Origin of the sequence: Streptomyces sp. NPDC014991 (assembly GCF_043080665.1) — a bacterium.
Lineage (GTDB): Bacteria > Actinomycetota > Actinomycetes > Streptomycetales > Streptomycetaceae > Streptomyces.
Genome location: NZ_JBIBVY010000020.1, coordinates 55391 through 154534, shown reverse-complemented (window position 1 = coordinate 154534; position 99144 = coordinate 55391). Strand labels below are relative to the sequence as shown.

Genomic DNA, 99144 nt, shown 5'->3' with positions numbered 1-99144 from the left:
GGGCGCCATGGCGGAGCCATGGCAACCGACGACAACGCGGCGAGGCGCGGCACCAGGACCCGCGAGCCCGGCATGATCCGAACGAGAGGGCCTAGACGTCCAGCTGGTCGGCGACCGCGCGGAGCAGGCCGGCGATCTTCGCCCCGGAGACCTTGTCCGGGTAACGGCCCTTCTCCAGCTGCGGCGTGATGTTCTCCAGCAGAGTCGTCAGGTCCTGCACGATCGAGGCCAGCTCGTCCGGCTTCCTGCGCTGGGCGGCGGCGACCGACGGCGTCGGGTCGAGCACGATGACCGACAGCGCCTGGTCGCCGCGCTGGCCGGCGACCACCCCGAACTCCACGCGCTGACCCGGCTTGAGCACATCGACTCCGGCGGGGAGAACCGAGGAGTGGACGAAGACGTCACCGCCGTCGTCGCGGGAGAGGAAGCCGAAGCCCTTCTCGCTGTTGAACCACTTGACCTTGCCGGTAGGCACGTCTGTCCTCGTCCTCGTACTCGTCGGGGGAATGCTTCGGGAACGGCTCTTGATAGCACAGAGCGGGTCGACCGTGACCCGCCGCTACCAAGGCTAATGGTCTTCGGGCGGGTGACAAGACGGCCCCCGGCTGTTCTCTCGCGCCAGGAACTACCCTGGTCCGGTGCGTGACAAAACCCAACCGAATTCCACCGCGCCCGGTGACCGGCTGATCCGCGCCGGTGCCGTCGTCTTCTTCCTCGGGGCCCTGGCCACCCTGGTCACGGTGGCTCCGCTGCTGCTCGGCGCGACGCCTTTCCCGACGTACATGTTCGGCCTGAGCATGCTCATGGCCGTGGGATTCCTCGTCGCCGGCGCCGGTGTCCTGCGGTCGGTCGCCGCGGGACGGCGTCAGGCGAGGGACGCCTCCCGGTAGCCGGCGAGCCACGCCGGGAACGCCGACAGGTCGTCCAGGACGACGTCCGCCCCGGCCGCGCGCAGTTCCTCCGCCGGGCACGGGCCGGTCGCCACGGCCACCGAGAACGCCCCCGCCGTACGGGCCCCGCGCACGTCGCCGACGTGGTCGCCGACGTACACGCCCGCGCCGTGCTCACGCAGCGCCAGAGCCTTCTGCTCGGCCCACAGGTCACCGACGACCACGTCCGGCTCGATGCCGAGGTGGGCCAGGTGCAGCTTGGCGTTCGGCTCGTACTTCGCCGTCACCACCATCGTCCGGCCGCCGGCCGCCCGCACCGCGTCGATCGCCTCCCGGGCACCGTCCATGGCGTGCGTCGCGGTGATGGCCGTCGCCGGATACATCTCCCGGTACAGATCGGCCATCACCGGCACCTGATCGGCCGGGAACCAGTGGACCAGCTCCTCGGCGAGCGGCGGTCCCAGCCGGGTCACCGCGAGATCGGCGTCGATGTACGTCCCCGTCCGCTCCGCCAGCGCCAGGTAACAGGCACGGATGCCCGGCCGCGAGTCGATGAGGGTCATGTCCAGGTCGAACCCGACGGTCAGTGAGGAAGCCATAGGCCACATTGTGCCGGTCACCCCCACCCCCCGACACCCGCCCTCCTCCGGCGCCACCGACGCCGACGACACCCCTGGGGCGGGCGCGGGGAACGGCGCGAGCAACCACGCCCCACCCGCACCCGGCGCACACGGCGGAGCCCTCCGCTCACCTGCTCCGCTGGGAGCGCCAGACCAGGTACAGCGCCGTGGCCACCGCCGCTCCCCTGACGACCCACGGCCACGTCTCCCCGACGGCGTCGTTCAGGTGGCCCCGGGCGATCGGCTCCCCCCACCGCCCGTCGTTGCGCCCCCACAGCCACACCAGCCCGGCCGCGACCGCCGTACCCGGCAGCACAAGCACCGCCCACTTCGTCTCCGCGGGTGTCAGCCGCCGGGAACCGTAGGCGATCAGCCAGCCCAGCAGCAGCGGGAGCCAGTTGCCGAGCACGGCGCCGGCGGCCAGCGCGGCGGCGCCCAGCAGCAGGAGCGGGTTGGACCAGCCACCGGCGGGGCCGGGAAGGCGGCGGCGCCGGACGGTCCCGGCCGCGGCGTCGGATCCGGCCCCGGCCCCGGCCCCGTCGGGCTCCGCCATCACCTCGGCCTTGCGGGCGCCGGCGCCGTCCGCCTTCCGGACATCGGGCCCTCCGCCCTCCGGCGGCCGTCTGAGCAGCTCCGGGATCTCCACCCCGCCGACGAACCCCGGCACCGGATCGAGGTCCGCCGGCGGACCACCGGTGCTCGTCCGCCACCAGTCCGGCGGCGCCACCCCGTCCCCCAGCTCGTGCGCGGGCGCGAGATGCGGCGGGGACGGCGCGGCGGGCGGGGCCGGCTCGGCGGCGCGCGGACGCGGCACGGCCCGCCCCCACCGCCCGCGGGCCGCCCGCTCCGTCGGCCCGGGCGCCCGCTCCCGGTCCGCGGGCTGCGCCGGCACGGCGGTGCTGGGCGGCTGCGGCCCCCCGGCGGTGCCGTCCGCCGCCGAGACGACCTCGTCGGGGGTGCCCAGACGCTCCAGGATGCGGCGGACGGCGGCGGGCGAGTCCACCGTCGTCCTCGCCCGCGACCGGTCGATCTCGTTGCGCAGCTCCGACACGAGCCGCATGCGGGTGGCCGACGGCAGCTGCCGTTGCTGCGCGACGTCTCCGACGCGGCTCAGATACTCGTAGACGACCTGGTCGCTCTCGATCCCCACGAAACCCCTCCGGGGTGACGCCGACTGAAACCCCGTGAGGACGGTACCGCCTCTTCCCCGACGCCCCCGGCAGGGGGAAGTCCGCTACCGTTGGCCGGATGAGCCCCGAGGCCCACTCAGTCCCTCGGTCCCTCGCGGAAGCGCTCCGCGCCAGGGACGACGCCTCCCTGGCCGCGCTGCTGCGCAGCCGCCCGGACCTCATCACCCCCGTCCCCACCGACCTGACCCAGCTCGCCACCCGCGCCGGCACGCGGGCCTCGGTGCTGCGCGCCCTGGAGCGGCTGGACCGGTTCGCGTTGCAGACGGCGGAGGCGCTGGCGGTGGCCCCGGACCCGGCGTCGTACGACACGCTGCTGGGGCTGATGGCGGGGGACGCCATGGACGAGGCGGTGGCCGCCGCGCTGCCGCGGGCCCTCGGCACCCTGCGCGAGCAGGCGCTGGTGTGGGGCGACGACGTCCGGCTGCGGCTGGTGCGGACCGCCCGCGAACTGCTCGCGCCGTCCCCGCAGCATCCGTCCCCGACCGGGCTGGGCCCCACCGTGCAGGAGGCCACCTCGGGCATGTCGCCGGGCCGGATCCAGGAGATCGTGACGGCGGCCGGGCTGCCGTCGACCCATGACACGGTGTCCGCGGTGACCGCGCTGACCGGGCTGTTCGCCCACCGCAAGAAGATGGCGAAGCTGCTCGCCGGGGCGCCGGAGGCCGCCCGTGAGGTGCTGTCCCGGCTGGTGTGGGGGCCACCGTACGGGCAGGTCACCGCGGATCCGGCCGCGCATCTGCGCTGGCTGCTCGACCGCGGCCTGCTGCTGCCGACGGCCCCCGGCACGGTCGTCCTGCCCCGCGAGGTGGCCCTGTACCTGCGGGAGGGCCGCGCCCACCGCACTCCCGAACCGCTGCCACCCGCGGTGGCGCCGGCCGCGACGCACAGCCCGCAGGTGGTGGACGCGACGGCCGCCGGGCAGGCGTACACCGCCCTGGCCACCGTCGAGGAGCTGCTGAAGGACTGGGACGAGGGCGGGCCGGCGGTGCTGCGGGCGGGCGGGCTGAGCGTCCGTGACCTGAAGCGGACCGCCGTCGCCCTGGACGTGTCGGAGCCGGTCGCCGCCTTCTGGGTCGAGCTGGCCTACGCGGCCGGTCTGATCGCCTCCGACGGCGAGGCCGACGAGCGGTACGCGGCCACGCCCGCCTACGACGAGTGGCTGGAACTGCCCCCCGCCGAACGCTGGGGCCGGCTCGCCCAGGCCTGGCTGACAGCCACCCGCACCCCGGGGCTGATCGGCGGCCGGGACGCCAAGGACCGCACGCTGTCGGCGCTCGGCCCGGGCCTGGACCGGTCCGCCGCGCCCGAGGTACGGCACCGGGTGCTGGGCCTGCTGGCGGCGCTGCCGCAGGGCGCGGCCCCGGACGCCGAGTCGGTGCTGGCCCGGCTGCGCTGGGAGCACCCGCTGCGCGGCCCCGTGGGTGTCGCCCCGCGCGAGCGCGGCGGGGCGTGGGGGAAGGACGGCGGCGAGGAGGATCTGCGTTCCCGGCTCGCCCGCTGGACCCTGTCGGAGGCCGAACTGCTGGGCGTGACCGGTCGGGGCGCCCTGTCTGCGCACGGACGCGCGCTGCTCGGCGCACCCCCCTCCGCCTCCGGTTCCGGTGCCCGCCCCGGTGCCGCGAGGCCCGCCACGCCCGCGGCCGGGCCGTCGGCGACCGGCTCCCCCGCACCCGGTGGCGCGTCCGCTCCCGGCGCATCCCCCGCCGGCGCCCCGGACCCGGCCGGCCCCGGTGACAAGCTCCCCGTGCACCACCACCGGCCCACCGTCCGGCTCGCTCCCCTCTCCGACGCCGACCAGGCCGTCGCGACCGCCGCCGCGACCCGACTGCTCGCCCCGCTGCTGCCGGAGCCCCTGGACCACGTGCTGCTCCAGGCCGACCTGACCGCGGTCGCCCCCGGCCCGCTGCGCCGCCCGCTCGCGGACACGCTCGGTGTGCTCGCCGACGTGGAGTCCAAGGGCGGCGCGACCGTGTACCGGTTCACACCGGCCTCCGTACGCCGCGCACTGGACGCCGGCCGGGCCGCCGCCGACCTGCACGCCTTCCTCGCCGAGCACTCCCGCACCCCGGTCCCGCAGCCGCTCGCCTACCTCATCGACGACGTGGCCCGCAGGCACGGCCACCTGCGGGTCGGCGCGGCCTCCGCGTACGTCCGCTGCGACGACGACGCCCTGCTGAACGAGATCCTCGCCGACCGGCGCGCCGCCGGCCTGCGCCTGCGCCGCCTCGCCCCGACCGTGCTGGCCTCGCCGAACGACCCGGTGACGCTGCTGGAGGGGCTGCGCGCGATGGGCTACGCGCCCGCCGCCGAGTCCGCCGAGGGCGACGTCCTGATCGCCCGCGCCCACGCACACCGCACCCCGCCGCGCACCGCGCCCGAGCCGGTGCCGGAGGGGCCGCCGCCGCCCGACGCCGCGCTCCTCGCGGCGGCGGTCCGCGCGATCCGGGCCGGCGACCTGGCCGCCACGACCCCGCGCAAGCCCGTCGACGGGTCCCCGGCGGGCGGCGAACTGCCCCGCACGTCCTCCGCCGACACCCTGGCCACCATGCAGGCCGCCGTCCTGACCGGCGACTCCGTGTGGATCGGCTACGTCAACGCCGAGGGTGCCGCCAGCCAGCGGGTCATCGCCCCGATCCGCGTCGAGGGCGGTTTCGTGACGGCGTACGACCACACGGCGGACGAGGTGCGGACGTATCCGCTGCACCGGATCACGGGGGTCGCCGAGCTGGCGGAGGAGTGAGACCGCCCGGTGACGCCGCCGGACCCGGGAACCTGGGGGCAACCCCGGTGGATGAGGCACACTGGACGTTTGGCTATTGCGGAAAGGGTGTGCCGCGCGTGAACGGTCCACTGATCGTCCAGTCAGACAAGACCCTGCTCCTGGAGGTCGACCACGAGCGGGCCGGCGACTGCCGGCGTGCCATCGCGCCCTTCGCCGAGCTGGAGCGGGCACCCGAGCACATCCACACCTATCGGGTGACCCCGCTCGGCCTGTGGAACGCGCGCGCCGCCGGGCACGACGCCGAGCAGGTCGTGGACGCCCTCGTGGAGTACAGCCGGTACCCCGTGCCGCACGCGCTGCTCGTCGACATCGCCGAGACGATGGACCGCTACGGCCGCCTCACCCTGAGCAAGCACCCCGCGCACGGGCTCGTCCTCACCACCACCGACCGCCCGGTGCTGGAGGAGGTGCTGAAGTCCAAGCGGATCGCCCCGCTGGTCGGCGCCCGCATCGACGCGGACACCGTGGCCGTGCACCCCTCGGAGCGGGGGCAGATCAAGCAGACGCTGCTGAAGCTGGGCTGGCCGGCCGAGGACCTCGCCGGGTACGTCGACGGTGAGGCGCACGCCATCGACCTGCTGGAGGACGGCTGGGCGCTGCGGCCGTACCAGAAGCAGGCCGTGGAGAACTTCTGGCACGGCGGCAGCGGCGTCGTGGTGCTGCCCTGCGGCGCCGGGAAGACGCTGGTCGGCGCCGGGGCGATGGCCCAGGCCCGGTCCACCACCCTGATCCTCGTCACCAACACCGTCTCGGCCCGGCAGTGGAAGCACGAGCTGGTGAAGCGGACGTCGCTGACCGAGGAGGAGATCGGCGAGTACAGCGGGACGCGCAAGGAGATCCGTCCCGTCACCATCGCCACCTACCAGGTCCTCACGACCCGGCGGAAGGGCGTCTACCCGCACCTGGAGCTGTTCGACTCCCGGGACTGGGGCCTGATCGTCTACGACGAGGTGCACCTGCTGCCCGCGCCCGTCTTCAAGTTCACCGCCGACCTCCAGGCGCGGCGGCGCCTGGGTCTGACGGCGACCCTGGTCCGCGAGGACGGCCGCGAGTCGGACGTGTTCTCGCTGATCGGGCCGAAGCGGTTCGACGCGCCCTGGAAGGAGATCGAGGCGCAGGGCTACATCGCGCCCGCCGACTGCGTCGAGGTCCGCGTCAACCTCACCGACTCCGAGCGGCTGGCGTACGCCACCGCCGAGGCGGAGGAGAAGTACCGCTTCTGCGCGACCACCGCCACCAAGCGGAAGGTCACGGAGGCGATCGTCCGCCGGTTCGCGGGGCAGCAGATCCTGGTCATCGGCCAGTACATCGACCAGCTGGACGAGCTGGGCGAGCACCTGAACGCGCCCGTCATCAAGGGCGAGACCTCCAACGCGCAGCGGGAGAAGCTCTTCGACTCGTTCCGCCAGGGCGAGATCAGCGTGCTGGTGGTGTCGAAGGTCGCCAACTTCTCCATCGACCTGCCGGAGGCCACGGTCGCCGTCCAGGTGTCGGGGACCTTCGGCTCCCGGCAGGAGGAGGCCCAGCGGCTCGGCCGCGTGCTGCGCCCCAAGGCCGACGGCCACCAGGCGCACTTCTACTCGGTCGTCGCCCGCGACACCCTCGACCAGGACTTCGCCGCCCACCGCCAGCGGTTCCTGGCGGAGCAGGGGTACGCGTACCGGATCATGGACGCGGACGAGATCCTGGCGGAGGGCTAGGGTCTTTCGTTCGGATCAGGCCGGATCAGGGAGCGGGTCCTCGTGCCGTGCATCGCAAGGCGGAGGAGGGCGCCATGGCGGAGCCATGGCAACCGACGACAACGCGGCGAGGCGCGGTGTCAGGACCCGCGAGCCCGGCATGATCCGAACGAGAGGGCCCAGGGTCGGCCCGGGCGGCTGGGCGGTCTAGAAGAACGCGTGGCTGTCCATCCAGCCCTTGGTCTTGCCGGACTTGCCGTAGTACCAGGTGACGCCCTTCTTGTAGGCGGTGCAGTACACGCGCACGTTGCTGCCCGCGAACACGGACTTCTTCACCTTGTACGTGTAGCCGGGGCCGGTGCGCATGTCGGCGTGGTCCCACTGGACGACCGGGTAGGTCGCGTCCTTGATGTTCTTGGTGCACCCGGAGGAGTCCACGGCCCAGGCGCCGGGCGCGGCCAGGACGGTGGCGCCCACGGCGAGGGCGGTGGCGGCGGTCAGACCGCCCACCGCCTTACGGATCGGAAGGGTCGGGAACAGCATGCGGTTTCCCCGTTCGCTCGGTCGGAAGGATCGGACAACGGTTGATCATGCTGTCACACGAGCTGATCGGTCCGAGCGGCAGGAGGAACGCCACGAGGGCGTACGCGGCCGCCAACGGCTGCTGCCACCACGACAGTTCCAGATCGAGGACGCCCTCGTGGGGGACCAGCCACATCGTGCGGGCGGTGAAGACGAGGGCCACCAGCACGGCCGTGCGGGTGCGGCCTTCCGCCAGCAGCACCGCGAGCAGCGGCACGCACCACACCCAGTGGTGGGTCCAGCTCACCGGGCAGACCAGCAGGGCCGTGAACGCGGTCAGCAGGACGCCGTGGCTCTCCCGGCGGGCACGGCCCGCCAGCGCGAGGCCCGCCACCGCGACCGCCGCCGCCGGCAGCGCCCAGGCCAGGCCCGGCGCGGGGTCGTGCAGGGCCCGCGCGAGAAGCCCCCGCAGGGACTGGTTGTCCACGATCCACGCCTTGCCCACCCGGCCGGTCTCGTACAGCCGCCGGGTCCAGAAGTCGGCGCTCGCCGCGGGGAGCAGCAGGAAGCCGAGCAGGACGGTGGCGGCGAGACCGGCCGCCGCCGTGGCCGCCTGTCGCCGGCGTCCGCGCAGCAGCAGGTAGACCACGAAGAGGACCGGGGTGAGTTTCACGCCGGCCGCCAGGCCGAGGGCCAGACCCCGGGCCCGGGCGCCGGGCGGCCGGGTCAGGTCCCACAGGGTCAGGCAGACGACGGCCAGGTTGACCTGGCCGAACAGGAGCGTCTGGAAAACCGGTTCCAGCCAGAGCGCGGCGGCGGTGGCCGTGCACAACCGGGCCGGGGACAGCGGGCGGGACGCCAGGCGGGAGGAGAGGGCGACCAGGCTGGCGAGCAGCAGCGCGTTGCCCGCCAGGGAGACCGCCTTCAGGACCGGGACGGGCAGCCAGGCGGCGGGGACGAAGAGGAGTGCCGCGAAGGGCGGGTAGGTCGCCGGGAGCCGCCACTCGGTGACCGTGAAGCCGTACAGGTCACCGCCGTGGGCCGCGGCGGCGCCCTCGGCCCGGTACACCAGCAGGTCGGCCATCGGGGCCCGCTGCACCACGGACAGGGCGGCGAAACCGCCGAGCGAGAGCACCAGGAGGAGCACAGGAAGGACCGGCAGGACACGGGCGCGCGCAGGGGCAGGGGGGAGGGCCGGGAGGAGAGGCGCCACCGTCCGTTTCCGCACGGATGTGACCTTATGCCGCTTCCGGCGCCACGCGCGCCCTGAATGCCTGCGGCACCGATATTCGGTGGCCCCCGCCCGCCGGCCCCTCTAAAATCTCCGCTCTTGCCCGCCTCCCCCACGGAGTGCCGCCGCCCGGCCGGAAACCGGACGGCATCGTCACAGCCCACGCAGCAGGCCCACCGGAGGCACCCCCTTGTCCACGCCCACCGACGACCCCCTCGCCCGCGAACGCTCCCACCTCGCCGCCTCCCGTGCCGCCCTGCGCGCCATGCGAGAGGACGCGGAGGCCCTGGACATCCGCGACGTCACCGCCAACTGGGTCAACGCCGCAGTGCTCTCCCGGCAGATCGAGGACCGTGTCAAGGCGCTGGCCGACCTCAGCGACACCCCGCTGTTCTTCGGCCGCCTCGACTACCAGGAGCAGCGGTGGGAGACGGGCGGTCGCTTCTACATCGGGCGGCGGCACGTGCACGACGCCCACGGCGACCCCATGGTCATCGACTGGCGCGCGCCCGTGTCGCAGCCGTTCTACCGGGCGTCCCGCAAGGACCCCATGGACGTCGGGCTGCGCCGCCGCTTCGGCTACACGGGCGGGGACCTCACGGCGTACGAGGACGAGCACCTCGGCGACCCGGCCGACCCGGCCGACTCCTCGGGGGGCGGCACCACCAGCAAGCTGCTCCAGCAGGAGATCGAACGACCGCGCGTCGGCCCGATGCGGGACATCGTCGCCACCATCCAGCCCGAGCAGGACGAGATCGTCCGCAGCGGACTCGGCGGCACGGTCTGCGTGCAGGGCGGTCCGGGGACCGGCAAGACGGCCGTCGGCCTGCATCGGGTGGCCTACCTGCTCTACGCCCACCGCGAGCGGCTGGCCCGCACCGGCACCCTCGTCATCGGGCCGAACCGGTCCTTCCTGCACTACATCGAGCAGGTCCTGCCCGCCCTGGGCGAGCTGGCCGTGCAGCAGGCCACCGTGGACGACCTCGTCGCCCACGTGGAGGTACGCGGCACGGACGACGCGCCCGCCGCCGTGGTCAAGGGCGACGCCCGGATGGCCGAGGTGCTGCGCCGGGCCCTGTACTCCCACGTGACCATGCCGGCCGAGCCGGTCGTGGTGGTGCGCGGCTCACGGCGGTGGCGGGTCCCGGCGTACGAGCTGGAGGACATCGTCCGGGAGCTGCTGGCGCGGGACATCCGCTACGGCGCCGCCCGCGAGGCCCTGCCGCAGCGCATCGCGCACGCGGTGCTCGTGCAGATGGAGCGGGCCGGGGAGGCCCCGGACGACCGGGTGCAGGACGCGGTCGCCCGCAACGCCGCGGTGAAGGCGGCCGTGAAGACCCTCTGGCCGGCCGTCGACCCGGCGAAGCTGGTGCTGCGGCTGCTGACCGACGCCGAGTTCCTCGCCGAGCACGCCGCCGGGCTCCTCGACGAGGACGAGCAGCGGACGATCCTGTGGGCCAGGCCCGTGCGAGGCGTGAAGGCGGCCCGATGGTCGGCGGCGGACGCGGTGCTGATCGACGAGGCGACCGACCTGATCCAGCGCACGTCCTCGCTCGGCCATGTCGTCCTGGACGAGGCACAGGACCTGTCCCCGATGCAGTACCGGGCCGTCGGCCGCCGCTGCACCACCGGCAGCGCGACCGTCCTGGGCGACCTCGCGCAGGGCACGACCCCGTGGGCGACCCGGAGCTGGGCGGAGGCGCTGGGCCATCTGGGCAAGCCGGACGGGGCCGTCGAGGAGCTGACGGCCGGTTTCCGCGTGCCGACGGACGTGATCACGTACGCCTCCCGGCTGCTGCCCCACATCGCGCCCGGCCTCACTCCCGTCGCCTCCGTCCGGGAGAACCCCGGTTTCTTCGAGATCCGTACGGTCGCGGAGCCGGCCGGTGTCGTCGCCGCGTGCGCCGAGTTGCTGCGCAACGAGGGCTCGACCGGCCTGATCGCCGCCGACGCCCGGATCCCGGAGCTGGCCGAGGCGCTGACCGCGGCCGGCATCGGGTACCTCGAACCGGGCCAGGAGACGACCCAGGAGACCCGGCTGACCCTCGTCGCGGCCTCCCTCGCCAAGGGCCTGGAGTACGACTACGTGGTCCTGGACGAGCCGCGGGCAGTGGTGGACGGCGAGCCGGACGAACGCACGGGCCTGCGCCGGCTGTACGTGGCACTGACCCGCGCCGTGTCAGGCCTGATCGTCACCCACGCGGACCCCCTGCCCGCCCAGCTCGCCGGATAGCACGCGGCACCGCCCGCGCGGGCCCCACGTCGAGCACGCCCGGCCCGTACCCGCCCGCTCCCGCGCCGGGTACGAGGCGCGGGCCAACGCGTCCCGCTCCCGGGCGCGTGCGAGGCGCGGGCCAACGCGTGCGCCGCCGCTGCGGACGAGCCATCCGGCGGCCCACCCGCGAGCCCCGCACCCCCACGTCCGCCCCCGGGGCCGGCCGCGCGGCCCGCCGCCCTGCCCCGCCCTGGCAGCCCGGCCCCGGGCCCGGGCCCGCCACCCGCAGACCCCGCACCAACGCACTCGCCGGCTGCCGGGCCCGGGTGCGGGTGCGGGTACGACGCGCGGCCCACCGCCCGTTCCACACCCGCGCCAGGGCGAGGGGCAGGGAAACACCGCCCGCATCCGCCGTCCGGCCCGGAACGAGGCGCGCTGCCCACCGCCCGCGCCACACCGGCGGCCCCGCCCCCGACAGCACCCGGCACGCCCGCATCCGCCGTCCGGCCCAGGGCGAGCCGCGACCCGCCGCCCATGCCACACCTGCCGCCAGGACGAGGTGCGCGGCCCACCGCCCGCGCCACACCGGGACCCGGGGCGCGGTACGGGGAACACCATCGGCGCCACACCCGGCACCCCGCCGCACCCGGCAGCACCCGCTCGCTCGCCACCCCTGCCACGCCCTCGCGGCCGGCCCTCGGGCCCCGCCCGCTCCCGGGTGCGCGGTGCGGCCGGTCCCCGGGGACACCCGCCTCCTGGGCCGGCCCAGGCTGCGAGGCGCGCCGGCGCCCATGCCGACCTGCGGCCGAGCCACGCGGGACGCCGCCCCCTGCCGCGCCCTCACACCCGGCCTCCGGGCCCGCGCATACCCGCGGCCCAGGGCGAGGCGCGGGAACACCACCCGCGCCACACCGGCGGCTCCGCCGCACCCCGCGCACCCGCATCCGCGCCGCTCGCAGGCCCGCGGCGAGCCACGCGGGACGCCGCCCCTGCCGCGCCCGCGGTCCAGGGGCCCGTCGGCACGGGTGCCGGAGAACCGCGCTGCCCGCCCCGGCGAGGGGCTACGCGGCGTCGGCGTCCGCGTCCAGGGTGGTGCGCCACCGGGTGACCGCCTCTACCGAGACCGGGCCCTGCCAGCCGTCGGGGCGGGCCGCGCCACCGATGTGGAACGCCGTGAGGCCGCCGGCCCGGAGCCGGGGCACGTGGTCCAGCCGGAGGCCGCCACCCACCAGGATCTGCTGCGCGTACCCGGGCTCGCCCCCGCGGGCCGCCTCGGCGAGCAGGGTGGGCAGGCCGTCGTCCACGCCCGTGGCGGAGCCGGCGGTGAGGTAGGTGTCCAGGCCGGGCAGGTCGGCGAGGTGTTTGCGCAGGGCGTCGCGGTCGGCGGCCCGGTCGATGGCCCGGTGGAACGTCCACCGGCAGCCGTCGAGCGCGGCCACGACCCGCTCCACCGCGTCCAGGTCGACGCCGCCGGCCGCGTCCAGGAACCCGAGCACGAACTGGTCGGCGCCGGCCGCCCGCAGCTCGCCGGCGAGCCCGGCCAGCCGCGTCACGTCACCGGCCGCGAACCCGTCCGCGAGGCGGAGCATCACGCGCAGGTCGATGTCTACGGCGGCGCGGATCGCGGCGACGGTGGCGGGCGAGGGGGTGAGCCCGTCGGCCGCCATCTCGGTGACCAGTTCCAGCCGGTCCGCGCCTCCGGCCCGGGCGGCGACCGCGTCCTCGGTGTCGAGGGCGATCACCTCCAGGACTGCACGCTTGCTCATGGCACCCCATTTCCTCCGCGACTACAGGTCTAGTCCAATCAAAGCCTACGCCCGAACAGGGACGCCCCTCACCCGAAACGGAACCGCGGCGCCGGCGGGCTGGCGGCGCGGCAGAATGCCGTCCATGGCCGACCTCGACGCCCTGCGCCTCCGTTTCACCCACGCCCTGGAAGCCGCCCGCGCCCCCGGCGGCGGCCCCGACCCGACGCCGTACGCCGACAACCTGCTCACCCGATGGCAGGAGCCGCAGCGCCGCTACCACACGGTGGCCCACCTCACCGAGGTGCTCGACCACGTGGACGTCCTGGCGCCCTGCGCCTCCGACCCGGACGTGGTCCGCCTGGCCGCCTGGTTCCACGACGCCGTCTACCTGCCCGAACGGTCCGAGAACGAGGAGCGGTCCGCGCGGCTTGCCGAGCGCGCCCTGCTGGAGGCCGGCCTGTCCGGAGCGAAGACCGCCGAGGTGGCCCGGCTGGTCCGGCTCACCGTCACGCACGACCCGGCCGCCTCCGACCGCGACGGGCAGGTGCTGTGCGACGCCGACCTGGCCGTCCTGGCCTCGCCCCCGTCGGCGTACGCCGCCTACACCGCCCGGATCCGCGAGGAGTACCACTTCGTCCCCCAGGCCGCCTTCCGCACGGGCCGTTCGGCCCTCCTGCGCCGACTCCTGGAACTGCCGAGCCTGTTCCGCACGCCGTACGGCCAGGAACACTGGGAGGCGACCGCCCGCCACAACCTCGCCGGTGAGCTGGAAATGCTGTCGCCCTGAGAACGGCCCCCGCCGTACTGTGCGCGCATGCGGACGATGAGCGGGGACCAGGTGGACGCGGCCGTCGCGAGCTGCACGGCGACACTGCGCGCGGGAGTGGACCGGGACTGGGAGGCGGCCCACGCCGCCGGCATGGAGTGGACCTGCCGTACGACGGCCTTCCACATCGCCCAGGCCTTCACCCACTACGCGAGCCGTCTCGCCAGCCGTGCCCAGGACCGCTTCCCGCTGGCCATCACCCTCCCCGAGGGCACCGACAACGCCGGACTGATCCAGGTCGTCGAGGCGACCGGCGCCCTGGTGGCCGCCGCCGTCCGCACCGCGCCGCCCGGGGTCCGCGCCTTCCACCCGCAGCCCTTCGGCACCGCCGACCGTGAGGGCTTCGCGGCGATGGCCGTCACCGAGGCGCTCCTGCACACCCACGACATCGCGCGGGGTCTCGGCCTCGCCCACGAGCCCGACCCGGACCTCGCCGCGGCCGTCCTCGCCTGGCTCTTCCCCCACGTCCAGCCCGGCCCCGAGCCCTGGCCGACCCTGCTGTGGGCGACCGGCCGCGGCGACCTGCCCGGCCGCGCCCGGGTCACCGACTGGACCCTGTACAACAATCTGGTCCTCCCCACCGGGCGCCTCCTGCTCACCGGCATCCGCCCCGCCGTCGCCGACGATGTGCGCCTGGGCGGCACGGGCGGCCTCGACTGGCTCGGGGACGGCCCGCACGAGGGCACCCGTCAGGCCTGTTCGTATCTGATGAAGGCCTACGAAGCGGGCGTCCACCGCCCGGAGTTCGGTGTCTTCGCCCTCGTCCGGCAAGAGGACGGCCGGGCGATCGGCGGCGTCTGCTTCCACGGCGCCCCGGATGACGAGCGCCGGGTGGAGATCGGCTACGACGTGATCGAGGGCGCCCGCGGCGACGGCTACGCGACCGAGGCGGTGCGCACCCTGACCGAGTGGGCGCTGGCCCGGGACGACGTCGACACGGTCGTCGCGACGATCGCACCGGACAACCTGTCCTCGCAACGGGTGGTGACCCGGGCCGGGTTCGCCCGGGCGACCGTGGAGGAGGAACGGATCGCCCACGAGGAGTACGACATGGACGGCGGCCTCCGGCTCTACGTGCGCCGCGCCTGACGCACCTTCGGCCGGCGCAGCCCGGACGCCCGCAGCAGGCGCACCACCTCGCGGCTGCGGACCTCCACCGCCCCGGCAGCCACCGCGTCCGCGTACCGGTGCGACGGCAGGTCGTAGTGGTCGCGCTCGAAGGCCCGCCGGGGAACGCCCAGGGCCTCGGCGAACCGGTGCAGTTCGTCGTAGGACACATCGCTCACCAGGTGCGACCACATGCGCCCGTGTCCGGGCCAGGCCGGCGGGTCGATGTAGACGGTCATCGGCGCCTCACGAGGGCGCCGTCCCGCCCGTGGCCGAGCCGAGCGAACCCACCGGGGCGACCTTCACACCCGCCTTGTGGCACACCCAGTGCGGGTCCGGGCCCAGTTCCGGCTCCACCTCCAGGGCGTGCGGGTCGCCGTCCCCGCACACCGGGCACAGCGGCCAGCGGCCGTACCGGTCCAGCAGCGCGTCCTGTACGTCCTGCGCGACCAGCCCGGCGACGAAGCCGGCACCCTCCGGCCACTGTTCGACCCACCAGCGCCGCTGCACGACGGAGTCCTCCACCAGCGAGACCACGTCCGGCTCCGCGGTCCGGCCCGCGACCAGGTCCGCGAGCACCAGGGCACGGGCCGCGTGCAACGCCTGTTCCAGGGGGCTGATGGGATCCATGCCCCCATTGTGCGCACTCTTGACCCCGGCACGGAACCGAAAATATCTTTCAGAGGTGACCCAGGACCTGAAGGAAAGTTTCGGCAGTCCGGGCGGCTCCCTCGCCGCCAAGGTGCGCACCCTCGCCCCCTCCATGACCCGCTCCATGCAGCGCGTCGCCGAGGCCGTCGCGAGCGACCCGGCCGGCTGCGCCGCTCTCACGGTCACCGGCCTCGCCGGGCTCACCGGCACCAGCGAGGCCACCGTCGTGCGCACCGCCCGGCTGCTCGGCTATCCCGGCTACCGCGACCTGCGCCTCGCCCTGGCCGGGCTCGCCGCCCAGCAGCAGTCCGGCCGCGCGCCCGCCATCACCACCGACATCGCGGTGGACGATTCCCTGGCCGACGTCGTCGCCAAGCTGGCCTACGAGGAACAGCAGACCCTCGCCGACACCGCCGCCGGACTCGACACCGGCCAGCTGGGCGCGGCCGTCACCGCCCTGACCGGCGCCCGGCGCACCGACGTGTACGGCATAGGAGCCTCCGGGCTCGTCGCCCAGGACCTCACCCAGAAGCTGCTGCGGATAGGGCTCATAGCCCACGCGCACAGCGATCCGCACCTCGCGGTGACCAACGCGGTGCAGCTCCGCTCGGGTGACGTGGCGATTGCCATCACGCACTCCGGGTCGACCGGGGACGTCATCGAGCCGCTCCGGGCCGCCTTCGAGCACGGGGCGACGACCGTCGCCATCACCGGCAGACCCGACTCGCCCGTCACCCAGTACGCCGACCTGGTACTGACCACGTCGACATCGCGGGAGTCGGAGCTGCGGCCCGCCGCGATGTCCTCCCGGACCAGTCAGCTGCTGGTGGTGGACTGCCTGTTCGTGGGGGTCGCCCAGCGGACGTACGAGACGGCGGCACCCGCGCTGGCCGCGTCGTACGAGGCGCTGGCCCACCGGCACCGGAGTGCCTCGCGCTAGAACGTAGGACGGACCGTTCGCGGGGATCCGCGGGCCGGCTGGGCTTGTCGCGCAGCTCCCCGCGCCCCGGTCCGGTTCACTGGCCCCCTGTCGAATGAGTCCTGGAGAGAGCCACCCCCCATGACCTCTCATGACCTGCGCACCGAACTGGCCTCCCTGACCACCGAGGCCTTCCGGCCCGAGCTGGCCGACATCGACCGACTGCCCACCCTGGAGATCGCCCGGCTGATGAACGGCGAGGACGCGGGCGTACCCGGCGCCGTCGCCACCCAGTTGCCGAGGATCGCCGCCGCCGTCGACGCCGTCGCCGCGCGCATGGCCCGCGGCGGACGGCTCGTCTACGCCGGAGCCGGGACCGCCGGCCGGCTGGGCGTGCTGGACGCCTCCGAGTGCCCGCCCACGTTCAACACCGACCCCGCCCAGGTCGTCGGCCTCATCGCGGGCGGCCCCGACGCCCTGGTGACCTCCGTGGAGGGCGCCGAGGACTCCGGGGAACTGGCCCGCAGGGACCTGGACGCGCTGAAGCTGAACGCCGAGGACAGCGTGGTCGGCGTCTCCGCCTCCGGCCGCACCCCCTACGCGGTCGGCGCCGTCGAGCACGCCCGCGCACTGGGCGCGCTGACCGTGGGCGTGGCCTGCAACGAACACAGCGCGCTGGCCGCCGCCGCCGAGCACGGCATCGAGGTCGTCGTGGGCCCGGAGCTGGTCACCGGCTCCACGCGGCTGAAGGCGGGCACGGCTCAGAAGCTCGTGCTCAACATGCTGTCGACCATCACGATGATCCGGCTGGGCAAGACGTACGGGAACCTGATGGTCGACGTGCGCGCCTCGAACGAGAAACTGCGGGCCCGCTCCCGCCGGATCGTCGCGCTCGCCACCGGAGCGGGCGACGAGGAGATCGAGAAGGCCCTCGCCCAGACCGGCGGCGAGGTCAAGCACGCGATCCTGGCGCTGCTCGCCGGAGTCGACGGCCCGACGGCCGCCCGCCTTCTGGAGGAGTGTGACGGCCATCTGCGTGCCGCGCTGGCGCACGCCCCCCGCTGACCCGCACGCTCGGGGCGTGCGCAACGACTCCGCCTCCACCGCGACCGCCGTCCTCGCCCGGGTGGGCGGCCCGGCCAACGTCGTCTCCGTGACCCACTGCATGACCCGCCTCCGGCTGACCCTCGCCGACCCGGCGGCCGGGGACGAGGAGGCCCTGCGGGCCCTGCCCGGCGTGCTCGGGGTGGTGGGCGGCGGGGACGTGTGGCAGATCGTGCTCGGGCCCGGGGTGGTCGACGAGGTCACGGCCGAGGTGCGGGCGCTGCTGGCCGGACGGACCGCCGACGCCGCCCCCGGGGCGGCGGGCGGCCAGGGCGCCCCGGCCACGGAGTCCGCCCGGCGCCGCGACGCCACCCCCGTCAGGACCGCCCTGCGCCGCGTCGCGCACGTCTTCGTGCCGCTGATCCCCGCCCTCATCGGCTGCGGCATCCTGGCCGGGTTCAACGGCCTGCTGCTGAACGCCGGCCTGCTGCCCGCGCTCACCCCCGCGCTGTCCGCGATCGCCTCCGCGTTCATGGCCCTGATCCCGGTGTTCGTCGGCTACAACACCGCGAAGGAGTTCGGCGGCACACCCGTGCTGGGCGGGGCGGTCGCGGCGGTCGTGGTGTATCCGGGCGTGGCCAAGGTGACGGCGTTCGGTGTGCACCTGGCACCCGGACAGGGCGGGGTGCTGGGCGCGCTCGCGGCGGCGTTCCTGGCCACGCGGGTGGAGAAGTGGTGCCGGGGCCGGGTCCCGGGCGCGCTGGACGTCCTGCTGACCCCGGCCGTGACGGTCCTCCTCGCCGGCCTGGTGACGCTGTACGGCCTGATGTACGCGGCCGGCACGGTGGCGACGGCGATCGGCACGGCCGCGACCTGGCTGCTCGCGACCACCGGAGCCCTGGCCGGGCTGCTCCTGGGCGGCCTGTTCCTGCCCCTGGTCATGCTGGGCCTGCACCAGGCGCTCATCCCGCTGCACGCCACCCTGATCGAACAGCAGGGCTACACGGCCCTGCTGCCGCTGCTGGCGATGGCGGGCGCCGGCCAGGTGGGCGCGGCCCTCGCGGTCTACGTCCGCCTCCGGCACGACGTCCCGCTGCGGACGACCATCAGGTCGGCGCTCCCGGCGGGCCTGCTGGGGGTCGGCGAACCCCTGATCTACGGCGTCTCCCTGCCGCTCGGCCGGCCGTTCCTGACCGCCTGCGCGGGCGGGGCGGCGGGCGGGGCGTTCATCGGCTTCTTCGCCATGCTGGGCACCCGGGTGGGCGCCACGGCGATCGGCCCGTCGGGCTGGGCCCTGTTCCCGCTGCTGGCCGGGAACCGCGGCCCGGCCCTGCTGGCCTCGGTCTACGCGGGCGGCCTCCTCACCGGCTACCTGGTGGGCTTCCTGGCGACCTACGTCACCTTCCGGCCCGCCGCCCCCGCCACCCCCGGCGACACCGCCACCGACACCACCACGACCGCCACCACCCCGGCCCCCGGCACCTGACGGGCCCCGGGGACGCCCAGCCCTCCCGCGGCTCGTACGGCGGGCACGAGACGCCGGGGACGGCGAGGCCGGTCCGGTGCGCGCCGGATCGGAGGCGGCGGGCGGCCGGCGGTGGCGAGCGGTGCCGGGGCGGTGGCGGGCGCGCGGTCCGGCATCCGGTGGGGCAGGGCACCATGGTGGGGAGGAGGCGACCGATCGACATGAACCATGCCCAGCTCACCGCCCTCGGACGGGCTCTGCGGCTGCTCGGGGAGCACGGAGAGGCCCTGACCGCCGACACGCCGGACACCCGGCTGCACGAGATCAGGAGCGATCTGCGGCGCGCCCTCGACCTGCTGGACGACAGCGTCACGGCCGGCGCGCCCGCCACCCGGTGCCCCGAGCATCCGCAGGGGCCTGTCGACGACAGCGCCCCCGACCTGTGTCTGCTGTGCGAGACCCGGCGCCGGGCCGCCCGCCGCTCGGAGTTCCAGGGCAGGCCCCGGTCCGGCGAGCCGGCGCCGTCCGCTCCCTCCCGCTACGGCGTCCGCGGCGACCGGCCCCAGCCCCAGCAGCGGTGGCTGCCGGAGCTGTGGAACGGCCAGGAGTGGCAGCTGTGCGGCACACCCCGGCGGGACCTCCGCGAGGCCGAGGCGTACCTCGCGGCCCAGCGGCGCGGCTCCCGGCCGGCCATGGCGTACCGGCTCGTGCACGAGTTCACCGACTACGAGGTGCTGCGGGTGTGGGGAACACCGCTCCGGGTCGACATCGAGCCCATGGGCAATCTGTGACCGGGCCGGCGACCGGGGTCAGCTCAGGGTCTTGATCGCCGACGCGTCGTACGGCGCCAGCTCCTCGAAGCGGTCGGCGAGCACCTTGGCGGCCCACTCCGGGTCCTGGAGCAGCGCGCGGCCGACGGCGACCATGTCGAACTCGCCGTCCTCCAGGCGGTCCAGGAGGTTGTCGAGGCCCTGGACCGGGGAGCCCTCGCCCCGGAAGGCGTGCACGAAGTCGCCGTCGAGGCCGACCGAGCCGACGCTGATGACCGGCTTGCCGGTGAGCTTCTTGGTCCAGCCGGCCAGGTTCAGGTCCGAGCCGTCGAACTCGGGGAGCCAGTAGCGGCGGGTGGAGGCGTGGAAGGCGTCGACACCGGCCTCCGCGAGCGGGGTGAGGATGGCCTCCAGCTCCTCGGGGGTCTCGGCGAGCCGGGCGTCGTAGGCCTCCTGCTTCCACTGCGAGTAGCGGAAGATGACGGGGAACTCCGGGGAGACGGCGTCGCGGACGGCGGCGACGATCTCCGCCGCGAACCGCGCCCGGGCCACCGGGTCGCCGCCGTAGCCGTCGGTGCGGCGGTTGGTGTGCGCCCACAGGAACTGGTCGATGAGGTAGCCGTGGGCGCCGTGGATCTCCACGCCGTCGAAACCGATGCGCTCGGCGTCCGCCGCGGCCTGGGCGAACGCGCCGATGACGGCGTCGATGTCGGCCTGGGTCATGGGCGTGGCGTCCGCGGTGCCGTCGATGCGCAGGCCGGAGGGGCCGTGGGAGGGGGCGTCCGGGAACGGCGCGTCACCCTGGTTGCGGACGGTGCCGATGTGCCACAGCTGCGGGACGATCGTGCCGCCGGCCGCGTGTACGTCCTCGGCGACCTTCGCCCAGCCCGCCAGCTGCTCCTCGCCGTGGAAGCGCGGGACGCGGTCGCTCTGGCCGGCCGACGGGTGGCCCACGTAGGTGCCCTCGGTGACGATGAGGCCGACGCCGGCGGCGGCGCGGCGGGCGTAGTACGAGCGCACGTCCTCGCCGGGGATGCCACCCGGGGAGAACATCCGGGTCATCGGCGCCATCACGATCCGGTTGGGGACGGTGAGGCCGTTCAGGGCGATCGGCCGGGACAGGATCCGGGCCGTGCGGGAGGCGGAGGCGGGGGTCGTGACGGTCACGTGGGGGCTCCTCGGGGTCTCGCTCGGTATACCGTTCGGTATGTGCGCGCGCATTGTTGCACCTGATGAATAAACCCCGTGCACGCCTCCGCGCATTCCGTCCGCACCCTCCTCTCCCCGTGACCCCGGTCACACCGGCACCCGCCGGAAACGCCCGAGGGCGGCACCCCCTGCCTCAGCAGGGGGTGCCGCCCTCGGGCGGAAGGACAGGCGATCAGCCGGAGGCCGATCAGAAGTCCATGTCACCGCCCGGCATGCCGCCGCCGGCCGGCGCGGCGGCCTTCTCCGGCTTGTCGGCGATGACGGCCTCGGTGGTGAGGAACAGCGCGGCGATGGACGCGGCGTTCTGGAGCGCGGAACGCGTCACCTTCGCCGGGTCGATGATGCCCTCGGCGATCAGGTCGACGTAGTCACCGGTCGCGGCGTTCAGGCCGTGGCCCGGGGTGAGGTTGCGCACCTTCTCCACCACGACGCCGCCCTCGAGGCCGGCGTTGACGGCGATCTGCTTCAGCGGGGCCTCGAGCGCGATGCGCACGGCGTTGGCGCCGGTCGCCTCGTCACCCTCGAGCTCCAGCTTCTCGAAGACCTGGGAGGCCTGGAGCAGGGCCACGCCACCACCGGCGACGATGCCCTCCTCGACGGCCGCCTTCGCGTTGCGGACGGCGTCCTCGATGCGGTGCTTGCGCTCCTTGAGCTCCACCTCGGTGGCGGCACCGGCCTTGATGACCGCGACACCGCCGGCGAGCTTCGCCAGGCGCTCCTGCAGCTTCTCGCGGTCGTAGTCGGAGTCGCTGTTCTCGATCTCGGCGCGGATCTGGTTGACGCGGCCGTTGACCTGCTCGGAGGAGCCCGAACCGTCGACGATGGTGGTCTCGTCCTTGGTGATGACGACCTTGCGGGCGCGGCCCAGGAGGTCCAGGGTCGCGTTCTCCAGCTTGAGGCCGACCTCCTCGGAGATGACCTCGCCGCCCGTGAGGATGGCGATGTCGCCGAGCATGGCCTTGCGGCGGTCGCCGAAGCCCGGGGCCTTGACGGCGACGGACTTGAAGGTGCCGCGGATCTTGTTGACGACCAGGGTCGACAGGGCCTCGCCCTCGACGTCCTCGGCGATGATCAGCAGCGGCTTGCCCGACTGCATGACCTTCTCCAGGAGCGGGAGCAGGTCCTTGACCGAGGAGATCTTGGAGTTGGCGATGAGGATGTAGGGGTCCTCGAGCACCGACTCCATGCGCTCCATGTCGGTCGCGAAGTAGGCGGAGATGTAACCCTTGTCGAAGCGCATGCCCTCGGTGAGCTCGAGCTCCAGACCGAAGGTGTTGCTCTCCTCGACGGTGATGACGCCTTCCTTGCCGACCTTGTCCATGGCCTCGGCGATCAGCTCGCCGATCTGGGTGTCGGCGGCGGAGATGGACGCGGTGGAGGCGATCTGCTCCTTCGTCTCGACGTCCTTCGCCTGCTCCAGCAGGGCGGCGGAGACGGCCTCGACGGCCTTCTCGATGCCGCGCTTCAGGGCCATGGGGTTGGCGCCGGCGGCGACGTTGCGCAGGCCTTCCTTGACCAGGGCCTGGGCGAGAACGGTCGCGGTGGTCGTACCGTCACCGGCGACGTCGTCCGTCTTCTTGGCGACTTCCTTGACCAGCTCGGCGCCGATCTTCTCGTACGGGTCCTCGAGCTCGATCTCCTTGGCGATGGACACACCATCGTTGGTGATCGTGGGGGCGCCCCACTTCTTCTCGAGGACGACGTTGCGGCCCTTGGGGCCGAGCGTCACCTTCACGGCGTCCGCGAGCTGGTTCATGCCGCGCTCGAGGCCGCGCCGCGCCTCCTCGTCGAACGCGATGATCTTGGCCATGTGAAGTGGTCCCTCCAGGACTGGGGGTGATTCCTTCGGACCGCGCCCGCGCCCGCGACGGACGGCTCGCCGGCCGCGTGGTTCCTTGCCCCACTTGGCCTGCGGGCCTCACCGACCCGGTCCTCGTTGTCACTCTCACCTTCAGAGTGCTAACGCCAATGATTAGCACTCGGCATGGTCGAGTGCAAGCGCCTCGGGGGGTACGAACCCTCGGTCAGCCCCGCGCGAACACCGGCCGGGACCCACACCCGGGCACGGCCGCGGACCCGGACCCCGCTCCGGACCGGCACGGACCCGGGCACGGCGAAGGGCCCGCACCCTGTGCCGGTGCGGGCCCTTCGCCAACAGAAAACGTTCAGGCGCCGAGGCGAACCATGTCGGCCTGCGGGCCCTTCTGGCCCTGCGAGATCTCGAACTCCACCCGCTGGCCCTCTTCCAGGGTGCGGTAGCCGTCCATCTGAATGGCGCTGTAATGGACGAAGACGTCCGCACCACCGTCGACCGCGATGAAGCCGTACCCCTTCTCCGCGTTGAACCACTTGACGGTGCCCTGAGCCATGCCTAACTCCCCTATTACTGGCCCTTGCACAGATCCGCACTTCGCGAACCCGGGTCAGACCTCACCCCCCACTGGCCGGGGGCGTGCGCCGGAACGCGTCGACCGCGGCTGAATGTATCTGTCCAACTGCCGTCTGCAACAGGTCAATCGGACGAGAAATCTGGACGCGCGCGGTCCGGAATGTGGCGAGAATTCATCCGACTTCGGGGCAAGTCGGGCCTCACAAAGGGCACGAATGCCGCGGAACACCCCAGCACTTTGGCTGTTTCTTGTCGGGCGCGCGGCATGAAATGAAGGGCCGCCGACCCGCGGTCCGCGACCGTGTTCCCCAACTCTACCGCGCTCAATCACACAGAATTGCCCCCTCCGCTTCTCTTACGGAGGGGGCAATCACATGAACGATATGTAACCGGCGTTACCGAAGGTAATGATGCGGCGGATCAGCCGCCGGCGACCGCCGGAATGATCGAGACGCCCGCACCGTCCGGCGTGGCGGTCTCCAGGCCCTGCTCGAAGCGGACGTCGTCGTCGTTCACGTACACGTTGACGAACCGGCGCAGCCGGCCCTGGTCGTCCAGCACCCGGGCGGCGATCCCGGTGTGGTTCTTCTCCAGGTCGGCGATGACCTCGGCGAGGGTCGCGCCCTGCGCGGCGACCTCCGCCGAGCCGCCGGTGTAGGTACGCAGGATGGTGGGGATGCGAACGGTCACGCTCATGCGAGGCCAGCCTCTCGGAAGGAGTCCAGGGTCGGGCGGATGGTGGCGGTGAGACCGGTCCCGGCCACCGCGTCCAGGGTCTTCAGGCCGTCACCGGTGTTCAGGACGACCGTGGTCCTCGCCGGGTCCAGCACGCCGTTCTCGATCAGCTTGCGGGTGACGCCCACGGTGACACCGCCGGCGGTCTCCGCGAAGATGCCCTCGGTCCGCGCGAGCAGCCGGATGGCGTCCACCACCTGCTGGTCGGTGACGTCCTCCACGGCGCCGCCGGTGCGGCGGGCGATGTCCAGCACGTACGGACCGTCGGCCGGGTTGCCGATGGCGAGCGACTTGGCGATCGTGTTCGGCTTCTGCGGCCGCACGACGTCGTGCCCGGCTTTGAAGGCGGTGGACACCGGCGAGCAGCCCTCGGCCTGGGCGCCGAAGATCCGGTACGGACGGTCCTCGACGAGGCCGAGTTCGATCAGCTCCCTCAGACCCTTGTCGATCTTGGTGAGCTGGGAGCCGGAGGCGATCGGCACCACGATCTGGTCGGGCAGCCGCCAGCCGAGCTGTTCGCAGATCTCGTACGCGAGGGTCTTGGAGCCCTCCGCGTAGTACGGCCGCAGGTTGACGTTGACGAAGCCCCAGCCCTCGCCGGCCGAGTCGCCGATCAGCTCCGAGCAGAAGCGGTTCACGTCGTCGTAGTTGCCCTCGATGCCGACCAGCTCACCGCCGTAGACGGCGGCCATGACCACCTTGGCCTGCTCCAGGTCGTGCGGGATGAACACGCAGGAGCGCAGGCCGGCCCGGGCGGCGGCGGCGCCGACGGCACCGGCCAGGTTGCCCGTGGAGGAGCAGGACAGGGTGGTGAAGCCGAAGGCGCGGGCGGCCTCCAGGGCCTGGGCGACGACCCGGTCCTTGAAGGAGTGCGTCGGGTTGCCGGAGTCGTCCTTCACGTACAGCCCGCCGGTCACGCCCAGCTCGCGCGCCAGGTTGTCGGCCCTGACCAGCTCGGTCCAGCCCGGGTTCAGGTTCGGCTTGCCGGCGACGTCCGCGGGGACGGGCAGCAGCGGGGCGTAGCGCCAGATGTTCGCGGGGCCCGCCTCGATGCGGCGGCGCAGCTCTTCGGTGCCGTAGGCGGAGAAGTCGTAGGCGATCTCCAGCGGACCGAAACACTCCTCGCAGGCGAAGACCGGGCCGAGGGGCACCCGGTGACCGCACTCGCGACAGCTCAGGGCCGTGGCGGGACCGAGGTCGACGGTGGAACTGCCGGTGCTTGCAACTGTCTGCACAGCCATGGAGGCGAGGCCCTTTCTCCTCATCTTCCTCACGACGCACTTCGCCGTGAGACGGATTTGGCACCTTCCCTAGCCGGGAGCCTCGCGGAGACGATCAGAACTGATCTACGAGAACCGACTGGAGGGTTGCCGGGGCTTCATCGGGCCGTGTCCCTCTGCCCCTCTGGATGAGCAATATGTGGTTGTGGGGCGCGGGCGACCCCCGACATGCGATGGTCACCGGCGTTGTTCAAGACTGTAACCGAAGGCCAGGACAGTTGAGATAGTCGTCCGTACCGCGAGATGGATCACACGGTGTGTGTGGTCGTGACAGTGAGGAGCCGCAGACCGTGCTGGAAGAAGTCGAGCGCTGGCTGGCCGACCGCTCCTGGTCCGTGACCGACCGCCCGCTCCACCGCATCCTGGCCGCCAAGCAACGCACCGGCCAGACGATCAGCGTCGTGCTGCCCGCGCTCAACGAGGAGGAGACGGTCGGCGACATCGTCGCGGTCATCCGCCACGACCTCGTCGAGCAGATACCGCTGGTCGACGAGATCGTCGTCGTCGACTCCGGCTCCACCGACCGCACCGCGCAGGTCGCCGCGCGCGCCGGCGCCCGGGTCGTCCACCGCGACGCCGTCCTGCCCCGCATCCCCGCCGTCCCCGGCAAGGGCGAGGTGCTGTGGCGCTCGCTGCTGGTGACCGGCGGGGACATCGTCTGTTTCATCGACGCGGACCTGCGCGAGTTCTCCTCCGACTTCGTCTCCGGGATCGTCGGCCCGCTGCTCACCGACCCCGGTGTCGACCTGGTCAAGGCGATGTACGACCGCCCGCTCGGCGGCGCGGCCGGACAGGGCGGCCGGGTCACCGAACTCATGGCCCGGCCGCTGCTGAACATGCACTGGCCGCAGCTGGCCGGCTTCGTGCAGCCGCTGGGCGGCGAGTACGCGGCCCGCCGCTCCCTGCTGGAGCAGCTGCCGTTCCCCGTCGGCTACGGCGTGGAGCTGGGGATGCTGGTGGACGCGCTGCACCTGGCCGGCCTGGACGCGCTGGCCCAGGTCGACGTGGGCGTGCGCCTGCACCGCCATCAGGACGGGCAGGCCCTGGGCCGGATGGCCGCCGCGATCTACCGCACCGCCCAGCTCCGGCTGGCCCGCGGCCATCTGATCCGGCCCGCGCTGACCCAGTTCGAGCGCGGCGAGGACGGGTTCGAGCCGCGCACCTACTCGGTGGACACCGAGGAACGGCCGCCCATGGTGGAGATCGCCGAGTACGCCGAGCGGAAGGTGGCGTGAACAGTCCGTATACGGTCCCCTTCCCGGGTGGACCGTACGTTTGAGCGTTTGTGGGCCGGGCTAGGTTGAGGCGTATGGCTTCCACGCACGGCGCTGCTGAACAGGCTCAGGTGCTGGTCGCGTCCAATCGCGGCCCGGTTTCGTATCAGATCGACGAGGAGGGCTCGCTGCACGCCAGGCGGGGCGGCGGCGGGCTGGTCTCCGGGCTGTCGGCGATCGGGTCGGACGCGGACTCCGTGTGGGTGTGCGCCGCGCTCGGCGCCGGCGACCGCGAGGCCGTGCGGCGCGCGGACGGCGCACTGCTGCCGGCCGCGGACACCGGCGGGCAGCGGGTGCGGATGCTCGACATCGACGCGACCGTGCACGCCGAGGCCTACAACGACATCGCCAACTCGGTGCTCTGGTTCGTCCACCACATGCTGTACCAGACCCCGATGGAGCCGGTCTTCGACGCGCGGTTCCGGCGGCAGTGGGCGTCCTACCGGGCCTACAACCAGGCGTTCGCCGAGGCGCTGGCCGAGGAGGCCGCCGAGGGCGCGGCGGTGCTGATCCAGGACTACCACCTCGCCCTGGCCCCGCGCATGCTCCGCGAACTCCGCCCCGACCTGCGCATCGGCCACTTCTCGCACACCCCCTGGGCGCCGCCGGACTATTTCCGCCTGCTGCCCGACGACATCGCCGCCGAGCTGCTCGGCGGCATCCTGGGCGCGGACCGCGCGGCGTTCCTCACCCAGCGGTGGGCGGACGCCTTCACCGCCTGCTGTCAGGTGGTGCTCGGGCCCGACGCCGCCGCCGGCACCCGGATCGGGGTGCACGGTCTGGGCGCGGACGCGGACTTCCTGCGCGGACGGGCCCACCAGGACGACGTGGCCGAGCGGATGACGGCACTGCGCGAGGAGATCGGCCCGGGTCCTGACGGGTCGGCGCGCAGGGCGATCGTCCGGGTGGACCGCACCGAGCTGTCCAAGAACATCGTGCGCGGGCTGCTGGCCTACCGGCAGCTGCTCGACGACCACCCCGAATGGCGGGAGAAGGTCGTCCACGTGGCCTTCGCGTACCCGTCCCGGCAGGACCTCGCCGTGTACCGCGAGTACACCGCCGAGGTGCGGCGGGTCGCGGACGACATCAACGGGCGGTACGGCACGGCGGGCTGGACCCCGGTCGTCCTGCACGTGAAGGACGACTTCGCCCGCTCCCTGGCCGCCTACCGGCTGGCCGACGTGGCCCTGGTGAACCCCATCCGCGACGGCATGAACCTGGTCGCCAAGGAGGTCCCGGTGGTCTCCGACGCGGGCTGCGCGCTGGTGCTGTCCCGGGAGGCCGGGGCGTACGAGGAGCTGGGCGGGGACGCGATCGTGGTGAACCCGTACGACATCGGGGGGACGGCGGACGCGCTGCACGCGGCCCTGAGCCTGCCCGTGGCCGAGCGGGCGGAGCGCTCGAAGCGGCTGGCCGCGGCGGCGACCGCGCTGCCGCCGACGCGCTGGTTCCTGGACCAGCTCGACGCGCTGCGGGGCTGACCGGCCGGGCCCGGCGCCCCGGGCCCGGCCGGCCGGGCCCGTCACCCGAGCTGGGCCGCCAGCCCCCGCAGCAGCTCCACGACGCCTTCCGGGCCGGCCACCACCAGGTCGGCGCGGTCCGCCAGTTCGGTGACCTCCGTGCTGCCGCTGCACACCAGCAGGCCGGGGGTGCCGGCGGCGCGGAGTTCGTCGACCGCGGCGAAGGCGGGCAGGTCGCCCAGGTCGTCGCCGGCGTAGACGACGCAGCCGGCCCGGGTGGCACGGGCGTGGTCCAGGAGGGCCACGCCCTTGTCCATGCCCGGCGGGCGGAGCTCCAGGACCAGGCGGCCGGGTTCGACGATCAGGCCGTGCCGGGTGGCGAGGCCGGCGAGGGGGCCGCGCAGGGCCTCGAACGCGGCCTGCGGGTCGGCGGCGCGGCGGGTGTGGACCGCGAGCGCCCGGCCCTTCTCCTCGATCCAGGTGCCCTGCCCGGCGCCGGCACGCTCCAGCAGGCCGGGCAGTTCGGCGCGGGCGGCGGCCACACCCGGGTGCGGGGGTGGCGCGGTGACCGTGCCGGTGGCCGCGTCCCAGCGTTCGGCGCCGTAGTGGCCGAGGACGGTGAGGTGCTCCAGGCCGGGGACGTCCGCGAAGCCGCCGTACCGGACCGCCACCTCGGGCGGGCGGCCGGTGATCACGGCGACGGAGGCCACCTCGGGGGCGAGCGCGGCCAGCGCGGGCACGGCCCCGGGGTGGGCGCGGGCCTGTTCGGGGTCGGCGACGATCGGGGCCAGTGTGCCGTCGAAGTCCAGTCCGATCACGGCGTCACGGGGCCGGGCGAGCAGCGCGGCGAGCCCGTCCCGGCCGGCCTGGGTGGCCGGGAGCGGCAGCGGGTGCGGGGAGTCCGTCGTGTGGGTGCCCATACGGCGACCCTATCCACGGAAGGCCCGTCCACTCCTCAGCGTTCGGCGCGCCGCGTCTGCCGGATCCGGCGCAGCCGGTTGACGGTGACCGGGTCGTGCGCCAGGGCCCGGGCGTCGTCCAGGAGGGCGTTGAGGAGCTGGTAGTAGCGGACGGGGGACAGATCCAGCTCCTCGCGGATCGCCCGTTCCTTCGCGCCGGGGCCGGGGAACGCCCGGCGCTCCAGCGCGAGGATGGCCTTCTCGCGGCTGCCCAGTTCCATGGGAGCCACCGTAGCGCCGGGCACGGACAGCCGGGCCCGGTGCGGCGGGAGTGCGTGCCCGGCGTCGTGGGGCAGCCGGGAGTCGGACGACACGGCCCGGCAACCTAGCCGGCGGTGCCGCTGTCGGCCGCCGTGGCCGTGGACTGGAGCCGGGTCAGGACGCCGGAGGGGCTGCCGCCGGGGGCGACGGCCTGCCCGATGTTCTGCTTCACGGCCGCGCTGACCGACGCCCAGGAGGTCTTGCCGACGGGGTACAGCTGGGACGTGGGCAGCTGGTCCAGGAAGGGGCGCAGGACCTTGTCGGAGGCCTTGCCGGACGTGCTCATGGCGGTGGAGGCGGAGCCGGTGACGGGGAGCAGCCCGTACGCGCGGGAGAAGGTGAGGACGTTCTTCTCGCTGTAGACGAAGTCGAGGAAGTCGCCGATCTGGTCGGCGTGCCCGTTCTGCCGGAAGCCCATCATCCAGTCGGCGACGCCCATGGAGGCCCGGGCCTTGCCGGTGCGGCCCGGCATCGGCACCATGCCGAACTTCACGCCCTTGCGGCCGGCCTGCTGGATCAGCGTGGGGTGCCCGTTGAGCATGCCGACCTGGCCGTCGGCGAACGCGGCGAAGGCGTCGGCGCGGTTGAGCTTGCCGGGGGCGACGGGGCCGGTCAGGCCCTTGTCGACCAGCTCGTCCTTGAGCCAGGTGAACGTCTCCATGTTCTGCGCGGAGTCGATGGTGTAGGTGCCGACGTCGTCGGTGTAGCCGCTGCCGCCGCCGAGCAGCCACTGCATGGTCTCGGCCTGGGCCTCCTCGGGGCCGAGCGGCAGGGCGTAGGGGTACTTCACGCCCTTGTCCTTCAGGGCGCGGGCGTCGGCGGCCAACTGGTCCCAGGTGGTGGGCGGGGTGAGGCCGGCACCGGCGAACAGGGTCTTGTTGTAGAAGAGCACCCGGGTGGAGGCGGCGAAGGGGATGCCGTACTGGGTGTGCTTCCACTCGCCGGCGTCGGAGAGCTGGGAGAGGAGGTCGGCCTGGGTGCGGATGGAGAGCAGGTCGGAGACCTGGTAGAGCTTGCCGGCCGCGGCGTAGTCGGCGTAGGCGCCGATCTGGGCCAGGTCGGGGGCGTGGCCGGCGTCGACCATTTCCTTGACCTTGCGGTCGACGTCGTTCCAGGAGTAGACGCTGACCTCGACCTTCACGCCGGGGTGGTGCGACTCGTACTCCTCGGCGAGGTCGTCCCAGTACTTCTTGGAGCTGTTGGCGGCGGAGTCGCCGTAGTCGGCGGCGACGAGTCTGAGGGTCACGTCCGAGGAGCCCGTACCCCCGCAGCCGCCGAGAACCGCCGTCATGCCCAGTGCGGACACCACCGCGATCGTTCCTGCCGTACCCCGACGCACCCTCAAAACCCCAACCCTGCTGTCTGACCGTTCGATATATGGACACCTAAGGTCTACACCACGTGAGTGGACTAGACCTTTCCCGGGTAGGAGGGTCACACTAGAGCCCGTGGTGAGACATGTCATCGCCCTCGACGTGGGCGGTACCGGGATGAAGGCCGCCCTCGTCGGCGACGACGGCGCCCTGCTGCACCGCGCCCGCCGCGCCACCGGCCGCGAGCGCGGCTCCGAGGCGGTGATCGAGGGCATCCTCGACTTCGCCGCCGAGCTGCGCGCCTACGGCGTCGAGCACTGCGGCGGACCGGCCGACGCGGCCGGCATCGCCGTCCCCGGCATCGTCGACGAGGCACAGGGCACCGCCGTCTACTCCGCCAACCTCGGCTGGAAGGACGTACCCCTGCGGGCCCTGCTCACCGACCGGCTCGGAATGCCCGTCGCCCTCGGCCACGACGTGCGCACCGGCGGACTCGCCGAGGGCCGGATCGGCGCGGGCCGGGGCGCGGACCGGTTCCTGTTCGTGCCGCTCGGCACCGGGATCGCCGGCGCCATCGGCATCGACGGCCGGGTGGAGGCCGGCGCGGACGGCTTCGCGGGCGAGATCGGTCACATCCGCGTACGCCCCCGGGGCGCCGCCTGCCCCTGCGGGCAGTACGGCTGCCTGGAGCGGTACGCCTCCGCGTCTGCCGTCAGCGCGGCATGGGCCGCCGCCTGCGGGAACCCGGACGCGGACGCCGCGGACTGCGCCCGCGCCGTCGCGTCCGGTGAGCCGAACGCCGTCCGGGTCTGGCAGGAGGCGGTGGACGCGCTCGCCGACGGCCTGGTCACCGCACTGACCCTGCTGAACCCCCGCACCATGATCATCGGTGGCGGGCTCGCCGAAGCCGGGGAAGTGTTGTTCCAGCCGCTGCGGGACGCCGTCCGGCAACGGGTCACCTTCCAGAAACTGCCCACCATCGTCCCCGCCGCCCTCGGCGACAGCGCCGGCTGCCTGGGCGCCGGCCTGCTCGCCCGGGACCTGCTGACGACCACCACTCCCACGACTCCGGAGGTAAGCACCTGATGGCAACCGAGCGGGAAACTCCGGCCCCGGACAGCGCCCCGCGAGGGACGCGGGACGGTGCTGCGGCTCCGCGGCCCGGCCGCGGGACGCGGATCGCCACGGCGGACCCGCAGGTGCTCACCGGCGCACACGTGGTGCTCCCCACCAAGACCGTGCGCAACGGCCGGCTGGCCGTGGACGGCACCCGCATCACCGCCACCGCCCCGGCCGGCGCCCAGGTCATCGACGTCACCGGCCACTGGCTGGTGCCCGGCTTCGTCGACATCCACAACCACGGCGGCGGCGGCGCCGCCTTCTCCGGCAGCGCCGAGGAGATCCTCACCGCCGTCCACGCCCACCGGCGGCACGGCACCACCACCCTCGTCGCCTCCATGGTCACCGACGAGATGGACCTGCTCGCCCGCCAGGCCGGCCTGCTGAGCGAGCTGGCCGAACAGGGCGAGATCGCGGGCATCCACTTCGAGGGGCCGTTCATCTCGCCCTGCCGCAAGGGCGCGCACGCCGAGGAACTGCTGCTCGACCCGGACCCGGCGGACGTCCGCAAACTGATCGACGCGGCGCGCGGCCAGGCCAGAATGGTCACGCTCGCCACCGAGCTGCCGGGCGGCGTCGACTCCGTACGGCTGCTCGCCGAACACGGGGTGATCGCGGCGATCGGCCACACGGACGCCAGCTACGAGCAGACGGTCGAGGCGATCGACGCGGGGGCCACGGTCGCCACCCACCTCTTCAACGCCATGCCCGGCCTGAACCACCGCTCCCCCGGCCCCATCGCCGCCCTGCTGGAGGACGAGCGGGTCACGGTGGAGCTGATCAACGACGGCACCCACCTCCACCCCGCCGCGCTGCAGCTGGCCTTCCGGCACGCCGGCGCCGACCGGGTCGCGTTCATCACCGACGCCATGGACGCGGCCGGCATCGGCGACGGCCGCTACATGCTCGGCCCCATGGAGGTCGAGGTCAGCGACGGTGTGGCCCGGCTGGTGCACGGCGGCTCGATCGCCGGCTCCACCCTCACCCTGGACCGCGCGTTCCGGCGGGCGGTGACCGTCGACCGGCTGCCGGTGGAGGACGCCGTCGCCGCCCTGTCCGCCAACCCGGCCCGGCTGCTCGGCCTCTCCGACCGCATCGGCTCCCTGGAGCCCGGCAAGGACGCCGACCTGGTCCTGCTGGACGCCGACTTCCGGGTGAAGGGCGTCATGCGCCGGGGCGAATGGGTGGTAACTCCCCAACTGCCCTGATCCGCACCGCCTTCGGGAACACGGCCACCCTCCGCGCACTGGGCCGGCCGCCGTCTCTTTGGCATGATCGTGGTCCCGTAACCGACGGCATGCGCAGGGACTTCGAGGGAGGGCGGCCCGGGTGATCCTCACGGTCACACTGAACACCGCCCTCGACCTGACCTATCGCGTGCCGTCGCTGCGCCCGCACACCTCGCACCGGGTGTCGGAGGTCGTCGAGCGGGCCGGCGGCAAGGGCGTGAACGTGGCCCGGGTCCTGGCCGCGCTCGGGCACGAGGTGACGGTCACCGGGTTCGCGGGCGGTGCCACCGGACAGGTGCTGCGGGAGCGGCTCGCGGGCACGCCCGGGCCGGTGGACGCGCTGGTGCCGGTCGCCGGGGCGACCCGGCGCACCATCGCGGTCGTGGACGAGCGGTCCGGCGACACCACCCAGCTCAACGAGCCGGGCCCGCAGATCGCCCCGGCCGAGTGGGGCACCTTCCTGGACCGCTACGAGGAGCTGCTGGCCGGCGCCTCCGCGGTGGCGCTGTGCGGCAGCCTGCCGCCGGGGGTGCCGGTCGGGGCGTACGCGACGCTCGTACGGACCGCACGCTCCCTCGGCGTGCCCGTCCTGCTGGACACCAGCGGGGAGCCGCTGCGCCGCGGAGTCGCCGCGCGCCCCGACGTCATCAAGCCCAACGCCGACGAACTGGCCGAACTCACCGGATCCCACGAGCCGTCACGCGCCACCCAGGACGCCCGCGGGCGGGGCGCCCGCGCGGTCGTGGCCTCCCTCGGCGCGGACGGCCTGCTCGCCGTCACCCCCGACGGCCGCTGGCGCGCCGCGCCGCCCACCCGCGTGCACGGCAACCCGACCGGCGCGGGCGACGCGGCGGTGGCCGGCCTGCTCTCGGGCCTCGTGGAGAACCTTCCCTGGCCGGCGCGCCTGACCCGGGCGGTCGCCCTGGCGACGGCGACCGTCCACGCCCCGGCAGCGGGCGACTTCGACCCCGCGCTCTACACGGAACTGCTGCACCGGGTGGCGGTGACGGGGGAGTCCGGCGCGGCCCGGGCGGAGCGGCGCCCCGCCCGGCGGGACCGGCTCAGCTCTTGACGCGGCCCTTCTTGATCCACATCTGGTCGATCAGGACGTTGCACTTGTCACCGGGCTGGCAGGAGACGGCGATGGTGTTGGACCCCTTCTGGAGGGTCGGCCACACGTAGGACTTCGTCCAGCCCTTGTCGAAGGCACCGTCGGCGGCGCTCCGCCAGTTCTTCAGGCCCAGCTTGCTGCCGAACGGCTTTCCGTTGACGGTGACCGACATGGACTGGTCCTCGCCGGTGGCGCTGTAGTTCACGAAGAGGGTGTACGGGCCGTCCTCGGGGATGTCCTCGACCGTCCAGGTCACCGAGGCGCCGACCTGGTTGAGCCCGCCCACGTAGCTGCCGTCCGCGGACCGTGCGCCGGAGACGTCCGAGGCCCCGGCGGCGCCGCCGGCCAGCTGGAGGCTCTTGTCGGCGCCGTCGGCCTTCGGCAGGTCCCCGGGAGACGGCGTGCCGCTGCCCGTCGGGGTCGGGGAGTGGGGCTGGGACTGGGTCGGGGCATTTCCCGCCTGGTCGCCGGACTTGTCGTCGTCCGTTTTGCCGTTGATCATCGCGATGCCGATGCCGATGACGACCGCGGCGACCACCGCGACCGCGCCGATCAGCAGGCCCTTGGTGTTCGGGCCGCGCCGGCCGGACGTGGGCGGCGCGGGCTGCCGGCCGGCCGGCGCGCCGCCGGGCAGCGTCTCGGGGGCCTGGTAGTGGGCGCTCGGCTGACCGTGGGAGCCCTGCTGCGGTGCGCCCTGACCGTAGGCGGCCTGCGGCGGCTGGCCGTACGGCGCCTGCTGGCCGTAGGTGCGCTCGCCGACCGCGCGGACCCTGCTGACCGAGTTCGGATAGCCGTAACCGCCGCCGGAGGGCGGCTGGGCTCCCCGGGCCTGGCCGTCTGCGTACAGGTAGCCGAACGGGTCGTCGTCCTCGGGCGGGCTCGCGCCGTTGTCGCCGGGCGTCATCCCTTGGGTACTCCTCAACAGGTGCGGGCGTATGCGGTACGGGTGTGGAATGGCGAGCCTACCCGCTCTCACTCGCCCGAACGGGTGACCCGAACCGCATCAACTCGCTGACCTGCGGGTCATCCCGCGCGGCGATGCTGTTTGGGACGAGATCGTTTCTCTACGTACATCCGCTCGTCAGCGGACTTCAGCACCTCGTCCGCCGTCATGCCGCAATGCGCCCAGCCGATGCCGAAGCTCGCGCCCACCCGGACCGCCCGGCCCTCGGCGCGGATCGGCTGGATGATCTCGTTGCGCAGCCGTACGGCGAGGTCCTGGGCGTCGGCCCGGCCGAGGCCGTCGGCGAGGATCACGAACTCGTCGCCGCCGAGCCGGGCGACCGTGTCGCCGTCCCGGACACCGTTGCTCAGCCGCCGGGCCACCTCGATGAGGACCGCGTCACCCGCGTTGTGCCCGAAGCGGTCGTTGATCGACTTGAAGCCGTCGAGGTCGCAGAAGAGGACCGCGAGGCCCTTGGTGCCGTCGTCGCGGCCCTCCTCGGGGGCGGCGGTGTGCACATGGTGGTCGTAGGCGTCGTACGCCTCCGCGTCCGGCGCGAAGTCGAAGCCGTGACCGGCCGGGGCGTCGAAGGCGGGGTGGCCGTAGGCCGCGTCCAGGGACTCCAGCGCGTCGGCCTGCGCGGGCCGACGGCAGAGCCGGGCCGCCAGGCGCGAGCGCAGCTCGGCGGAGTTCGGCAGGCCGGTCAGCGAGTCGTGGGAGGCGCGGTGGGCGAGCTGGAGCTCGCGGCGCTTGCGTTCCTCTATGTCCTCGACGTGGCTGAGCAGGAAGCGCGGGCCGTCGGCGGCGTCCGCGACGACGCTGTTGCGCAGGGACACCCACACGTACGTGCCGTCCCGCCGGCCGAGCCGCAGCTCCGCCCGCCCGCCCTCGGCGGAGGTGCGCAGCAGGGTGCCGATGTCCTCGGGGTGGACGAGGTCGGCGAAGGAGTAGCGGCGCATCGCGGAGGCGGGCCGGCCCAGCAGCCGGCACAGGGCGTCGTTGGTGCGCAGGATGCGGCCGTGCTGGTCGCCGCCCATCTCGGCGATGGCCATGCCCGAGGGGGCGTACTCGAAGGCCTGCCGGAAGGACTCCTCGCTGGCGCGCAGGGCCTGCTGCTCGCGCTCCAGGCGGACCAGGGCGCGCTGCATGTTGGCCCGCAGACGCGCGTTGCTGATCGCGATGGCGGCCTGGAAGGCGTACATCTGCAACGCCTCGCGGCCCCAGGCGCCGGGACGGCGGCCGTTGCGCGGGCGGTCGACGGATATGACCCCGAGCAGCTCGCCGCAGGAGCCGCCCTGCACGCCCGGGGTGTACATGGGCGCGAAGAGCCGGTCGGAGGGGTGCCACTCGTCCTCGAAGCGCGGCGCGGGCCCGTCGGTGTACCACTGGGGGACGTCGTCGTCGTCCAGGACCCAGCCCTCGGTGTGCGGTATGAACACGAGGTCGCCCCAGCGCTCACCCATGCCCAGCCGCCGGTCCCAGGAGTCCCGGGAGCCGGCCCGGCCGGTGATCAGTGCCTCGGCGGCGGAGTTCCCGGAGAAGGCGGCGACGACGAGGTCCCCTTCGGGACGTACCAGGTTGACGGCCGCCATCTCGTATCCCAGGGCGCCCACGACACCGTCCGCGACGGTCTGCAACGTGTCCGCCAGGCTGCGTGCCGTGTTCATGTCGGCCATGACCTGGTGCAGCTGTCGCAGGGACGCAAGGCGGACGTACGGCTCCGACTCGGTCTCCATGCTCGCCCTCCCCCCGAGACCTCGCAGCGAATCAAGGGTTTGTCTTCGGCGTTTCCTTACGCTGTTCTCGCGTTGGCTCCGACGTTTACTCGTAACGACTCTCCGCCACTGAATCACAGCGCGCTGCCCACTCGGTACACAGTGTCAACAATTACTGCCTCCTGTGACTCAAGTCACAGGAGAACGTGAACAATTGAGTGGAGTTTCTGCGTTTCTCCCGTGCGCATTCCGAACACGGAGTGTGCGGCGTGCCCCCATGATGCACGACCCGTGCACAGCCCGTGCACGCCCGCTGCACGGTGGGTGCACGCCCGCGTGCGCCGCTGGTCCTAGGACCCGGCTCGGGCGGAGGGCCGATGCGCCCGGCGCGGTGCGGACACTAGCGTTTCCTGCGTGCTGAAGACTCCCTCACCCATCACCCCCCTGCCTCCCGGGCATGCTGAGGGGGTGAGCAACGACGAGTTCCGGGCCGCGATGTCCCGGCTGGCCGCGGGCGTGGTGCTGGTCACCGCGCAGGAACCGCCGCTCGACCCGGACGACCCGGACGCGCCGGGCGTCGAGGACGTCGGGATGACCGCCACCGCGTTCATGTCGGTCTCCCTCGACCCGCCGCTGGTCCTGGTCAGCCTGCGCGAGGACTCCCGCATGGACGACCTGCTCGCCGAGCAGCCGCTGTGGGCGGTGTCGGTCCTCGCCGAGAGCCAGCGGCACATCGCGGGCCGCTTCGCCATGAAGGGCCGCATCAGCGACCGGCTGCTCTTCGAGGACATCCCCTACGTCCGCGGCGAGGCCACCGGCGCCCCGCTGGCCGGGGGCGCCCTCGCCACCCTGGAGTGCCGTACCGAACAGCGGGTGGCCGCCGGGGACCACACGCTGGTCGTCGGCCGGGTCCTCACCGCGCGCGTGCCCAGCGCTGAGGGCGGCCCGCTGCTGTACTTCCGCGGCAGATACCGGCAACTGGACTGAGTCCGGGTATTCCGCCGCTCCCGTAATTCCGTGGCCCGGGGAAAAGGGAATGCCTAGGGTGCCGGGATGACACTCCGTCTCGAAGAAGTGACACCGGACAACTTCGACACCGCCGTGGGTATCCGCGTCCGCCCCGGGCAGGAACACGCCGTCAGCCCCGTCGTCACGTCCCTCGCCGAGGCGTACGTCCATCCCGCCGGTGTCGCCTGGCCCCGACTGATCGTCGACGGCGACCGGGCGGTCGGCTTCCTCATGGCCTTCTTCGGCATCGACTGGCACCGCGACGGCAGCGTGCACCGCTCCGGGCTGTGGCGGCTGAACATCGCGGCGGACGCCCAGGGCCGCGGGTACGGACGCTTCGCCGTGGACTCGGTGGCGGCGGAGATCCGTCGCCGCGGCGGCAGGGAACTCCACGTCACCTGGCACCCCGGCCCGGCGGGTCCCGAGGACTTCTACCTCCGCCTGGGCTTCAGGAAGACCGGTGAGACGAGCGGGGACCAGACGGTCGGCGTGCTGGAACTGTGACGGCCGTGGTGGGGGGCCGGCCAGGGACCGGACGACGAGAGGTCCTCACCCCAGTCTCTAACCCCAGTCCCGGCCCGTGCGTCCGCGCTTGGTCTGGGCGCGCTGCTTCTTCTCCCGCAGCCGGCGTTCGTTGATGCCGCGCGGGATGCGCGTCGGCCTGCGGGGCTTCGGCGGCGGCGCGGTGGCCTCCGCGAGGAGAGCGGTCAGGCGTACGGCGGCGGCCTCGCGGTTGCGCCACTGGGAGCGATGCTCGGAGGCCCGTACGGACAGCACCCCGTCGACGAGCCGGCCGGCGAGCCGCTGGAGCGCCCGCTCCTTCCACACCGGCGGGAGCGCCTCGGTGCCGGCGAGGTCGAAGCGCAGCTCGACCTGCGAGTCGCTGGTGTTGACGTGCTGTCCGCCGGGCCCGGAGGACCTGGAGAAACGCCACGCCAGCTCGGCCTCGGGAAGCGAGACCGAGCCGCGGATGAAGTAGGGCCCGGACATGTATGCCATGTTCCCGGTCCCGCGGGGTGCACGTCACCTGGATTTCCGGTTCGGTAAAAAAGGTAAAGGCATCCGGAACCGGCGGGACCCCCCTCGACGTTGTTCCGGGTGACGGTAGCTTCGTCGGCACAGATGTGCACGTATGCACGGGTATCTAGGGAAGGGACTCCCAACATGGCTGTAAGCCTGTCCAAGGGTGGCAACGTCTCGCTCACCAAGGAGGCTCCGGGCCTGACCGCCGTCACCGTGGGCCTCGGCTGGGACGTCCGCACCACCACCGGCACGGACTTCGACCTGGACGCCTCCGCCATCGCGGTCAACACGCAGGGCAAGGTCTATTCGGACGGCCACTTCGTCTTCTTCAACAACAAGCAGACCCCGGACAACTCCATCGTCCACACGGGCGACAACCGCACGGGCGAGGGCTCCGGTGACGACGAGGCGATCAACGTCAACCTGGCCGCGCTCCAGGCCGACATCGACAAGATCGTCTTCCCGGTCTCCATCTACGACGCCGAGAACCGCGGCCAGAACTTCGGCCAGGTCCGAAACGCCTACATCCGGATCGTCAACCAGGCCGGCGGCGCCGAGATCGCGCGCTACGACCTGTCGGAGGACGCGGCCACCGAGACGGCCATGGTCTTCGGCGAGCTGTACCGCAACGGCGCGGAGTGGAAGTTCCGCGCGGTGGGCCAGGGTTACGCCTCGGGTCTGGTGGGCATCGCCCAGGACTTCGGCGTCAACGTCTGACGAACTCCCCGCCTGCGCGGGGCCGGGCACGTGAGGCCGGCGGCGCCGCCCTTCCCGGGCGCACGCCGCCGGTCCCCCGCCGTCACGGGTGGCGCGGCTTGCCGTCGCCGTACAGCCAGTCCTTCCAGATCGCGCCGAAGTCCTTGTCCGGAGCCTTCTTCTCCACGTACGCGGTGAACTCGGTGGTGCTCGCGGTGCCGTGGCGGTGTGCGGCGGCCCAGCCCTGGATGATGTCGTAGAAGGTGTCGTCGCCGGTCGTGCGGCGGATCTTCTCCAGGACCATCGCGCCGCGCTGGTAGACGGGGCTGTCGGAGATGTGCGCGGCGCTGGACGGCTTCGCCGGCGGGAAGGCCCAGATCTCCTCGTGGTCCCCGTCGTAGAGGCGGGTGAAGGTCTCCCGGGTGCTGGGACCGCCGTGGTCCTCGTCGTACAGCCACTCCGCGTAGGTGGCGAAGCCCTCGTTGAGCCACATGTCCCGCCAGGACGCGGGAGTGACCGAGTCGCCGTACCACTGGTGGGCGAGTTCGTGCACGAGGGTGGGGGTGTCGGGGGCGCCGGGGAAGACGGGGCGCGTCTGGGTCTCCAGGGCGTACCCGGCGTCGTCCGGGCGGTCGACGATCGCGCCGGTGGAGGAGAAGGGGTACGGCCCGAAGTTGGTCTCCTCCCAGTCGATGATCTCCGGTATCTTCGCGAGCACCTTGGCGCTCGCCCGTGCCTGGGTGGGGTCGACCGCGGTGACGACGGGCAGGCCGTGCGGGCCGGTGGTGCGGGCGATGTCGTAGTGGCCGACGGCGACGGTGGCGAGGTAGCTCGCCATGGGCTGGGCGGTGTGCCAGTGGTAGGCCGTACGGCCGCCCTTCGTGCTCCGGTCCGTCAGGTCGCCGTTGGACACGGCCTGGAGACCCTTCGGCACGGTGACGGTGATGTCGTAGGACGCCTTGTCGGCAGGGTGGTGGTTGCCGGGGAACCAGGCCATGGAGCCGACCGGTTCGCCGAGGCCGAGGGCGCCGTCGTCGGTGGGCAGCCAGCCCTCCTTGGAGCCGTCGGGGTCGGTGAGGGTGCGCGGGGTGCCCGAGTAGCGCACGGTCGTGCGGAAGGTCTCGCCGTCGCTGAGGCCGTCGTGCGGGCGGACGGTGAGTTCCTGGCCGCTACGGCTCCAGCGGGCGTGCCTGCCCTCGACGATGACCGAGTCGACGCGCAGCCCGGCCAGGTCGAGGTCGAACGCGGACAGGTCCTGGGTGGCCCGGGCGGTGATGACCGCCGTGCCGGTGAGGTGGCGGGTGTCGGGGGTGTAGTCCAGCGTGAGGTCGTAGTGGCCGACGTCGTAGCCGCCGTTGCCGGCCTCGGGGAAGTACGGGTCGTGCACACCGGACCCGCCCGCGGCGTCCTGTGCGCCGCCGTCGCACGCGGTGCCGGTGACGGTGAGGAGAAGGAGGGCGGCGACGGCCGGGACAAGGCGCACGGATCTGGACATGTCAGTGATCCTAGAGGGACGGGACGCACCGCGGGCGGGGCCGGGCGGACCGCCGTGACACCATCTCTTCCGTGCTCGACATCGGCTACGCCCTCTCCAACCGGTTCCCGGACCCGCCGCAGACGGACTACCGTCGCGCGGACGTCCACGCGCTGCGGCACGACCTGTTCTGCGGGGACGTGTACCTCGCGGACACCGAGACGGACCGGGAGCTGTCCACAGCCTGGGGATGGGTGCCGGTGCTGGACTTCGCGTGGGCGCTGTGCGACATCGTGGAGCGGCTGGACCAGGACCCGATGGGCTCCCGCGCCGCCCGCCCGCAGCGGGCCGAACTGGACTTCACCGAGTCCAGCGACGCGCTGCTCTTCGAGCGCCGCTTCGGCTGGGTCGAGATCACCTCGGACTGGCAGCCGGCCGAGGAGGCTCCGCTGAGCTTCGCCCACACCGAACTCCGGCGCGAGGCCCGCGACTTCCTGCACGACCTGATCGCCGACCTCACCGACCTCCACGAGGAACTCGCGGAGAACCCGGCGCTCTGGACCCTCCAGGCCCGCTTCCCGCGGGTGCCGTGACTCAGCCCTCCACCCGGATTCCCAGCCCCGCCGCCAGCGCCGGAGCCAGGTCCAGGAGCTGACCGGTGCTGATGACCGCCCCGGAGAGGCGGTCCAGGCCGCGGGTCACGTCCAGGGGGGCGGCGCCGCGCAGGTCCACGTCCGTCAGGGTCGCGCCACCGAAGTCGGCGCCCTTCAGCGCGCAGTCGGTGAACTCCACCCGCTCCAGCCGCGCACCGGCGAAGTCCGGCTCGACCAGGACACAGGACTCGAAGACGACGTCCTTGAGGCGGGCCTCGCGGAGGTTCAGGTATTCGATCTTGCCGCCGCGGATCACCACCCGCTCCAGGACCGCGCCGTGCATCTGGGTGCCGCCCAGGCGCGCGCCGGCCACTTCCACGTCGCGGAACGTGGCCTCGGCGAACTGCGTGCCGACACCCCGCAGCCCGGTCAGCACCGAGTCCAGCACGCGGGCCCGGCCCAGCGCCGTGCCGTCCACCACGCAGCCCGTCAGCGCGCAGTCCATGAACCGGGCGCCCATGCCGTCCTGCCCGGCCAGGTCCAGCTCCCGGAACTCCAGCCCGTCGTAGTCCCCGTCCGGCTCCAACTCCGGCCCGGCCCAGGGCTCCAGGTCCGGCAGCCGCACCTCCGGCCGCCGCGCGCCCCGCACCGCTGCCCCAACTCCTGCCCGCTTCGCCGGCCCGCCACCCGCCGCTCGTCCCACCATGCCCCCATGCTGCACCCCGCCACCGACAGCCACCCCGGACCGGGGAGCCACCGGCCGGCGAGCGGCAGCGGGGGCGATGCGCCGATGTCACGTTCCCGCGGGCCGGACCGTCGTACGGACGGAGCAGGTGAACCGACCCGGGGAGACACCCATGCACCGCATCACCGTCATCGGCGGCGGCTTCGCCGGACTCACCGCCGCGATCACCGCGGCCGAGGCAGGCGCCAAGGTCACCGTGTACGAGGCCCACGACACGCTGGGCGGCCGGGCCCGCACCGCGGCGGGACCGTACCGGACGGGCGAGGGACCGCACGCCTTCTACGCCGGCGGCCCGCACTGGGCCTGGCTGCGCCAGCGGGAGCTGACCGGCCCCCTCGCCGTGCTGCCGCCCCTGGAGGCCACCCGGCTGCGGCTGCGCCACCACGGCGTCCTGCGCCGCACCCCGCCCTTCGCGCTCCTGAAGCTGCTGCGGCCCCGGCTCGGCCCGGCCCCCGTCGACACCGACTTCCTCGGCTGGGCGACCGGGATCGCCGGCGAGGAGGGGGCCCGGGCCGCCGCCCACTACGCGGCGGTGGCCCTGTTCCACCACGACCCGGGCAGCCTGTCCGCCGCGTTCGTGCAGGAGCGCCTGCGCCGGGCCACCAGGCTGCCGCCGGAGGCGCACTACCCGCGCGGCGGCTGGGGCGCGGTCGTCGACCGGATGGCGGCGAGGGCCTGGAACATGGGTGTGCGGATCGAGACCGGGGCCCGGCTGGACGACCTGCCGGACGGCTCCCCCGTCGTCGTCGCCACCTCCCTGCCCGCCGCCCGGCGCCTGCTGCGCGACCCCACGCTGACGTGGCCCAGCGGCCGTACCGTCCTGCTCGACCTCGCCCTGCGCACCCGGCGCGGGGACCCCTTCGCCGTGTGCGACCTGGACGCGCCCGGCTGGCTGGAGCGGTTCACGGCGCAGGACCCGGCCCTCGCACCGGCCGGGGAACAGCTGCTCCAGGGCCAGTTCCCGGTCGGACCCGACGGGACCCGGGCCGACGGGCTCGCCCGTGCCGGACACCTGCTGGACCTGGCGTTCCGAGGCTGGCGGGAACGGGTGACCTGGCGCCGCGAGGCCGTGGCGGACGGCCGTACGGGAGCCGTGGACCCGCCGGGCAGCACCTGGCGGGACCGGCCCGCCGTGGACCGCGGCGACGGGATCTACCTCGCGGGTGACCAGGTGGCCGCCCCTGGCGTGCTGTCGGAGGTGTCCTTCAACAGCGCGGTGACCGCGGTGTCCCTGATCCTCGGCCGGTCCGCCCGCGACCTCGAGGAGGCCTGAGCAGGCCCGGGCGGGCCGTCACGGACGGGAGACGCCCGCGCCCCCACCCGGATGCGGCACACCCCGATCCGTGGTGTTCTGGCGAGATGAGTGTCGGCCGAACGGGTGAGCCCCCGGCGGCGCCGGTCCCCCCGGCGGACGGAGCCGATCCGCACCGCTGGTGGGGACTCGTCGTCATCGCCCTCGCGCAGCTCATGGTCGTTCTCGACGCGACGATCGTGAACATCGCGCTGCCCTCCGCCCAGCACGCCCTGCACATGTCCGACGGCAACCGGCAGTGGGTGATCACCGCCTACACCCTCGCCTTCGGCGGACTGCTCCTGCTCGGCGGCCGGATCGCCGACCTCGTCGGCCGCAAACGCGCCTTCGTCGTCGGACTCGCCGGTTTCGCCGCCGCCTCCGCGCTCGGCGGCGCGGCCACCAGCTCCGGCACGCTGTTCGGTGCCCGCGCGCTCCAGGGCGCCTTCGCCGCCCTCCTGGCCCCCTCCGCGCTGTCCCTGCTGACCACGACGTTCACCGACCCGCGCGAGCGCGGCAAGGCCTTCGGCATCTACGGTGCCCTCGCCGGCAGCGGCTCGGCGATCGGGTTCATCGTCGGCGGCCTGCTCACCGAGTACCTGAACTGGCGCTGGTGCCTCTACGTCAACGTGCCCATCGCGATCGCCGCCGTCCTGGGCGCCCTCGCCCTGCTCCACGACCGCCCCGGCCACGCCGGCGTCCGCCTCGACGTACCCGGCGCCCTCCTCGGCTGCGGCGGACTGGTGGCGGTGGTCTACGGCTTCAGCGAGGCCGAACCGCGCGGCTGGACCGACCCGCTGGTCCTCGCCCTGTTCGCGGCTGGCATCCTCCTGCTCGCCGCGTTCGTCCGGTGGCAGGCCCGGGCGCCCAGCCCGCTCCTGCCGCTGCACATCGTCCGGGACCGCGACCGCGCGGGCTGCTTCCTCACCATGATGCTCGCGGTGATCGGCATGTTCGGGCTGTTCCTGTTCATGACCTACTACCTGCAGGACATCCTCGGCTACTCGCCCGTCCGGGCGGGGCTGGCCTTCCTGCCGCTGACCGCCGCCGTCATCACCGGATCCACCCAGATCTCCGCGCGCCTGCTGCACCGCGTGGCACCACGCCTGCTCATGGTGCCGGGCATGCTGCTCGCCGCCGCCGGCCTGCTGCTCCTGACCCGGATGACCGTCCACTCCACCTACACCGGCGAGATCCTCCCCGCCCTGCTGCTGCTGGGCCTCGGCATGGGCCTGACCTTCATGCCGGTCTTCGCCACCGCCACCGCCGGTGTCGCACCCCGCGACGCCGGAGTGACCTCCGCGACCGTCAACACCTCACAGCAGGTCGGCGGCTCCATCGGTACGGCGCTGCTCAACACGGTGGCGACCACCAGCAGCGCCGGTTACCTCGCCGCGCATCTGCGCCGCCCGGCCGACAGGGCCGCCGTCGTCCCGGCGGGCGTGGTGCACGGCTACACCGTCGCCATCGGGTGGGCGGCCGGCGTGATGCTCCTGGCGGGCCTGGTGGCGGGCCTCATGGTGACGGCCAGGGCGCCCGGGCAGGGGGCACCGGCCGACACGCCGGTCCCGGAGCCGGTGCCCTGACCGACCTGGCCGGCAGCGAGGTTCAGCGGTCCGACCCGGCGAGTCCCGCGAGCGCCCCGTCCGTGAGCCGGTACACCGTCCACTCGTCCTGCGGGCGGGCGCCGATCGCCTCGTAGAAGCCGATCGCGGGCCGGTTCCAGTTCAGCACCGCCCACTCCAGCCGCTCGTAACCGCGCTCCACGCAGATGCGGGCCAGTTCGGCCAGCAGCGCCCTGCCGTGCCCGCCGCCGCGCGCGGAGGGACGGACGTACAGGTCCTCCAGGTAGATGCCGTGCGCCCCGCGCCACGTGGAGAAGTTCAGGAACCACAGCGCGAAGCCGACCGGCTCGCCGCTCGCGTCGTCCACGGCCAGGTGCGCGAAGGCGGCCGGCCGCTGTCCGAACAGCGCCTCGCGCAGCTGCTCCGCACCGGCCCGCACCTCCTCCAGCGACTTCTCGTACTCGGCGAGTTCACGGACGAGGGCATGGATGACGGGGACGTCGGCGGGGGTCGCGGTGCGAATCATGGGGGGAGGTTAACCGGCCGGTCCCCCGGGTTTCAGTGCCGTCCCGCCACCCGGTCCGCCACCTTGGCCAGGCGGGAGGACTCCGTGCCGGGGTGGAGGCGTTCGCGCTGGTCGGCGGCGCGGTAGGTGGCGTACATGCCCTGGACGCCGAGCCAGCGGAAGGGTTCCGGCTCCCACCTGCGGACCTTGTGGTTCACCCAGGGCAGGTCCGTCAGTTCGGTGCGGCCGCCCTGGCCGGAGTCCTGCTGGACCAGGTCGCGCAGGGTGCGGGCGGCCAGGTTGGCGGTGGCGACACCGGAGCCGACGTAGCCGCCCGCCCAGCCGAGGCCGGTGGAGCGGTCCAGGGTGACCGTGGCGCACCAGTCGCGCGGCACGCCCAGCACCCCCGACCAGGCGTGGGCCACCCGCGTGCCCGCCAGGGACGGGAAGAAGCGGGTGAGGATCTCCCGCAGGGCCTCGACGGTGGCCTCCTGGGTGCGGCCGTCGTTGTCGGTGCGCGAGCCGAAGCGGTACGGCACCCCGCGCCCGCCGAGCGCGATGCGACCGTCGGCGGTGCGCTGGGCGTACATGTAGGCGTGGGCCATGTCGCCGAGGGTCTCCCGGCCGTCCCAGCCGATCGCCGCCCACTGCTCCTCCGTCAGCGGCTCGGTGGCGATCATGGACGAGTTCATCGGCAGCCAGGTCCGCCGCTGGCCCTTGAGGGAGGCCGTGAAGCCCTCGGTGCAGCGCAGGACGTAGGGGGCGCGGACGGTGCCGTACGGGGTCACGGCGTGCTTGGGACGGATCTCCGTCACCGGCGTCGACTCGTGGATGGTCACGCCGAGCGCCTCCACGACCGTGGCGAGCCCCTTGGCCAGCTTGACCGGGTGCAGCCGGGCCCCGTGCGGGGTCCAGGCCGAGCCGACCGCGTCCGCGACCCGGATCCGCCGGGCCGTCTCCCGGGCGCCGTACAGCTCCCGGTCCGTCTCGCCGTACGCCAGCTCGTGCTCGTGGAAGGCCCGCAGCCGCGCCAGCTGGGCGGGTGTGGTCGCCACTTCCAGCACGCCGCCCCGGTGCACGTCGGCCTCGATGCCCTCCGCGCCGGCCACCGCGATCACCTCGGCCACGGTGTGGTTCATCGCCTTCTGCAAGCGGACGGCGGCCTCACGGCCGTGCAGCTTCGCGTACCGGTCCCGGCCCGCGACGCCGTTGTAGAGCCAGCCGCCGTTGCGGCCGGAGGCGCCGTAGCCGCAGAACTTCTGCTCCAGGACGGTGATCCGCAGGAAGGGGGCCGCCTTCTTCAGGTAGTACGCCGTCCACAGGCCCGTGTATCCGCCGCCGACGATGACGACGTCCGCGGTGGCGTCCTGGGACAGCGGCTCCCGTACCGCCGGAAGACCGTCGTCCGCGTACCAGAAGGAGATCCCGCCGTTCACGACACTGCTCGCCGAGCTGCTCATGGCCGGGACGTTAACCCCTGAGCACGGCCGGTGTCTCCTTCGGATTCCATGGTTTTCCACGGCCCCTGACCAGCGGATAGCAGGCCAGCCCGATCAGTGCCGCCACGAAGTGGCCGAAGTCCGTGAACGTCGGGCCGGCCGCCAGCGGCAGCCCGAACACGGCCAGCACCGCCAGCAGGTACCCGTACCGCCAGGGCACCGCGATCCGGTACGCGAGCACCGCGATCACCCCCGCCAGCGCGTAGCTGACCCCGATGTCCAGGGTGTCGAACGCCGAGCGGGGAGCCACGCCCTCCCTGATCGCCCGCAGCAGCACCCCCTCACTGACCAGCGAGGCCAGGACGTGCGCGAGCAGGCAGACCGCCAGCCAGCGGACCGTCCCCAGCCACCGCTCGGCCGGCGCGTGGAACACCGTGTACAGGAAGGCGTACGGGATCCAGTGGCCGCCCTCGATCCACAGCGCGCTCACCACCAGTACCCGCACCGGGCTGCGCGACAGCTCGTGCAGGTTCGTCGACCGGTGCCGCAGGAAGCGCTGCTCGAACTCCGGCGGCATGTGGTGCAGGACGACCGTCGTGACGAACAGGATCCCCAGCCACACGTAGGTGCCGGGAGCACCGCGGACATACGCCCGCACCTTGCGCACACCCCGCCGAAATCGCATGCACCGATTCAGCCACGCCGACACCGCCCGGCATGTGATCGACATCCCCGGCGATCCCCGCCACGCCGTCCGGACACGGCGGCGAAGACCTGCGCCGGACCCCCGGGCCGGCCCGCCCCCGAATCACCGCGGGGCCGCCCGTGAGCCCCACTCGTGTCAGGACGCCCGGGCGTCCGCGGCGGGCTCGAGCGCCTCCCTGCACCAGGTACGGAAGTCCGTCGGTGTCGGCTCGGCGGTCGCCCAGTCCGCGTCGTGGATGCCGTGGTCCTGTGCGGCGAACGCCTCGGTCAGGTCCTTGAGCGTCCGGTCGCCGGCCCCTCGGGAGCGGAGCAGCGACGCGTGGTCGCCGAGGTCGTGCGGCGGTAGGTGACCGGATGCCCGAGTTCCTGGCTGATGACCTCGGCCATACCGTCAGGGAGCGCGAAGCGGAACCACGCTCCTGCTCGAGGGCATCCGCGTCCGCTGAACGACGGAAGGCCGGCCAGGAGGATTCCTGGCCGGCCTTTCCGTGGTGGAGCCCCCTGTCGGATTCGAACCGACGACCTACGCATTACAAGTGCGTTGCTCTGGCCGGACTGAGCTAAGGAGGCCTGCACGCGCGCGTGGCACCGCCGTGCCTGTGCAGTGTACCCAGGTCCCGGCGCGGCTCCGCGGGGAATTTCCCCGAAGTTCACAGGGGCCGGGGTACTGACAGAGCGAGTGAACGCCAGGTACCGTCTCGATCCAGTTCACTCACGTGGACTACACCAACCACCTTCCTACAACGGATCGTCCGGCACGTTCCTGCCGGTAGAAGGGGTCCATTCACCATGGCCACTGTCACGTTCGACAAGGCGACCCGGATCTACCCGGGTTCCACCAAGCCCGCCGTCGACTCGCTGGAGATCGCGATCGAGGACGGCGAGTTCCTCGTCCTGGTCGGCCCGTCGGGTTGCGGGAAGTCCACCTCCCTGCGGATGCTCGCGGGCCTGGAGGACGTCAACGGCGGCGCCATCCGCATCGGTGACCGCGACGTCACGCACCTGCCGCCCAAGGACCGGGACATCGCCATGGTGTTCCAGAACTACGCCCTGTACCCGCACATGACGGTCGCCGACAACATGGGCTTCGCGCTCAAGATCGCCGGCGTCAACAAGGCGGAGATCCGGCAGAAGGTCGAGGAGGCCGCGAAGATCCTCGACCTCAGCGAGTACCTGGACCGCAAGCCGAAGGCGCTCTCCGGTGGTCAGCGCCAGCGTGTCGCCATGGGCCGTGCGATCGTGCGTGAGCCGCAGGTCTTCCTCATGGACGAGCCGCTGTCCAACCTGGACGCCAAGCTCCGCGTCTCCACCCGTACGCAGATCGCGTCCCTCCAGCGCCGCCTCGGCATCACCACCGTGTACGTGACCCACGACCAGGTCGAGGCCATGACGATGGGTGACCGCGTGGCGGTCCTCAAGGACGGTCTGCTCCAGCAGGTCGACTCGCCGCGGAACATGTACGACAAGCCCGCGAACCTCTTCGTCGCCGGTTTCATCGGCTCCCCCGCCATGAACCTGGTCGAGGTGCCGATCACCGACGGCGGCGTGAAGTTCGGCAACAGCGTCGTCCCCGTCAACCGGGACGCGCTGAAGGCCGCCTCCGACAAGGGTGACCGCACGGTGACCGTCGGCGTCCGTCCCGAGCACTTCGACGTGGTCGAGCTGGGCGGCGGCGCAGCCACGGCCCTGACGAAGGACAGCGCGGACGCGCCGGCCGGTCTGGCCGTCTCCGTGAACGTCGTCGAGGAGCTGGGCGCCGACGGCTACGTCTACGGCACCGCCGAGGTCAGCGGCGAGGTCAAGGACCTGGTCGTCCGCGTCAACGGCCGCCAGGTGCCGGAGAAGGGCGCCACGCTGCACGTCGTGCCGCGGCCGGGCGAGATCCACGTGTTCTCCACGTCCACCGGTGAGCGGCTGACCGACTGACGGCACACCTCGTACGGCAGGGGCCCCGCGCGCACGGCGTGCGGGGCCCCTGCCGCGTGGGGGGGGCGATACCCCGGCGCGGTAATCATTCCGGGCGGTCGCGTCAACCCGTTACCCCGAAAGCGGCGTCATTCCATCCCCCATAGGAGTGACTGAATGTCGCCATGTCACTACCGGGCGCTAACCTCACACGCGTGAAGCACTCCACCACCCCACAGACGCGACGCGGCCACCGGGGCGGCCCTGCCCGCCGGATCGGCCGCACACTCGCCCTCGTCCTGCCCGTCTTCCTGGTGCTCTCCGGAACCCTCGCGGTCACCCGGGTCAACTGGACGGGGAGTCCCTCCAGTTCGGTGCTGGCCGCCTCCGACGTCTCGTCGGCCGCGGTCCCCGTCAGGAAGGCCGCCGCCCGGGCGCCGCAGGACGTGCTCCGCGACCACCTGATGACCGAACTCCAGGAGAAGAACCCCGGGGTCGTCCTCACCCACCTCCAGCAGGCCGTCAACGGACATCCGGCGCTGGCCCGGCACTGCTCCTCCATCGCCCGCGCCCTCGGCAGGGCCGCGGTGGGCATCTACGGCGCCTCGCGTGCCCAGTCGTACGCGCGCCCGGTGTGTGACACGGCCTTCGCCTCGGGCGTCCTGGCCGCGCACAGCTGAGTACCGGCGGGCACCGGCAGCCGCTCCGGGAGCGTGTTGCCGCCCGCACCCAGTGGTGGGGCGCCACGTACAGTGCCGTCATGACCCATCCGAGCGCCGCGTCGCGCCCCACTCAAGCCGTGGTCCTGGCCGGTGGCCAGGGCTCCCGGCTGCGCCCGTACACCGACGACCGGCCGAAGCCGATGGTCGAGATCCCCGGTACGGGGACGCCGATCATCGGCCATCAGCTCACCTGGCTCGCCGAGGAAGGCGTCACGGACGTGGTGGTCTCGTGCGGCCACCTCGCCGACGTCCTGGAGAAGTGGCTCGACTCGGCCGACCTCCCCGTCTCCGTCACCACCGTCGTGGAGAGCGAGCCCCTCGGCCGCGGCGGCGGCCTGAGGTACGCGGCCGCGCGCCTTCCCCACCCCGAACAGCCCTGGTACGCCACGAACGGGGACATCTGGACGCGGTTCTCCCTGCGCGACATGGCCGACTTCCACGCGGAGCGGGACGCGGTGGCCACGCTGGCGCTGGCCCGTCCGCGGATCCCCTGGGGCGCGGTGAAGACCGACGGGTTCGGGCACATCACCGACTTCATCGAGGCCCCGCCGTCGACGTTCGAGATCAACGCCGGCGTCTACGTCTTCTCCCCCGGATTCTCCGCGATGCTTCCCGAGCGCGGGGACCACGAGCGGACCACGTTCCCCCGGCTGGCCCGGGAGAAGCGGCTCGCGGGTTTCCCGATTCCGCACGGGGCCTACTGGCGGGCCATCGACACGGCCAAGGACCTCACGGAGGCCGCCAAGGAGCTGGCGGCGCTGGGGCGGTAGCCAGGGGGCCGAGTGCCGGGATGCGCCCACCTCGAACGTGCGCCGCCCCACCTCACGACCGCCTGACCGCACGACCGCACGGAGAAGGGCCCCGTACCGACCTCGGTACGGGGCCCTCCTCGTCCCGCGGTGTGTCAGCCCAGCAGGCCGCCCACCAGGCCCGGCCGGCCCGAGGTCGAGCTGCCGCCCGAACCGGTCGTGCCGCCGGTCGACGTGGTGCCGCCCGTCGAGGTGGTGCCGCCCGTGCCGCCCGTGCTGGTCGGGCCCGCCGTCGTGCTGGGGGCGCCGCCGCCCGTGGGCGGGACCCGGCGGGGCAGGACCTGGCCGGTGGTGCCCTGCGTCTGGCTGGGCGTCGTGGTGGTGGCGCCGGTGTCACGGCCGCTGGTGCCGGGGGTCGTGGCCGCGCCGGAGGGGACCGCGCCGGCCGTGGCGCCGCCCGTGGGGGTGCTGGTGGCCGCCGGGGCCTTCCTGTGCCGCTTGCCGGGCTCCTGCGGGAGCGGGGAGCCGGGGAGCTGGTTACGGGGGGCCTCGCCGGGGCCGGGGACGACCACGCGGCTGGAGTCGCGGACCGCGCCGCCCAGCAGGGAGCCGACGAGGAGGGTGAGGCCGACGCTGACGGCCGTCAGCACGGCGCCGCGGCGCAGGACGTAGCGGCGCAGATCCCAGATGTCGGCGCGGGGGCCGAGCCGGCGCCAGGCGCTGCCGGCGAGGCGGCCGTCGACGGAGTAGACGGGCGCGCCGGCGATGATCAGCGGGGACCAGGCGGCGAGGTAGATGATGTCGGGCGCGTCGTAGGCGGGGACCGTCTTCCAGCTGACCGTGACGAGCAGGGCGGCGGAGAGCAGGGCGCCGACGCCGGCGGCCACGCGCTGCCAGCAGCCGAGGACGGTCAGGACGCCGACGACGACCTGGAGGAAGGCGATGACCAGGCCGGAGCCGACGGGGTGGTGCAGGGCCAGCTGACGCAGCGGTTCGGCGACGTCCCAGGGGTGCAGGGTGTTGAGCCAGGTGACCATGGAGCCGCGCTTGCCGCCGTCGAAGTAGACCGGGTCGCACAGCTTGCCCATGCCGGCGTAGAGCGAGATGAAGCCGAGGAAGACACGCAGCGGGAGCAGGACGACGCCGAGGTTGAACCGGCGGCCGGGGTAGTAGGCGTGCCGGGCCGGGTCGTCGCCGTGGCGCTTGGCCGACCGTGCGCCGCCGCCGTCCGTGCCGGCGTCCGTGTCGGCCGGGTGGGCGTCGTACGGGTCGTAGCCGGTGTCGGGGTAGGTCTGCTCGTCGTAGGCGCCGGCGACCGTGCGCATATGAGGCAGGAGGCGGGTGCCGTCGGCCTCGGCGGCGGTGCGCTGGTGGCCGACGACGGGGGTCTGGACGGTCTGGTCCAGGGCGTCGTACGTGTCGGCGTACCCGGACCTGACGCGCGGGACGACCCGGGTGCCGCGGGCCACGGGCTCGTCGGTGTTGCGGACACTGCTGCCCCGCACGGCCTGGAGGAGCCGGTGGGCGCCGGTGTCGTCGGGGGCGGACCTGCCGCTCCACACGACGGGACGGCGGCGGCCGGTGGCGCCCGCGTGGCCCGCCGTGCCCACGACGGGCATCCGGGACGTGTCCTGGCCGGCGCTCAGGTGCCGGGCGATCCGCGGGGACTGGCTGCGTTTCGCCGACGCGCCGAGCTGCACGCGGAAGCTGGCGTGATTGACGATGACCTGCGCCGGATCGCTCGGCACCTTCACCATGCTCAGCGCGGGAGCGTCGTCGAAACCCGACGAGCGGTCCCCCGTGGGTGTGCGGGGTGTTCTGGTGTCCACACTCATCTAACCGAGTGATGTGGCGTTAGGACACTGTCCCGACGGGCCGGAAGTGTCCGGACCCCGTCAAGAACCGCCCGCCACGCCCCATGGGTGCCGGAATTACCCCACGGGGGCGAGGCGCCGGACGGGTGTTCGTTCTCCGCTCCCGTCCGGGCGGTTCTCAGCTCCGCCTGCGGGCCGCCTCGTAGAGCACGATGCCCGCGGCCACACCTGCGTTGAGCGACTCGGCGCCGCCCGGCATCGGGATGCGCACGCGGTAGTCGCACGTCTCGCCGACCAGGCGGGACAGGCCCTTGCCCTCGCTGCCGACGACGATGACGACCGGGCCGCCCAGGGCCGCCAGGTCGCCGACCTCCACCTCGCCGTCCGCCGCAAGACCGACCACCGCCACGCCGGCCTTCTTGTACGCCTCGAGCATGCGGGTCAGGTTGGTGGCGCGCGCGACCGGCGTGCGGGCGGCCGTACCGGCGGAGGACTTCCAGGCACCGGCGGTCATGCCGGCCGAGCGGCGCTCCGGGACGATCACGCCGTGGCCGCCGAAGGCGGAGGCGGAGCGGACGACCGCGCCGAGGTTGCGCGGGTCGGTGACACCGTCGAGGGCGACGACGAGCGGGTCCTCGCCGTTGCCGGCGGCGGCGTCGAGCAGGTCGTCCGGGTGCGCGTACTCGTACGGCGGGACCTGGAGGACCAGGCCCTGGTGGTTGAGGCCGTTGGTCATGCGGTCCAGCTCGGGGCGCGGGGCCTCCATCAGGTTGATGTTGCCGCGCTCGGCGGCGAGCTGGAGGGCCTCGCGGACGCGCTCGTCGTTGTCGATGAACTGCTGGACGTAGAGCGTGTTGGCGGGCACGCCCTCGCGGAGCGCCTCGAAGACCGGGTTGCGGCCGACGACCAGCTCGGAGGTGGACCTTCCGCCGCGGCCCCGGACCACGGGGCGGCGCACGGCCTGCTTCGCCTTGGCGTTGGCGACGCGGTTCTTCTTGTGGCCCTTGCGCATCTCGGCGGGCGGGGTCGGCCCCCGGCCCTCCAGGCCCTTGCGCCGCTGGCCGCCACTGCCGACCTGCGCGCCCTTCTTGCCGGACAGACGACGGTTGTTCGCGGCCATGATCTACCTGTTCTCTACGGAAGTGTGTGTACGTCTGTGCAGTGTGCCGCCCGGACGGCCGGGCGGCACAATCGATCAAGGGCCGGGCCGGCGGTCAGCGCGGAGGCAGGCTCCAGCGGGGGCCCCGGGGGCCGTCCTCGATGACGAGGCCCGACTGGTTGAGCTGGTCGCGGATCGCGTCGGCGGTGGCCCAGTCCTTGCGGGTGCGGGCGGACTCGCGCTGGTCGAGGACCAGCCGTACCAGGCTGTCGACCACGCCGTGCAGGTCCTCGCCCCGGTCGCCGCCCTCGCCCGCCCAGTGCGGGTCGAGCGGGTCCAGGCCGAGGACGCCGAGCATGGCCCGCACCTCGGCGAGCCGGGCGACGGCGGCTTCCTTGTCGTCGGCGGCCAGCGCGCTGTTGCCCTGCCGGACGGTGGTGTGCACGACGGCGAGGGCCTGCGGCACGCCCAGGTCGTCGTCCATGGCCTCGGCGAAGGCGGGCGGCACCTCGGCGGCGGGCTCGACGGCTCCCCCGGCCTTCTCCACCACGCGCTGCACGAAGCCCTCGATCCGCGCGAACGCCGACTCGGCCTCGCGCAGCGACTCCTCGCTGTACTCGATCATCGAGCGGTAGTGGGGGGTGCCCAGGTAGTACCGCAGCACGATGGGGCGCCACTGCTTGACCATCTCGCTGACCAGGACGCTGTTGCCGAGCGACTTGGACATCTTGTCGCCGGCCATGGTGACCCAGGCGTTGTGCACCCAGTACCGGGCGAACTCGTCGCCGTACGCCTTGGCCTGGGCGATCTCGTTCTCGTGGTGCGGGAAGATCAGGTCCAGGCCGCCGCCGTGGATGTCGAACGCGCTGCCCAGGTACTTGTGGGCCATCGCCGAGCACTCCAGGTGCCAGCCGGGGCGGCCGGGTCCCCACGGGGTCGGCCAGGTCGGCTCGCCCGGCTTGGCGGACTTCCACATCGCGAAGTCGCGCGGGTCCCGCTTGCCGGTCTCGCCCTCGCCGGACGGCTGGAGCAGGTTGTCCAGTTCCTGCCGGGACAGCTCCAGGTACGACGGGAGGGACCGTACGTCGAAGTAGACGTTGCCGTCGGCCTCGTAGGCGTGCCCGCGCTCGATGAGGCCCTGCATCATCTCGATCATCTCCGGCACGTGGCCGGTGGCGCGCGGTTCGTACGCCGGCGGCAGGCAGCCGAGGGCGGTGTACCCGTCGTTGAAGGCGCGCTCGTTCTCGTACCCGATCGACCACCACGGGCGGTTCTGCTCGCGGCTCTTGGCGATGATCTTGTCGTCGATGTCGGTGACGTTGCGGACGAACGTCACCTCGTAGCCGCGGTACTCGAACCAGCGGCGCATGATGTCGAAGTTCAGGCCCGATCGGATGTGGCCGATGTGGGGGGCCGCCTGCACGGTGGCGCCACAGAGGTAGATCGAGACGCAACCCGGCTTGAGCGGGGCGAAGTCACGGATCTGCCGGGCGCTGGTGTCGTACAGGCGAATAGTCACCACTCCAGGGTAGTGGGCGCCGGACAGTGCCATGCGCCCACCGCCGGGAACGCCACGCTCACGACATTCCGACGACCTTCCGCGGCCGGATCCGGACGACGACCCGCTCGGCGTCCTGGGCCGAGGCCGGGTTGAAGTCGGCGTAGTCCTTGCCGGTGTACTTGCGGCTCAGCTCGTCGATGAGCTGTTGGCCGCCCTCGGTCGTCATCTCGGCGATGCCGCGGATCTCGGCGTACTCGTAGGGCTGCTCGGGGTTCATGACGACGACGGTCACCCGGGGGTCGCGCTCCAGGTTGTGGTACTTGCGGCGGTCGGTCGTCGTGGAGAAGAGGACGTCGTCACCGTCGCGCTTCACCCATACCGGCGACATCTGCGGGCTGCCGTCGGGCTGGAGGGTGCCGACGACGATGAACACGGTGCCGTCGAGCAGGGACTTCACACGGTCGGACAGGGCAGCGGACACGGATACCTCCACACGAAGCCGTCAGCGGTGACTCTCCGGGTACCCTCGCACGCTCTCAGCTCACCCGCACCACGAGTGCCGTGGCCACCGCCATCAGTCCCTCCCCGCGGCCCGGGAAGCCGAGCCCGTCGGTGGTGGCGCCGGAGACCGAGACGGGGGCGCCGGCCGCCTCGGAGAGGATCTTCTCGGCCTCGGCCCGCCGCTTGCCGATCTTCGGGCGGGGGCCGACCACCTGGACGGCGACGTTGCCGACGGCGAAGCCCGCCTCGCGCACGATCCGGGCGGCCTCGGTGAGCAGGGTGACCCCGGACGCGCCGGACCACTCGGGCCGGCCGGTGCCGAAGTGCTGTCCCAGGTCACCGAGCCCGGCGGCGGAGAAGAGCGCGTTGCACGCGGCGTGCGCGACGACGTCCGCGTCGGAGTGCCCGGCCAGACCGGGCCCCTCGCCCTCCCACAGCAGGCCCGCGCACCATAGCTCGCGGCCCTCCTCGAAGGCGTGGATGTCGGTGCCGACGCCGACCCGGGGCAGCACCGGCAGCGGGTGGGGACCGGATGCCTCAGAAGCCATCGTTGAGCCTCCTGCGGGCCAGGACCGCCTCGGCGAGGACGAGGTCGAGGGGGCGGGTGACCTTGAAGGCCTCCTCGTGACCGGGGACGGCCACGACCGTCAGGCCCAGCTGTTCCACCATGCTCGCGTCGTCGGTGACGTTGTCGGTGACGTCCTCGTGGGCGCGGACCAGGGTGGCGCGGTCGAAGCCCTGGGGGGTCTGGACGGCGCGCAGCCGGTCCCGCCGGGGGGTGGCCACGACCGGTTCCGGGTCGCCGGCGACGGCCGCGGGCTCGACCTCCTTGACGGTGTCGGACAGCGGGAGCGCGGGGACGACGGCGGGGGCGCCGTCGCGTACGGCCTCGATGACCCCGTCGACCGTGTCGACCGGGACGAGCGGGCGGGCCGCGTCGTGGACGAGGACGACGCCGTACTCGGGCGGCAGGGCGTCCAGGCCGAGCCGGACCGACTCCTGCCGGGACTCCCCGCCGGGGACGACGAGGAAGTCGGTCCGCTCGGGCAGGGCGTGCGCGTCCAGGAGGGACTTGACCTCGGCGGTGCCGTCCGGCGGGGCCACGACGATGACGAGGGAGACATGGCGGGACGCGGCGAGGGCGCGGACCGCGTGGATGAGCATGGGCGTGCCGTTCAGCGCGCGGAGTGCCTTGGGGGCGCCCGGGCCGAGGCGGACGCCCCGGCCGGCGGCGGGAATCACGGCGGCGACAGGGCTCTGCGCGGGCGTGGGACGCGATTCGTCAGACATCGGTTCCTGTCAGGTTTGTGTGCTCGACCTACGTGGGTATGGCCTGGAGGAGTGCCGGGCGCGACGCCTTGACCGGACCCTTTCCGTGACCCTGGTCGAGCCACCAGCCCGGGCCCGGCACGACGAGTACGGGGGGCTTTTCCCGAGGTGCCCGGCAGGCGTTCCGGCGTCCCGTCCGGTTGTCGGGGATCTTCCGGGGTTCTGCCGCGGTTTCTTCCGGGATTCACCAGGGTTCTTCCGGGGACGAACATGCCGCAGCGCCCGGCGACAGGTTGAGTGTCATCGGGCACCGCGGCATTTACTGTGCTCAGCGTGCCGGAAGCGAGGGTTCGCTGCCGCTGCGCGTCAGGAGGCGAGCACCTCGTCGAGCAGGGCCTCGGCCTTGTCCTCGTTCGTGTTCTCCGCGAGGGCCAGCTCGCTCACCAGGATCTGGCGGGCCTTGGCGAGCATGCGCTTCTCACCGGCGGAGAGTCCGCGCTCGCGCTCACGACGCCACAGGTCACGCACGACTTCCGCGACCTTGATGACATCGCCGGAGGCGAGCTTCTCCAGGTTTGCCTTGTAACGACGCGACCAGTTCGTGGGCTCCTCGGCATACGGCGCGCGCAGCACCTCGAAGACCCGGTCCAGCCCGTCCTGACCGACCACATCACGCACGCCGACGAACTCCGCATTGTCCGCTGGCACACGTACCGTCAGGTCACCCTGGGCGACCTTCAGCACCAAGTAGGTCTTGTCCACGCCTTTGATCTGACGAGTTTCGATAGCCTCGATCAGCGCGGCCCCGTGATGGGGATAGACCACGGTGTCGCCAACCTTGAACGTCATGTGACAGGTACCCCTTCCGTGGCTATCCAGGGTAACACGGATACGGCGTCTTCTGAATGGCGTTTTCGCAGGTCAGGGCATATCTCGGGGCTTGACAACAGCAACCGGAACGTGCTGCGGAGCGCCTGCGGAAGCGGGTATTCGCAGGTCGGAGGGGCTCTGCGGGCGGGGCGAAACGTGTACGTCACACACCCGGGCAGGTCACCCCGATTGGCTGAACGTCCTGATATGTCCGGTTCCAAGCGTACGACTTCCGCTACTCCGTTCGGTGATCACGGTCGGATGTGAGCCGAATCCGGAATTGATCAACGACCGCCGCAGCGGTGCTCCGTGATCAATTTCCGGGGCGGTGCGGAATCCTTCACGGAAATCTCGCAAGCGGCGCCGCACGGGTGTCGCGTGTCTTGCCGCGGCCCTCTCGCCGTTTCTCGCGAGCCGCCCGCCGCCGCGTTATGTGAATGACAGACGAGCGCCCCCGCAATGCGGCGAGGGCGTCGCTCGCGGGTCCGCGGGGTACCTCCACCCGGACGGAAGGCGGCTGCCCGGGGGAGGGTCGGGTGCGGTCCTCCGGGAACGGCTCGGTAACCTGAGGCCGCTGACAGACCCTTAGGGCGGCTTTATCAGGGGAGCCGCCCGCGCGTTCAAGGAGTTGCCGCCGCCGTGAGCAGCAGCCTTCGACGCGGCGCCCTCGCCGCCTCCGCCATCGTCTTCTCGATCGCCTCGCTCGCCGCCTGCGGCGCCGGGAACAACGCCCAGACGCTGGAGATCCAGCCGGACAACGCGGCCCTCCACGTGGGTGACATCAAGATCCAGAACGCCGTGGTCATCACCCAGCCCGACCTGAAGGCGACGGGCCCCGCGGTGATCTCCGCGAACGTGTTCAACACCGGCAGGACCGACCAGACCCTCCAGTCGGTCACCGTGGAGGGCAACGGCACGTCCGCCCAGCTGAAGGCTGCCAAGGGGCAGAGCCTGACCGTCCCGGCCGGCGGCTCGCTGATCCTCGGCGGCAAGGACAACGCCTCCGCGGTGCTGCCCAGCGGCCGTGAGGCCGTACAGGACGGCAGCGCCCAGAAGATCACCTTCACCTTCAGCAAGACCGGCAAGGTGACCCTGCGCGCCTTCGTCGTCCCGGCCACCAGCTACTTCGGCCAGTGGGGCCCGTCCCAGACGCCGTCCGCCGCCGCGTCCGCCGGTGGCGCCCCCGGCGCCACGGCGTCCGGCAGCGCGACCGCCACCCCCGGTGGCAAGCCGGAGAAGGGCGACGAGGCCTCCGCGTCCGCCAGCGCCTCCGGCGCGCCCGTCACCCCCAGCGACTCGGCCTCGCAGTCGTCCGCCGGTCACTGAGCCGGCCGTACGGCGAAGGGCGGCACCCCGCGCGGGGTGCCGCCCTTCGCCGTTCCCATGTGCCGCGCCCTACGGCTCGGCGGCCTACGGCTCGAACTTGTAGCCCAACCCCCGCACCGTCACCAGGTAGCGCGGCGCGCCCGGGTCCGGCTCGATCTTGGCGCGCAGCCGCTTGACGTGGACGTCGAGGGTCTTGGTGTCGCCCACGTAGTCGGCGCCCCAGACCCGGTCGATGAGCTGCATGCGGGTCAGGACCCGGCCCGCGTTGCGCAGGAGCATCTCCAGCAGGTCGAACTCCTTCAGCGGGAGGTCGACCTTGGATCCGCTGACGGTCACCACGTGCCGGTCCACGTCCATGCGGACCGGACCCGCCTCCAGCGCGGCCGGGGTGACCTCCTCCGGCTCGCCGCGGCGGCGCAGCACCGCGCGGATACGGGCCACCAGCTCACGCGAGGAGAAGGGCTTGGTGACGTAGTCGTCGGCCCCTATCTCCAGACCGACGACCTTGTCGATCTCGCTGTCCTTCGCGGTCACCATGATCACGGGGACGTTGGAACGGCCGCGCAGCTGGCGGCAGACCTCGGTGCCGGGCAGCCCCGGCAGCATCAGGTCGAGGAGGACCAGGTCGGCGCCGTTGCGCTCGAACTCGTCCAGTCCGTCGGGACCGGTCGCCGCCACGGCGACCTCGAAGCCCTCCTTGCGCAGCATGTAGGACAGAGCGTCGGAGAAGGACTCCTCGTCCTCGACGACGAGCACTCGGGTCACGGAAGGACCTCCGGGGCGGGAAGCGGTGCGTACGGGGATGGGTCGGGGCCGGCCTCGTCGTCGAGGTCGGGGTGCTGCTGTGCGCGGTCGCGGGCCGCGCCCGCCTCCGGCAGCCTGATGGTGAAGGTGGAGCCCTGGCCTTCGGCGCTCCAGACCGTGACCTCCCCGTCGTGCGAGGCGACCACGTGCTTGACGATGGCGAGACCCAGACCGGTGCCGCCGGTGGCCCGCGAGCGGGCCGGGTCGACGCGGTAGAAGCGCTCGAAGATACGCTCCCTGTCCTTGTCGGAGATGCCGATGCCCTGGTCGGTGACGGCGATCTCGATCATGTCACCGCCGGGCGCGGTGATCTGCCGGGCGGCGATGCCGACGCGGGTGCGGGCCGGGGAGTAGTTGACGGCGTTCTCCACCAGGTTGCCCAGGGCGGCGGCCAGCTGGCCGCGGTTGCCCCAGACGCGCAGGTCGTCGGCGCCTCCGGCGGCCATGGTGATCTGCTTCGTACCGGCCTGGTGCCGGCAGCGGTCGATGGCCTCGGCGACCAGCTCGTCCACCCGGACCGGCTCGGCGTCCTCGAGAGGGTCGTCGTTCTGCACCCTCGACAGGTCGATCAGCTCCTGCACCAGGTTGGTCAGCCGGGTCGCCTCGATCTGCATCCGGCCGGCGAAGCGCTGTACGGCCTCGGGGTCGTCGGAGGCGTCCATCACGGCCTCGGAGAGCAGGGACAGCGCTCCGACGGGCGTCTTCAGCTCATGGCTCACGTTCGCCACGAAGTCACGTCGTACCGCCTCGATCCTGCGGGCCTCCGTCAGGTCCTCGACCAGCAGCAGGACCAGGCGCGAGCCGAGCGGCGCCACCCGCGCGGAGACCGCGAGGGCCTCGCCGCGTCCGGTGCCGCGCCGGGGCAGGTCCAGCTCGACCTGCCGTATCTCGCCGTCCCGCCGGGTGTCCCGCGCCATCTGGAGCATCGGCTCCACGGCGAGCTTGCCGCCGCGCACCAGCCCGAGGGCGTACGCGGCGGAGCTGGCCTTGACCACGGCGTCCCCCTCGTCGAGGACGACGGCGGAGGAGCGCAGCACCGACAGCACGGTGTCCACGCCGGGCGGCAGTACGGCATCGGTGTGCAGAGAGGTCCTGGTCGGCCGCTTCTGGTCGCGCTCGCTCCAGCGGAACGCCAGCATGGCGATGACACCGGTGAGCACTCCGGCGATCGCTGCCGCTGCGGCGACCGCCGCGTTCACGTCCATGCCTTTAGGTTAGGCACGCCGTCCGGCATGACCACAGCCACCGAGGTGCGACCTCGAACACTCGTCGCCCAGAGTTCACCTGGGGGCCGGTAGTGGTTCATTCGGGGTGGCGGAAACGGACGCGTACGGGACGGAACGTGGGAGCGTGGGGTTCGCACCGCCGGTTTCGCCACGGGCGCGTGGTGTCACATCCCCCGTAGACCCCCCAAGCACACGTACGAGAGGGAACCCTGATGCGGGACGCGTACCACGAGGAACTGGACTCGATCGGCGACGGACTGGTGGAGATGGCCCGGCTGGTCGGGTCGGCGATCGGGCGCGCCACGACCGCCATCCTCGATGCCGACCTCAAGCTGGCCGAGAGCGTGATCGAGGGCGACCAGAAGATCGACGAACTCCAGCACGATCTGGAGGCCCGGGCCATAGCCCTGCTGGCCCGGCAGCAGCCGGTCGCCACGGACCTGCGCATCGTCGTCACGTCGCTGCGCATGTCCGCCGACCTGGAGCGCTCCGGCGACCTCGCCCAGCACGTGGCGAAGCTGGCCCGGCTGCGCTTCCCGCAGCGGGCCGTCCCGCAGGACCTGCATGCCACGATCCTGGAGATGGGCCAGCTCGCGCAGCGGCTGATGGCCAAGGCCGCCGAGGTGATCATCACGAAGGACGTCGACCTCGCGCTCCAGCTGGAGCAGGACGACGACGAGATGGACCTGCTGCACCGCACGCTGTTCCAGCACCTGATCGACGAGCGCTGGAAGCACGGCATCGAGACGGCCGTGGACGTCACCCTGCTGGGCCGCTACTACGAGCGCTACGCCGACCACGCCGTCGCCGTGGCCAAGCGGGTCGTCTACCTCGTCACCGGCGAACACGCGGACAACCTCCAGGCGGACATCCAGCCGGTCACGGGGGTGGACGGGGCGTAACCCTGCCCGGGGGGGAGCGGGGGGGTTCAGCTCGGGGGGGTATGGCGGGCTGGTCGGGGCCGGCCGGGGCTGGTCGTTCCGCGTCGCGGGTTGCTGGGGGGCCTGGCGGTAGCCGGGGGCCCGGCGGCTGCCGGTGGGCGGCGGCCTGGTGTCTGCCGGTGGTCCCGGCAGTCGGGCAAGGGGCTTGTCGGTTGTCCGGGCGGGCGCGGGGGCGCCTCCGTGCGCCGTTGATGCGCCCGGCGGAACGGGCATGAAATGGGCGAGGGCATCTCTGCCCCAGCGTCTAGGAGGGACCCATGGCCGAATCCCCCGGCACCACCCCCGACCCCACGCAGGAGCGCGAGACCGACCAGCCCGCCGAGATCAAGAGCCTTCCGTTGTTCGGCGCGTGCGGCTGCGGCTCGGGATGCGGCTGCGGATGCCAGTCGGGCAACCCCTGCCAGTGCGGCTGAACGACCCCGGGCCGGTGTGAACTCCCTTCACACCGGCCTTCGTCGTACCCGACCCGTGCCGAACCGCACCGGAACCATCCCGACCCCACCACCCCTCCGGAGCACCGGGCCACTCCGAACGGCCCCGAACCGTGCGAGCTCCGTAGGACTCGTCGTACTTGGTCACCCCACAGTCCGGACCGACCGGCACGTGGGTGGAGGTAGGGCCGGGTGTTCGGGTGATCACGGCGACAGTCAGCGCCGACAGAGATTCGGCGACGCGCGCTTCTCGGTCGTGGTGCCTGAGGCGCGGACGGCTCAGGCGGCAGCTCGCAGCCTCTTGCCGGGTCGTCGGCAGTCACGGCAGCGCCCGGGTTCCGGTGCGCGGAACGCCCGCTCACAGCCGTCGCAGGTGTGGAAGGGCAGTACGGCCGGGCGCTCGGCGATCGGCGGGGGCGGGGTGGGCAGAGGTGTTTCCCGGAGGCGGAAGGCGAGGATGCCCGCCGGCCGGGCCAGGAAGCGGTCGGGGAGCCGTGCGGTGAGCAGTGCGGTGATCTGGGCCGGGGCGACACCGGCCGCGAGCCATTGGGTGACGGCAGGTGCCAGCCGGATCGCCTCCCGCTCGGACAGGACGAGACGTGGATCGACGCGGCGGAGCGAAGTCAGAACGGCCACGGCCCGGGGATCGGCGTCGGACAGTGGCGCCGACTCCTCCTGGTGAGGCGCCGTTTGAGTGGCGGGAGTTGATGGTGGCAGGGCCTTCTCCGCCACGGGCGGCTTCCGCGGGCTGGGCGGCTTCGGCGGCCCGTCCGGGGCCGGAGGACCGCAGGGTACGTCGTAGAAGTACGTCCGGGTGCGGATCTGCCCGGAGGGCAGGCGTTCGCGGCGGCGTTCCAGGTAACCGGCGGCTTCGAGTTCGCCGAGCGCGCGCGAGATCAGGATCTCGCCCTCGGTGAAGTGCTCGCACAGGGCGGCGATGCTCACGCGGGAGCCGTCGGGCAGGGAGGCGATGTACGCCGCGACACCGACCGTGACCGCGCTGCCGCGTCGCTGCGCGAGGGCATTGGAGATCACCGTGAAGTCGGCCGTCAGCCGGGTGCGTACGTGGATCACGCCGGAGGTCGGAGCTCCGGCGTCGGCGCGCAGGGGCGCGTTAGACTGCGGGTCAGCCATCGGGAAGGGGTTCACTTCCTGATCGGTCAGGCCCTCGATCGGGATTGCCGTCCCGGCCGGGGGCCGTATCTGTCTGCGGTTGTCGCGGCGAACGTAACCGCCCGTATCCCGCCCTTGCAAGCCGGTCACTCGGACGGGTGACGCGGGCTTCCGGGCCGGGGAGGGTGGGTGGGCGGGTAGTTCTCTCCCCCGGTTCTTTCAGGAGGTCAGCGGCCCGCCGGACCCTCGCGGACAAGGGTCCGGTGAGCCCGGAACGGGGCCGGCGACCGGCCCCCGACCGCCTCAGGAACGGCGGCGCCCGGCCTTCAACTCACCTATGAAGGCACCCCAGGAGGCGGTCCCGAAGCACAGCGCCGGCCCGTGCGGGGCCTTGCTGTCACGAACGGGGACGACGACCGGGAACCCGTCGGCCACCTCCACGCAGTTGCCGCCCTCCTGATTGCTGTAGCTGCTCCTGCGCCACACGGCGGCGCTCAGATCGGGACGGGACATTCGCTCCACGGTTGTAGCCCTCCATCGCGGATCGGATCATGTCGAGCGACATGAGCGGGGGCAGGGCGTTCGCCCGTAGCCGATCGTAGGTCACCGTGAAACGCCTGACCTCGGCCGGATCCTCGATGAGTTGGCCGTAGTGCGCGCCCTCCGTGTAGGCGACCTCGGAGCCGTCCGGCAGCGTGAGCACCGTCAAGGAACCGCCCATCGCGTCATGCTCGCCTTGGTCGAACGGCAGCACCTGCACGGTGATGTGACGTTCCGAGGCAACGTCGAGCAATCGCTCCAACTGGTTCCGCGTCACGGCGTGGCCGCCGATCGGCCGCCTCAGTACCGCCTCGTCCAGGATCACCCACAACTCCGGCCGGTCGGACGAACCGAGCCGCCCCTGCCGCGACATGCGGAAGGCGAGCCGTTCTTCCAACTGCTCCTCACCGCTGAGCGTCAGGCCGACGCTCAGAACGGCTTTCGCGTACTCCTTGGTCTGCAACAGGCCGGGCACCACATGCGCCGCGTACTCCCGGATGGACACGGCCCGTTCCGAGTGTGCGATGAAGGCCCGCGACCAGTCCGGGAAGGCCTCCCGGTACACGTACGGCCACAGCTCGACCAGCAGGTCGTCCGCACCGAGGGCCTTGTCCAGCGCACGCGCCAGCTCCAGCGTCGGCTTCGCCCCGGACGCGCGCTCGATCTGCGTGATCCGCGTGCTGACGACGTGCGTTCTCTCGCCGAGTTCGGCCTGGGTCAGTCCGGCCGCCGTGCGGAGCCTGCGCATCCGCGCGCCGAACAGGGCCGCCATCGACGCACTGGGGTCAATTGCGTTGGCCAAAGCGTCACTTCCGTCTCTTACGGCTCGAAAGGTAAGCCTGCTTCACCTGGCGAGCGTAGGGCGACGAGACGACTCTTATGCACAGAACGTGACGACTCACGTACCCCATGGAATGCCTCGCGCTCGACAGGTAAGGACGGACCAGCCGTGCTCACAGGAACGACCACCCCGGGAGACGAGCCGGGCCCGGCCACCGCCCCCACCGAGACGGCACGCGAACCCCTGTCCTTCTCGGCGCAGTTCGTCTCCACACCACGCGGTGCGCAGCTCGCCCGGCGTCTCGCCGTCCGGCGCATGGAGGAGTGGGGCTGTCCGCCGGCCTCGGACGCGTCGTGCACGGTCGCCCTCATCGTCGGCGAACTCGCGGCGAACGCCGTGCGGCACGGCTGGGTCTCAGGCCGGGACTTCGGCCTCCGCCTCTCCCTCGACGCGGCGGCGGGCCTGGTCCGTATCGAGGTCGCGGACGCCGCCTCCGCCAGGCGACCGCCGACGGCGCCACCGTCGTCGTACCCCGAAGGCGAGTCCGGCCGGGGCCTGCTCCTGGTGGACGTCCTGGCCACACGTTGGGGCTCGGCGCCTCGTCAGCCAGTCGGCAAGACGGTGTGGGCGGAGGTGCCCGTCGAGGTGCCGAGATGATGAGTACGCGTCCTGGTGCCGAAGCATCCACCGCCGCTACGAACGCAGGCCGTCTTGCTCGATGGAGTGAACACCAGGCGGTGACGTCGCCTCACCCCTGGTGCGCTTGAGCAGTCCGGTGACTCGGCTGAGCCATCCCTTGCGGCGCTGGTTGTCCCTGTCGATCAGGAAACGCGATGTCTGTAGCGGGTCACGCGGGGGCTGGCCGATCTGGTGACGCTGCCAGTAGCGGGCCACCCTCCGATCCAGATCGGCCAGGTCAGTCCTGCCGGTCCTGGCAAGGTCGACCGGGCCCTCCGGGCCTTCGGGAGCAGTGAGTGCCAACACCGCACCGTCCGGTGAGTACGCCGCCGCGTACTCACCCTCCGATACGTCGATCGCCTCGACGTAGTTCGTGGCGTGCGCGAAGGACTCGAAGACGATGAGGTCTTCGTCGCGGTCGAAGATCAGCACCGCGTCGGGAGGGAGATCCATACCGATCACTGTGACAGTCGCTCCGTCGCACTGCCTCCGCAATAAACGGCGCCTGGGTTCGGCCTGGTAGGCGATCGCGAGCCGTAGGTCGCCGGCAAGGTGAAGCAGCCGAGACACCGACACTCCCGGATGTCGAGAGTCCGGCACCGGCTCCGTCCCAGGGGTACCAGTAGCCGGAACGGACTGCGTGACGGAGAAGGAGCACCCCGTGACGATTCAGCGGATGGACAACGTAGGCATCGTCGTCGACGACCTGGAGGCTGCCATCGCCTTCTTCACCGAGCTCGGCATGGAGCTGGAGGGTGAAGCGCAGATCGAGGGAATCGTTGCGGACCAGATGCTCGGCCTCGACGGGGTCCGCAGCGCCATCGCGATGATGCGCACCCCGGACGGCCACGGCAAGCTGGAGCTGACGAAGTTCCACACCCCCGCGGCGATCCCTGTCGGACCGCCCAACCCGCCACCCAACACTCTGGGTCTGCACCGTGTCATGTTCGCCGTCGACGACATCGACGACACGATCACCCGCCTGCGCCGCCATGGCGCCGAACTCCTCGGCGAGGTGGCGCAGTACGAGAACACCTACCGACTCTGCGACCTCCGCGGCCCCGCGGGAATCATCGTCGCTCTGGCCGAACGGATCGGCTAGCTCTGTCTCTTCCGGATGCTCGCGAGGCGGAGTGGGCCTGGTGGGCGATCGCGAATCCGTCGGTTCGTGTGGCCGCGCCGCGCCACTGCTTCAGGCGGTCGGTGCGCCGCTCGACGGTGTTCCGCGCGGGAAGACGCTGAGGCAGCCGTCACGGCTCTCCGCGATCCAGCCCCCTGTCCACGGGAACCGCAGGCAGGGGGCTCGATCGATTCCGCTTACTTCTTCTTGCCCTGGTTCTTGACCGCCTCGATCGCCGCCGCCGCCGCGTCGGGGTCGAGGTAGGTGCCGCCCGGGGTGGTCGGGCGGAAGTCGGCGTCCAGTTCGTAGGAGAGCGGGATGCCCGTCGGGATGTTGAGGCCCGCGATGTCGGCGTCGGAGATGCCGTCCAGGTGCTTGACCAGGGCGCGGAGGGAGTTGCCGTGGGCGGCGACCAGGACGGTGCGGCCGGTCAGGAGGTCGGGGACGATGGCGTCGTACCAGTAGGGGAGCATGCGGGTGACGACGTCCTTCAGGCACTCCGTGCGCGGGCGCAGCTCCGGGGGGATCGTCGCGTAGCGCGCGTCGTGGGCCTGGGAGAACTCGGAGTCGTCCGACAGCGGGGGCGGCGGGGTGTCGTACGAGCGGCGCCAGAGCATGAACTGCTCCTCGCCGAACTCGGCCAGGGTGGCCGCCTTGTCCTTGCCCTGGAGGGCGCCGTAGTGGCGTTCGTTCAGGCGCCAGGAGCGATGGACGGGGATCCAGTGGCGGTCCGCGGCCTCCAGCGCGAGCTGGGCCGTGCGGATGGCGCGCTTCTGGAGGGACGTGTGGACCACGTCGGGCAGCAGGCCGGCGTCCTTGAGCAGCTCACCGCCGCGGACCGCCTCCTTCTCGCCCTTCTCGTTGAGGTTGACGTCCACCCAGCCGGTGAACAGGTTCTTCGCGTTCCACTCGCTCTCGCCGTGGCGGAGGAGGATCAGCTTGTACGGTGCGTCGGCCATGGCCTTCAGCCTACCTAAGGGGTCCGGGGGCCGCGCCGCCCACCGAGTCCGGGACGGGCCGGCCGGCCGGGGGTCCGGGGCGTCGCGGGGCCTGTCTGCACATTCCGGTTAATTCTTCTACAACCTTTGGTCACATTCGACTGTCTTGTTGTCGCCAGGAAGGTCAAGGCTCAGGAAGAGGAGCACAGAACGTGACCGTGCGTTCCTTTGCGCGGCGGATGCGTCCGCGGGTCGAGCGGAAGGCGGCCGAGCGGGTGTGGCAGCTGCGCACCATGCGGCGGCGCCGCAAGGCGGCGGTCACGGATCCGGTGCTGCGCCCGGTGGCCGTGCGCGGCCAGCAGCTCTACGGCCGGGTCGTGGACCGGTTCACCGCGGCCGAGGCTGCCGCGTCCAACCTCGGCCTGGTGGTCGCCGCGCTGGAACAGGAAGGAATCTCCTACTTCCTGGTGCCGTCGTCGTCCCGGACCCGTCACACGGTCGCCGTGAACGTCGCGGACCGGGAGCGGTTCCTCGCCGCCCTGGAGGCGCTGAACGCCGACACGGCCGTGTTCATCGGCCGCCCCCTGCCGGGCGGGCAGCTCAAGCACCCCGCGCTGTTCCTCGACGGCGCGCTGCCGGCCCCGCTGCGTACGGCGCCCGTGCTGCGGGTCGGGGAGAACCACCTCGGTCCCGCCGGCCAGTTGCTGGCCGGGCCTGAGCTGGCCTGTGACGTGGAGTTCTGGGAGGACGGCGCGGAGCTGCTCGCGTCCGCCGACGGGCCCCGGCGGCTGGCCAAGGTGCAGCCGCAGGCGTCGGCCGACATCTTCGCCGAGTCGCTGGTCACGCCCCGCAACAACGGGATCACGGACGTGCTGCCGGCCGCCGAGCAGACGCCGGTCACCGTGCGGGTGGGTGACCGGGAGCTGCCGAGTTTCGCGCCGCTCGCCCTGCCGACCGTGCACCAGGTGACGTTCCCCGTCGACGTCGTCTACACGTGGGTGGACGGCGAGGAGCCGGCGATGCGGGCCAAGCGGGCCCGCTACCAGGAGGGCGGCATCGCCGAGATCCTGGACAAGGAGACCAACGCCTCCCGTTACACCAGCCACGACGAGCTGAAGTACTCGCTGCGCTCGCTCGCGATGTACGCCGACTTCGTACGGCACATCTACATCGTGACCGACGGCCAGAAGCCGCACTGGCTCGACGACAGCGCCCCCGGGATCACGGTCGTCGACCACCGCGACATCTTCCCGGCGGACGTCCTGCCCGTCTTCAACTCGCACGCGATCGAGACCCGGCTGCACCACATACCGGGCCTGTCCGAGCACTACCTGTACTTCAACGACGACGTCTTCGTCGGCCGCCGGATCACCCCCGAGCACTTCTTCTTCGGCAGCGGCCTGATGAAGATCCCCGTCTCCCCGCTCAAGATCGGCGTCGGCAAGCCGCACGCCGAGGAGACGGCCACCAACTCCGCCAGCAAGAACGTACGGCGGCTGCTGCTGGAGGCGTTCGGGCGGATGACGACGAACAACTTCATGCACACGCCGCTGCCGCAGCAGCGCGCGACGCTCGAGGCGCTGGAGGAGCTGTTCCCGGAGGACATCCGCCGCACCACCGCGTCCCGGTTCCGCTCGCCGCAGGACATCGCGGTGACGGCGCCGCTGCTCTACCAGTACGCGCTGATGACGGGCCGCGGCGTGCCCGGCAAGTTCAGCTTCCGGTACGTGAACATCAGCCGCCCCGACGCCGAGCGGCGCCTGGCCGACCTGCGGCGCAACCGCCGGTTCGACTTCTTCTGCCTCAACGACGTCGACGTGCCGCCGGAGGAGCGGGAGCAGGTCAGCGTGCGGATGCACGACTTCCTGGAGAACTACTTCCCCTTCCCCAGCCCCTTCGAGAAGCCGCAGACGGCTCCCGCGGTCTCCGTGACGCGGCAGACGGTTCCCCCGGTCTCCGCTCCGGCCTCCTTCGAGACGCAGAGCTGACGGGCCGCGGCCATGGACATCCGACATCGTTTCGCGGCGCGGCCGACGGGGCTGCGGGCCGCCCGTGACCTGCTGCCGCGCCTGCGGCTGTGGCTGGTGGCCCGGCTGTGGGCGCTGCGCGCGGCCCCGGCCCGCCGGCGGCTGCGGGCGGGTGTCCCGGGCCTGCGCCGGATCACGTGCGGACCGGCGCGGCTGTACGGGCGTACGGTCACCGCCTACACCGCCGCGGACGCCGCCGCGGCGGACCTGGAGCTGGTGTGCGCCCTGCTGGAGGCGGCCGGCGTCCCGTACTTCCTGGTCCCCGCCGAGCGGGGGTCCGGTGCGCCGCGGCAGGTCGTCGGGGTGGAGGAGTCCCACCGGGGCGCGGTCCTCGCCCAGGCCGCGCGGCAGCTGGCCCGTACGGCCGGGTACGTCGGTGCGGTCGGGCCGGACGGCACCGTGACGGCCGCGGTGCTGTGGGCCGACGGCCGGCTGCCGCGGGCGCTGCGCCGGGCGCCGGTGCTGCGTACCGGTGTGGTGCGCCTCGGCCCCGGCGGGCAGGTGCTCACCGGTCTGGAAACGGGCTGTGACCTGGAGTTCTGGCGGTACGGCCGGGAGCTGGGCGCCGATCCCGCGCACCTCACCGTGCCGGGCAGCCGGCTGGCGGACGACTTCGGTCCGGCGCTGGTCGCGCCGCGTCGCAACGCCGTGTCCGAGGTGCTGCCGGACACGGCACGGCAGCCCGCGACGGTGACCGCGAACGGCGTCACGGCCGGGCCGCGGCGCGGTGTGCCGACGTTCGCGCCGTTCGCCGAGCCGGGCATCGACGAGGTGTGCTTCCCCGTCGACGTCGTGTACACGTGGGTCGACGGGGACGACCCGGCGATGGCCGTGAAGCGCCGCGCGCACCAGGTGCTCTCCGACAACGTCATCGCCGCGCGCGAGACCGGCGCGTCCCGTTACACCAGCCATGACGAGCTGCGGTACGCGCTGCGCTCGCTGGAGATGTACGCCGGTTTCGTCCGGCACGTCTACCTGGTGACCGACTCCCAGGTCCCGGCCTGGCTGGACCCGGAGGCGGCGGGCCTGACCGTCGTCGACCACCGGGACATCCTCCCGGCCGACGCGCTGCCCGTCTTCAACTCGCACGCGATCGAGAGCCGGCTGCACCGCATACCCGGCCTGTCCGAGCACTACCTGTACTTCAACGACGACGTCTTCATCAACCGCCCGGTGGGTGCCGGGCACTTCTTCCACGGCAACGGGATCGCCCGCATCCCGCTGTCCCCGCTGAAGCTGGGGGCCGGTGCCCCGCATCCGCTGGAGCCGGCGCCGAACTCCGCCGGGAAGAACGCCCGCGAGGTGATCCGGCGCTTCCACGGCCGGTACGTCACGCACAAGTCGCTGCACACCCCGCATCCCCAGCTGCTGTCGGTCATGCGGGAGATGGAGGGCCTCGGTATCGAGGAGCTGGAGCGGACGTCGTACTCCCGGTTCCGTTCCACCGCCGACGTCGCTCCGGCGTCGACGCTGCACCACCACTGGGCGATCGCGACCGGCCGGGCGGTCCCGGCCGACTACCGGTTCCGGTACGTGCAGCTGGGCACGCCGGACATGCGGCGCCGCCTGGCCCGCCTGGCGGCCGGCGAGGACGTCGACTTCTTCTGCCTCAACGACGTGGACACCGACCCGGCGGACCGGGCGGCGGCACAGGCGGCCATCGGGGCGTTCCTGGAGCGGAAGTACCCCTTCCCGAGCCGCTTCGAGCGGGCGGCGCGCGGCGGGTCGTATCCGGTCGCGCCGTCCCGGGAGGCCGTCCGGGGTGCGGTCGGGCGGCGGGCGGGGCGTACGGGGCTCGGGCGCGGGACGCGGGTGACGCGAGGTGCCCACGGTGCGCGTGGCGAGGCCCCGGCGCCGGCCCCCGGGGGAGCGGCGGCATCGGTGGCGACGGCAGCGACCCCGGCGCGTCTGGCCCGGCCCGCGAACTGACGCCGGACGCGCCCCGCGAACCGGCACCGGACGCCCCGATCCGAGCCGTCCCCCGCGCCCCGCAAAACGACTGGCATCACCGCGAGCCGTTTCGGTAAGTTGCGATCACCAGTCGGGCCACTTACCTGTGCGGGGGATCGCGAATGTCACCAACCGGTCTGAGACGTGCTGCCCGGGAGTCCGTCTCCGGGCTTCCCCGCGCCTTCTGGTGGCTGTGGACCAGCACGCTCGTGAACCGGCTCGGCGGGTTCGTCGCCACGTTCATGGCCCTCTACCTCACCCTCGACCGGGGCTACTCCGCCTCGTACGCCGGTCTCGTCGCCTCCCTGCACGGGCTCGGCGGGGTCGTCTCCTCGCTGGGCGGCGGCATCATGGCCGACCGGCTCGGCAGGCGGCCCACCCTGCTCATCGCCCAGACCGCCACCGCCGCCTCCGTCGCCCTGCTCGGCTTCGTGACCGACCCGGTCGCCATCGCCGGCGTCGCCTTCCTCGTCGGCATGGCCTCCAACGCCTCCCGGCCGGCCGCGCAGGCGATGATGGCCGACATCGTCCGCCCCGAGGACCGGGTGCGCGCGTTCTCCCTCAACTACTGGGCCATCAACCTGGGCTTCGCCGTCTCCTCGATGGCCGCCGGGTTCATCGCCGAGGTCAGCTACCTGTCCGGGTTCCTGATCGAGGCCGGGATGACCCTGGCCTGCGCGGTCGTCGTCTTCGCCAGGGTGCCGGAGTCCCGGCCCGCGGCCACGGCCCGGCAGGCGGGGGCGGACGTCGGTCTCGGCACGGTGCTGCGGGACAGGCGGTACATGGCCGTCGTCGGGCTGTCCTTCCTCGGCGCCCTGGTCTTCCAGCAGGGTTCGGTCGGGCTGCCGGTGGCGATGGGCCGGGCCGGGTTCTCGCCCGCCGACTACGGCAGTGCCCTGGCCGTCAACGGCATCCTGATCGTGCTCCTCCAGATCCCCGTCACCCGGTTCATCGAACACCGCGACCCGCGCACCCTCCTGGTCGCCTCCTCACTGCTCGCCGGGTACGGCTTCGGGCTCACCGCCTTCGCCGGCTCGGTCGGTGCCTTCATGCTCACCGTGTGCGTGTGGACCCTGGCCGAGATCGTCAACGCCCCCACGCAGACCGGCCTCGTCGTCCGCCTCTCCCCCGTCCACGGCCGTGGCCGCTACCAGGGCGTGTACACCCTCTCCTGGTCCGTCGCCGCCCTGGTCGCCCCGCTGATGTCGGGCGCGGTCATCGACCGCCTCGGCGCGGAGTGGCTGTGGGGCCTGTGCGCGGCGGTCGGCACGGTGGCCGGGGTGGGGTACGCGCTGCTGATGCGGCGGCTGCCGGCGGAGCGTCCGGCACCGGGCGGGATGCGGGCCGACGCGGATGCGGAGGTCCGTACGGCCTGAGCAGGAGGCGGCCGGCCGGCGAGTGGAGCGGTCACGCGCCGGCCGTGATCGTGCGTGACGCGGGTCACATCAGCCCATGTCACATCCCGCCCGGCGTGGCCGTCAATGAGGTGTAACCAGCCTCGACCACATAGGAGCAGATCATGGAAGCTCGGCTCGACCTTTTCAGCAATCCGCTGGCCGGGAAGCTGTTCAAGCACTTCAACGCGGCGGGCAGGGTGATCACGGACTCCCCCTTGCCGGCCGCCACACAGGAACTGGTGAAGATCCGGGCCAGCCAGATCAACGGGTGCGCGGCCTGCACGGACATGCACACCAAGGACGCCGACGCGGCCGGCGAGAGCGCGACCCGGCTGCACATGGTCGCGGTCTGGCGTGAGGCCAAGGTGTTCACCGAGGCCGAGCGGGCCGCGCTGGAGCTGACCGAGCAGGGCACCCGGATCGCCGACGCGGCCGGCGGGGTCACGGACGAGGCCTGGGAGAACGCGGCCAAGCACTACGACGAGGACCAGCTCGCCGCCCTGATCGCGCTCATCGCCCTGATCAACGCCTACAACCGCGTCAACGTCATCGTGCAGCAGCCGGCCGGCGACTACGTGCCGGGCATGTACGGCTGACGCCGCACCGCGACGTCACGGGTGCATCCGCGCGCCCTTGAGCACCTTGTCGACGCCGTTGCGCGGGCCGTACACCGCCAGCCCGACCAGATCCAGGCCGGCGGTGGGCACGGCCCGCACCGCCGCCCGGTTGTCACGGTCGTTGCCGGTGGCGAACAGGTCGGCCGTGAACACCGCCCGGGGCAGGGCGCGGCTCAGCGCCCTGCCGTGGGCCGCCCTCAGGGTCTCCCCGGTGCCCTCGAAGACCAGCACCGGCTGCCCGAACATGGGGAGGTAGGCGACCCCGTCCGCGTCCTCGTAGGGTTCGCCGATCACCTCGGGGGCCGCCGCGCCCAGGCCGCTGACCAGGAACGCGGTGACGTTCAGGCGTTGCCAGGGTGCCAGGTCCGTGCGGAGCAGTACGGCGATCTTCGTGTCGTGCCGGCGGGGTTCGGTGCTCATGGGACGAGACTGCCGACCGCCGTACGGCCCCGTCTTGTACGTTCTTTGCATGGCCGCCCGGCAGGACGTCACCCGGCAGGAAGTCACCGCGTGGCGTCCCCGTGTCCCGGGCGTCACCGAGGTCTTCCACGCCCACTTCACCGGGTACGCCTATCCGATGCACGTCCACGACGCCTGGACGCTGCTCATCGTGGACGACGGGGCCGTACGGTACGACCTGGACCGGCACGAGCACGGCACTCCGCACGACACCGTGTCGCTGCTGCCGCCGCATGTGCCGCACAACGGCTCGCCGGCCACGCCGGGCGGGTTCCGCAAGCGGGTCGTCTACCTCGACGGCAGCCACCTCGGGGACGAGTTCATCGGTCCGGCGGTCGACGGGCCGGACCTGCGGGACCCCGTGCTCCGGTCGTGTGTGGGGCAGTTGCACGCCGCTCTCGCCCGGCCCGGTGACGAGCTGGAGGCGGAGAGCCGGCTGACCCTCGTCGGGGAGCGGCTGCGGGACCATCTGCGGCACCGGACGGACGTGCCGCGCCGGCACCGTGACCCGGTACTCGCCCGCCGGCTGCGGGAGCTGCTCGACGCCCGGGTCGTCGACGGGATCCCGCTGGCGGAGGCCGCGCGGCTGCTGCACGCCCATCCGGCGCATCTGGTACGGGCGTTCAGTGGTGCGTACGGCATCCCTCCGCACCAGTACCTGACGTCCCGCCGGGTCGGCCGGGCCCGCCGGCTGCTGCTGGACGGGCTGGCGCCGGGCGAGGTGGCGCCGGCGGCCGGCTTCCACGACCAGGCGCACCTCACCCGGCACTTCAGGAGGCTGGTCGGGGTGACGCCCGGGCGCTACCGCAGCGCGCGCTGAGCCTCGTACAGGTTGCGCGGGCGTACGGCGTCCGTCGTGCCGTACAGCTCCAGGCGGGAGTGCGGGTCGCCGGTGAAGTCGGGGACGTCGGTCTGGTCGAACTCACGGACGTCGTTCAGGCCCACCGTCGCCGACCAGGGGGCCAGCCCGTCGATCTTCACCAGGCCGGCGCGGCCGTTGGTGACCCGGATGTTCCAGTGGGTGAAGCGGGCGCCGAACAGCGGGCCGGCGCCGGCGTCCCCGCCGTGCCGGCCGTTGTTGTTCACGGTGATGTCGGTGCGGACGTTGGCGAAGGGCAGGCCGCGGTGGCTGTCGAAGGTGCCCATCCGCATGTCACCGCGCGACCACACGTTGTGGGAGGACAGCCCCTCGACGTTGATGCCGTGGAGTTGGGTGTCCGGGGGCGCGGGGACGGTCCGTTCCTCGATGGTGAAGTCCTCGATCAGGTTGTCGTGGGAGCCCTCGCGGCAGAAGTACGGGTGGTGCGCGCCGCGGCCGGCGACCCGGGTGCGGCGCAGGGTGCAGGCGGAGGAGGCGACCAGGCCGAAACCGTTGTCGACGTGCCGGACGGTGACGTCGTCCACCCAGCAGTCGTAGGCGCACTGCAGGACGACGCCGTTGTAGCCCTTGTCGAGGAGATGGGGTGACTGCGGGGTCTGCACGGCCCGAAGGGTCAGGCCCTCGACGCCGGAGCCGGTCAGCTCGGGGACGTGTGTGGTCAGCCGGGGGTCCCACTCGGGGCGGAGGTCGAGCGGGAGGGGGCGTTCCAGGGTGACGCGGTGGCCGTGGACGCGGGTGACGCGGACGGGCCATTCGTAGGGGACGTAGGACGTCAGTTTCGTCTTGTCGTCCCAGGAGTACGACGCCGGTCCCGGGCCGCCGCCCGCCATGTGCTGGAGGAGGGTGTGGGCGGCGTCGTCGGCCAGGCGGAGGAGGACGAGCCGGCCGGGGTGCAGTGCGCGGGCGTCGGAGACCGTGACCGTCCAGGAGCCCCGCCGTGCCGGTGCGACGGTGGTGAGGGTGGACCACTCGTCGCGCGTGTTGCCGGTCCAGCCCTCGAAGGGCCAGGCCCGGGCCCTGATGGCGGCGGTCAGCGACTGCCAACGCGCTTCGGGCGCCAGCCAGATGAGGCCGCCCGCCCAGGACCAGGAGGACTTGTCGCCGCCGTAGCGGGAGCCGTAGACGCCGATCAGCTCGGTGAGGTTCCTCGTCGCGTACAGGGTCGTCCGGCCGCTGCCGGCGCCGCGCAGGACGACACCGGAGTGGGCGATGCGGATGACGTCGTCGACGCGGTAGGTGCCGGGCGGGACGGTGACCGTGCCGCCGCCGGCCCGTGCGGCGGCGGCGAGGGCACGGTTGATCGCGGGGGCGCAGTTCGTGGTGCCGTCGGCCACGGCGCCGAAGGCGGTGACGTCGGCGACGACGCGGGGGCGGGGGAGGCGGGCGGCTCCGGCGCGGCAGCCGGACCGGCCGACGTAGGGGATCTGCGGGTGGGTGAACGGGGTGCGCCGGAACTCCTGCCAGAGCGCCGGGACTTCGGCGGCGTGGGCGGTGCCGGTCGCGGCGCCCAGGGCCACGGCGGTGGCGCCGGTGAGGAGGGTCCTTCTGGTGAGGTGTGCGTCGCCGCTCATGTCCACCCGCCCTTAAGATTCATGAATATGAACGAAGTTCAGGAATGCGTTGGCGGTGAGCATGCCACCGCCGCGGTTCCGAGGGGAAGGGCTCGGACAGGACCCCGGGGGAACCGGGCGGAAGCCACCCGTCCGCCGATCACCGCTGGTTAGTCTCCCGCCATGGATGACACACAGGAAGCACAGGACTCCCGGGCCCCGCGCGACTCATCCAACCGCACCCGCTCGCTGCCGCTCGGACGGTTCTCGGTCGCCGTCGCGGCTGCCGCCACCCTGGTCGCCCTCGGCGTCGGCGTGGCGCTCGCGGCACCCTCGGACCACGGCCCCCGCCCGGAGCGCGGTGTCACGGACACTGTCCCGCCGGACACGGACACCGGGGGCACGTCCGGCGCGGACAGCGGGGGCACGTCCGGCGCGGACTCCGCCGGCGGCGGCACGGACGCCGGCAGCGTCGCGGGCTCCGGCAGCACCGGTGGCCTCGTCGACGGAGGCAGCAGCGTGGGCGTGGACGCCGGCACCGACGGCGGCGCCGACCCGAGCCCGAGCGGACCCGAACCCTCGGGCGAGCCCACCGGGTCAGCCGGCCTCGACGAGCTGAACCGGCGCATCACGGAGCTGGACAGGAAGGTCGACCAGCTGCCGACCAAGAAGGAGCTGGCCGACGCCCTGCGGGCCTTCGCCGACGAACTCGACCACGGCGGCGGGAACGGGACGCCCGCACCGGACCCGTCCTGAGTGTGCGGCGCCCCGGTCAGTCCGCCGGGCGGTCGATCAGGTGCTTGAACGCGTCCAGGTTCCGCGTGGACTCCCCGCGGGACACCCGCCAGGCGTACTCCTTGCGGATGGAGGAGGCGAAGCCGAGTTCCAGGAGGGTGTTGAAGGCGCCGTCGGCGGCCTCCAGGGTCTGCCCCAGGAGACGGTCGATCTCGTCGGGGGAGACGGAGGCGAGGGGGAGGCGGGCGGTGACGTAGATGTCGCCGAGCCGGTCCACGGCGTAACTCACGCCGTACAGGCGGAGGTTGCGCTCCAGGAGCCAGCGGTGGACGGCCGGTTCGTTCTCGTCGGGGTGGCGGATGACGAAGGCGTTCAGGGAGAGGGAGTGACGGCCGACGAGGAAGGCGACCGTCGTGGAGAGCTTGCGGCTGCCGGGGAGTGTGACGACGTAGTTCCCCGGCTCGGGGTTCTCCCACTCCAGTCCGGCGTCCTTGAAGACGGCCTCCAGAACCTGTCCGGCCTTCTCGACATCACCCATGGTGCGAGCGTACGTGACGGCGGTAGGACTGGGTCGCGGCCGTGTAGGCGTCGGCGGTGGCGGCCGCCGCCGTGTCCCAGCCGAAGGACTGGGCGTGCCGGGCGGCGGCCTGGCCCAGGCGCGGGGACAGGTCCGGCTCGTCGGCGAACCGGCGCAGCACGCGCGCGTAGTCGGCCGGGTCGTGGCCCTGGACGAGGAAGCCGGTCTCGCCGTCGCGCACGGCCACCGGCAGACCGCCGACCGAGGCGGCGATCACCGGGGTCCCGGCCGCCTGCGCCTCGATGGCGACCAGGCCGAAGGACTCGCTGTAGGACGGCATGACGAGGACGGACGCGGCCCGGAACCAGTCCGCCAGCCGCTCCTGGCCGACCGGCGGGCAGAACCGTACGACGTCCGCGATGCCCAGCCGGGCGGCGAGCTTGTGCAGGCCCTCCGGCCTGGCGAGCCCGCTGCCGCTGGGGCCGCCGACGACCGGTACGAGGATGCGCGAGCGCAGCTCCGGACGCGTCTCCAGCAGGACGGCCACCGCGCGCAGGAGGATGTCCGGTGCCTTCAGCGGCTGTATGCGGCCGGCGAAGAGCGGGATCAGCGCGTCCTGGGGCAGGCCCAGGCGGGCGCGGGCGGCGGCCCGGCCGTCGGCGGCGCGGAAGCGCTCCAGGTTCACCCCGGGGTGGACCACGGCGACCTTCGCGGGGTCGGCCGCGTAGTGCCGCAGCAGCTCGCCGGCCTCCTCCTCGGTGTTGGCGATGAGCCGGTCGGCGGCGGCCACGATCTGGGTCTCGCCGATGACCCGGGCGGCGGGCTCGGGGGTGTCACCGTCGGCGAGGCTGGCGTTCTTGACCTTGGCCATGGTGTGCATGGCGTGCACCAGGGGGACGCCCCAGCGCTGGGCGGCGAGCCAGCCGACGTGTCCGGAGAGCCAGTAGTGGGAGTGGACGAGGTCGTAGTAGCCCGGGCGGTGGCCGGCCCACGCCTGCATCACGCCGTGCGTGAAGGCGCACAGCTGCGCCGGGAGGTCCTCCTTGGCGAGGCCCTCGTACGGGCCCGCGTCGACGTGCCGGACCAGGACGCCTGGGGCCAGCTCGACGGCGGGAGGCAGGCCGCCGGCCGTGGCCCGGGTGAAGATCTCGACCTCGATGTTGATCGCGGCGAGCCGCTGGGCCAGCTCCACGATGTAGACGTTCATGCCGCCGGCGTCGCCCGTGCCGGGCTGGTGGAGCGGGGACGTGTGCACGGAGAGCATGGCGACCCGGCGGGGGCGCCGGTGCAGCCGGAGCCGGGTGGCGGCCGCCGGGGAGCGTCGCCCGAGCCTGCTGACGTACTGGCTCACGTGGCGTTCCTCCTCGCTGCGGGCATGCCTGCCGGAGGGCCGCCGTCGCCCTCCACGGAGTGGAACAGCGGGTGGGTGCCCGGCCATTTCCCGATCAAGCGACTTTGCCGAATCATTGCCTGAAAGGGCTCAACTGTTCGAGATGCAGGGGCGTGGACGGAGCACCGCACCCCACTGCCGTACGGGGTCCCGGCCGCCGTCCTCTTACCCTCGTAGGCATGACAGCCCGCGCGACGACCTTCCCCCACCCTCGGCTTCGCTCGAGCGGGGGGACCCCCGTCGTGGGAACGGTGACGCGCGGGACGACCAATCCCAACCGGCTGCGCCGCATGGATCGCTGGATCGCGGCCGTGCACGGTGCCGAGCTGCGGCGTGCCGCGGACCCGGTGGCGGTCGACCTCGGCTACGGCGCGGCACCCTGGACCGCCGTCGAGCTGCTCGGCCGGCTGCGCGCCGTCGCACCCCGCGCGCGCGTGGTCGGCGTCGAGATCGAACCCGAGCGGGTGGCGGCGGCCAGGCCGTACGAGCGGGAGGGGCTCACCTTCCGGCACGGCGGCTTCGAGCTCCCCGTGCCCGGGCGCCCGGTGCTGGTCCGGGCCGCGAACGTGCTGCGGCAGTACGACGAGGGCCAGGTCGCCGCGGTGTGGGAGCGGCTGTGCGCACGGCTCGCCCCGGCGGGCGGCGGCTCACGCGGCGGACTGCTGGTCGAGGGGACCTGCGACGAGATCGGCCGGCGGCACGTGTGGGTGGCGCTCGGCCCCGAGGGCCCGCGCACCGTCACCTTCGCCACCCGGCTGGGCTCCCTGGACCGCCCCTCCGACCTCGCCGAACGCCTGCCGAAGGCACTGATCCACCGCAACGTCCCCGGTGAACCGGTGCACGCCTTCCTGCGCGACTTCGACCGCGCCTGGGCCGCCGCCGCGCCCTACGCCTCCTACGGCGCCCGTCAGCGCTGGCTGCGCGCGGTACGGGACCTGGCGGCCGACTGGCCCGTCACGGATTCGCCGGCCCGTTGGCGGCAGGGCGAAGTCACGGTGTCATGGGGGGCCTTGGCCCCGGTCCGCTGAGCGGCACGAACCAAGGGAACGATCTTCCCTCGCCGTTCGTCACATCGCGGAGGGATCGTCGTACGGGCGGCGACGCGGGGGACGCGGGTGCGGTGATCCGGGGCCGGGGGCATCCGGCTCCGGACGACCTCTGTCGTTTTGCGCGCGGCCGTGGCACGATCCCTCAGGCGACCGTAAGTTACTGACGGTAAATCAGCTGGGGGGTTCAGCCATGGGTACGGGCAAGCGCGGCCTGCTCACCGCCGCCCTGACCGTGATCTGCGCGGTGACCGTTCTCGCGGCACCCGGCACGGCGTTCGCGGCCCCCGCTCCCCTCCCCGTTCCGGCCCCCGCGCCGACGGCGGCTCCCGCGCCCGGCAAGGATCTCGAAGCGGTCCGCGAGAAGCTCGACCGGCTCTACCACGACGCGGCCGTCGCCACCGACGCCTACAACGGGGCCGAGGAGAAGGTACGGAAGCAGTCCGCCGAGATCGCCGCCCTGACCAAGAAGATCGCCCAGGGGCGGCAGCGGCTGGCGGAGCTGAGGGACCAGGCCGGCGCGGCGGCCCGGGACCAGTACCGCACCGGCGGCCTGTCGCCCACGGCACAGTTCCTGCTCAGTGACGACCCGGGCCAATTCCTGGACGGCGCCGGCCGGGTGCTCCAGGGCCAGCAGGCGGCGAAGAAGCTGATCGCCGAAGTGGCCCGCGCCCAGCAGGACTTGCGGGAGTACGCCGACGACGCCGCCGTCCGCTGGAAGAAGCTGGAGGCCGACCGCAAGGCCCGGGCCGCCGCCCGGCGTCAGATCCGCAGGCAGATCGACACGGCCGAGAAGCTGGAGTCCCGGCTGGAGGAGAAGGAGAAGGAGCGGCTCGCCCAGCTCGAACGGGAGGCCGCCGCCAGGGCGCAGACGGCCTGGCTGGACACCGGCGTCCTCGACGACGCCGACGCCAGGACCTCCGCCCGCGGCACGAAGGCCGTGCGGTACGCCACCGCCCAGCTCGGCAAGCCGTACGTGTGGGGCGCCGAGGGGCCGGACTCCTTCGACTGCTCGGGCCTGACCTCCAAGGCCTGGGCGGCGGCCGGGCACCCCGTCCCGCGGACCTCGCAGGAGCAGTGGAAGCAGCTCCCGCACGTCGACGTGAAGGACATGCGCCCCGGTGACCTCGTCATCTACTTCGACGACGCCAGCCATGTCGCGATGTACGTCGGCGACGGCAGGATCATCCACGCCCCGCGTCCCGGGCGCACGGTGACGGTCGCGGGCGCCGGCTCGATGCCCATCCTCGGCGTCGTACGGCCGGACGCGACCGGTCCCGCGCACGGCCGGCCGGACGCGTGACGGGCCCCGCGCGCGGGCCATCCGCCCGGTGACGTACGTCATGTGACCCACCGCACGCCCAACGCCCGCCCAAACCGGTACAGGACGTGAGCTTCGTCATCACCCGCCCGCCGAGGCCGTGTCCAACTGCGGTACGGAACGCGGCATATGACGGCGGCGGGCCCCGGAGCGACGCGGCTCACACCATTCCGCCGGGGCGGTCGCAGCCGCTAGGGTCACCCGTCGGTGGGTCGAGACCCTCGACGCCGCCGTGCCCTCGGGGGGAGGGAAGGAACCCAGGACGATGCCCGTACCCGTACCGCGGCAGAGAGCGATCCCGGCCGTGGAGAGTGGTCAGGCGCAGGCCGCCCGCACCGTCGGCGGCCCCCTCAAGGAAGAGGCCCACCGCGACGCCACGCCCGTGCACAGCACCGGCGCCACTCTCACCCTGCTGCTGATCGAGGACGATCCGGCCGGTATGCCGATCGTGCCCGACCTGCTGGACCCGGCCGGCAAGCCGATCCGCGTCCGCACCGCCCGCAACCTCACCGAGGCCGGGCGGCTGCTCACCGACGACGTCCACTGCATCCTGCTGGACCTGGCGCTCCCGGCGCCGGGCGGCAGCGACACCGACGACGAGCTGGCCGTGCTCCGGCACGTGCTCCAGCTCGCGCCCCGGCACGCCGTGCTCGCGCTGACCGCCTCCGGCGACGCCGAGCGCGGCGCCGAGGCCGTGCGCGTGGGCGCCCAGGACTACCTGTTCCGGGACGAGCTGGACGGCCGGCTGCTCAGCCGCGCCATCCGCTACGCGGTGGAGCGGAAACGGTCCGACACCGCCGAGCGGCGGCTCGCCGAGGGCAAGCTGCGCGCCCAGGAGAACCGCCGCCTGGAACGCGGCCTGCTGCCGACCCCGCTGCTGGACGGCTCCGCGCTGCGCTTCGCCGCCCGCTACCGCCCCGGCCGCTCCCGGGCCCTGCTCGGCGGCGACTTCTACGACGCCGTCCGCACCCCCGACGGCACCGTCCACGCCATGATCGGTGACGTGTGCGGGCACGGCCCGGACGAGGCCGCGCTCGGCGTGGAGCTGCGGATCGCCTGGCGGGCGCTGACCCTGGCCGGGCTGTGCGGGGACGAGCTGCTGAACACGCTGCAGCAGGTGCTGGAGCACGAACGCGCCGACGAGGAGATCTTCGCGACGCTGTGCACGGTGGACATCGCCCCCGACGGCCGCCGCGCGGGCCTGTGCCTGGCCGGCCATCCGGCCCCGCTGATCGCCCGCCCCGGCCGGCCCGCCCGGCTGCTGCCGTACGAGAACAACGGCCCCGCCCTCGGCCTGCTCCCCGGCGCCCGCTGGCCGCGGATGCAGGTGGAGCTGGGCGCCGAGTGGAGCCTGATGCTCTACACCGACGGCCTGATCGAGGGCCGGGTCGGCGCGGACGGGGACCGCCTCGGCCAGGACGGCATGGTGGAGATGATCCGCCGCCAGCTCGCCGAGGGACTGCGCGGGGAGGAACTGCTGCGGGCCGCGGTCAGCGAGGTCCGCGACCTCAACGGCGGCGAGCTGACCGACGACGTCGCGGTGGTCCTGCTGGACCGCACTCCCTGAGCCGAGCCCCACCGGCCCCGCGCGGGGGAACGTCGAGCGGTGCGCCACCCCTTCCCCTCGGCGGGCGGACGCACCCCTTCCCCTCGGTGGGCCGGCCGCAGCGCGCTCCCGGGCGCGGGCGCCGCGCGGCGATCCACGCACGATTGGCGGACGGCGAGAGCCGGGCGGACGGCGAGAGCCGGGCGGACGGCGAGAGCCGGGCGGGCGGCGAGAACCCGGCGCGGCGGCAGCCGGCCGCCCCGCCACCCCGCTGACGGCCGACCGCTACCGGCCGCCGTTGTACGGCCCGTACGGACCGTCGCTGCTGCTGCCGCCGCCGCGGCGGCCCCAGCCTCGGCCACCGCCGACCTGCTGGAGCGCGGGGCGCACGTCCACCAGATACACGATGGCGGCGACGGCGCCGGCGATCGGCAGGACGGACAGGATCGAGAACAGATAGCTGACCACCAGCGCGATGCCGAGGATGATCAGCCAGAAGACCTTGTTCTGCTTGTCGGCCGCGCGGAAGGCGTCCTCGCGCCGGAACGCCGCGTCGAACAGTCCGAACGCGGCCAGGGCCATCAGAACGATCTTCAAGATGCCCATGAATCCCGCGAAGCCCAACATCAGCATGCTGCCCACCGCCCGTTGATTCCCGATCCTGCTACGCCGCCACCGTACCCAGAGAACGGGCCGGACACCCCACAGGTGCCCGGCCCGGACGCGCCACGCCGGTTCATGGTCACTTGGCCGGCGGGGTGGCCTTCTTCGGGGTGGTGCCGGTCTTGCGGGCGGCCGGCGTCTTCCGCGCCGCCGGCCGCTCCTCGCCGGGCGTGGTGGTCGCCTCGGCGGGCGTGGTGGTCGTCTCGGCGGGCGCCGGCGTGGTCGTCGCCGCGGCCGGCGTGACCACCGGGGCGGGGGCGACGGTCGCCTCGGCCGCCGGCTCGGGCGCGTCGGCCTTGATGTCGCCCGGCTCGGCCTTGCCCTCGACGGCGATCGCCAGTTCCTCGATCTCCTCGGCGGCCTCGCCGCGCCAGGTCTTCACGGCCTGCTCGCCGTGCTCGGCGACCTTCTCGTAGGTCTCACGGGCCTTGACGGCGTACTCGGCGGCGACGCCGACACCGCGCAGCGCGAGGTCCTGGGCCGTCTCGCCGAGCTTCTTCACGTCGAGGGAGCCGATGAAGCCGTTGACCCGGGTCTGCAAGGTCTCCTGCGCCTCCTTGGCGCGGGCGGCGGCCCTCTCCTGCACGGCCTTCGGGTCGGTGTTGCGCACGGCGTCGATGCGGGCCGGGGCCTCGGCACGCAGCTGCTCGACCAGGGCCGGCACCTTCTTGGCCTGCTGGAGCGCCAGGTCGGCGGTGCCGGCGGCGAAGTAGAGCGGAGTGGGGTCGCTGAGGGTCTTGCGCAGGTCGTCGGTGATGGCCATGGTGAAGGGTCCTCCCGGATCGGATTCGCGTTCGACTGGGTTGGTGTGGTCCGCGGCGGGCGTCCGGAGCCCTGGTCCGGCGTTACCCGGCCGTCCGCCGTGGACCGGCGTCTGTGTCACTTCCGGCGGCATCGCCCGCGCCGGCGGCGTGGGTGTCCGGGCCGGTCTCCTCGACGGCGGCGGGCCGGCCGCCCCCGAATCCGTTCTCCTTGCGGAAGGATTCGTAGATCTGGAGCAGCACCTGCTTCTGCCGCTCGTCGAGCGAGGGATCGGCGAGGATGACGGCGCGTGTGGCGCCTTCCCGCAGGCGTTCCTCCCCGTCCCGCTCGGCGTCGAGGATGCCGGCGCGGACGTAGAGCGTCTCGGCGGAGATGCGCAGGGCCTTGGCGACCTGCTGGAGCACCTCCGCGCTGGGCTTGCGCAACCCGCGCTCGATCTGGCTCAGGTACGGGTTGGACACCCCGGCGGCGTCGGCGAGCTGCCGCAGCGACAGCTGGGCGTTCCGCCGCTGTTCGCGCAGGTACTCACCGAGGTTGCCGACGTTCAGCGATGCCATGACTCCACCTTGCCCCACCACTGCTAACTTTTGCAAGCATCCGCTTGCAAAAGTGTGTCGTGGCGTCCGACACCTCTCACGAGGCGTCCTGTCCTGTCTCTGCGATCTGTGGGCAGTCCCGTTCTTCTGTAGGCATGTGCGACCGGGTCCTGGTCATGTGTAGGCAAGTTCTGAAGTGTTCCGGTCTTGTGTAGGTACGGCGATCACCCCGCTTCGACGGTCGAAGTGACTGGTCGACGTCGTACCGGAGGCCCGGGATGGATGCGGATGAGGTGCTGGCGGAGGACATCGAGCTGGAGTACGTCAGCACAGCGGGCGTACGCGAGCGGGGGCCTTTGAGCCGGTTGTGGCCGGTGCGGTTCGAGTCGGTACGGCCTGAGCGCCGGTTCCCGGCGTTTCGTGGTCAGGGCAACTGGTGCGGTTGGTACTGGTCGGCGACCTGTGGCGGGCATGTGGGCTATGAGTCGTGGCTGGAGCGCGACCGCTTGATGCTGCTCGACTCCGATCCGCTGGTGACGGGCATAGCCTCGCAGCCGTTCCGGCTGTCGTGGACCAGCACGGATGGGAAGCGGGTGCGGCATACACCCGACTTCTTGGATCGGCAAGAACGTCTTCGCCCCGGAACAGCAACTCGACCTGTCCCGAACCCCCGACGTCAGGCGCGCCCAACGCCAGTACTGGCGGCTCCGACAACGCCACGGCCCGACCATCACCGGCATCTGCCACGACGCCACCGGCAAGCTCTGGAGCGGACTGGCCCACCGCCACTACCGGCTCACCCGCCGAGCCGAACTCCTCCACGACCTGGTCCGAGTCAAGGGACCAACGGTCGAACCCGACAAGGCGGCCCCCTGGCTGATCGCAGCCGGATACCCCGAACACGTCACGCTGATCAGCCTGTTCGCATCCGCAGGTTGGAGACGGTCCATCCTCAGCGACGACCTCCTCGTCGTCTCGCAGGCCCTCGCTGAATTCCACCGCCGCTTCCCGATGCAGGCGCCCCTGCGAGGCACCAGCCGCACATGGCTCAGCACCACCATCGAAGCCACAGCCAGACGTATCGAAGCCATCTTGAACCCTTGATCTTGCTCAGAAGATCGTTCTGTTGGAGGCTGAGGCATGCAGAATCTGCCGACATTCGTTTTTGTTCATGGGGCCTTCGCGAATTCGTTCTCGTTCGCGCCACTGCAGGCCGAGCTCGCCTTACTCGGGCATCGCTCGGCCGCGGTCGACCTTCCCGGGCACGGATTCGAGGCGACCTTCCCCGCGGCCTACCAGGCTCCCCAGGTTCTCGACGCCCTCGCCGCAGAACCAGGGAGCATCAAGGGAGTCACACTCGCCGACAACGCCGCCCGCGTGATCGAAGTCCTCGAACGAGCCAAGCAGAATGGGCCCACCATCCTCGTCGCCCACAGCAGGGGCGGCATCACAGCCACCGCCGTCGCCAACGCCCGGCCCGAGCTGATCGACCGGATCGTTTACGTCTCCGCCTGGTGCCCCGTCGATCTGGACGTAAGCGACTACTACGCCCAGCCGGAGATGGCGGACGTCGACGCGGGAGCCTTCGCTGCCACGCTCGTAGGAAACCCGGCCGAACTCGGTCTGCTCCGCACCAACTTCCGCACCGCCGAGCCAGCGGCGCTCGCCGCGTTCAAGCAAGCGTTCGCCGCCGACCTCACCGATGACGAGTTCCGGACCTTCCTGAACACCTTCCAGCCCGATGAGAACCTCGACGCCGGCACGTCCGCCGACCGGGCACAGGCCACGACCTGGGGCCGGATTCCCAAGACCTATGTGCGCCTGGCCGCCGATGCCAGCATTCCGCTCGCCGTGCAGGACCGCATGATCCGCGAAGCCGACGCGCTCACACCCGGCAACCCCTTCGACGTCCGGACACTCGAGGGGAGCCACCTGCACTGGCTCGTCCACCCGAAGTCCGCCGCCGAGCTGCTCGCAAACCTCGCGGCGCGCTGACGCACCCCCAGAGTCAGCTGCCTACGGTTGAGCGGGACAGGAGAAGCCCGCTCGTCCCACTCAACCGTAAGCACCGCAGGTCAGAGCCCCACCATGCCCACAGTTATCTGGGACAGGACACGGAGCGTGATCGGTGAGGGTCATGCCGGACGCCAGGGCGCGGGCGGCGTCGGCGAAGTACTGCTCGTCGGCGCCAGGGGCGAGGCCGAGGGGGACGCCCTGGCCGAGGCCGACGAACAGTGCCCTGAGCCCGGTGACCAGGCGTCGCGCCTGGTGCGATGTCACAACGCTCCCGTTGTGCGCTCGTCCCGCGAACAGCGTGATCAGGTGGTCCTCCTGCGACCGCACGGAGGCGGCGAGCCGGGAGCCGAGGTCCGGGTCGTGCAGGGCCATGCCCGGGCAGCGGCGCCGGGGGTGAGGTGTGGCTCGGGTACCAGACGGCCGCCCCCGTCGTGTTCGCCGCGCTGCTGACCGCCGCCACCCCCACCCGGACCGTCTCGGACACGCGCACGGGAAGCCCCGGTCACTGACGCCGGGCACCCCGGGTAAGGCACTCCCACCGCCTCGCCCTCGGCGGGACGGGACACCCCCTCCGGACCGGTCGGACGGGATCGGTCAGGAATCGAGAAGCGGTGGGCGGGTGGGCGCCGTTAGCGTGTCCGGGCGGCCCCACGGACGGAGAGACGATGAGCATGGGCACGAGGACGGAAGCGCAGGCGGACACCGCGCACGTGGCCGACGGTCACGAGCTGATCCGCGTGCACGGCGCGCGCGAGAACAACCTCAGGAACGTCAGCGTCGAGATTCCCAAGCGCCGGCTGACGGTGTTCACGGGCGTGTCCGGGTCGGGCAAGAGTTCGCTGGTGTTCGACACCATCGCCGCGGAGTCGCAGCGGCTGATCAACGAGACGTACAGCGCCTTCGTCCAGGGCTTCATGCCGACGCTGGCGCGGCCCGACGTCGACGTGCTCGACGGACTGACCACCGCGATCATCGTCGACCAGCAGCGCATGGGGGCCGATCCGCGCTCCACCGTCGGCACCGCCACCGACGCGCACGCGATGCTGCGGATCCTGTTCAGCCGGCTCGGCACGCCGCACATCGGCTCCCCCAAGGCGTTCTCCTTCAACGTCGCCTCCATCAACGGGGCGGGCGCGGTCACCGTGGAGCGCGGCGGGCGGACGGTGAAGGAGCGGCGCGAGTTCAGCATCACCGGCGGCATGTGCCCGCGCTGCGAGGGCCGGGGCTCGGTCACCGACATCGACCTGACCCAGCTGTACGACGAGGACAGGTCGCTCGGCGAGGGCGCGCTCACCGTTCCCGGTTACAAGCCCGGCGGCTGGAACCACCGCCTCTACACCGAGTCCGGTCTCTACTCCCCCGACAAGCCGATCCGCACGTTCACCAAGAGGGAGCTGCACGACTTCCTGTACCGCGAGCCGACCCGGATGAAGATCGCGGGCATCAACATGACGTACGAGGGGCTCGTCCCGCGGATCCGGAAGTCGATGCTCGCCAAGGACCGGGAGGCGATGCAGCCGCACATCCGGGAGTTCGTGGACCGGGCGGTCACCTTCACCACGTGCCCCGACTGCGACGGCACCCGGCTCAGCGAGGCGGCCCGCTCCTCGAAGATCGAGGGGATCAGCATCGCCGACGCCTGCGCGATGCAGATCAGCGACCTGGCCGGGTGGGTGCGCACCCTGGCCGAGCCGTCGGTGGCACCGCTGCTGACCTCGCTGGGCGAGACGCTGGACTCGTTCGTGGAGATCGGCCTCGGCTATCTCTCGCTGGACCGGCCCGCGGGCACGCTCTCGGGCGGCGAGGCGCAGCGTACGAAGATGATCCGCCATCTCGGCTCCTCGCTCACCGACGTCACGTACGTCTTCGACGAGCCGACGACCGGCCTGCACCCCCATGACATCCGGCGGATGAACGACCTGCTGCTGCGGCTGCGGGACAAGGGCAACACGGTGCTGGTCGTGGAGCACAAGCCGGAGGTCATCGCGATCGCCGACCATGTGGTGGACCTCGGCCCGGGTGCCGGTACGGCGGGCGGCACCGTCTGTTTCGAGGGCACCGTGGCGGGGCTGCGGGCGAGCGGCACGCTCACCGGCCGGCACCTGGACGACCGGGCCGCGCTGAAGAAGTCGGTGCGCGAGCCGGCCGGGGCCCTGGAGATCCGGGGGGCGACGCGGCACAACCTGCGGGGCGTGGACGTCGACATCCCGCTCGGGGTGCTGGTCGTCGTCACCGGTGTCGCCGGTTCGGGAAAGAGTTCACTGGTCCACGGGTCGGTGCCGGCCGGGCAGGGCGTGGTGTCGGTCGACCAGGCGCCGATCCGCGGCTCGCGCCGGAGCAACCCGGCGACGTACACCGGGCTGCTCGACCCGGTCCGCAAGGCCTTCGCCAAGGCCAACGGCGTGAAGCCGGCGCTGTTCAGCGCCAACTCGGAGGGCGCCTGCCCGGGCTGCAACGGCGCCGGCGTCGTGTACACCGACCTGGCCATGATGGCCGGTGTCGCGACCACCTGTGAGGAGTGCGAGGGCAAGCGGTTCGACGCCTCGGTGCTGGAGTACCGCCTCGGTGGCCGGGACATCAGCGAGGTGCTGGCGATGACGGTGACGGAGGCGGAGGAGTTCTTCGGCGCGGGGGCGGCACGGACCCCGGCCGCCCACCGGGTCCTCGGGAACATGGCCGACGTGGGCCTCGGTTATCTCACCCTCGGCCAGCCGCTCACCACGCTGTCCGGCGGCGAGCGGCAGCGGCTCAAGCTGGCCACGCACATGGCCGACAAGGGCGGGGTCTACGTCCTGGACGAGCCGACCACGGGTCTGCACCTCGCCGATGTGGAGCAGCTGCTGGGCCTTCTGGACCGGCTGGTGGACTCCGGCAAGTCGGTCATCGTCATCGAGCACCACCAGGCGGTCATGGCGCACGCCGACTGGATCATCGACCTGGGTCCCGGCGCGGGACACGACGGCGGCCGGATCGTCTTCGAGGGCACCCCCGCCGAGCTGGTGGCGGCCCGCTCCACCCGAACCGGCGAGCACCTGGCGGAGTACGTGGGCGCCTGAACGTCACCCTGGGCCGTGTCTCGTGACGGGCGCCCGCCGGTCAGAACGGCAGCGGGCGGGCGTGCACCACGTCGAGCTGGGACACCGCCCGGGTCAGGACGACGTACAACCGGTGGGCGCCCCGCTCCTCCGCCTCCACCACGGCGGCCGGTTCCACGGCGACGACGTGGTCGTACTCCAGACCCTTGACCACGCTCGCGGGGACGACGGCCAGCCGGGCGCCGAGCGCGTCGGGGCCGGCCGGTGCCAGGCCGGCCGCGGTGAGCGCCGCCCGCACCGGGCCGGTGTCGGCGTCGGCCGTGACCACCCCGACCGAACCCTCCCGGGCGAGGGCGTCCCGTACGGCGGTCACGGTGGTGCCGAGGAGATCGTCGGTCGGCCGCAGGGTCAGTTCCCCGTCGGTGCGCAGGGAGGTGGCGGCGGGTACGGCGACGCCGAGGCGGGGCAGCAGCCGGTTGGCCAGCTCCACGACGGCCGCGGGCACCCGGAACCCGGTGGTCAGCGGTACCACGGCCGCGTCGGGCCGGCCGAGGTGGCGCAACTGGACGGACCAGTCGCGGGCGGCCCACGGGGTGGTGCCCTGGGCCAGGTCGCCGAGGACGGTGAGGGAGCCGAACGCGGCCCGGCGGGCGACGGCCCGGCACTCCATGGGCGAGAGGTCCTGCGCCTCGTCCACGACGATGTGGCCGTGGCCCTCGGGGTGTTCGATCAGCCCGGCGAGTTCGTCGAGGAGGACCAGGTCGGCGGCCGACCAGCGGGCGGACTTGTAGGAGCGGGGCGGGCGGGGCCACAGCAGGGCCGTCCGCTCCGCCGGTTCGAGCAGCCCGTCGGCGGCGCGGGCCAGCGCCGCGGGGTCGGTGAGGAGTCCGGTGAGGACCTCCTCGGGGCGGACCCTGGGCCAGACGGCGTCGAGCTGCGCGGTGAGCGGACGGCACCGTTCGACGCGGCGCACCCAGGAGGCCGGCAGGACCCCGGAGCGCCGCTCGGCCCGGTCCCGCAGCCGCCGTACGACCCGGGTGCGCACCCGCTCACGGCCGACGGCGTACGGCGGTTCCTCGGCGCGTACCTCCGCCACGATCGCGGCGAGTTCGGCGGCGGGCACCCGCCACCGGTAGGAGCCGTCGGGTACGGCGAGGTCGGTGACGACCTCGGCGCTCACGCGCGCGTACAGCGCCCGGCGCAGCACCTCGGCCATGCGCGGGTCGTGCTTGACGGTGGCGGCGGGCACGGTGTCGGTGCCGGTGACGGGGTGGCGGGCGATCTCGTCCAGCAGGGTGGCCTGGCGGACGCCGCTCTCGCCGAGGGAGGGCAGCACCTCGGCGATGTACGACAGGAAGGTGCGGTGCGGGCCGAGGATGAGCAGGCCGGAGCGGGTGAGCCGGCGGGGGTGGGTGTAGAGCAGGTATGCGGCCCGGTGCAGGCCGACGGCGGTCTTGCCGGTGCCGGGGGCGCCCTGCACGCACACCGAGTCGGCGAGGGCGGCGCGGACGAGGTCGTCCTGCTCGGGCTGGATGGTGGCGGCGATGTCCCGCATGGGTCCGATGCGGGGCCGCTCGATCTCGCGGGCGAGGAGGCGGCCGGGCCGGGACTCGCCCCGGCCGAGGTGCTCGTCCTCCAGGCCGGTGAGGCCGGCGGAGTCGCCCCGGCTGCCGGGGGCCCACCCGAAACGGCGCCGGACGGCCACGCCCTGCGGGTCGCCGGGGCTCGCCTGGTAGAAGGCGCGGGAGACGGGGGCCCGCCAGTCGACGACCAGGGGCGGGGCGGCGGGGTCGGTGGTGATCCGCACCCGGCCGACGTGGTAGTGCTGCCCGCCGTGTTCCGGATCGTCCTCGCCGAAGTCGAGCCGGCCGAAGAACAGCGGGCCCGGCGGGAGTTCGCGCATGGCCTTGGCCTGGCTGCGCAGCCGGTGGCCGAGGACTTCGGCGTCGGCGCCGGAGGCGGAGACGTCCTCGCCGATGACGACCTGTTCGGCGGCTCCCTCGACCATGGCGGCGAGGGCGGCGCGGCAGGTGTCGTGGTAGGCGCGCTCGGTGTGGAGGGTGTCCGTGAGGGCGGGGTCGAGTGACGTCATGGCGCCAGCGTAGCGCCATAACGTTACCGAGTTACATTTTTAACTTAGTCTCACTTGCTTGGGCCCAGTTCCGGCAGGCCCGCGGCCAGCCGCCCGAACGCCCGCTCCGCCGCCCGTACGGCCTCCGGCGCCACCTCGTCGACCGGCTCCCCCGCCGCGATCCGCCGCCAGTTCTCCTGCGCGAGGATCCGCTGGACGGCGATGATCTGCCCCGCCGCCAGCCGGGCGTCCAGCCCGCCGCCGAGAGCGTCCGCCAGGGCCGCCTCCGACCGCTCCAGATGGCCGTACGCCCGCGCCACCAGGGCCGGGGTCCCGTACAGCAGGGTGTGGAAGGCGAGCACCTGGGGATGGTCGTTCAGCCCGGTGACCGGATCACGCCGCTCCAGCCCGGCGAGGAAGTGCCTCCGCAGCGCGTCCACCGGGTCGGCCGCCCCGGCCACCACCCGCGCGGCCTCCGCCTCGTGGTCCGCGATGCGGTGCAGGACCAGGTCCTCCTTGGCCGGGAAGTACCGGAACAGGGTCGGCTTGGAGATCCCGGCCGCCGCGGCGACCTCCGCCACCGGCACCGCCTCGAAGCCCCGCTCCAGGAACAGCCGCACGGCGATGTCCGACACGTCCTGGTACATCTGCCGCCTCTTGCGCTCACGCAGGCCCATCTCACCCATGGGGGGAGCCTACGCAGGGGCGCCGGGGCCGGTCGGCCACGCCGGGTGCGGGGTGCCGCGCCGCCGGGACGACAGGCCCAGGGAGGCGGTGGCCGCGGCCAGCGTCATGGCGTACGAGTCCACCGCGCGGCGCACGTTGGGGGCGTCCAGGCCGGTGCCGGTGACCAGGCGGTCGAGGTCGACGTAGGCCGAACGGACGATCTCGATCCACCGGTACACCCGCCAGTCCCGCTGCCAGCCCTCGGTGAAACGCGCGGGCAGCCGGGCGTCCCAGCGTCGGAACATGCGGTCCCGGATCTCCGGCCGGGTCGGGGTCAGGTGCATGTGCCGGACCAGCTCGTACAGCGGGTCCCCGACCAGTGCCATCTCCCAGTCGATGAGGGTGAGGGGCGGGCCGTCGTCGCGGCGCACCAGGTTCCAGGGGTTGAGGTCACCGTGCAGCAGGGCGCAGGCGCGGTCGGTGACCCGGTGCCGGGCGAGGATCTCGCGGAGCCGGGGCGCGTCCGGCAGCCCGAGGAAGCGGGCCGCCCGCTGGGACTCCCCGGGCAGGCCGGCGACCAGCGCCACCAGCTGGTCGCTGAGCCAGCCGTAGAAGCCGGGGCCCCCGGCCACCGGGTCGGTCGGGGTGTAGTCGACACCGGTGAGAGCGGCCAGCTGGTCGACCAGGCAGTCCGCCTCGTGCGGCAGCAGCCCGTGCACCGGGTGCTCGGGGCGGCGGCCGAGGTCGCGGGCGCCCTCGTAGGTGTGGACGGTGAAGGCGTCCCCGCCGTACCGGTGGGACGGATCCGTGGCATGGCTGGTGCCCAGCGCGAGCACCCGGGGCGCGGCCACGGGCACCCCGGAGCGCTCGATCGCCCGGAGCACGGCGTGCTCACTGAGGAAACCCGTCTCGCGCCGCAGGACGACGGTCGCCTCACGGCGGACGACGACGGGGAAGGCGGTTCCGGGCACCCGGAGCACCGTGGTGAGGTGCGCGGCCCCCTTGAACACCCGGTCGGCCGGGGCGGCGCCCTCCAGGAACAGCGCGTCGGCGACAGCCGGGTACGGGAAGTCGGGGTGTTCGGGGACGCGCCGGTCGGGGGTCCAGCCGAGGGCGCGGGCCGGTGCGGGGCGCCGGGGCACGGCTCCGGACGCCGCCCGCCGGAACAGGATCCGCTCGATCTCCCGCCGCTCGGGCACCCGGCCCAGCCGCAGCGGGCCGGCGGCGGCGCGCAGCGCGTCGCGGACGGTGGCCGCCGCCGCGTCCAGGCGCCGCTGGTCGAAGGCGTCCTCCAGCGAGCGCGCGGCCCGGATCACGTCGGCGTACAGGGACTGGGCGTACTCGAAGGCGAGGTAGTGCCGCAGGTCCCGGGAGAGGCCGGCCGTGGCGGCGGGCCGCACCCGGTGCACCGCCCCGGCCCAGGCCTCGACGACCTCGTGCCGCTGGTGCTCGGGGTAACGCATCCGCACCAGGTGGACGGCGAGGTCGTGCAGCGGATCGCCGTAGCTCGCCAGCTCCCAGTCCACGCAGTGCAGCGTCGGGTCACCTGCGGCCGGCCGGACGAGGTTGCCGCGGTGCAGGTCGCCGTGGATCAGCCCGTACGGCCGCCGGGTCAGCGCGGGGACGCGGTCCGCGAACCGCGACAGGGCGTCCTCGGGCACGCCGAGTGCGGTGAACAGGCCGCCGTAGCGACGCCGGTTGGGCTGCCGGATCTGCTGGTCGGCCAGGTGGGCGAGGGTGCGCAGGAAGCCCTGGGAGTCGGTGTGGTTGCGCGGCCAGTGGGCCGGCAGGGGCGGCAGGACGCCGCCGCGCACCTGGGCGAGGGTGGCGAGCAGGTCCGCCAGTTCCCGCAGCAGCGGTCCGTCGACGGGTCCGCCGGGGCCGCAGAGGTCGGTGAGCACGGCGCCGTCCACATGGCTGTGGACGGCATGGCCGGGCCCCGCGGCTAGGCACTCGGGCACGTTCGGCAGCACTCTGCGCACGGCGCGCAGGATGTCCGGCTCGCTCCGCCAGGTCCGGATCACCACCGGTACCGCGTCCGGACGCGGCACCCGTACGGTCACCGGGGTGCCCGGCTCGCGGCCGAACAGCCCGGCGAGGGGTGCGGTGAGCGGGACGACGTGGTCGCGGTGGTGGTGGCCGCCGCTCGCCCGGCCGGCCGCGACGGCACGGGCCACGAATTCCCGGACGAGGGCATCGGTCCGGTCTCTGCCGGCGTGCTCCCCGGCCACGGCACGGGGAACAGGCGGTGCGCCCACGGGCCGCTCCGGGTAGGTCGTGCGGAAAAGGAGGGTCGGGGAAAGCGGGTCGGGAAAGGCGGGGCCGGGGCCCCGGGACGGCGCCCGAGGACCCGTCGGTCGCGACGCCGGGCCCGGCGGGGGTTCGCCACGCCCTCGCGCCCAGGACGAGCGGTCCGACGGGTGGTCGGCCGCTCACCTGCGCCGGGTGTGACGCACACGTCCCGGGCGGTGGCCCGGAGTGGCGGCATCGTAACGCACCGCAGGGTACGGCGGCGGCACGCTAGCGGTGGGCGCCGTGGCCGCCGCGGAGCAGCCGCAGCAGGGGGTGAAGTGAGCGGACGACGTGGTCCGCGCCCGCCGCGCGCAGGGCCTTCGCCTGCTGGGCGCGGCGCGCGTAGCCCAGGAAGGGGACGCCGGCCCGGCGGGCCGCGGTCAGGTCCGAGAGGGAGTCGCCGATCATCAGGGCGGTCGTGGGCGCCGCGCCCATCGCGTTGAGGGCCCGGTTGAGGCAGTGCGGGTCCGGTTTCAGGTGGTGCAGGTGTTCGGTGCGGCCGTACAGATGAGGGCTGAAGCAGCCGGTGGTGCCACGGGACTCGAGGTAGGTGCGGGCGGCGCGCGGTGAGTTGTTGGTGGTGACGGCGAGGCGGGCGCCGACGGCCGTCCAGGTGTGGATCAGCGGGTCGGCGTAGGCGGTGGGCAGCGCGGAGGCGGCGGCCCGCAGTTCTTCCTGGGTGAGCCGTTCCTCCAGGCCGGCGACGAGGTCGCTGCCCGGGCGCCGGCGGCCCACGGCACGCAGGACGACCTGCGGGTCCAGGGTCTCCCGCTCGGCGTCGGTGAGCAGTCCGCGCAGGCCCTGCCGCTCCAGCCAGTCCACCAGGTCCGCGGCCACCCGCTCGGCCCGGTGCGTGGCGAACAGCCGGCAGATCGGCCCGTCGAAGTCCCACAGCACGAAACGGGCCGGTGTGATCAGTTCCCGTAGCTTCTCGATCTCGCTCGCAACAGAAGTCGCATCAGAAGTCGCGTCAGAAGTCACTAGGAGAGTGTCAGGTCCGTGGTGATGGTTTCCCAGAGGGCGTCGAACCACTTCTGCGACTGTTCCACGAACGCCGCGTCCCGCTGTCCGGCCCGCCGCTCGAAGGAGAACAGCAGGGACTCGGAGCCCAGCGCGTCGTACATCTCCAGCGTCCCGTCCTCGGTGGGCTCCTCGCGGCGCGTGACCGTGTAGTACGCGAACAGCGCCTCCGACCCGTTGAGCAGGTACAGCTTCACCGGCGGGGTGAACGGCAGCGCCCGGAACGTCACCCGGACGTCGATGTCGTGCGTGCCGCGCAGGGCCTGGAGGTTGTACTGGAGCACCTGGCCCTGGGCGTTGCGCATCGCCAGCCAGCGCTGGTGGACCGCGTCGTCGTCGCTGCCGGCGTCGACGGAGACCGGGAAGGCGAGATTGATGTCCCGGGACGGCAGCAGGACGCGGACGTCGACCCGGCCGGGCCGCAGCCGGCCGTCATGGATGAGCCGCAGCGGTTCGCCGAGGGCGGGTATCAGGCTCTGCGCGGTCAGGCAGACGGCGTCGATGCGCACGTGCGGCACGGCGAAGGCCTCGGTCAGCCGGGGGGCGAGGGCCACCATGGTCGGCTGCGGCTCCTCGTGCGACGGGGCCGGCCCGGCGACCCGGGGCGGGCTGCCCTTGCTGACGTCGGTGAGCAGGCCGTCCTCCTGGAGTGCCCGCAGGGCCTGGCGTACGGCACCCCGCTCCACGCCGAACTCCCCGGCCAGCTCGGCCTGGGTCGGCAGCCGCTCACCGGCCCGCAGGGCGCCGGAACGGATGCGGTCGCGCAGGGTGTCGGCGATCTGCTGCGACCTGCGCCGTCCGCTGCCGTTGACTGCCATGTTCTCCTGGGTCACGACCAAAAGCTACAACCCTGATCCATCCCTGGGGAGTTGCCCGTAAGTTGTTCGCACGGGACGACCAAGTAGGACCAGACACAGCCAAGTTGGTCGCGAACTCGGCCGGGTCGGCAGCACTCAGGGTTCCAGGGCCAGCTCCGAACTGATCGTCTCCCACAGCGCGTCGAACCACAGGCGGGACTGTTCCACGAACGCCGCGTCCTGCCGCCCGGTCCGCTGCCCGAAGGCGAACAGCACGGACCGGGTGCCGTCGGCGTCGTACAGCTCCACGTGCTCGTGCTCGATCTCCCGCTCGCGGCGCCCCAGCGTGTAGTACGCGAACAGTGCCTCCGACCCGTTGAGCAGGTACAGCTTCACCGGCGGGGTGAACGGCAGCGCCCGGAAGGAGATGCTCACGTCGATGCCGTGGGTGGTGCGCAGGGCCAGCAGGTTCTGCCGCAGGACCAGGCCCTGGGCGTTGCGCTGGGACAGCCAGCGCCGGTGCAGCAGGCCACCGTCGTCGGCGTCCACCGGTGCCGGGAAGGCGAGGTCGATGTTCCGGCCGGGCAGCAGCAGCCGCAGTTCGATCTTGGCCGGTTCCAGCTGTCCCGCGTGGATCTGCCGCAGCGGCTCCCCGATCGCCATCGTCAGCGAGACCGCGGTCAGACAGAGCGCGTCGATACGCACGTGCGGGGCGGCGAAGGCGCCGGCGATCCGCGGCGCGAGGGCCACCATGGTGGGCTGCGGCGGCGCCGCCGGACCGGCCGGGAGGCGCGCGGACCCCGGGACCGCCGCCACGGTGGCGGGGCTGCCCTTGGAAACGCCGGTGAGCAGATGCTCCGACTGCAGGATGCGCAGCGCCTGCCGCACGGCCCCGCGTTCGACCCCGAACTCGTCGGCCAGCCTCGCCTGGGTGGGCATGCGCTCGCCCGGCCGCAGCACTCCGGACCTGATCCGGTGGCGCAGTTCGTCGGCGATCTCGCGGTGGGACGGGCGGTGCCGCTGGGGCCTCGTCCGCCCACCGGCCAAGGCGTGCTCCGGGTCCACACCTGAACCGTACAACTTCCCGCCAACTTGGGGCAGTTCGCCGGCAGCTGGTTATGAGTCGCTTCCCGGCGGAGATAAGAACAGTGAAGTTGGCAGCCAACTTGCCCGACCTGGTCGAGCTTCCCAGTGGTTGGCCGCCCGGGTTCCCTCCCGGAGGGGAGCCGGGAGCCCGGACCGGGGACGGCCACCGGAGCGCACAGTCACAACTGAACATCCCGCACAGCCACAACTGAACACCCGCATCGCACAGCCACAACTGAACAGCTCGCTACGGATGAACAGTCAGCGCCGCCGGAAGAGGGGAGCCGCAGCGACGGTCCGGGCAGCGCAGCCGCCCGGACGGGCACACCAGGGCGCCGGCCACGCTCGGCGCCCTCTCACCGCCCGGCCACGCACCACCGGCGCCCGCCGATCGCGTGCCGGGCGCGTGCCGTCAGATCAGCAGGTCGTCGATCTGGGCCTCGCCCACCCGGTAGCGGCGCGTGATCTCCCCGCTGCACTCGTCGGCCGTGCGCTGCAGCCGCTGGCGGCGCCGGGAGACCTCCTGCTCGTAGCAGACCAGCCGGCCCATGGCGGCGGCGAGTTCCGGATCGGTCCGGGCCGTCAGGTCGGACAGCTCGACCTCGCCGAGCATCTCGGTGGCCAGCTGCCGGTACTCCTCGTTGTGCGGGGTGCCGAGCGTGACATGCCGGGCCGAGGAGCGCTGCCGGGCCGGGGCGTCCTGGAGGATCTCCGGGAGCCGGTCGACCACCGCGTCG

At 72.9% G+C, this 99144-nt stretch carries 93 protein-coding genes, 1 tRNA gene, 2 pseudogenes and 1 riboswitch (1 of these 97 running past the window's edge); of the genes and pseudogenes, 42 read left to right on the top strand and 54 right to left on the bottom strand.

Annotated elements, in window-relative coordinates; genetic code table 11:
- Positions 1-91: 91 nt before the first annotated feature.
- Positions 92-475 (bottom strand): cold-shock protein, encoded by a 384-nt coding sequence (locus ACF1BE_RS27620; RefSeq protein ID WP_392201715.1) that lies wholly within the window; start codon positions 473-475, stop codon positions 92-94.
- 163 nt (positions 476-638) lie between these two features.
- Between ACF1BE_RS27620 and ACF1BE_RS27615 the strand changes: the two genes are divergently transcribed.
- Entirely contained in the window at positions 639-890 is a 252-nt protein-coding gene (locus ACF1BE_RS27615) for a hypothetical protein (RefSeq protein ID WP_392201714.1), read from the top strand.
- Here the strand turns inward: ACF1BE_RS27615 and ACF1BE_RS27610 are convergent.
- Both ACF1BE_RS27610 and ACF1BE_RS27605 read right to left on the bottom strand, forming a co-directional pair.
- A complete protein-coding gene (locus tag ACF1BE_RS27610; RefSeq protein WP_392201720.1) occupies positions 866-1498 on the bottom strand; it encodes an HAD family hydrolase in 633 nt (210 codons plus the stop codon). The two genes, ACF1BE_RS27615 and ACF1BE_RS27610, sit on opposite strands and share 25 nt — an antisense overlap.
- Before the next feature lie 139 nt (positions 1499-1637).
- Positions 1638-2660 (bottom strand): hypothetical protein, encoded by a 1023-nt coding sequence (locus ACF1BE_RS27605; protein WP_392201713.1) that lies wholly within the window; start codon positions 2658-2660, stop codon positions 1638-1640.
- Between the two features lie 98 nt (positions 2661-2758).
- On the opposite strand from ACF1BE_RS27605, the gene ACF1BE_RS27600 reads away from it, so the two are divergent.
- A complete protein-coding gene (locus tag ACF1BE_RS27600; protein WP_392201712.1) occupies positions 2759-5440 on the top strand; it encodes a helicase-associated domain-containing protein in 2682 nt (893 codons plus the stop codon).
- Positions 5441-5538: 98 nt separating this feature from the next.
- Complete coding sequence (locus ACF1BE_RS27595) at positions 5539-7182, top strand: DNA repair helicase XPB (protein ID WP_392201711.1); 1644 nt, start codon at positions 5539-5541, stop codon at positions 7180-7182.
- A gap of 186 nt (positions 7183-7368) precedes the next feature.
- Here ACF1BE_RS27595 and ACF1BE_RS27590 read toward each other — a convergent pair whose 3' ends face one another.
- Positions 7369-7704, bottom strand: a complete 336-nt coding sequence (locus ACF1BE_RS27590) for a hypothetical protein (protein WP_392201710.1) — start codon at positions 7702-7704, stop codon at positions 7369-7371.
- Complete coding sequence (locus ACF1BE_RS27585; protein ID WP_392201709.1) at positions 7676-8830, bottom strand: glycosyltransferase 87 family protein; 1155 nt, start codon at positions 8828-8830, stop codon at positions 7676-7678. Before ACF1BE_RS27585 ends, ACF1BE_RS27590 begins: the two co-directional genes overlap by 29 nt.
- A gap of 274 nt (positions 8831-9104) precedes the next feature.
- Between ACF1BE_RS27585 and ACF1BE_RS27580 the strand changes: the two genes are divergently transcribed.
- On the top strand, positions 9105-11147 hold the full coding sequence (locus ACF1BE_RS27580; protein ID WP_392201708.1) for a HelD family protein: 2043 nt from the start codon (positions 9105-9107) through the stop codon (positions 11145-11147).
- A gap of 1043 nt (positions 11148-12190) precedes the next feature.
- On the opposite strand, the gene ACF1BE_RS27575 is transcribed toward ACF1BE_RS27580, so the two are convergent.
- A complete protein-coding gene (locus ACF1BE_RS27575; protein ID WP_392201707.1) occupies positions 12191-12895 on the bottom strand; it encodes a copper homeostasis protein CutC in 705 nt (234 codons plus the stop codon).
- A 124-nt stretch (positions 12896-13019) separates the two neighbouring features.
- On the opposite strand from ACF1BE_RS27575, the gene ACF1BE_RS27570 reads away from it, so the two are divergent.
- Positions 13020-13664 (top strand): hypothetical protein, encoded by a 645-nt coding sequence (locus ACF1BE_RS27570; protein WP_392201706.1) that lies wholly within the window; start codon positions 13020-13022, stop codon positions 13662-13664.
- Between the two features lie 36 nt (positions 13665-13700).
- On the top strand, positions 13701-14792 hold the full coding sequence (locus ACF1BE_RS27565; RefSeq protein WP_392201719.1) for a GNAT family N-acetyltransferase: 1092 nt from the start codon (positions 13701-13703) through the stop codon (positions 14790-14792).
- Here the strand turns inward: ACF1BE_RS27565 and ACF1BE_RS27560 are convergent.
- Both ACF1BE_RS27560 and ACF1BE_RS27555 read right to left on the bottom strand, forming a co-directional pair.
- Complete coding sequence (locus ACF1BE_RS27560; RefSeq protein WP_392201705.1) at positions 14774-15049, bottom strand: DUF4031 domain-containing protein; 276 nt, start codon at positions 15047-15049, stop codon at positions 14774-14776. The genes ACF1BE_RS27565 and ACF1BE_RS27560 overlap by 19 nt on opposite strands.
- A gap of 7 nt (positions 15050-15056) precedes the next feature.
- Complete coding sequence (locus ACF1BE_RS27555; protein WP_392201704.1) at positions 15057-15440, bottom strand: hypothetical protein; 384 nt, start codon at positions 15438-15440, stop codon at positions 15057-15059.
- Between the two features lie 55 nt (positions 15441-15495).
- On the opposite strand from ACF1BE_RS27555, the gene ACF1BE_RS27550 reads away from it, so the two are divergent.
- From ACF1BE_RS27550 to ACF1BE_RS27535, 4 genes are all read left to right on the top strand, one after another.
- The gene (locus ACF1BE_RS27550; protein WP_392201703.1) at positions 15496-16401 is read left to right on the top strand and encodes a MurR/RpiR family transcriptional regulator; all 906 of its coding nucleotides are present in this window, start codon (positions 15496-15498) and stop codon (positions 16399-16401) included.
- Between the two features lie 120 nt (positions 16402-16521).
- Positions 16522-17445: an N-acetylmuramic acid 6-phosphate etherase gene (gene murQ, locus ACF1BE_RS27545; protein ID WP_392201702.1), complete on the top strand. Its 924-nt coding sequence runs from the start codon at positions 16522-16524 to the stop codon at positions 17443-17445.
- Between the two features lie 16 nt (positions 17446-17461).
- A complete protein-coding gene (locus ACF1BE_RS27540; protein WP_392201701.1) occupies positions 17462-18910 on the top strand; it encodes a PTS transporter subunit EIIC in 1449 nt (482 codons plus the stop codon).
- 200 nt (positions 18911-19110) lie between these two features.
- The gene (locus tag ACF1BE_RS27535; protein WP_392201700.1) at positions 19111-19680 is read left to right on the top strand and encodes a hypothetical protein; all 570 of its coding nucleotides are present in this window, start codon (positions 19111-19113) and stop codon (positions 19678-19680) included.
- 18 nt (positions 19681-19698) lie between these two features.
- On the opposite strand, the gene ACF1BE_RS27530 is transcribed toward ACF1BE_RS27535, so the two are convergent.
- The 5 genes from ACF1BE_RS27530 to thrC all read right to left on the bottom strand — a co-directional run bounded on the left by ACF1BE_RS27530 (position 19699) and on the right by thrC (position 25233).
- Positions 19699-20826, bottom strand: coding sequence for an NADH:flavin oxidoreductase (locus ACF1BE_RS27530; protein ID WP_392201699.1), 1128 nt, complete (start codon positions 20824-20826; stop codon positions 19699-19701).
- 229 nt (positions 20827-21055) lie between these two features.
- A complete protein-coding gene (gene groL / locus ACF1BE_RS27525; RefSeq protein WP_392201698.1) occupies positions 21056-22678 on the bottom strand; it encodes a chaperonin GroEL in 1623 nt (540 codons plus the stop codon).
- 355 nt (positions 22679-23033) lie between these two features.
- Complete coding sequence (locus ACF1BE_RS27520; protein WP_121788175.1) at positions 23034-23237, bottom strand: cold-shock protein; 204 nt, start codon at positions 23235-23237, stop codon at positions 23034-23036.
- Between the two features lie 440 nt (positions 23238-23677).
- A complete protein-coding gene (locus tag ACF1BE_RS27515; protein WP_392201697.1) occupies positions 23678-23953 on the bottom strand; it encodes a MoaD/ThiS family protein in 276 nt (91 codons plus the stop codon).
- On the bottom strand, positions 23950-25233 hold the full coding sequence (gene thrC, locus ACF1BE_RS27510; protein WP_392201696.1) for a threonine synthase: 1284 nt from the start codon (positions 25231-25233) through the stop codon (positions 23950-23952). Before thrC ends, ACF1BE_RS27515 begins: the two co-directional genes overlap by 4 nt.
- A 17-nt stretch (positions 25234-25250) precedes the next feature.
- Positions 25251-25407, bottom strand: a riboswitch (SAM riboswitch).
- 155 nt (positions 25408-25562) lie between these two features.
- Here thrC and ACF1BE_RS27505 point away from each other — a divergent pair.
- Together ACF1BE_RS27505 and ACF1BE_RS27500 are read left to right on the top strand one after the other, a co-directional pair.
- On the top strand, positions 25563-26507 hold the full coding sequence (locus ACF1BE_RS27505; RefSeq protein ID WP_392201695.1) for a glucosyl-3-phosphoglycerate synthase: 945 nt from the start codon (positions 25563-25565) through the stop codon (positions 26505-26507).
- A gap of 74 nt (positions 26508-26581) precedes the next feature.
- On the top strand, positions 26582-28027 hold the full coding sequence (locus tag ACF1BE_RS27500) for a trehalose-6-phosphate synthase (RefSeq protein ID WP_392201694.1): 1446 nt from the start codon (positions 26582-26584) through the stop codon (positions 28025-28027).
- A 41-nt stretch (positions 28028-28068) separates the two neighbouring features.
- On the opposite strand, the gene otsB is transcribed toward ACF1BE_RS27500, so the two are convergent.
- The 3 genes from otsB to ACF1BE_RS27485 all read right to left on the bottom strand — a co-directional run bounded on the left by otsB (position 28069) and on the right by ACF1BE_RS27485 (position 30535).
- On the bottom strand, positions 28069-28926 hold the full coding sequence (gene otsB, locus ACF1BE_RS27495) for a trehalose-phosphatase (protein WP_392201693.1): 858 nt from the start codon (positions 28924-28926) through the stop codon (positions 28069-28071).
- 35 nt (positions 28927-28961) lie between these two features.
- Positions 28962-29186: a DUF3263 domain-containing protein gene (locus ACF1BE_RS27490; protein ID WP_121788170.1), complete on the bottom strand. Its 225-nt coding sequence runs from the start codon at positions 29184-29186 to the stop codon at positions 28962-28964.
- A gap of 104 nt (positions 29187-29290) precedes the next feature.
- Positions 29291-30535 carry an extracellular solute-binding protein gene (locus ACF1BE_RS27485; protein ID WP_392201692.1) on the bottom strand — a complete coding sequence of 415 codons (1245 nt, stop codon included), beginning with the start codon at positions 30533-30535 and terminating at the stop codon, positions 29291-29293.
- Positions 30536-30677: 142 nt separating this feature from the next.
- On the opposite strand from ACF1BE_RS27485, the gene ACF1BE_RS27480 reads away from it, so the two are divergent.
- From ACF1BE_RS27480 to ACF1BE_RS27470, 3 genes are all read left to right on the top strand, one after another.
- The gene (locus ACF1BE_RS27480; RefSeq protein WP_392201718.1) at positions 30678-31625 is read left to right on the top strand and encodes an ROK family protein; all 948 of its coding nucleotides are present in this window, start codon (positions 30678-30680) and stop codon (positions 31623-31625) included.
- Positions 31626-31738: 113 nt separating this feature from the next.
- Positions 31739-32866, top strand: coding sequence for an N-acetylglucosamine-6-phosphate deacetylase (gene nagA / locus ACF1BE_RS27475; protein ID WP_392201717.1), 1128 nt, complete (start codon positions 31739-31741; stop codon positions 32864-32866).
- Positions 32867-32987: 121 nt separating this feature from the next.
- The gene (locus ACF1BE_RS27470) at positions 32988-33959 is read left to right on the top strand and encodes a 1-phosphofructokinase family hexose kinase (RefSeq protein ID WP_392201691.1); all 972 of its coding nucleotides are present in this window, start codon (positions 32988-32990) and stop codon (positions 33957-33959) included.
- On the opposite strand, the gene ACF1BE_RS27465 is transcribed toward ACF1BE_RS27470, so the two are convergent.
- A complete protein-coding gene (locus ACF1BE_RS27465; RefSeq protein WP_392201690.1) occupies positions 33949-34902 on the bottom strand; it encodes a carbohydrate-binding protein in 954 nt (317 codons plus the stop codon). The two genes, ACF1BE_RS27470 and ACF1BE_RS27465, sit on opposite strands and share 11 nt — an antisense overlap.
- A gap of 119 nt (positions 34903-35021) precedes the next feature.
- The gene (gene cdgB / locus ACF1BE_RS27460) at positions 35022-36677 is read right to left on the bottom strand and encodes a diguanylate cyclase CdgB (RefSeq protein WP_392201689.1); all 1656 of its coding nucleotides are present in this window, start codon (positions 36675-36677) and stop codon (positions 35022-35024) included.
- Between the two features lie 447 nt (positions 36678-37124).
- On the opposite strand from cdgB, the gene ACF1BE_RS27455 reads away from it, so the two are divergent.
- Together ACF1BE_RS27455 and ACF1BE_RS27450 are read left to right on the top strand one after the other, a co-directional pair.
- Positions 37125-37643 carry a flavin reductase family protein gene (locus ACF1BE_RS27455; RefSeq protein ID WP_392201688.1) on the top strand — a complete coding sequence of 173 codons (519 nt, stop codon included), beginning with the start codon at positions 37125-37127 and terminating at the stop codon, positions 37641-37643.
- A 66-nt stretch (positions 37644-37709) separates the two neighbouring features.
- Positions 37710-38168: a GNAT family N-acetyltransferase gene (locus tag ACF1BE_RS27450; RefSeq protein ID WP_392201687.1), complete on the top strand. Its 459-nt coding sequence runs from the start codon at positions 37710-37712 to the stop codon at positions 38166-38168.
- A 57-nt stretch (positions 38169-38225) separates the two neighbouring features.
- Here ACF1BE_RS27450 and arfB read toward each other — a convergent pair whose 3' ends face one another.
- Entirely contained in the window at positions 38226-38663 is a 438-nt protein-coding gene (arfB, locus tag ACF1BE_RS27445; protein WP_392201686.1) for an alternative ribosome rescue aminoacyl-tRNA hydrolase ArfB, read from the bottom strand.
- A gap of 165 nt (positions 38664-38828) precedes the next feature.
- Between arfB and ACF1BE_RS27440 the strand changes: the two genes are divergently transcribed.
- Positions 38829-39404: a TerD family protein gene (locus ACF1BE_RS27440; RefSeq protein WP_392201685.1), complete on the top strand. Its 576-nt coding sequence runs from the start codon at positions 38829-38831 to the stop codon at positions 39402-39404.
- An 82-nt stretch (positions 39405-39486) separates the two neighbouring features.
- On the opposite strand, the gene ACF1BE_RS27435 is transcribed toward ACF1BE_RS27440, so the two are convergent.
- A complete protein-coding gene (locus ACF1BE_RS27435; RefSeq protein WP_392201684.1) occupies positions 39487-40878 on the bottom strand; it encodes a M1 family metallopeptidase in 1392 nt (463 codons plus the stop codon).
- Between the two features lie 71 nt (positions 40879-40949).
- On the opposite strand from ACF1BE_RS27435, the gene ACF1BE_RS27430 reads away from it, so the two are divergent.
- Positions 40950-41450 (top strand): hypothetical protein, encoded by a 501-nt coding sequence (locus ACF1BE_RS27430; protein WP_392201683.1) that lies wholly within the window; start codon positions 40950-40952, stop codon positions 41448-41450.
- A 1-nt stretch (position 41451) separates the two neighbouring features.
- Here the strand turns inward: ACF1BE_RS27430 and ACF1BE_RS27425 are convergent, their stop codons facing one another.
- Positions 41452-42156, bottom strand: coding sequence for a pentapeptide repeat-containing protein (locus tag ACF1BE_RS27425; protein ID WP_392201682.1), 705 nt, complete (start codon positions 42154-42156; stop codon positions 41452-41454).
- 151 nt (positions 42157-42307) lie between these two features.
- On the opposite strand from ACF1BE_RS27425, the gene ACF1BE_RS27420 reads away from it, so the two are divergent.
- Positions 42308-43468: an FAD-dependent oxidoreductase gene (locus ACF1BE_RS27420; protein WP_392201681.1), complete on the top strand. Its 1161-nt coding sequence runs from the start codon at positions 42308-42310 to the stop codon at positions 43466-43468.
- An 86-nt stretch (positions 43469-43554) separates the two neighbouring features.
- On the top strand, positions 43555-45072 hold the full coding sequence (locus ACF1BE_RS27415) for an MFS transporter (protein ID WP_392201680.1): 1518 nt from the start codon (positions 43555-43557) through the stop codon (positions 45070-45072).
- Positions 45073-45094: 22 nt separating this feature from the next.
- Here the strand turns inward: ACF1BE_RS27415 and ACF1BE_RS27410 are convergent, their stop codons facing one another.
- From ACF1BE_RS27410 to ACF1BE_RS27395, 4 genes are all read right to left on the bottom strand, one after another.
- Positions 45095-45577: a GNAT family N-acetyltransferase gene (locus ACF1BE_RS27410; protein ID WP_392201679.1), complete on the bottom strand. Its 483-nt coding sequence runs from the start codon at positions 45575-45577 to the stop codon at positions 45095-45097.
- A 32-nt stretch (positions 45578-45609) separates the two neighbouring features.
- Positions 45610-47016, bottom strand: coding sequence for an NAD(P)/FAD-dependent oxidoreductase (locus ACF1BE_RS27405; protein ID WP_392201678.1), 1407 nt, complete (start codon positions 47014-47016; stop codon positions 45610-45612).
- Positions 47017-47026: 10 nt separating this feature from the next.
- Complete coding sequence (locus ACF1BE_RS27400; protein ID WP_392201677.1) at positions 47027-47680, bottom strand: rhomboid-like protein; 654 nt, start codon at positions 47678-47680, stop codon at positions 47027-47029.
- A 512-nt stretch (positions 47681-48192) separates the two neighbouring features.
- Positions 48193-48270 (bottom strand) — tRNA-Thr (locus ACF1BE_RS27395).
- A 219-nt stretch (positions 48271-48489) separates the two neighbouring features.
- Here ACF1BE_RS27395 and msiK point away from each other — a divergent pair.
- The 3 genes from msiK (at position 48490) to ACF1BE_RS27380 (ending at position 51097) form a co-directional block, all read left to right on the top strand.
- Complete coding sequence (gene msiK / locus ACF1BE_RS27390; RefSeq protein WP_392201676.1) at positions 48490-49626, top strand: diacetylchitobiose ABC transporter ATP-binding protein MsiK; 1137 nt, start codon at positions 48490-48492, stop codon at positions 49624-49626.
- A 194-nt stretch (positions 49627-49820) separates the two neighbouring features.
- The gene (locus ACF1BE_RS27385; RefSeq protein ID WP_392201675.1) at positions 49821-50285 is read left to right on the top strand and encodes a hypothetical protein; all 465 of its coding nucleotides are present in this window, start codon (positions 49821-49823) and stop codon (positions 50283-50285) included.
- A gap of 80 nt (positions 50286-50365) precedes the next feature.
- Positions 50366-51097 (top strand): NDP-sugar synthase, encoded by a 732-nt coding sequence (locus tag ACF1BE_RS27380; RefSeq protein ID WP_392201674.1) that lies wholly within the window; start codon positions 50366-50368, stop codon positions 51095-51097.
- A 134-nt stretch (positions 51098-51231) separates the two neighbouring features.
- Here the strand turns inward: ACF1BE_RS27380 and ACF1BE_RS27375 are convergent, their stop codons facing one another.
- From ACF1BE_RS27375 to ACF1BE_RS27345, 7 genes are all read right to left on the bottom strand, one after another.
- Positions 51232-52911 (bottom strand): DoxX family membrane protein, encoded by a 1680-nt coding sequence (locus ACF1BE_RS27375; protein ID WP_392201673.1) that lies wholly within the window; start codon positions 52909-52911, stop codon positions 51232-51234.
- A 157-nt stretch (positions 52912-53068) separates the two neighbouring features.
- On the bottom strand, positions 53069-54010 hold the full coding sequence (rlmB, locus tag ACF1BE_RS27370) for a 23S rRNA (guanosine(2251)-2'-O)-methyltransferase RlmB (protein ID WP_392201672.1): 942 nt from the start codon (positions 54008-54010) through the stop codon (positions 53069-53071).
- 94 nt (positions 54011-54104) lie between these two features.
- On the bottom strand, positions 54105-55508 hold the full coding sequence (gene cysS, locus ACF1BE_RS27365; protein ID WP_392201671.1) for a cysteine--tRNA ligase: 1404 nt from the start codon (positions 55506-55508) through the stop codon (positions 54105-54107).
- 58 nt (positions 55509-55566) lie between these two features.
- A complete protein-coding gene (locus ACF1BE_RS27360) occupies positions 55567-55971 on the bottom strand; it encodes a PPOX class F420-dependent oxidoreductase (RefSeq protein WP_392201670.1) in 405 nt (134 codons plus the stop codon).
- Positions 55972-56026: 55 nt separating this feature from the next.
- Positions 56027-56539: a 2-C-methyl-D-erythritol 2,4-cyclodiphosphate synthase gene (gene ispF / locus ACF1BE_RS27355; protein WP_392201669.1), complete on the bottom strand. Its 513-nt coding sequence runs from the start codon at positions 56537-56539 to the stop codon at positions 56027-56029.
- Positions 56529-57281 (bottom strand): 2-C-methyl-D-erythritol 4-phosphate cytidylyltransferase, encoded by a 753-nt coding sequence (gene ispD / locus ACF1BE_RS27350; RefSeq protein ID WP_392201668.1) that lies wholly within the window; start codon positions 57279-57281, stop codon positions 56529-56531. The genes ispF and ispD overlap by 11 nt, the downstream gene beginning before the upstream one ends.
- A 345-nt stretch (positions 57282-57626) precedes the next feature.
- Positions 57627-58109: a CarD family transcriptional regulator gene (locus ACF1BE_RS27345; protein ID WP_003953493.1), complete on the bottom strand. Its 483-nt coding sequence runs from the start codon at positions 58107-58109 to the stop codon at positions 57627-57629.
- Positions 58110-58769: 660 nt separating this feature from the next.
- On the opposite strand from ACF1BE_RS27345, the gene ACF1BE_RS27340 reads away from it, so the two are divergent.
- Positions 58770-59456, top strand: a complete 687-nt coding sequence (locus tag ACF1BE_RS27340) for a DUF461 domain-containing protein (protein WP_392201667.1) — start codon at positions 58770-58772, stop codon at positions 59454-59456.
- An 84-nt stretch (positions 59457-59540) separates the two neighbouring features.
- On the opposite strand, the gene ACF1BE_RS27335 is transcribed toward ACF1BE_RS27340, so the two are convergent.
- Both ACF1BE_RS27335 and ACF1BE_RS27330 read right to left on the bottom strand, forming a co-directional pair.
- Positions 59541-60221, bottom strand: coding sequence for a response regulator transcription factor (locus tag ACF1BE_RS27335; protein ID WP_010358452.1), 681 nt, complete (start codon positions 60219-60221; stop codon positions 59541-59543).
- The gene (locus tag ACF1BE_RS27330; RefSeq protein ID WP_392201666.1) at positions 60218-61465 is read right to left on the bottom strand and encodes a sensor histidine kinase; all 1248 of its coding nucleotides are present in this window, start codon (positions 61463-61465) and stop codon (positions 60218-60220) included. The genes ACF1BE_RS27335 and ACF1BE_RS27330 overlap by 4 nt, the downstream gene beginning before the upstream one ends.
- A 233-nt stretch (positions 61466-61698) precedes the next feature.
- Here ACF1BE_RS27330 and phoU point away from each other — a divergent pair, with 233 nt between their 5' ends.
- The gene (gene phoU, locus ACF1BE_RS27325; RefSeq protein WP_392201665.1) at positions 61699-62388 is read left to right on the top strand and encodes a phosphate signaling complex protein PhoU; all 690 of its coding nucleotides are present in this window, start codon (positions 61699-61701) and stop codon (positions 62386-62388) included.
- Between the two features lie 296 nt (positions 62389-62684).
- A complete protein-coding gene (locus ACF1BE_RS27320) occupies positions 62685-62840 on the top strand; it encodes a hypothetical protein (protein ID WP_392201664.1) in 156 nt (51 codons plus the stop codon).
- Between the two features lie 297 nt (positions 62841-63137).
- On the opposite strand, the gene ACF1BE_RS27315 is transcribed toward ACF1BE_RS27320, so the two are convergent.
- The 3 genes from ACF1BE_RS27315 to ACF1BE_RS27305 form a co-directional block, all read right to left on the bottom strand.
- Complete coding sequence (locus ACF1BE_RS27315; RefSeq protein ID WP_392201663.1) at positions 63138-63992, bottom strand: hypothetical protein; 855 nt, start codon at positions 63990-63992, stop codon at positions 63138-63140.
- Positions 63993-64274: 282 nt separating this feature from the next.
- Positions 64275-64457, bottom strand: a complete 183-nt coding sequence (locus tag ACF1BE_RS27310) for a DUF397 domain-containing protein (protein WP_392201662.1) — start codon at positions 64455-64457, stop codon at positions 64275-64277.
- A complete protein-coding gene (locus ACF1BE_RS27305; protein ID WP_392201661.1) occupies positions 64369-65283 on the bottom strand; it encodes a helix-turn-helix domain-containing protein in 915 nt (304 codons plus the stop codon). The genes ACF1BE_RS27310 and ACF1BE_RS27305 overlap by 89 nt, the downstream gene beginning before the upstream one ends.
- Before the next feature lie 177 nt (positions 65284-65460).
- Here ACF1BE_RS27305 and ACF1BE_RS27300 point away from each other — a divergent pair, with 177 nt between their 5' ends.
- Complete coding sequence (locus tag ACF1BE_RS27300; protein WP_392201660.1) at positions 65461-65949, top strand: ATP-binding protein; 489 nt, start codon at positions 65461-65463, stop codon at positions 65947-65949.
- A 36-nt stretch (positions 65950-65985) separates the two neighbouring features.
- On the opposite strand, the gene ACF1BE_RS27295 is transcribed toward ACF1BE_RS27300, so the two are convergent.
- A complete protein-coding gene (locus ACF1BE_RS27295) occupies positions 65986-66423 on the bottom strand; it encodes a hypothetical protein (RefSeq protein ID WP_392201659.1) in 438 nt (145 codons plus the stop codon).
- Positions 66424-66631: 208 nt separating this feature from the next.
- Here ACF1BE_RS27295 and ACF1BE_RS27290 point away from each other — a divergent pair, with 208 nt between their 5' ends.
- Entirely contained in the window at positions 66632-67072 is a 441-nt protein-coding gene (locus ACF1BE_RS27290) for a VOC family protein (protein ID WP_392201658.1), read from the top strand.
- Between the two features lie 215 nt (positions 67073-67287).
- Here the strand turns inward: ACF1BE_RS27290 and ACF1BE_RS27285 are convergent, their stop codons facing one another.
- The gene (locus tag ACF1BE_RS27285; protein WP_392201657.1) at positions 67288-68049 is read right to left on the bottom strand and encodes a phosphoglyceromutase; all 762 of its coding nucleotides are present in this window, start codon (positions 68047-68049) and stop codon (positions 67288-67290) included.
- Between the two features lie 191 nt (positions 68050-68240).
- Between ACF1BE_RS27285 and ACF1BE_RS27280 the strand changes: the two genes are divergently transcribed.
- The 4 genes from ACF1BE_RS27280 to ACF1BE_RS27265 all read left to right on the top strand — a co-directional run bounded on the left by ACF1BE_RS27280 (position 68241) and on the right by ACF1BE_RS27265 (position 73998).
- Complete coding sequence (locus tag ACF1BE_RS27280) at positions 68241-70016, top strand: stealth family protein (RefSeq protein ID WP_392201656.1); 1776 nt, start codon at positions 68241-68243, stop codon at positions 70014-70016.
- 12 nt (positions 70017-70028) lie between these two features.
- A complete protein-coding gene (locus ACF1BE_RS27275; RefSeq protein WP_392201655.1) occupies positions 70029-71984 on the top strand; it encodes a stealth conserved region 3 domain-containing protein in 1956 nt (651 codons plus the stop codon).
- A gap of 143 nt (positions 71985-72127) precedes the next feature.
- Complete coding sequence (locus ACF1BE_RS27270) at positions 72128-73381, top strand: MDR family MFS transporter (protein ID WP_392201654.1); 1254 nt, start codon at positions 72128-72130, stop codon at positions 73379-73381.
- A gap of 143 nt (positions 73382-73524) precedes the next feature.
- On the top strand, positions 73525-73998 hold the full coding sequence (locus ACF1BE_RS27265; protein ID WP_392201653.1) for a carboxymuconolactone decarboxylase family protein: 474 nt from the start codon (positions 73525-73527) through the stop codon (positions 73996-73998).
- A 15-nt stretch (positions 73999-74013) separates the two neighbouring features.
- Here ACF1BE_RS27265 and ACF1BE_RS27260 read toward each other — a convergent pair whose 3' ends face one another.
- The gene (locus ACF1BE_RS27260; RefSeq protein ID WP_392201652.1) at positions 74014-74490 is read right to left on the bottom strand and encodes a DUF2000 family protein; all 477 of its coding nucleotides are present in this window, start codon (positions 74488-74490) and stop codon (positions 74014-74016) included.
- Here ACF1BE_RS27260 and ACF1BE_RS27255 point away from each other — a divergent pair.
- Complete coding sequence (locus ACF1BE_RS27255) at positions 74489-75298, top strand: AraC family transcriptional regulator (RefSeq protein WP_392201651.1); 810 nt, start codon at positions 74489-74491, stop codon at positions 75296-75298. The genes ACF1BE_RS27260 and ACF1BE_RS27255 overlap by 2 nt on opposite strands.
- Here ACF1BE_RS27255 and ACF1BE_RS27250 read toward each other — a convergent pair.
- The gene (locus ACF1BE_RS27250; RefSeq protein ID WP_392201650.1) at positions 75280-76929 is read right to left on the bottom strand and encodes a glycosyl hydrolase family 28-related protein; all 1650 of its coding nucleotides are present in this window, start codon (positions 76927-76929) and stop codon (positions 75280-75282) included. The two genes, ACF1BE_RS27255 and ACF1BE_RS27250, sit on opposite strands and share 19 nt — an antisense overlap.
- A gap of 162 nt (positions 76930-77091) precedes the next feature.
- Between ACF1BE_RS27250 and ACF1BE_RS27245 the strand changes: the two genes are divergently transcribed.
- Positions 77092-77664, top strand: coding sequence for a hypothetical protein (locus ACF1BE_RS27245; RefSeq protein WP_392201649.1), 573 nt, complete (start codon positions 77092-77094; stop codon positions 77662-77664).
- A 16-nt stretch (positions 77665-77680) separates the two neighbouring features.
- On the opposite strand, the gene ACF1BE_RS27240 is transcribed toward ACF1BE_RS27245, so the two are convergent.
- Entirely contained in the window at positions 77681-78181 is a 501-nt protein-coding gene (locus tag ACF1BE_RS27240) for a YbjN domain-containing protein (RefSeq protein ID WP_392201648.1), read from the bottom strand.
- Positions 78174-79511, bottom strand: coding sequence for a D-inositol-3-phosphate glycosyltransferase (gene mshA / locus ACF1BE_RS27235; RefSeq protein WP_392201647.1), 1338 nt, complete (start codon positions 79509-79511; stop codon positions 78174-78176). Before mshA ends, ACF1BE_RS27240 begins: the two co-directional genes overlap by 8 nt.
- A 281-nt stretch (positions 79512-79792) precedes the next feature.
- Between mshA and ACF1BE_RS27230 the strand changes: the two genes are divergently transcribed.
- The 3 genes from ACF1BE_RS27230 (at position 79793) to ACF1BE_RS27220 (ending at position 83484) form a co-directional block, all read left to right on the top strand.
- Entirely contained in the window at positions 79793-80578 is a 786-nt protein-coding gene (locus ACF1BE_RS27230; protein WP_392201646.1) for a class I SAM-dependent methyltransferase, read from the top strand.
- Between the two features lie 211 nt (positions 80579-80789).
- Positions 80790-81899 carry an NlpC/P60 family protein gene (locus ACF1BE_RS27225; protein ID WP_392201645.1) on the top strand — a complete coding sequence of 370 codons (1110 nt, stop codon included), beginning with the start codon at positions 80790-80792 and terminating at the stop codon, positions 81897-81899.
- Positions 81900-82182: 283 nt separating this feature from the next.
- Entirely contained in the window at positions 82183-83484 is a 1302-nt protein-coding gene (locus ACF1BE_RS27220) for a PP2C family protein-serine/threonine phosphatase (protein ID WP_392201644.1), read from the top strand.
- A 264-nt stretch (positions 83485-83748) separates the two neighbouring features.
- Here the strand turns inward: ACF1BE_RS27220 and ACF1BE_RS27215 are convergent, their stop codons facing one another.
- The 3 genes from ACF1BE_RS27215 to ACF1BE_RS27205 all read right to left on the bottom strand — a co-directional run bounded on the left by ACF1BE_RS27215 (position 83749) and on the right by ACF1BE_RS27205 (position 85445).
- Positions 83749-84105: a DUF2516 family protein gene (locus ACF1BE_RS27215; protein ID WP_392201643.1), complete on the bottom strand. Its 357-nt coding sequence runs from the start codon at positions 84103-84105 to the stop codon at positions 83749-83751.
- A 100-nt stretch (positions 84106-84205) separates the two neighbouring features.
- The gene (locus tag ACF1BE_RS27210) at positions 84206-84889 is read right to left on the bottom strand and encodes a hypothetical protein (protein ID WP_392201642.1); all 684 of its coding nucleotides are present in this window, start codon (positions 84887-84889) and stop codon (positions 84206-84208) included.
- Between the two features lie 82 nt (positions 84890-84971).
- Positions 84972-85445: a helix-turn-helix domain-containing protein gene (locus tag ACF1BE_RS27205; RefSeq protein ID WP_392201641.1), complete on the bottom strand. Its 474-nt coding sequence runs from the start codon at positions 85443-85445 to the stop codon at positions 84972-84974.
- Positions 85446-85702: 257 nt separating this feature from the next.
- Between ACF1BE_RS27205 and ACF1BE_RS27200 the strand changes: the two are divergent.
- The 3 genes and pseudogenes from ACF1BE_RS27200 to ACF1BE_RS27190 all read left to right on the top strand — a co-directional run.
- A pseudogene (locus ACF1BE_RS27200) lies at positions 85703-85993 on the top strand (hypothetical protein); the annotation flags it as partial.
- Between the two features lie 13 nt (positions 85994-86006).
- On the top strand, positions 86007-86528 hold the full coding sequence (locus ACF1BE_RS27195) for a hypothetical protein (protein WP_392201721.1): 522 nt from the start codon (positions 86007-86009) through the stop codon (positions 86526-86528).
- A 36-nt stretch (positions 86529-86564) separates the two neighbouring features.
- The gene (locus ACF1BE_RS27190; protein ID WP_392201640.1) at positions 86565-87419 is read left to right on the top strand and encodes an alpha/beta fold hydrolase; all 855 of its coding nucleotides are present in this window, start codon (positions 86565-86567) and stop codon (positions 87417-87419) included.
- A gap of 60 nt (positions 87420-87479) precedes the next feature.
- Here ACF1BE_RS27190 and ACF1BE_RS27185 read toward each other — a convergent pair.
- A pseudogene (locus ACF1BE_RS27185) lies at positions 87480-87812 on the bottom strand (hypothetical protein); the annotation flags it as partial.
- Positions 87813-88105: 293 nt separating this feature from the next.
- Here ACF1BE_RS27185 and ACF1BE_RS27180 point away from each other — a divergent pair.
- Positions 88106-90496 (top strand): ATP-binding cassette domain-containing protein, encoded by a 2391-nt coding sequence (locus ACF1BE_RS27180; RefSeq protein WP_392201639.1) that lies wholly within the window; start codon positions 88106-88108, stop codon positions 90494-90496.
- Positions 90497-90536: 40 nt separating this feature from the next.
- Here the strand turns inward: ACF1BE_RS27180 and ACF1BE_RS27175 are convergent, their stop codons facing one another.
- From ACF1BE_RS27175 to ACF1BE_RS27145, 7 genes are all read right to left on the bottom strand, one after another.
- On the bottom strand, positions 90537-92567 hold the full coding sequence (locus ACF1BE_RS27175; RefSeq protein WP_392201638.1) for a HelD family protein: 2031 nt from the start codon (positions 92565-92567) through the stop codon (positions 90537-90539).
- Between the two features lie 50 nt (positions 92568-92617).
- A complete protein-coding gene (locus ACF1BE_RS27170; protein WP_392201637.1) occupies positions 92618-93232 on the bottom strand; it encodes a TetR family transcriptional regulator in 615 nt (204 codons plus the stop codon).
- A 9-nt stretch (positions 93233-93241) separates the two neighbouring features.
- Positions 93242-95470, bottom strand: coding sequence for a phosphotransferase family protein (locus ACF1BE_RS27165; RefSeq protein ID WP_392201636.1), 2229 nt, complete (start codon positions 95468-95470; stop codon positions 93242-93244).
- Positions 95471-95732: 262 nt separating this feature from the next.
- Entirely contained in the window at positions 95733-96485 is a 753-nt protein-coding gene (locus ACF1BE_RS27160) for an HAD family hydrolase (RefSeq protein ID WP_392201635.1), read from the bottom strand.
- The gene (locus ACF1BE_RS27155) at positions 96485-97363 is read right to left on the bottom strand and encodes a winged helix-turn-helix domain-containing protein (protein ID WP_392201634.1); all 879 of its coding nucleotides are present in this window, start codon (positions 97361-97363) and stop codon (positions 96485-96487) included. The genes ACF1BE_RS27160 and ACF1BE_RS27155 overlap by 1 nt, the downstream gene beginning before the upstream one ends.
- Before the next feature lie 114 nt (positions 97364-97477).
- On the bottom strand, positions 97478-98386 hold the full coding sequence (locus ACF1BE_RS27150) for a winged helix-turn-helix domain-containing protein (RefSeq protein WP_392201633.1): 909 nt from the start codon (positions 98384-98386) through the stop codon (positions 97478-97480).
- A 433-nt stretch (positions 98387-98819) separates the two neighbouring features.
- On the bottom strand, positions 98820-99144 hold the 3' portion of the coding sequence (locus tag ACF1BE_RS27145) for an aerial mycelium formation protein (RefSeq protein ID WP_392201632.1). 296 nt of this gene lie beyond the right edge of the window; the window shows 325 of its 621 coding nt (coding positions 297-621); its start codon lies beyond the right edge, outside the window; the stop codon is at positions 98820-98822.

What these genes read in the sequence shown, in the direction of transcription:
- ACF1BE_RS27610 (WP_392201720.1), bottom strand. Translation starts at nt 1,498, where the DNA reads ATGTGGCCTATGGCTTCCTCACTGACCGTCGGGTTCGACCTGGACATG.
- ACF1BE_RS27600 (WP_392201712.1), top strand. Translation starts at nt 2,759, where the DNA reads ATGAGCCCCGAGGCCCACTCAGTCCCTCGGTCCCTCGCGGAAGCGCTC.
- ACF1BE_RS27590 (WP_392201710.1), bottom strand. Translation starts at nt 7,704, where the DNA reads ATGCTGTTCCCGACCCTTCCGATCCGTAAGGCGGTGGGCGGTCTGACC.
- ACF1BE_RS27575 (WP_392201707.1), bottom strand. Translation starts at nt 12,895, where the DNA reads ATGAGCAAGCGTGCAGTCCTGGAGGTGATCGCCCTCGACACCGAGGAC.
- ACF1BE_RS27570 (WP_392201706.1), top strand. Translation starts at nt 13,020, where the DNA reads ATGGCCGACCTCGACGCCCTGCGCCTCCGTTTCACCCACGCCCTGGAA.
- ACF1BE_RS27565 (WP_392201719.1), top strand. Translation starts at nt 13,701, where the DNA reads ATGAGCGGGGACCAGGTGGACGCGGCCGTCGCGAGCTGCACGGCGACA.
- ACF1BE_RS27560 (WP_392201705.1), bottom strand. Translation starts at nt 15,049, where the DNA reads ATGACCGTCTACATCGACCCGCCGGCCTGGCCCGGACACGGGCGCATG.
- ACF1BE_RS27555 (WP_392201704.1), bottom strand. Translation starts at nt 15,440, where the DNA reads ATGGATCCCATCAGCCCCCTGGAACAGGCGTTGCACGCGGCCCGTGCC.
- murQ (WP_392201702.1), top strand. Translation starts at nt 16,522, where the DNA reads ATGACCTCTCATGACCTGCGCACCGAACTGGCCTCCCTGACCACCGAG.
- ACF1BE_RS27535 (WP_392201700.1), top strand. Translation starts at nt 19,111, where the DNA reads ATGAACCATGCCCAGCTCACCGCCCTCGGACGGGCTCTGCGGCTGCTC.
- groL (WP_392201698.1), bottom strand. Translation starts at nt 22,678, where the DNA reads ATGGCCAAGATCATCGCGTTCGACGAGGAGGCGCGGCGCGGCCTCGAG.
- ACF1BE_RS27520 (WP_121788175.1), bottom strand. Translation starts at nt 23,237, where the DNA reads ATGGCTCAGGGCACCGTCAAGTGGTTCAACGCGGAGAAGGGGTACGGC.
- ACF1BE_RS27515 (WP_392201697.1), bottom strand. Translation starts at nt 23,953, where the DNA reads ATGAGCGTGACCGTTCGCATCCCCACCATCCTGCGTACCTACACCGGC.
- thrC (WP_392201696.1), bottom strand. Translation starts at nt 25,233, where the DNA reads ATGGCTGTGCAGACAGTTGCAAGCACCGGCAGTTCCACCGTCGACCTC.
- ACF1BE_RS27500 (WP_392201694.1), top strand. Translation starts at nt 26,582, where the DNA reads ATGGCTTCCACGCACGGCGCTGCTGAACAGGCTCAGGTGCTGGTCGCG.
- otsB (WP_392201693.1), bottom strand. Translation starts at nt 28,926, where the DNA reads ATGGGCACCCACACGACGGACTCCCCGCACCCGCTGCCGCTCCCGGCC.
- ACF1BE_RS27490 (WP_121788170.1), bottom strand. Translation starts at nt 29,186, where the DNA reads ATGGAACTGGGCAGCCGCGAGAAGGCCATCCTCGCGCTGGAGCGCCGG.
- ACF1BE_RS27465 (WP_392201690.1), bottom strand. Translation starts at nt 34,902, where the DNA reads ATGACGCCCGGCGACAACGGCGCGAGCCCGCCCGAGGACGACGACCCG.
- cdgB (WP_392201689.1), bottom strand. Translation starts at nt 36,677, where the DNA reads ATGGAGACCGAGTCGGAGCCGTACGTCCGCCTTGCGTCCCTGCGACAG.
- ACF1BE_RS27450 (WP_392201687.1), top strand. Translation starts at nt 37,710, where the DNA reads ATGACACTCCGTCTCGAAGAAGTGACACCGGACAACTTCGACACCGCC.
- arfB (WP_392201686.1), bottom strand. Translation starts at nt 38,663, where the DNA reads ATGGCATACATGTCCGGGCCCTACTTCATCCGCGGCTCGGTCTCGCTT.
- ACF1BE_RS27440 (WP_392201685.1), top strand. Translation starts at nt 38,829, where the DNA reads ATGGCTGTAAGCCTGTCCAAGGGTGGCAACGTCTCGCTCACCAAGGAG.
- ACF1BE_RS27435 (WP_392201684.1), bottom strand. Translation starts at nt 40,878, where the DNA reads ATGTCCAGATCCGTGCGCCTTGTCCCGGCCGTCGCCGCCCTCCTTCTC.
- ACF1BE_RS27425 (WP_392201682.1), bottom strand. Translation starts at nt 42,156, where the DNA reads ATGGTGGGACGAGCGGCGGGTGGCGGGCCGGCGAAGCGGGCAGGAGTT.
- ACF1BE_RS27420 (WP_392201681.1), top strand. Translation starts at nt 42,308, where the DNA reads ATGCACCGCATCACCGTCATCGGCGGCGGCTTCGCCGGACTCACCGCC.
- ACF1BE_RS27415 (WP_392201680.1), top strand. Translation starts at nt 43,555, where the DNA reads ATGAGTGTCGGCCGAACGGGTGAGCCCCCGGCGGCGCCGGTCCCCCCG.
- ACF1BE_RS27410 (WP_392201679.1), bottom strand. Translation starts at nt 45,577, where the DNA reads ATGATTCGCACCGCGACCCCCGCCGACGTCCCCGTCATCCATGCCCTC.
- ACF1BE_RS27405 (WP_392201678.1), bottom strand. Translation starts at nt 47,016, where the DNA reads ATGAGCAGCTCGGCGAGCAGTGTCGTGAACGGCGGGATCTCCTTCTGG.
- ACF1BE_RS27400 (WP_392201677.1), bottom strand. Translation starts at nt 47,680, where the DNA reads ATGCGATTTCGGCGGGGTGTGCGCAAGGTGCGGGCGTATGTCCGCGGT.
- msiK (WP_392201676.1), top strand. Translation starts at nt 48,490, where the DNA reads ATGGCCACTGTCACGTTCGACAAGGCGACCCGGATCTACCCGGGTTCC.
- ACF1BE_RS27380 (WP_392201674.1), top strand. Translation starts at nt 50,366, where the DNA reads ATGACCCATCCGAGCGCCGCGTCGCGCCCCACTCAAGCCGTGGTCCTG.
- ACF1BE_RS27375 (WP_392201673.1), bottom strand. Translation starts at nt 52,911, where the DNA reads ATGAGTGTGGACACCAGAACACCCCGCACACCCACGGGGGACCGCTCG.
- rlmB (WP_392201672.1), bottom strand. Translation starts at nt 54,010, where the DNA reads ATGGCCGCGAACAACCGTCGTCTGTCCGGCAAGAAGGGCGCGCAGGTC.
- ispF (WP_392201669.1), bottom strand. Translation starts at nt 56,539, where the DNA reads ATGGCTTCTGAGGCATCCGGTCCCCACCCGCTGCCGGTGCTGCCCCGG.
- ispD (WP_392201668.1), bottom strand. Translation starts at nt 57,281, where the DNA reads ATGTCTGACGAATCGCGTCCCACGCCCGCGCAGAGCCCTGTCGCCGCC.
- ACF1BE_RS27345 (WP_003953493.1), bottom strand. Translation starts at nt 58,109, where the DNA reads ATGACGTTCAAGGTTGGCGACACCGTGGTCTATCCCCATCACGGGGCC.
- ACF1BE_RS27330 (WP_392201666.1), bottom strand. Translation starts at nt 61,465, where the DNA reads ATGGACGTGAACGCGGCGGTCGCCGCAGCGGCAGCGATCGCCGGAGTG.
- phoU (WP_392201665.1), top strand. Translation starts at nt 61,699, where the DNA reads ATGCGGGACGCGTACCACGAGGAACTGGACTCGATCGGCGACGGACTG.
- ACF1BE_RS27320 (WP_392201664.1), top strand. Translation starts at nt 62,685, where the DNA reads ATGGCCGAATCCCCCGGCACCACCCCCGACCCCACGCAGGAGCGCGAG.
- ACF1BE_RS27315 (WP_392201663.1), bottom strand. Translation starts at nt 63,992, where the DNA reads ATGGCTGACCCGCAGTCTAACGCGCCCCTGCGCGCCGACGCCGGAGCT.
- ACF1BE_RS27305 (WP_392201661.1), bottom strand. Translation starts at nt 65,283, where the DNA reads ATGGCGGCCCTGTTCGGCGCGCGGATGCGCAGGCTCCGCACGGCGGCC.
- ACF1BE_RS27295 (WP_392201659.1), bottom strand. Translation starts at nt 66,423, where the DNA reads ATGGATCTCCCTCCCGACGCGGTGCTGATCTTCGACCGCGACGAAGAC.
- ACF1BE_RS27285 (WP_392201657.1), bottom strand. Translation starts at nt 68,049, where the DNA reads ATGGCCGACGCACCGTACAAGCTGATCCTCCTCCGCCACGGCGAGAGC.
- ACF1BE_RS27275 (WP_392201655.1), top strand. Translation starts at nt 70,029, where the DNA reads ATGGACATCCGACATCGTTTCGCGGCGCGGCCGACGGGGCTGCGGGCC.
- ACF1BE_RS27270 (WP_392201654.1), top strand. Translation starts at nt 72,128, where the DNA reads ATGTCACCAACCGGTCTGAGACGTGCTGCCCGGGAGTCCGTCTCCGGG.
- ACF1BE_RS27265 (WP_392201653.1), top strand. Translation starts at nt 73,525, where the DNA reads ATGGAAGCTCGGCTCGACCTTTTCAGCAATCCGCTGGCCGGGAAGCTG.
- ACF1BE_RS27255 (WP_392201651.1), top strand. Translation starts at nt 74,489, where the DNA reads ATGGCCGCCCGGCAGGACGTCACCCGGCAGGAAGTCACCGCGTGGCGT.
- ACF1BE_RS27260 (WP_392201652.1), bottom strand. Translation starts at nt 74,490, where the DNA reads ATGCAAAGAACGTACAAGACGGGGCCGTACGGCGGTCGGCAGTCTCGT.
- ACF1BE_RS27250 (WP_392201650.1), bottom strand. Translation starts at nt 76,929, where the DNA reads ATGAGCGGCGACGCACACCTCACCAGAAGGACCCTCCTCACCGGCGCC.
- ACF1BE_RS27245 (WP_392201649.1), top strand. Translation starts at nt 77,092, where the DNA reads ATGGATGACACACAGGAAGCACAGGACTCCCGGGCCCCGCGCGACTCA.
- ACF1BE_RS27240 (WP_392201648.1), bottom strand. Translation starts at nt 78,181, where the DNA reads ATGGGTGATGTCGAGAAGGCCGGACAGGTTCTGGAGGCCGTCTTCAAG.
- ACF1BE_RS27225 (WP_392201645.1), top strand. Translation starts at nt 80,790, where the DNA reads ATGGGTACGGGCAAGCGCGGCCTGCTCACCGCCGCCCTGACCGTGATC.
- ACF1BE_RS27220 (WP_392201644.1), top strand. Translation starts at nt 82,183, where the DNA reads ATGCCCGTACCCGTACCGCGGCAGAGAGCGATCCCGGCCGTGGAGAGT.
- ACF1BE_RS27210 (WP_392201642.1), bottom strand. Translation starts at nt 84,889, where the DNA reads ATGGCCATCACCGACGACCTGCGCAAGACCCTCAGCGACCCCACTCCG.
- ACF1BE_RS27205 (WP_392201641.1), bottom strand. Translation starts at nt 85,445, where the DNA reads ATGGCATCGCTGAACGTCGGCAACCTCGGTGAGTACCTGCGCGAACAG.
- ACF1BE_RS27195 (WP_392201721.1), top strand. Translation starts at nt 86,007, where the DNA reads ATGGGAAGCGGGTGCGGCATACACCCGACTTCTTGGATCGGCAAGAAC.
- ACF1BE_RS27190 (WP_392201640.1), top strand. Translation starts at nt 86,565, where the DNA reads ATGCAGAATCTGCCGACATTCGTTTTTGTTCATGGGGCCTTCGCGAAT.
- ACF1BE_RS27180 (WP_392201639.1), top strand. Translation starts at nt 88,106, where the DNA reads ATGAGCATGGGCACGAGGACGGAAGCGCAGGCGGACACCGCGCACGTG.
- ACF1BE_RS27175 (WP_392201638.1), bottom strand. Translation starts at nt 92,567, where the DNA reads ATGACGTCACTCGACCCCGCCCTCACGGACACCCTCCACACCGAGCGC.
- ACF1BE_RS27170 (WP_392201637.1), bottom strand. Translation starts at nt 93,232, where the DNA reads ATGGGTGAGATGGGCCTGCGTGAGCGCAAGAGGCGGCAGATGTACCAG.